This window comes from Rouxiella chamberiensis, assembly GCF_026967475.1.
Lineage (GTDB): Bacteria > Pseudomonadota > Gammaproteobacteria > Enterobacterales > Enterobacteriaceae > Rouxiella > Rouxiella chamberiensis.
In genome coordinates this window covers 689,676-805,018 of sequence record NZ_CP114058.1, presented here as the reverse complement: position 1 = coordinate 805,018, position 115,343 = coordinate 689,676, and the positions used below count along the sequence as shown (strand labels likewise).

Genomic DNA, 115,343 nt, shown 5'->3' with positions numbered 1-115,343 from the left:
GCCGACCCAGATCACAAACTGGTAACAATTAACAATCAAGACATTGCCCTTCCCTGATTTTCTACCCTATACCTCTCATAGACATAGCGTCCAGCCAACAAAAATTTCAATTTCACCTCCCGCTGTTTATCCCTTTGTTCGCTGCACCTGTGGCGGTCGGGCCGGGCACGCCCAGACGGATAGCGGCGACGGGAGGAAGCAAAGGGAGCATTCAGTGGACAACATCACTTCGCAACGCGCCGATAAAATCAGGCGCATGGAATCACTGACCGAAACGCCGGTGCTGATTGTCGGCGGCGGTATCAACGGCATCAGCACCTTTCGCGAGCTGGCATTGCAGGGTATTCCGGTGATTATGGTGGAACAGGGTGACTGGTGTCAGGCCGCGAGCGGTGCGTTGTCGCGGATGATCCACGGCGGTCTGCGCTACCTTGAAACCGGCGAATTTTCGCTGGTCAAAGAGTCGGTGCAGGAGCGCGACAGGCTGCTGAAAAATGCCCCGCATTATGTTGCCCCGCTGCGCACCACTGTGCCCATCGATAGCTGGAGCGGTGGGCTGGTCAACGCCGGTAAACGCTTTCTACGCCTCAGCGAACGCCCGTCACGCCGTGGCGCATTGATCATTAAAACCGGGCTGTCGATGTATGACCTCTACACGCGGCAATATGGCTCGATGCCACGCCACCAGCTGAACGGCGACACGGCAACCCGCCAGCGCTGGCCCGATTTTGCCGACTGGGTAAAGTGCAGCGCGACCTATTATGATGGCTGGATAAGCGCGCCCGAGCGATTGGGCGTCGAGTTGGTCAATGATGCCGAACAGGCCAACCCGCAGGCACTGGCCCTCAATTATGTCCAACTGGTCGCAAGCGACGGGGAAACCCTTACCCTCAGGGACAAGCTCGGCGGACACACCTTTACCCTGCGTCCTCATGTCGTGGTCAATGCGACGGGCGCGTGGATAGACCGCCTCAATTCCACACTCAGACAACCCGCAAAAAGTAAAAATCTGATTGGCGGCACCAAGGGATCGCATCTGATTATCCGCCATCCGCTTCTGCTGGCGGCGCTCAACGGCGAGATGGTCTATTACGAGAACAAGGAAGGCCGCGTGTGCATCATGTTCCCGTGGTACGGCAATGTGCTGGTCGGCTCGACGGATATTCGCATCGATAATCCCGACGACGTGGCCTGCAGCGCCGACGAACAACGCTATATCTTGCAGTCGCTGAAGTTCGTCTTCCCACATATTGCGGTGAAAGACGAAGACGTGCTTTATACGTTCAGCGGCGTGCGCCCGCTTCCGGCGAGCGATACGGAAGTCAACGGGCGCATTTCCCGCAATCATACGCTGGTATTGTTGCCGCCCGATGCCACTCGCTACTATTCCACCCTCTGTCTGGTGGGCGGCAAGTGGACGACGTTTCGCAAATTTGGCGAACAGGCGGCCGACAAGGTCCTGAAGCTGCTGGGCAGAACGCGCAACGTCTCTACCGGCGATCTAGCCATCGGCGGCGGCAGGGATTACCCGCTTCCCGAACGCAAAACCGCGTGGATCCAGCTTGTGAGTAGACAGAGCGGCCTGACTGCCGAGCGCGTCGGCCAACTTCTGACCCGTTACGGCACGGCGGCTGCGCCCATCGCCGCCTTTATGGTCAGTGAGCCGGACAGTCCCCTGATGCATTTCGCCGACTACAGCCGCAACGAGCTGCGCTATCTGATTCATCATGAGCAGGTGCAGACGCTGGAGGATCTGCTGGTCCGCCGCACCCCCATGGCAATTGGCGGCATGCTTACCGCCGAACGCGTGCAGGAGCTGGCTGACCTTGTCGCAAGCGAGCTAGGCTGGGACGCCACCCAGCGTGCGCAACAGCTTGATACCACCCTTTCCCGCCTCGCCAGCCTGCACGGGCTGACCGGGCTTTATCCATTGCATGTCCAAGAGGGATCCCGTCATGCCAGTCAGTCATAAAGTCAGACTTAACCGCCTGTTCAACAACGGAAAATGCCTCGATGTGGCTATCGATCACGGCATAGCCAATGAACCCGACTTCCTGATAGGACTGGAGGATATCGCCGGTGTCATGAATAGCCTGATTGCCGCTCGGCCCGACGCCATTCAGGTCAACTATGGTCAGGCCGATCTATTGCAGGAACAGACGCAGAACAAACCGGCGCTGGTGCTGCGTACCGATGTGGGGAATGCCTATAACGCCGCGCGGCACCGCGAAATGTGGGCGGTGCTGCACAACCCCGATGAACCGCTGCTTGCCGCCCTGCAAATGGACGCCGCCGCCGTTGTCGTCAATCTGTATATGATCCCCGATGAACCGGGAATTTTCCGCCAGTGCGTCGAGAATATCGGTCGCCTGCGCCATGCCTGCGAAAAATACGCCATGCCGCTGATGATTGAACCGCTGGTGATGGCTCCTGCCGGACAGGGAGCCGCTTACGGGTCGCTTGGCGATGTCGGCAAGATAGTTCCGCTGGTGCGACTGGCGCGTGAGCTGGGTGCCGACATCATCAAGGCGGACCCTACCGACCATGTCGAAGATTTTCACCGCGTTGTCGAGGCGGCACGCTGCCCGACGCTGGTGCGCGGCGGCGGCAAGGGCGAGCTGTCTGCGGTACTCGACAAAACGGCGGCACTGATGGCGCAAGGCGCTTCCGGCATGGTGTATGGCCGCAACGTGTACCAGCACAGCAATCCGTCGCAGGTCGTCAGAGCGCTGATGGCGATTATCCATCAAGGCGTCAGCGGGCGCGACGCACTGGAAATTTATCAGCAATATCAACGGCATTGATAAAGACGTTCATGCCTCTACAATCGCCACACCTCGCTTTCTTCACGAAGGCCACAGGGGGTTTAGATGAGCCGATGCTTGCTGGGCATTGATGCGGGCAACACGATGATTAAAGCGGTGCTGTTTGATTTGGCAGGCACCGTGCTTGCCGTGGCCGAATGCGCCGGAGAGACGCATCAGCCGCAGCCGGGCTATGCCGAGCGACCCATTGAAGACATTTATCAGGGGGTTACCCAGGCGGTTCGCGCCTGTCTGGCACAGGTTTCTCAGAGGAATGTGCAGGTGCTCGCGGTAGGCGCGGCGGGTCATGGCAACGGCGTGTATGCGCTCGATAAACAGGGACGACCGCTGCTGGGCATTCAGTCTATCGACAATCGTGCGCACGAACGAGTACAGCAGCTTGAACTTGAAGGACGCGACCTTGTTATCTACCAGCGCTCGCTGCAAAAACCGTGGCCGGCCGCCACGCCGGTTCTTGTTAGCTGGCTCAAGCGCCATCAGCCGGAGGTTTATGCCCATATCGGCCATTTTCTGCTGGCGAAAGACGTTATCGCCTATTTCCTCTCCGGTGTGATTTCATCCGACTACTCGGACGCCGCCGGTGCAGGCCTGCTGTATTACGCCTCGCGCGACTATGACCGCGAACTGATGGCGCTCTACGACATTGAAGATGCCCTGCCGCTGCTTGCTCCGCTTAACGAATCCTGTGACGTCGTGGGCCACATTACCGCGCAGGCTGCCGCGCTTACGGGACTGCCTGTCGGCATTCCGGTGGTTGCAGGCATCTTCGACGTGGTGGCAAGCGCAGTCGGATCCGGCGTCGTCAATACCGGCGAAGCTTCGATTGTGGCAGGCACCTGGAGCATCAATCAGGTGGTCGTCGATAAACCTGACTATTTGCGCCCGGTATTCATGAATTCGATTATCGAACGCGACCGCTATATGGCAATAGAAGCCAGCGCGACCTCGGCGGCCAACCTCGACTGGTTCCTGCGCGAGTTCGACGATGGCCGCGCCGGTCAGGGTGCGGCGCGCAGCAGCGATATCGTCGCGCACGTCACCGCCAACAAAGCCCTGCCTCTCTATCATCCCTATCTCTATTCCGGTCGCAAGGAGGGACTTTCGAAGGCCGGTTTCTATGGACTTGGCGGCTGGCACACGCGAGCCGACATGCTTTACGCGCTGTTTGAAGGCGTGACCTTCGCCCATCGCGCGCACATCGACAGACTGCGTGCGGCCGGGATCCCCTTCGAGAAGGCTACGCTTTCGGGCGGCGCGGCGCGCAGCTGTATCTGGCCGCAGATGTTTGCCGACGTGCTCGGCATCCCGATTAACGTGACCGAATGCAAAGAGACCGGTGCGCTGGGCGCGGCTATCTGCGCGGGGGTCGGCGTCGGAATCTGGCAAGACTTGTCGGCAGGGGTGGCGCAGGCGGTAAAGGTGACCGCCCGGCCTCTGTTGCCGAATCCTGAGCAATTTGCCTTCCACGAGCCGCGCTATCGGCTGTTTAAAAAGCTGGAAACCGTCATGGCCGGGGTCTGGCAGGAAGACGAAGAAATTCTCTGATTCTCAATCGTGCTCGGCTACGTTGTGCGGAATATAGGGCGCTTCCAGCCGGGCTATCTCCTCGGCGCTCAGCACCAGTTCGCTGGCGGCGACGGCATCATCGAGATGCGCGAATCGGGTTGCGCCAACCACGGGGGCAACCACCGATTTATGTCGATAAACCCAGGCCAGTGCTATCTGCGCCTGACTCACCCCGCGCTCGGCAGCTACCTCTGTGACCGCGTCAATCACACGACGATCGGCGTCTTCGGTGGCGGCATAGAGTTGTCTGGCAAAACGGTCATGCCCGTGGCGCAGTGAATCGGTCGGTTGCTGCCAAGGACGCGCCAGCAAGCCGCGCGCCAGAGGACTCCACGGCGTAACACCCACCCCCTCGCTTTCACACAGGCCCAGCATTTCGCGCTCTTCCTCGCGATACAGCAGATTCAAGTGGTTCTGCATGCAGATAAACCGCGTCCAGCCATTGTATTTCGCCACCTGCAAAGCCTTGGAAAATTGCCAGGCAAACATCGACGAGGCACCCAGATAGCGAACCTTGCCCGCTTTGACCAGGTCGTGCAACGCTTCCAGTGTCTCCTCGAGGGGCGTTTCATAATCCCAGCGATGAATCTGGTAGAGGTCGATATAATCCGTGCCGAGACGGCGCAGGCTGGCATCGCATTCGGTCATGATAGCCTTGCGGGACAACCCTTTGCTGTTCGGGCCGCTACGCAGGGGATTATACAGTTTGGTGGCGACCACCACGTTGTCGCGATGGGCATAGTCCTTGAGCGCGCGGCCCAGAATCTCTTCGCTGACGCCGTTGGAGTAGGAGTTGGCGGTATCAAAAAAGTTGATGCCAAGTTCCAGCGCCCGACGAATAAAGGGGCGGCTTTCGGCCTCATCCAGCGACCAGGTATATCCGCTCGCCTCTTTCGGCGCATAGGTGAGACAGCCCAGACACACCGCAGAGACTTCAAGGCCCGAATGGCCAAGCTTCAACGTTCTCATTCCTTATCCCTTTCATTCATCAATGATTACTGCGCGAAATCCCCTCTTGTTTTTAATCTATACAACCCCCTGCCTTTTCACAAGTTGCGCTGCCCCGGTGCAGGCTGGCGAAGTCCCTGATCAATTTGGGGCATTGACACAGCCGAACCTTCTCTGATTGATTCATGAATTTACAAAAATTATCTAACTGAAAAATATACTAATTAAAATAATTACCCTGATATTTTTCTGAACCAAACCAATATTGGTTCGATTTGTGCAATGCCGTGTTTATCTCTTTTCGACACAAAGCGTAACGAACCATGCCAGAGACGCCACACACGCAGACATCGTCCCTTCAACCCGTTGGCCCGCAGGCGACGGGAAACTCGCATTCGGCGCTGGAACAGCTGCGCCTGCTTATCGAGCAGCATCCGCATGAAGGCCAGCCCCTGCCGCCGGAGCGGGATCTGGCTCAGCGTTTTGGCGCGGGTCGTCGCGAGATCCGCCGCGCGCTTGACGTGTTGGTTGAAGAAGGCCGTATCTGGCGCAAACAGGGCAAGGGGACGTTTATCGGCCCGAAAGCTCCGGCCCAGCCGCTCAGCCTGCAGGCACTGCCGAAACAATCGAACCTGCTGGAAGTCATGGAAGCGCGGCTGCAAATCGAGCCGGGTCTGGCGAAATACGCCGCCTTGCGCGCCACGCCTGAACAGATACAGCTGATGTGGCGACTGCTCGACAGAATGACGCAGCTTGCAGCCGACGATGCCGACCAGATTGAACTGTGGGACAGCGCCTTTCACCGCGCCATCGCCGATGCCGCAGGCAATCGTCTGCTGCTCGGGCTGTTCGACGCGGTCGACGCCATCCGCCGCGACCCGAGCTGGCAGGCGGTGCGCGACCGTGCGCGCAATCAGGAACGTCTCGACATCTACGACCATCACCATCGCCGCCTCATCGAACATATCGCCGCGCGTGAACCGCTCGAGGCGGCCCGGGTAATGCGCGAACACCTGCTGTTTTTGCAAAACGCATTGATCGCCACGCTACATCATGACGATGAGGAGTCCCTCTGATGACGACCCCAGAACATGCGGCACCGTCCGTACTGGAAATTAACAACCTCAAGGTGCAGTTTCGCGGCAGTCCGGCCAGCGTGCTGGATGGCATCTCCCTGCGCATCGAGGCCGGTAAAACGCTGGCGCTGGTCGGTGAGTCGGGCTGCGGAAAAAGTGTAACCTCGCTGGCATTGATGGGCCTGCTGCCGCAGAGCGCACAGGTGTTGGAGGGCCACGTCAATTTCAGCGGTCAATCCCTGCTTGCACTGTCGGAGCGCCAGTATGCCGACCTGCGCGGACGGGATATCGCGATGATTTTTCAGGAGCCGATGACCTCGCTCAATCCTGCCTTGACGCTGGGTGAGCAGATAGCCGAAGCGGTGATGCGCCATCAGGGCGTCGATAAACAGCAGGCGCAGGATCAGGCATTGTCGATTCTGCAACAGGTGCAGATACCCGCCCCGGAACTTCGCATGAAAGCCTATCCGCATCAGCTTTCCGGCGGCATGCGCCAGCGAATCATGATTGCGATGGCGCTGGTCAACCTCCCGAAACTGCTGATTGCCGACGAGCCGACGACCGCGCTCGACGTGACGATTCAGGCGCAGATTCTGGCGCTGCTCAACCGCCTGCAAGAGCAGAGCGATACTGCCATGCTGCTTATCACGCACGACCTCGGCGTGGTGGCCGAAGTCGCCGACAGCGTGGCCGTGATGTATGCCGGGCAGATCGTCGAACAGGGCGAGGTAGCCGATCTGTTCAACGATCCGCAGCATCCCTACACCATCGGACTGATGGGATCGATGCCGTCACTGGCTTCGCGTCAGGGCGCACTCTCGACTATTCCCGGTGCCGTGCCGCTGCCTGCCGACATGCCCGCAGGCTGCCGTTTCGCCACGCGCTGCCCGTTCGCCGACCTGAAATGTCATCAGCAGCGCCCGGCGCTTGCCACACTCGGCCGCAGTGGTCATCAGGTTGCCTGCTTCAAGGCACCGCTCGAGCAACACTTTTCCCTGCAATCCTCACTGGAGGCGATGCCGTGAATACTCCCCCGCGCCCTATTCTCGAGGCCGTCGGCCTCAGCAAAGTGTTCAAGGGTCCCCCCTCGCTATTTCGTAAAACGCCGGGCGTGCAGGCCGTCGACCGCGTGTCGCTGCGCGTCTATCAGGGGGAAACACTGGCGATTGTCGGCGAATCCGGTTCCGGTAAATCGACTCTGGGCCGTTTGCTGCTGCAACTGCTGCGCGCCTCCGAAGGAGACGTCTTTTATCAGGGGCAGAATATCAGCCGCCTGACCCCGGCCGAGATGAAACCGCTGCGCCGCGAGCTGCAAATCATCTTTCAGGATCCGTTCGCCTCGCTGAACCCGCGCATGACCGTCGAGCAGATCGTCGGTGAACCGCTGTGGCTGCACAATATCGTGCCCGATGCCGCCGCACGGCGCGATCGGGTCAGGGAACTCCTGACCACCGTCGGCCTGCCCGCCGCCTTCAGCCAGCGCTATCCGCACGAGTTTTCCGGCGGTCAGCGCCAGCGTATCGGCATCGCCCGCGCGCTGGCCTCGGAGCCGAAACTGCTGCTGGGCGACGAACCCGTCTCGGCGCTGGACGTCTCCGTGCAGGCGCAGGTGGTCAATCTGCTGGAAAGCCTCAAGCAGCAATTCGGGCTGACGATGATTGTCGTGGCGCATGGGCTGGCGGTTATTCGCCATATGAGCGACCGCGTGGCCGTCATGTATCTCGGGCAAATCGTCGAGCTGGCAAAAGTCGATGATATTTTCGACGCGCCGCTGCACCCCTACACGCAGGCGCTGATTGCCTCGGCTCCGCTGCTGACGCCCGGCGTAAAACGTCCGGTGGATATGCTGCAGGGCGACATGCCCAATCCGGCCAACATGCCGAGCGGCTGTCGTTTCCACACGCGCTGCGCCTACGCCAACGACCATTGCCGCCAAGTGGAACCGCGCCTCGAAAATGTTGACGATTCGCGTCAGGTGGCCTGCCATCGCTGGTCCGAGCTGCTGCGTTCGCGCACTGCCGTGCTTATCCCGCCGCCGTCTGCCGCCTTTACCCTGCGCCGCGCCCTATTCGAACAGGCCAGCACTCAGCTGGCGACTTCACACAACGCCAATACCACTGAAGGAACCACACCATGAAATTTCGCCCTCGGCTCTCCGCCTCGCTAAGTGCCCTGCTGCTGCTGGGCAGCGCCGGTCTTGCCCATGCCGAAAGCACCCTGCGCATCGGATTGGGTGCCGATCCGGATCAGCTGGATCCGGCAACGGCCCGCACCTATTACGGCCGTTTCGTGTTCAGCGCAATGTGCGATCGTCTGGTGGATGTCGATCAGCATCTGTCGATAGTCCCCGGCCTTGCAACCGACTGGTCCTACAGCGACGACGGTAAAACGCTGACCCTGAATCTGCGTCAGGGCGTGGTGTTCCACGACGGTGAAAAGTTTGACGCCGAGGCGGTCAAATACAATCTTGACCGCTATCTCACCTTGCCCGCCTCGCTGCGCAAGAGTGAAATTTCTTCCATCGAATCGGTCGAAGTCGCCGGTCCCTACAGCGTCAAGCTGCACCTGAAAAATCCCGACGCCGCGCTGCTGATGCAGTTGACCGACCGCGCGGGGGCGATGATGGCTCCACAGGCGACTGCCAAAGGCAATGTCGCCGCGCACCCGGTCTGCTCGGGTCCCTATGAGTTCGTCAGCCGCGTGCAGCAGGACCGCATTGTGCTCAAGCGCTTCGAACAGTACTGGAACAAGTCGGCCTACCATTTCGACAAAGTGGTGTTCCTGCCTATTCCCGATGCGTCTGTGCGCCTTGCCAATCTTCAGGCGGGCGACCTTGATCTGACCGAAGGGATTGCCCCGACCGATGTCAACACGGTGAAAAACAATGCCAAACTCGCGCTCGCCAAGGTGACGGGGCTGGGATATATGGGGCTGACGGTCAATACCGGCAACGGCAGCGCCAACACCGGTACGTTGCTTGCCAAAGAGGCCAAGGTCCGGCAGGCGCTGTCGCTGGCGATTGACCGCGAAGCGCTGAATCAGGTGGTGTTCGAAGGCCAGTTTACGCCCGCCAACCAGCCGTTCTCGCCGGTCAGCCCTTATCACGTCAATCTGCCCATCGCCGCGCGAAACGTCGACAAGGCAAAAGCCCTGCTGGCCGAAGCCGGAGTGAAAACGCCGCTGAATATCTCCCTGCTGGTCGCCAACAATCCGACCTCGCAGCAGGTGGCGCAGGTGTTGCAGGCGATGGTGAGCGAAGCAGGCATCAACCTGAATCTGCAAATGACCGAGTTTGCCACCCTGCTCGACAAACAGCAGCGCGGCGATTTCCAGCTGAGTATGTCAGGCTGGTCCGGTCGTCCGGATCCCGATGGCAGCATCTACTCTTTCCTCGCCAGCAAAGGCGCGCTCAACGATGGCAAATACAGTAATCCACAGGTCGACGCGTGGCTGCTGAGCGCGCGTCAGACCAGCGACGTCGAGCAACGCAAGGCGCTGTACAAGAAAATCGTCGATCAGGAGAACATCGATCAACCGCTGGTGTATCTCTATTTTGAACCGCGCATCTTTGGCATGAGCAAGAAAGTCACGGGCTTTACGCCGTATCCGGACGGGCTTATCCGCTTGCAGGGCGTGCAGTTGACGCAGTGATCCGCCAGCCGGAACGAGAGGGACTTATATGCTTGAGTTGATAGTAAAACGTCTGGTTTCCGCCGTGCCCACCCTGTTTCTGGTCACGCTGATGGTGTTCTCGCTGCAAAAACTGCTGCCGGGGGATCCGGTTACCGCGATGGCCGGTGAAGAGCGGGATCCGGCGGTGATCGCGCAATTACGCGCGCAATACCATCTCGACGATCCGATCCCGAGCCAGTATTTCCACTGGGTCGGCAATGCGCTGCACGGCGATTTCGGCATTTCGCTGCGCACGCAGGAACCGGTATTGCAGCTTATCGCCAGCAAGCTGCCGGTCACGCTGGAGTTGTCGCTGTGGGCCATGCTGATTGCGCTACTTATCGGGATTGGCATGGGCATTACGGCGGCGGTAAACAAAGGCACCTGGATAGACAACGGGGCCAATTTTATCGCGCTCTCGGGCATTTCGGTCCCGCATTTCTGGCTGGGTGTGCTGCTTATCATGTTCTTTTCCGTGAAGTTGCAGTGGCTTCCCGCCTCGGGTTACGTGCCCTTTTCGGAAGATCCCCTGCAAAATCTGCGGACCATGATCCTGCCTGCGGCGGTGCTCGGCACCGGCCTGTCGGCCACGCTGATGCGCCACACACGGGCAGCGATGATAGCCGTGCTCAAGGCGGACTATATCCGCACCGCGCGCGCCAAGGGATTATTGCCGAAGAAAGTTATTTTCAAGCATGCCCTGCGCAATGCGCTGGTACCCATCATCACCCTGACCACGCTGCTGTTCGGCGAATTGCTGGGTGGTGCGGTGCTCTGCGAGCAGGTGTTTACGGTGCCCGGTTTCGGCAAGATGATTGTCGACTCCGTCTTCAACCGCGATTACGCCGTAGTTCAGGGCGTAGTGATGGTGGTCGCGGTCGGCTTCCTTATCATGAATCTGGTGGCCGACGTGCTGTATGTCATGGTCAACCCACGTATGCGGAGGGGATAACATGAGCCAGGCCGTTTTACCCACAGTAAAACCCGTTGCCGTTAGACAATCCCGTCGCGTGCTTAGCAAATTTTTGCGTAACAAAAGCGCGGTGATTGGCGCCGCGATTGTGATAGTTTTTGCCATGCTCGCGCTGCTTGCGCCGTGGATTTCACCGTTTGATCCCGTCAAGGCTGACTTCATGGCGGTGCGCAAGGCCCCGTCGGCCCTGCACTGGCTCGGCACCGACGAGTTGGGCCGCGATATTCTCTCGCGCCTGTTCTGGGGCGCTCGCACTTCGCTGATGGCGGGCTGCGTGTCGGTGATTATCGCGATTGTCATCGGTGTGCCGCTGGGTCTGCTCGCCGGTTACTGGCAGGGATGGATAGACAGCATGATTTCGCGGGTGATTGAAGCCATGCTCTCCTGCCCGTTTCTGGTGCTGGCGATAGCGCTTGGCGCTTTCCTCGGCCCCAGCCTCGGCAATGCGATGATAGCCATCGGCCTGTCGGCGATGCCGATTTTTGCCCGCCTCACGCGGGCGCAGGTGATGAACATTCGCAACGAAGAGTATATCGAAGGCGCGCGGGCCATTGGCTTGCCCGACCGCTGGATTATCATCAAATACGTGTTACCGAACGTGATGTCGCCCATCGTGGTTCAGGCCACGCTGGCTATTGCTTCGGCGATTATTACCGAGGCCAGCCTGTCGTTTCTCGGGCTGGGTCAGCAGCCGCCCTTTGCCTCTTGGGGCGCGATGCTCAACACGGCGCGCAGCTTCCTCGAGCAATCGCCGTGGATGTCACTGTTTCCCGGTCTGGCCATTTTTCTGGCCGTACAGGGCTTTAATTTATTGGGTGATGGCCTGCGCGATGCGCTGGACCCTCGTGCCGACTAAGGCTGCGCCACTCTTCACTCTGCCTTGCAATGAACTACCCGGTTTCTATTACAGGAGTCAATATGTCCGAGTCTTACGATTTTAACGTCGGTTATCCGACCTTGCGCCCGAGCATGATGGGCGCGAATGCGGTTTGCGCCTCACAGCCACTGGCGGCCCAGGCTGGCATGAAGATGCTGATGCTGGGCGGCAACGCCGTGGATGCCGCAGTCGCGGCCGCGATGGCGCTGACCGTGGTCGAGCCGAGCGGCAATGGCGTCGGCAGTGACGCCTTTGCGATTCTGTGGGACGGCAAGAAGATGCACGCCCTCAATGCCTCGGGCCGTTCTCCCGCCGCGTGGACCGCGGACTATTTTGCCGGAAAAGACGCCGTGCCGACCTACGGCTGGGACTCCGTCAGCGTACCGGGCGCGGTGTCGGCGTGGGTCGAACTCGCGAAGAAATTCGGTAGCCTGCCGCTGACGACGCTGGCTCAACCCGCTATCGACTATGCGCGCCACGGTTTTCCCGTCTCGCCGTTGATTGGCCGACTGTGGAAGATTGCCGCCGCCAAACTCAAGGATCAACCCGGTTTCAGCGAGTGTTTTACGCCGGGCGGCGTTGCCCCTGAAATCGGCGAAATCTTCCGTAATCCGGCGCTGGCCGATACGCTGGAACTTATCGCCAAAACCGAAGGCGAAGCTTTTTATCGCGGCGAACTGGCCGAGAAAATCATTGCCCACTGTCAGGAGCACGGCGGTGCCATGACGCTGGATGACCTCGCCAATCATAAAGTGGACTGGATAGACACCATGACCCAGTCCTTTGCCGGCGGCACCGTCCATGAACTGCCCCCGAACGGTCAGGGTATTGCCACGCTTATCGCGCTCGGCATTCTCGAAAAACTCGATATTGGCTCGCAGCCGGTGGATTCGGTGCACACCCTGCACCTGTCTATCGAAGCCATGAAGCTGGCGCTGGCCGACCTTGACCAGCATATCGCCGACGTCGACCACATGCATTTCAGCCCTGAACTGCTGCTTAGCGACGAATATCTGCAACAGCGTGCGGACCTGATTGACCCGAAACGCGCCAGCGATGTCACTTACGGCTCGCCCAAACCGGGCGGCACGGTCTATCTGACCACTGCCGATGCCAACGGTATGATGGTGTCGTTTATCCAGTCCAACTACATGGGCTTCGGGTCGGGCGTTGTCGTGCCGGGAACGGGCATCAGCATGCAGAACCGGGGTTGTGGATTTGTGCTTGACCCTGCGCACGCCAACTGTGTTGCGCCGAACAAACGCCCGCTGCACACCATTATTCCGGCCTTTGCGACCGATGCGGACGGCAAGCCGCTGATGTCATTCGGCCTGATGGGCGGCCCGATGCAGGCACAGGGACACCTGCAGCTGGCCCTTCGTGTCATGCTCTATGGTCAGAATCCGCAGGCGGCCATTGATGCGCCACGCTGGCGAGTAATTGCCGGACGTCAGGTGGCGATTGAATCGACGCTGGACACCAATACGCTTGCCGCGCTGCGCGCGATGGGCCATGAACTGCTGGTGGAAGACCCGTTACAGGGTCACAACTTCGGCGGCGCGCAGGTCATTGTGCGTCATCCGGACGGTCATTACCTGGCAGGGACCGAATCCCGCAAAGACGGTCAGGCGCTGGTCATGTAAGCGCGGGATGTGACAGGGCTTCAACTTCTACAGTTAATGTCCTGTAATTCCTCTACGGCTATTTATAAAAATGAAACGTCGTTCTATAAATGAACGACGTTCTTTTTATCATCGTGCCAAACGGCATGTCTGCCAAATACGGAGAACACCCATGACCGCTCCCCTGTTTCACGGCATCATTCCGCCGGTCCCCACGCTTTTCACTGCCGACGAACAACTCGACAAGGAAGGCATGAAAAGGCTTATCGATTTCACGATTGAGGGCGGCGTCAACGGCCTGTTCTTTCTCGGCAGCGCAGGCGAGTTTGCCCATATGTCTGAGGCACTGCGCCACGAGGTCGCGAGTTTCTGCACCGCCTATGTCGACAAACGGGTTCCGGTACTGATTGGCGCGGCACATTCCGGTACCGAAGCCACCTTGAGTTTTGCCAGACATGCCAAAAGCGTGGGTGCCGACGGCGTGGTCATCGTCAATCCGTTCTACAATCCGCTCTCGGAAGAAAATATTTATCTGCACTACAGCTATCTGGCCGAAAATCTCGCCCTGCCGATTGTTATCTATAATTTTCCGGCCCTGACCGGTCAGTCAATTCCGGTAGAGGTCATCAAACGGCTGGCTGAGAATTACACCAACATCGTCGGCCTCAAAGATACCGTCGACAGTCTGAATCACATTCGCGAGACGATTCAGGCGGTCAAACCCGTGCGCCCCGACTTTGCGGTATTCGCAGGGTATGACGAATATCTGTTTGGTACGCTTATCCTCGGCGGTGCCGGGTCGATTCCCGCCAGCGCCAACTTTGCTCCTTCGCTGACCTGCGGTATCTATCAGGCGTGGCAGGAAGGCCGTCTCGACAGGGCGGTGGCCTTGCAGCAGCGACTGTCGTGGTTGCCGCCGCTGTATGCGCTGGATACGCCTTTCTATAACGTCATCAAATATGCGATTCAGCAGGTCGGCGTCGAGGTGTCCGTGCATTCGCTGCGCCCTGCCCAAACCTTGTCCGAAGCCCGACAAGCCAAAGTCAGAGAGATTCTGCATCAGGCCAATCTGCTTTAAGCTGGTTCCTGCCGGTGCGGGCCGAACATGGCGCGCACCGCCTGCCCGTCTCTCGCCTATCTTCGCCGAACGTTTAACAATCCATGCCAATACAAATAGAAATCATTATTATTTCCCTGCGAATTTGCTACCCTATTCGTCCTCCAAATCGGGCCGAATGACGTTATTCAATGATGCAAAGACAACAGAAATGATGCAGACACTCTTCGACAGTTTCCGCGATGGTCCCATTCCCTGGGTTGCCGACCAGTTTCGCCCGATGACTTCCGAAGTCAAAGACGCTCTGCCGTTGAGCATGCTGGCGACAGAAGACGGCTGCGCAAGCCTGCTTTCGCATTATTTGCGCGTTCATGCCGATGACGCGAGCCACCCCGACAAGCGCCGTGCGCGCATTTCGATGTGGTCACAGTGGTATTTCGCCAACCTGCTGCCAAGCTGGGTAATTATCTCTCTTCGGCACAACTGGCAACTGCCCATTAATCCGCAGCAGCTTTTCCTGACGCTACAGGAAGAGGGATTGCCGTGTCAGATTTATCTGCAGGGCGAAGGCGAGGCCTACGTGCCGCAGCCGCAAGTGCCTTTTTATCGTTTTGAGGAGATGATAGAGCAGCATCTGCGCCCGGTCTGTCAGGCGATGGCGGCGGTATCTCACCTCAAGCCCGGCATTTACTGGGGGAATGCGGCGGTGCGGGTGAACTGGGGCATTCAGCAGGCCGAACTGGTCAACGCCGATATTCGCGAAGGCACTGCACTCATCGAAGCCCGGGAGTTGTCTGCCGGTCGCAAGAATCCGCTGTTCCAGCCGCTGCGTCCCGAAAATCCGCGAGACCCCGAAAGCCCGCTGTTTCGCCGCCAATGCTGTCTGCGCTATGAGCTACCCGACATCGCGATGTGTCCATCCTGCCCTCTTTTACTCGCCGAGAAACGCCGCCGTATTCCGACGCAATCACAGTGAGCCTGCTAATCATCGGCCGTTTGATGCGGTTTGGCTTAACTTAGTCGAAAAAAGATTGGACCTCGCCAACAGAAAAATATAGTTATAAAGGGGAGAGACCAACGAGACTGCCATGAGGTACAAACATGACAACACGTAAAACTGACGATCGCACTGCCTGGTATTCAACCGCCGCGTTGAAGACCCAGCTTGGCGATTTGAACTCGCTGGCCGCAGGCGTGCTGAACACCCTGTCGCAACCCGTCAATCTGGTATGGAACCACATTACCGGCAAACAGCAGCCACTCAGAGCCAAAATTGTCCATCGCTATGCCCTGCCTTCTTCGCGCACCATTTGCGTCGCCGAGGGTTTCTTCGGTTTTATTCCGATTGAATCCTATGAGAATGAAAAATACATTCTCGAAGTGGCCTACGGAGACCAGCAGTATCAGGTTGAAGTGCCTCGCGCCTATTATCAGACAAGTCATATCGGTGACGGCATCGATATCCATACCCTTTAATCTGATGGTTATTGGCTGCCAGGGAATGGCAGTAATAATATGCCGACACTTCATTGTTATTACGCAGATTTCATACAACCACGGCGCGTTATCCCCTTCGCAGATGCTCGATTTCTTTTAACTGATCGCTGACTTTTCTAAACGCCTGAATATCGATTTTTGCGCGGTTAAGCGTGCGGGTATTATTCGGGTCATTGGCTATCTTTCTTCCTACCAGATGATAGGCCGACTTTTTCATTGAAAAACCGCGCCGAAAACCGAAATCCACGCGCCCCTGACGCGAGGCAAAATAGTGGCTGCGGCCTGATTTGGGTAAGGTTTTCACGGGCGGTGCAGCGGATGTCGCCTTCAAAGGCTGCGAACCCGACGGGGAAAAAGTGCGGGTTGATGGGCCAGTGAGGTGCTCGTCGCCGGTGACGACAATGACCATGTCGCCGCGCAGCCTCCGAGCGCGAACATGCCCAACCCCGCCATCATGCCGATTTTTTGCCATGACATGCCGGAAGCGGGCAGGACGGAAGGCGTAACCTGCGACTCGGGATTAACCGCTATATATACGGCGTCCTGCATCCAGCGTTTATTATTATTTTTAATGTCTTTCATGGCAGATGAAATATCGTCTGCAGGTTTCAGCGGCATTAATTCCTTGCTGCTGTTATTTATCTCATTCATTGAATTAACGACTGTCGCGCGCTCCGCCTTTTGACTTTCACCGCTGTACATCCAGCCGCATAATACGGTACTGACCCCTGCAATTATTGGCATGCCACTACTCCCTTAATAGATGGCAGCAGGGTAACATCGCGCCTCACGGCTTTTCTTGACTTAAATCATTTATCATTATCAAGAAACGATCATTACTGTCAGCAATATAAGCGCCCTATTTTATATTTTTATTGCGCTTAATTTTTCGATTCGATTCAGGGCATCGCGCAATTGGCTTTCGGTCACTTCGACAGGCATATTGGCGATATCCGCCGTTTTCAGACTTTGCCGAATAATCAAATTCACATCGTCTTCACTTAACGAAGCCGCAAGCTGGCTGAGTTGCACGGGAATGCCGCAGGATTTCGCCAGCGCCTGCGCGGCCAGCAACTCCTCGTCGGAACGCTGTTCCAGCGCCAGCAGGCAAAGATTGCCATAACCCACCAGCAGACCATGTGCGACGTGACGGGTCTTTTCACAGGCGGTGAAGCCGCCATATAGGGCATGCGCCGCGGCGGTATGCGCGCCACTGCTCATGATGGAGGTCAGGCCCGCATAGAGAAATATCGCGTCCAGCACTTGTTCCAGCGCCATGTTGGCCTGACCCTGGCGCACCGCTTCGCAGGCCTCGTCGGCATAATGATTAATCAGCGTATAACACAGCTCACTGTTGGTGCGCGCAACGCCGGACAGCCCCGAAAGCTGGGTTAAATCGCTGATGGCGCGATACTCATACCATTTGGCAAGCGTATCGCCAAGACCGGCCGCAAGCCCGTCGAGCGGGGCCGTGACCAGCAGATCTGCATCGATAACCGCGGCGGCGGGTCCATAGGCCAGCGGAAACATATCGCGAAACTGGCCGTTTTGATGATAGCGAAAGGTCAGCGGAGTAACCGCCGAACAGGTGCTGGCGATGCTGGGCAATGTCACGACAGGAATATTGCACAGCACACCGGCGGCTTTGGCGGTGTCGATAGCCTTGCCGCCGCCCGTGGCAATCAATACTTCGACGCCGTGGCGCTTCAACCGGTCGGCCAGCTTTTTAATGGCCTCTTCGCAGCAGGGCCCCGTAAGCCGCTCGTGGCCGAGAAAGCTGACCATCTGGCTATCAAGCTGTTCGGCGACCTTCTCCTTCACGGCGTCAATACCCCGGTTCGCCTCCCACAAGCAACGCGCGCTGTCCGAGACGGCCACACATCGCTCCCAGATGATTGATGGCACCCCGCCCCCGCAGCACGCTCGCGGGAAAGACCAGTCGATGAGTGAACATAGCGCTCCAACCCGTAAATAACCCCTGATTCAGTATGGTTGATGGCCGGTTTTATGCCAAATGCGCGCAAGAAGATCATGGCCTGCGAGGTCTGTTTTTTTACTACGCCTTTCGGGGTATAGGGATCTGCCGACAGATGCGAAAGAATGCGTTCACCTTAATGACGCGAAAAAACAATGATTAACACGGCACGGATACGAATTTCACTGGTTAGACAAATTACGCTGCTGATGCTGCTGGCAGGATTGGTCGGCATTGGCGGCATGAGCATTGCCTTGTGGATGGCAGAAAGCATACAGGGCAATGCCCATGCGATTAACAAGGCTGGCTCGTTGCGCATGCAGAGTTACCGGCTTTTGCTGGAAGTGCCGATTACGCCTGCCAATGCCCGCTTGCTTCGGCAGATCGATGCGGATCAAGGCAGTCAGGATCTTCTGAACGCCGTGAAGCGCGAAGGGCTGCAATCCCAGTATCGCGCCCTGCATGAAGACTGGCAGCACACCCTGAAACCGCAGTTGCTACTGGCCTCTAACCCGCAGCAGGCCAAGGCCGAGGTGGCAGAATTTGTCCGCTGCATCGACCGGCTGGTGGCCGCCCTGGATCAAAAAACCGAGCGCTATCTGTCCCTGATAAGCGCCATTCAGACCACCGGCGTGATGCTCACGATAATCATGCTGCTGCTGACGGTGTATTTCCTCTGGCTGAGGCTGCATAAACCCTGGCGGCTGCTGCTTTCACAGGCCAATGCGATTACGCAGGGCGATTTCAGCCAGCGTTATCATCCGCCCGCAAAAGGCTGCAACGAGATGGACAGGCTCGGCGACTCGCTGGATAGCCTCTCTCTCGCCCTGTCGAAGCGAGTAGAAGACCTTGCACGCAGTGTGGAAGAGAAAACCGCGCGTCTTACCGACAAGCATCAGACACTGGATTTTCTCTATCGCGCCAGTCAGCAATTGCATACGCAGGAACCCCTGGGCCAGAAACTGCCGCCGGTCTTGCAGGAGTTACAGCGCCTGACGCCGCTGCGAGACGTGCAGCTTCGCCTGTACGAGCCGCAATGCGACGCGGTATTCGATGAGATTGTGAGCCTGCCGATGACGGGCACGAAAGAGGACAACACCGGAGAAACGCAGTCGGTCAGCTGGCGACTGCGCGACGGCGATGAGCATTATGGCTTGCTGCTGGCCCAGTGCCCTGTGGATGAACCGCTGTCGCCGGACCACCGGCAGCTGGTGGGCATGCTGCTCGAACAACTTGCCAGCGCCTTGACACAGGAGCGGCAAACGGACAATCAGCAGCAATTGATGCTCATGGAAGAACGTTCAACCATCGCCCGTGAGTTACATGACTCGCTGGCACAGTCGCTCTCCTGCCTCAAGATTCAGGTGGCCTGTCTGCAAATGCAGAACCCGCCGCTTGGTGAAGAAAATATGCTGCTCATCAAACAGATGCGCGAAGAACTTAACACGGCGTATCGCCAGTTGCGTGAGCTTTTGACCACCTTTCGCCTCAAACTCGACGCGCCGGGGCTGCATGCGGCGCTTCAAAATACCGTCGACGAGTTTTCGCGGCGTATCGGCGTGTGTATTCAGTTCGAGTATCTGTTGCCCCCGCGCTGGGTCGCGGCCGATCAGGGCGTGCATCTCCTGCAGATTGCCCGCGAAGCACTGAACAACATCTATAAACATGCGCAGGCCACCAAAATCGGCTTCAGCCTGTTTTGCGTAGAGGGCGAGGTGCGGATGGAAATTACCGATAACGGCTGCGGATTGCCGGACAAGGCGCTGCGCCACAACCATTATGGCCTGATGATCATGCAGGATCGCGCGCAGAGTCTGCACGGCGAGTGCCAGATAACCGCAGGCGACAAGGGCGGCACGCGTGTCAGCGTGCGCTTCGATCCTCTGAAAACATCAGAAAAAAATCAGCAATTACTCAGGTCCGTTATCAGACCCGTCGGGAGAACTGAAGCTGAGTGAAACCTGCCGAGGCTCGGCATCAAGCGGCGCGGCGACCGTCAGCGTTATCCAGTTGGAGGTGACGCGCTGCTGTTTGCTGTCTACGGCGGTCACCGACAGACGATAACTGTTGGTGGCGCCCGGACTGTCGTCCCATTTAGGTACAATCACCGTCCAGCCATCAGGATCGCTGTTGGTTTTGGCGGACGTCAGGCTGAGTGCCTGTGTGTCGCCCTGCCAGCTGAGCGCCTGAAGCTTGTTGACCGCCCGCACATCAAGTTTTAAAGGAAGACTCTCGCCGGGTTGCAGCGTCCACGGCGGCGTGGCGAGGAAAACGGACAGCGTTTTGCGCTGACGGAATTCCAGCACCGGAATATTGTTGCGGTCAACGGCATCCATTCGGCTGCCGCGCAGCGAGTGGCTGTCGGCCACATAGTCGGGGGAAAGCTGCTGACTGAGCGGCACACCCAGCTTGTAGGTCAAGGAGAGTTGTACCACGTCCTGATTATCCCCGCTCTGCCCCTGCTGGCGCTCGGCGCTGACGGTAAAAAGCGGCACGGGCGTATAGTTCACCCCCAATGACAGCGCAGATGGATTACTCTGGTAGTTGCCGTCGCCAAACAGGTCTACGCGATCGCCGCGATACTGCTCATAGCTCAGGGTTGCGCCAATCTGGCGATAGAACGGCAGATAGGCGCGGGTGCGAATATCGTAGCCTGCCGCCATACGATGCAGGGTTGCGGAGCCTTCCGACTGCGGATGGAAACCGGAGATAGGCTGATAATAGTTGGCCGAAAAGTGCATATAATCGGTCCATGCTTCCGCCCCTACGCTGCCGCGTTTCAATTCGCTGACAAAATCGTCATCAAGAAAGGCGTTATAGCCGAGCATCCAGGCACCGCGTGACCAGCGCTGGCCAAGCCCGAAATTCCCTACATCCGCGTTACTGAGGTGCTGAATACCAATCTGGGTATACGTCAGCCAGGAGGGCGTGGTGTAGAGCGGGCTCAACAATGCCGCCGAACTGCCGTCGAGATTACGGCCCGTGACATCGAAATTCATGGTTGTGGTGCCGAGCGGCGACAGCAAGGTCGAGGTTTTCTGTTTGACCAGCCCGGCCGCCTGTTTGAGCGCCAACTCCTCCGCCTGTTCACGCAGAGGATCGTCGCTGCCGCTGGCGATGCTGCTCTCGCCAAACTGCTTGAGCGTCGTCGCCACTTTGGTTTCCAGAGCCTGCGCCTGGGCATTTTGCCCACTGGCGAGCGAACTGCCAAGATCGGGAAGCGCATTGGGATTTGCAGTGGCCGGTGGCGTGTTGAAAAGCGAAGTACTGGCCGAGGCGCGCGTGGCGTAATCGGGATTCAGGAGCAGCGCCGAATCGGTTACCATAGCACTAACCAGCGGGGAATAACTGACACAGCCAAGCGCGACGCTCAGGGCCAAAGCCGAAAAGCGAAGAGTTTGCTTGCTTAAAATGGAAAATTTTTCTGTGACGTTCGTCATAATCCACACATTTTGCCATTGAAATGTGATCTTACCGAACGAGATCAGAATTTCAAGTTTTGAAGCACTCCGGGCCACCCCGCGCGCCAATTAATGCCGTTTATTGCCCTTTCCAGAACGGTGGGCGCTTTTCCTGCAGGGCGCGATCGGCTTCCTGATAATCGTCACTTTGCTGCAACTGGGCGAGTTCCTTTTCAACCTCGGCGGGCAATAACGCCGCTGGACCATGAACGGCCAGGTCGATAAGCGCATTGGCGGCCTGTACCGCAAGAGGCGCATTGCGGTTGAGGCGAGCCGCCAGATCCTGCGCGGCGGGCAGCAATACCGCACCTTCGACCACCTGATTAATCAGCCCCAGACGCTCGGCACGGCTTGCCTCGAGCGGCATTCCGGCAAGCACCATCTCTCTGACAATCGGCGCAGGAAGCAGGCGGGAAAGCTGACTTATTCCTCCCCCGACGGGCAACAGACTGTGGCGCGTTTCGGGCAGTGAAAGCTGAACGTGACTGGCGGCAATAATCAGGTCGCAGTGGAGAGCCAGTTCCAGCCCGCCGCCGTAGGCATGACCATTCAACGCGGCAATCCAGACTTTGCGGCGCGGCATACGGTGCAGCGGATTAAAACCCTCCTGCGCGTTCAGCAGCCCTTTGCCGCCGTCGATAAAGGCCTCGCGCAAGTCTGCGCCTGCACAAAAGGTTTTTTCGCCTGCGCCCGTCAGAATCACGACGCGCAGGTCAGCACGCTGCTCTACCTGCTCCAGCACCTGCCCCAACTCGGCAACCATCTGCGCGTTGTAGGCATTGTGCGCCTGCGGTCGGTTCAGGGTTACCTGAACCACGCCGTCCTCGCATTCCTTGAGCAGTAGCGTATGAAAGGCGTGACTAAAGAGATTTTGGGGAGAATTCATGGTTTATCCTGAACATCGACCTGACGGCCCTGTGGCGATTCGACAAAGACGCCCGCAAGCCAGGCGCAGAGTGAAAATACCGTCAGCAGCCCGAATGCGCAAGTGATGCCCGCCGCCTGCGGATAAAGGCGTTGAACCACAGGGACGAGAGCCAAAGACAGCGCCACGCCTGTAAACAGCATCACGAAACACAGGTGAATCGCCTGCTGCCGCGTGTGACGACGGCTGACAAGGGGCAGGATTCGCCCGCCCATGCAAGGCAGCAAGCCATAGCCGAGGCCCAATAATCCTGTCGCGACAAGAGAGGTCGCCGCCCCGTCAAGATACAGCCAGCCCATACCGATGACGCCGCACAACGACCCCGCGTTCATCAATCGATGCGAGTGTTGTGCGCCTGTGCGCCTACCTACCCAGAAACCTGTCGCGGTGGCGAATAGCATGACCAGTAAAGCGAGCCACTGCCGCTGCAAAATCAGAAGCAGGAATCCGCCGCCTGCGCCTGCGCCATAAAAGGTCGCCACCCAACCCAACGCCAGCACCGGCGATTGAGCGCGCAAGACGCGTGGCAGCCACGGCCTCGGGCTTATCTTTTCGTTAATTAAAAACACAACCAGCAGGATGGCGGCGACGCCGTTACTGCCGTGGGTAAGCGGGGTATTCAAGCCATATTTCGCGAAGCTTGTTAAAGCCAATAATAAACTCGCCAGCGCCAGACTGCCGAGAACCCAAGAAAGCCGGTGCAGCCGCGTTAAATAGGCAGGCGGGATAGCAGGTGAAGCAGCGTTGGCATCAGAGAAAAAGGTCATTATCGACTCCCAATAGTGACAGGTGCCGAACTCGGACAAGTTATATTCATCTTATCGGCGTGATAAAGTGAGCTTAACCCCACTTATCAGCGGCTGACAAAGTCATAGATTTCAGCCAGGGATGAAAATATCTCATCATGCGCAATAAACGTCTGCCCCCTCTCGGCTCGCTGAAAGCCTTTGACGCCGTCGCCCGGCTCGGCAGTTTTAAACGCGCCGCCGAAGAGATTGGCGTCACGCCGACGGCCATCAGTCATCAAATCCGCGTGCTGGAAGACTCGCTGCAAACGCCGATGTTTGTGCGCAGCGCGCGCGAAGTTACGCTGACTCAGGCGGGGTTGCGGCTTCAACAGTCAACGCGGCGGGCCTTTGACGATTTACAGGAAGCCGTCAACGACATCCATCACGCCCAGTTGCCGTCGGCGCTCACGCTGACCACCACCTCGAACTTTCTTACGCACTGGCTGGTTCCACGTCTTGCCGCGCTGAAAGCCGCAATTCCGACCCTGGATTTACGGCTGCATACCAGTGTCGATCGGGTTGATCTGACCCGCAGTTCGGTCGATGTTGCCCTGCGTTACAGCATGCAGGCAGATAAAGATCTGGATTCGACGCTGCTGTATGAAGACAGTTTCGTGCTGGTCGCAAGCCCGTCTCTCAACCTCGTGACATGGCAAGACCTGACACGCGCCACGCTGTTTCACGTCGAGAACCGCCACGTGCCGGAGCCCTCTCCCGACTGGGAATATTGGCGAGCCTGCCACGGCCCCGCGACGCTGGCTATCGAGGCCGGACTGCGTTTTACCGATGAAACACATGCCATTCAGGCGGCGATTGCGGGGCAAGGCGTGGCGATCGTCAGCCGCCTGCTGGCGCAGGACTTTATCGACAAGGGCATTTTGGTTGTGCCCTTCGAGCAGACCTTGCCGGGCGGCAACTACTATTTCGTGACCCGACACGATAAAGCAGGCCGCGACGATGTGCAGGCGTTGAAAAGCTGGTTGCAGCAGGCAATAACGCCCGCTTAAAAAGGCCGGGCCTTGTGTCGCAACGTGAAAAGCAACCACAGTCCCGTCAGGATTTGCCAGAAGGTGATGGGGTAAACAGAGGCGCGTTCGATAAGACCGACAGGGAAGTACCCGGACGTAATGAGCGCCATGCACACCAGGCCAAAAACGCCCGCCAGCATACTGCCCAATCCGTAAAATCGTCTGCGACGCAAGAGCCAGCCGGCGCAGACAAGACACAGATTTCCGCCTGCAATCGCCATGACCGCGCCTATCTGATGCGCCGTGACGCCCGAGACGGCGGTGCCGCTGTGATAAACGGCGATCAGCACGCCGCCTGCGGCATGAACAAGGCCTGTGGCGAGGAAGAAACCCCGCAGACGCCCGCAGAACACCGATCGCAGCAGCCAGCAGGCGATAAAAAACAGCACGCCCTCCACCGCAAATCCAACGTTCATGACGTCATGCAGCGGCGAACAAATATCGCGTCCGTCGGCGGTCGGCCCGCATAGCGGGATGCCGAGATCACTGATGTAATTTTGACGGTAACGATAGGCCGGGGCATGCCAGCCGGTCGAGGCAATTTTTTCGGCCAGCAGATATTGCAGGCCGCCGAGGCTGAAACACGCGGCCCCCACTCTTTGCAAGCCCGCAGGCCTCGGCGTCGTCATCAATCAGGCCGCCTTTTCGGCGACAGGCGGATCGTTTTCCAGCCTCTGACGACGGCGCAGCCCAGGGAACATCTTCATCCACAGCGCCACCACCACCAAGGTGCCGACGCCGCCGAGTGCCGCAGCCGGAACGGCACCGAGCCACGCGGCCAGCATGCCGGATTCAAATTCGCCAAGCTGATTGGAGGTGTTGATAAAGATGGAGTTCACCGCGCTGACTCGCCCGCGCATGTCGTCAGGGGTGTCGAGCTGCACCAGCGAGCCGCGAATCACCATACTGACCATATCAAAACCGCCGAGCGCGAACAGCGCCAGAATCGACAGCCATAGCGTGCTGGAGAAGGCAAACACCAGTGTCGCCACGCCAAAACCGGCCACCGAAGCAAACATGATTTTCCCGACATTGCGGGTCAAGGCGCGGCGGCTCAGCCAGAAACCGACCAGCAGCGCCCCCACGGCAGGCGCACCGCGCAAAATGCCCAATCCCCAGGGACCGGTGTGCAGAATATCATGGGCAAAGATTGGCAGCAGTGCCGTCGCGCCGCCGAGCAGCACGGCAAACAGGTCGAGCGAGATAACGCCGAGCACATCGGGGCGATGGCGGATAAAACTGATTCCGGCAAACAAGGCTTTAAACGTGGCAGGCACACGGCGTGGCGGCGCCTGTTCATAGCGCAGACGACTGACCATCAGCAGGGAAATGACATAAAGCGCCGCGCAGACGGCATACACCACCTCGGCACCGGCGATATACAGCACGCCGCCGAGTGCCGGGCCGACCATGCCCGCCGCCTGTCCGGCGACGCTGTTTGCCGCCATCGCGCGCGGTAGCACCTTTGGCGGCACCAGCGCGGGTAACATGGAAAGCAGCGACGGACCTTCCATCGCCTTGGCGACAGAAGTTATAAACACCAGCCCCAGCACGACCACTTCATCGACGTGATGCGTCAAGGTCAATACCGCCAGCGCGGCGATGGCCAGCGCCTCGACAATCTGCGCCAGCACCACGATACGGCGGCGATCGAACTGGTCGGCGACGTGTCCGGCGACTAACGCGAGAGTAACGGAGGGAAGAAACTGCACCAGCCCTATCAGGCCGAGGTCGAAGGCACGGCCGGTGAGCGAGTAAATCTGCCAGCTCACCGCGATGGTTATCATCTGAAAACCAAAACTTGATGCGGCGCGGGCAATCCAGAAGGCGACAAATGAGCGATGCTGCAGCAGCGAATCCGTGCTGCTAGCGGAAGAAGACGGCATAAAAATCCCTGAAGATCGTTCTATGTATTAATTGTTACTTAACTATACAAAACGGCATGGGCGCAATAAAGCGATACCCCCGCCATTAACATACGGTAAACATTTAACCTCAACAAGCAGCGACGAGCGGCTTGCGAGGCTCAAAAAGCGGACTGCACGGCGCTATCCCACGGCGTCGAGCTGCGCCGCTGCTTTGCCTCGCCCCGGAATATGACTGAGCAGTTGACGGGTATATTCCGTTTGCGGCGCATCAAACAGGACATTGACGGCGGCCTGCTCGACCACTTTCCCCTGCTGCATTACGACTACGTAATCCGAAATCTGCCTGACCACGGCCAAATCGTGGGAGATAAACAGGTAGCTTAATCCCAGCTCGCGTTGCAGGCGGTCAAGCAGAGTCAAAATCTGCGACTGCACTGCGGCATCGAGGGCTGACACCGGCTCGTCCAGCACCACCAGCTCGGGAGCAATCGCCAACGCCCGCGCAATGGCGACCCGCTGCCGCTGCCCGCCCGAGAGCGCGCCGGGACGCACCGCCAGTAAACGGCGCGGCAGCTCGACGCTGTCCATCAGCCATTCCGCCCGCTCGCGCCGACTCTGGCGATTGCCGATAGCAAATGCCACCAGCGGTTCGGTAATGATGGCCTCAAGCGTCATTTTCGGATTCAGCGAGGCATAGGGGTTTTGATACACCACCTGCACCCGACGGCGAAATGCCTGCCGCTCGGCACGGTCCGGCGCGGTAAAGTCGCGCCCGTCGAAGGTTATCTCGCCGCCATCCGGCGACTCCAGCCCCAGCAGCATTCGCACCGTCGTGGATTTACCGGAACCGGATTCCCCGACCAGACTGGTCGTGGCACCGCGAATCACCGGAAATGACACGCGGTCAACGGCAAGAAAAGAGTCGCCACGGCTCGAGGTAAACTGTTTGCTGAGCTGTCGGGCCTCGAGCAGCACCTCGGGCGCGACGATTTCCGCACGGCGCGGCACGTCGAAAAAGGCCGGAGAGGCGTGCAGCAACTGGCGGGTATACGGATGACGCGGTTGGCTAAACAGCGCGGCGGCCGGCCCTGTCTCGACCCCTTTGCCGTGCTGCATGACCAGCACGCGATCGGCGCGTTCCAGCGCGACCTGCAAGTCATGCGTGATGAGGATAAGCGCAATGCCCTTGCTGCGCACAATGCCGTCGAGGGCATCGAGCACCTGCTTTTGAACCGTCACATCGAGCGCGCTGGTCGGCTCGTCGGCGATGATAAGTCTGGGATGATGGCTCATCGCCATCGCCAGCAACACCCGTTGGCGCATACCACCGGAAAGCTGATGCGGATAACTGTTCAGCACCCGCTGCGCGTCATTCAGGCCTACCTCGGCGAGCAGCGTTTCTACCCGCAGCGCGGCCTGTTTCCTGTTTACGCCGTGCAGCGTGAGCGCTTCGAGCATCTGTTTGCCGATACTCTGAATCGGATTCAGCGCCTGCCCCGGATCCTGCGGCACGAAGCCGATATCCAGCCCGCGTAACTGCTGCCAGCGGCGCTGACCGGCGTTTTCCAGTGCTTCACCCGCGAGATGAATCGTCCCCGACACCCGCCGCGCCTGCTTGCCGAGCATGCCGACCAGCGCCGATGCCGTCGTGGATTTCCCCGAACCGGAGCCGCCCACAATCGCGAGCACCTCACCTGCGGCAATGTGCAGGTCAAGATTATCGACGGCGCGCAGCGGTTGCCCGTCTTTTTGCCCATACTCGATGCTGAGCTGTTCGACCGACAGCAACCGGTTTGTAGATATCTGGCTCATGCTTCCTCCGCTCGGTCTTGAATGAATCCGGCTACGCGATTGGTTGCCAGCACTGCCAGCACAATCATCAGCCCCGGCAATGTGGTGTACCACCAGGCTGCGGCGATATAGTTGCGCCCTTCCGACACCAGCAGCCCCCATTCCGGCTGCGGCGGCGGTGCGCCGAATCCGAGAAAGCTCAGCGCAGACACGGAAAGCAGCGCAAAGCCGAGTTCCAGCGCCGCCAGCGACAGCACCGGTGCCAGGGCATGCGGAATAATATGACGGCGGATGATGCTCAAATGACTGACGCCACTCGCCCGCGCGGCCTCGACAAACAGATTGACCTTGCTGCGCAGCACCTCGCCTCGCGACAGCCGTGCGAACGTGGCAATCGACGACAGCCCGACGGCAATCGCAATATGCAGTGTGCCAAAGCCCAGCACGGTGACAATCGCCATTGCCAGCAGCAGGTTCGGTATTGCCATCAACACGTCAATCACGCGCATAAAGCCGTGATCGGTCCGACCGCCGACATAACCCGCGACAACGCCGATAGACGCGCCAGTCACCAGCGCAATGGCGACCGAAAACAGCGTTGCCTTCAGCGTCAGGGCGGTGCCGAATACCGTGCGCGAGTAGATATCACGCCCCAGGTGATCCGTGCCGAACCAGTGTGCGGTCGACGGCGGCTGAAGCGCCAGCAGCGGATTGCCGACCAGCGGATCCTGATGGGCAAACCATTGAGGAACGATGGCCCAGAGCGCAACAATCAGCAGAATAGCCACGCTAAGCCAGAAGGTGAAAGCCACACGCGGCCGAACGGCGGCATGCCTTTCAACGGGCAGGATCAGGCTCATTGTTTGCCTCCGAAGACTGCGCCAAGACGCGGGTCGAGCAGCGGATACAACAGGTCGACTACAAAGTTAACCAGCACAAACACCGCCGCCGCCGTCAGCACGACGCCTTGCACCACCGGAATATCCTGCGTCGAGACCGCGCCCTGCGCCAGTCGACCCAGTCCTTCGCGCGAGAATATGGTTTCCGTTACCACCGCACCGGCCAGCAGATGTCCAAATATCATGCCGGTCAGCGTCAGCAGCGGAATGGCGGCGTTGGGCAGCACATGACGCCACAGCAGGTGCGCCGTGCCGGCCCCCTTTAACCGCAGCGCATCGATAAACGGCCGCCGCCAGACTTCGGCAAGCGAACGGCTCATGACCTGTGCCAGCGTAGCCGCCGTCGGCACCGCCAGCGTCAGCGTCGGCAGCACCAGTGACTGCCAGCCCTGATTGCCCATCGCCGGAAACCATGCGTGGCTGAACGAAAAGGCCTGCAACAGCAGCAGACCCAGCCAGAACGTCGGCAATGCCGCGCCGAGAGAAGGCAACGCGAGGAATGCCGATTTCACACGGCCCGCAGGCAGCACGCTCACCCCTGCAGCCAGACCCGCGCCCACCACAATGGCGACCAGCAAGGCGCAAACCGCCAGCAGCAGCGTGGGCGGCAGCGCCTGCAACACCAGCCGGGTGACCGGGTCGCCGCTGACAATGGATTTCCCGAGCGAGCCGTTCAGCAGATCCCAAAGCGACCAGGCGTACTGTATATAAAACGGTTGATCAAGATGGTACAGCGCCTTCAGGGCGTTGACCTGCGCGATGTCGACGGTACTCTGCTCGCCCTGATTCAGCATGATGGTGACCGGATCCGACGGCAGGATATAGAGGATGACAAAGGTCAGCGTATAGGCCGCCCACAGCACAGCCACACTCATCAGTATCCGCTTCGCAAGCCAGTGCAGACGTGGCGTGGAGGGAGTTATCTTGTCGATCGGATTATCGGAAATCCAGGCCTTGTCGCTCATCGCGCCCTTCTCTTGTGTTATGACTTGGGAGCAAGCCAGGTGTCGTAAAGCTGGAACCGCGACGAGGCGTCGTAACGGAAACCGTGCACGTTGTTGCCTGTGGCTATCACCGTCGCCAGTTCCACCAGCGGAATAGCGTCGCCGTCGGCAATCAGCCCTTTCGCGGCTTCGGTTACCAGTTGCTGACGTTTTGCGTTGTCCAGCGTCTGGCTCGACTGTTGCAGCGCCGTATCTACCTGATTGGCCGCGCGCTTGTTGACGTTGCGTCCGCCCGGACCTGCATCGAACACAGTGCGCAGCACGTCGGGATCGGAACGGGTCAGGTTATAGAACTCCGCCTCCTGCGTGCCGCTCGACTGACGGGCAATCACCTGCCCTATCGGCGCTTTCTCGAGCTGCATATCGACACCCACCTTTTTGAACTGCTGCTGCACCAGCTCGATAAACGGCGCGGACTGCCAGTAGGTCAGCGTAAAGCTCAGGCGCTTGCCGTTCTTGACGCGCACGCCATCCGGCCCCGCTATCCAGCCATCTTGCTGCAGCAGATTTTCTGCCGCCTGCGGGTCATATTTCAGCGCGCTGCCGAGGTCCTGATACAGCGGCGTGGTTTTCGCCAGCACCGAACTGGCCGGAGACTGATAACGCGACAAGATGGGCTGCAACGCGGCGCGATCCACCGCCAGATTGAGCGCCTGCCGCACAGACGGGTCGGCCATCAGCGCCATCGACTGATTCGGATACAGGCTGTACACCAGACCGGGATTGCTGCGGGCGATAATCGGCAGCTTTTTGGCCAGGATCAGCGGCTCGTCCTGCGGCGTGACGCCTGCATTGAGATCCAGTTGTCCCGATACCAGACTGCCAAAGCGCACGCCGGATTCGGGAATAACGCGATACTCGATGCCGTCGAGATAACTGTCGCCCTGATGTTTCGCCAGAGAAGAAGGCCATTGGTAGCCCGTTCGCCGCGAGAGAACGACTTTCTGATTGTGTACGAAGCTCGAGAGCACAAACGGGCCGGTGCCCACCAACGCGCCCTGACAACGCGCATCGGCGCTGGTCTTCACCGTCTTGTCGGCAAAAAAGCCCAGACTCATGGTCGACGTGGCCTGTAGAAACTGGGCGTTGGGCTGTGCAAAGACAATCGTTACGTGCTGCGCGTCCGGCGTGTCTATTTCGGTCAACCCTTTCAGATAGGTCGAAGCCAGCGACGCGCGTGCGCCCATCGCCACAATGGCCTGCAAGTTGTCCTTGACCGACTGCGCGTTGAACGCGGTGCCGTCGCTGAACGTCACGCCCTCGCGCAGCGTAAAGGTAAAGCGGCGATTGTCGTCGCTGATTTGCCAGTCCGTGGCCAGCCACGGCACGATTTTACCGGTGGCCGGGTCCTGATCGGTAAGGGAATCGGTCATCTGCCGACCGATGTTCAGCGAGTTATTGTTGCCGACCTGCTGCGGATCGAGGCAGTTGGGATCGGTATCGATAGCTACCACCAGCTTGCCGCCAGAATGCGGCGCATCGGAGGCGGGCTGACTGGCGCTCGCCGTCGCTTCGGGTTTGTCGCAGGCCGTCAACGCCGACGCCATCAGCAACGGCAAAACCAGCCGACGCAGTGGCGCGCCGGTTATCACTTTGCGGGTATATCCTTGCACGTGCCTTTCCTTATTATTGTTCTGATTATTTGGCCGCGACGCCTGCCAACACGTCTTTTGCCTTCTGCCTGTCGGCATACCGGTTGCTTTTGAAAGGAATATCCAGACGTTCGCGCAGGGTTCGGGCCTGCGTGTTCGGCTGCCAGTAACCGCGCTCGGCCAGAATCGGCAGAACCAGCCGGGTGATATCGTCGAGCGCTTCGGTGAGCACCGGGCCGCTGATGATAAAGCCGCTGGCGCCGCCCTCTTCAACCCAGCGAATAAAGGTGTCGGCCACCTGCTCCGGCGTGCCGAAAAATTCGCCTTTCGGCAAGGTGGTCTGGAAGGCGATATCACGCAGCGTCAGGTTTTCTTCTCTGGCGCGGCGCTTGATTTGATCGGTGGTGGAACGGAAGGTGTTCTGGCCCAAATCGCCCACGTCGGGGAAAGGCCCGTCCAGCGGATACTGCGAGAAGTCGTGGTGGTCGAAGAAACGTCCCAGATAGGCCAGCGCATCTTCAACCGACAGCAGAGACAGCAGATACTGGTATTTGGCTTCGGCTTCTTCCTGGGTGCGGCCAACAATCGGGCTGATACCCGGGAAAATACCGACCGGATGACGATGATTTTTCGCCACCTCGCGTTGCAGCTTGGCTGAGTATTCCTGCGCCTCTTCCAGCGTGCGGGCATTGGTAAACACCGCATCGGCGGATTTTCCGGCCAGACCGATGCCCGTATCCGACGCGCCTGCCTGGAAGATAACCGGTTGGCCCTGCGGCGAACGTTGAATGTTCAGCGGGCCCGCGACGGAGAAGAACTCGCCCTCGTGATTGAGTTTATGCAGCTTGGCGGCATCGAAAAATACACCGCTTTCGCGATCGCGAATAAAAGCGTCGTCTTCCCATGAGTCCCACAGCCCCTGCACCACGTTGATGTACTCCTCGGCAATCTGGTAGCGCAGTGAATGCTCGGGATGCTGCTTGCCGAAATTCTTCGCCGAACCGGCCAGCGGCGAGGTCACGACGTTCCAGCCTGCGCGACCGCCGCTGATGTTATCGACCGAGGCCAACTGGCGCGCGACGGTAAAGGGATCGCTGTAGGAGGTGGAAATGGTGCCTGCCAGACCGATGTGCTGCGTCGCCGACGCCAGCGCAGAAAGCAGCGCGATAGGCTCGAAACGATTCAGAAAGTGCGGCAGTGATTTTTCGTTGATATGCAAACCGTCGGCGACAAACAGAAAGTCGAAGTGGGCCGCTTCCGCGCGCAGGGCCAAATCGCGGAAATACGGGAAATTGACGCTGGCATCGGCCGGTGCCTTTTCATGACGCCATGCGTTCATGTGTCCGCCTGCGCCGTGCAGCATCAGGCCCAACTTAATACTTTTCTTTGACTGGCTCATGGTAAGCATCCTTATACAGAGAGGTTTTATCTGATATTTCCATAAAACCGGATGCACGCTAAATACAAAAACGTCCTTTCTTATCCCTCTAATTAGCTTAAGCACAATGCCGCGCCCGTCGGGCTATTCCCGCCATTTTCAATTAATCAATTTAGATAGTTAATTTTGTTGTTTTACTTCGAGTTAGGGCTCGGGAATAGTGCCATTCATAGCCCAATAAGCCATTCACAGGATAAATAATAACAATGAAGCATCGCGCAAAATTAACCGCCGTCGCCGCGCTCTTGAGTCTTTCATCACACGCCTTTGCCGCGAATACAGGCATTGACCTGGTTGCCAACGAAACGCCGATCGACACGCCGAAAAGCGCCGAAGCCGCGGCGAAAATACCGGCCAATTTTAAATTCGTTAATCCGGGCTACCTCACCGTTGCGGTTGCCGTGCTGGGCAGTTCGCCGCCGTTTGGCCTGTTCGCTCGCGATAATAAAACCGTGATCGGCAGTGAAGCCGACATCGCCCGCCTGGTCGCCGACGGGCTGGGCCTGAAAGTCAAACTGGTTCCCGCCTCGTGGGAAGACTGGCCGCTTGGGGTTTCTTCCGGTAAATACGATGCCGCCGCCTACAACATCACCGTCACCAAGGAACGTAAAACCAAATTCGATTTCGCGACCTATCGTCAAGACACGCTGGGCTTTTATGTGAAATCCACCAGCAATATTACCGCCATCAAGGCCGCGCCGGATATCGCCGGCAAACGCATTATCGTGACGTCGGGCACCAATCAGGAATCCGTATTGCTGGCCTGGGACAAAGAGAATCAGGCCAAGGGGCTGAAGCCGTTTACGCCGGTCTATGTCACCGATGATGCCGCCGCGACGCTGGCGCTGCAATCGGGTCGCGCCGATGCCACCTTTGGCCCGAACGTCGCTGCCGCCTATAAATCCAAACTTACCGGCACGACCAAGCTGGTGGGGATAGTTCCGGGCGGCTGGCCGAAAACTGCCAACATCGCCTTTACCCTGAAAAAAGGCAATGGACTGGTCGACGCGGTGCAGACGTCAATCGACAGCGCCATCGCCAACGGCAGCTACCTGAAAGTGCTCGATCGCTGGGGTGAAAGCGTGGAAAAAATCGATCATTCAGAAATAAATCCGCCGGGCCTCGGCGACTGATTGTAGGAAACTCCCTATGAGCCAGGATAAATTTATTCACACGCAACCTGATGATCCTCTTGTCGTGCCGATTATCGAAGGCCTGTTTGGCGAATACCGCGCCCGTTACGGCGACTATTTTGGCAAACAGAAAGAAGAGGATCCTTTAAGCGCGTATGCCCCGCCGGACGGCGATTTTATCGTGCTCCTGCGAGACGGTCGTCCCATCGCGATGGGTGCTTACAAGCGGTATGACGAAAGCACCGCCGAACTGAAACGTATCTGGACCGATACCTCGCTGCGCAGGCAGGGACTGGCACAAAAAGTGGTGAAAGAGCTGGAAGCGCTGGCGCTGAAAAGCGGGTATTCCCGTGTCTTTCTGACCACGGGGTTTCGTCAGCCGGAGGCAGTCAATCTGTATCTGTCCCAGGGCTATGAACCTCAGTTCGATATCCATGCCGATCGCGAGACGCTGGCCCTGCCACCGCATGACGGCCGTCTGCCGTTTATCAAGCACCTCTCGCCCGTCGCTGCGGCGGTCGAGTCGGCGGTGAATGAAACCGCCGAAGATGACAATATATCACTGGCGGAGAAAGCCTATGACTGACGTTAGCGCCCGCTCGAATCCGGCATCGCCGTTGAAGGTAGTGCCCGCCCGTTACCCGCTGCGCCTGCTCGGCGCGGTGTTTGCCCTGTTTATCCTGCTGGCGATTGTACAGTCCATCGCCACGAATCCGCGCTGGGAATGGAGCGTATTCCGCCAATACTTCTTCGAGCCGGTGATCCTTTCCGGACTGGGCAGAACCCTGCTGCTTACTCTGCTTGGTACGGTATTCGGCGTGATTTTCGGCACGCTGCTGGCGCTGGCGCGGCTGTCGAAATCCTATCTGCTGAACTCGCTGGCATGGGGTTATATCTGGCTGTTCCGTTCGTTGCCTTTGCTGCTGGTTCTCATCGTGCTGTATAACTTTTCCTATCTCTACGACAGCCTGTCGCTCGGCATTCCGTTTACCCAGCTGGAGTTTTTCAAGCATCCCACAGTGGATCTGCTGGATCAATTCACCGTAGCGGTGCTCGGGCTTTCGCTGGTGCAGTCCGCCTATACCGCCGAAATTATTCGTGGCGGCATCAATGGCGTAGAACAGGGACAGCATGAAGCCGCCGCCGCGCTGGGATTACCGGCTTATCGTCGCACTTTCCGCATTATCTTGCCGCAGGCGCTGCGCGCGATTATTCCAACCGGTTTCAATGAAGTGATCGGTCTTGCGAAAGGTACCGCCATTGTCTATGTCATCTCGATGCCCGAGCTGTTTTATACCGTGCAGATCCTCTATAACCGCACCCAGCAGGTGATTCCGCTGCTGATGGTCGCCACTGTCTGGTATCTGGTCATCACCACCGTGCTGTCCGTGCTGCAATATTATGTCGAGCGCTATTTCGCGCGCGGTACGACACGTCAGGTTGCCCTGACTCCGCTGCAACGCCTGCTGCAATGGCGCGCGGCCCGACCTTAACTGGAGCATCGTATTATGTCAGAAGCCTTTGATCTCTTTGTCAATCGTCCGACGGACGCTGCTCAACCGGCTTATCATCGCCCCCAGCGGCTGCCCATTGGCGGACGCATTGAAATCAGCAATCTCAGCAAATCCTACGGCACCTTCAAGGCGCTGGACGATGTGAGTCTGACCATTGAATCCGGCACCGTCACGGTTATTCTCGGCCCTTCCGGCTCCGGGAAATCGACGCTTTTGCGTACCATCAATCATCTTGAAAGTGTCGATGAAGGTTTTATTCAGATAGATGGCGACTACATTGGTTATCGTCGTAAAGGCGACAAACTGTATGAGCTGAAAGAGAAAGCGATTCTGAAACAACGCATCCACTGCGGTTATGTGTTTCAGAATTTCAATCTGTTCCCGCATATGACGGTCCTCGACAACATCATCGAAGCGCCCATCGTGCATGGTCTGTATAACCGCAAGCAGGCCATCGAACGGGCCTATGAGTTGCTCGATACCGTTGGACTGCGCGACAAGGCCCACGCCTGGCCGCGCCATCTTTCGGGCGGGCAGCAGCAGCGGATTGCTATCGCGCGCGCGCTGGCGCTCAATCCAAAAGTGATGCTGTTTGACGAGCCCACGTCAGCGCTCGATCCGGAATTGGTTGGCGAAGTGCTGGACGTTATCAGGAAGTTGGCCGAATCAGGCGTTACGCTGGTCGTTGTCACTCATGAAATCGGCTTTGCACGACAGGTGGCTGACCGCGTGGTGTTTATGGTTGACGGCGCCATTGTTGAAACCGGCAAGGCTTCGCAGGTGCTGGATAATCCTCGTCATCAGCGCACACGCCGTTTTCTGGAAAAAGTGCTGTAAGTATTGGCGACCGGTCGGCGGTTTCCCCCTCCGACCGGTTTATACACGTTCTCCTGCCCCGCTTCCCCCGCATGTATTCTGCTCATTTATATATTTTCAACAAATAGAGAGGAAGGTGTATTTATATTATCGATGGTCTATAGTTTGAGCCTTCACGATCATGGATAGGGATGTGCAATGACCTCCTCATTTTTTAAAAATGAATCTATCAACGCCGTTATTAAAGATTTTTTAGATAAAAAACTGCGCGAATTCAGCGGCATTAATTATGCCTATGCCATTATCAATAAAAAAGACCCTTCGGAAACCACAATAATCACCAATAAAAGTGACTGGGCGGAAATTTATATAGAAAATAAATGTCAGCTTACGGACCCTGTGGTGATCACCGGTGCAAATAGAATTCTGCCTTTTACCTGGGATGAAAACATTGTGATCACCTCCGGATTAAAACTCCCTAAAGTCTTTAATATGGCCAGAGACTACAATATTGTCAGTGGCTATACGTTTGTGGTGCATGATGCCACCCACAACTTTGGCCTGCTCTCGATAATGACCCACGAATTTTGCGATTATGATCTTGAGGCCAGAATTGAACGTCAACAGGACAAACTGCAAATGTTATTATTGCTGGTGCATGACAAACTCCTGTCGCTATACAGTGAAATGCGCCGTATTGGCGAAAAACCCGAACTTCCCCCCGAATTTTCTCTAAAAGAGAAAGTGAGGTTTCTGTATTTCGCCAGTCTAGGCAAAACCTATAAAGAGATTGCTGTCTTGCTGGGCATCAAATTAACGACCGTAAAATTTCACTCGCGCAATGCCCTCACAAAACTCGGCGTCAGCAATATTCGCCAGGGGATAAAAATTGCCCATGAGCTACAGCTTATCAAGCCGGTCCCGCTGTGAGGCAAACGCCAGCGGCCATCCGATAAAATCGGGTGTGTCCATCTGGCTTTTGCCGTGTATGCCGTCAAAAAGCACATGCTGATTTTTACAGTCAACGGGCAGATGAACAAGATAGACCCGCTGGCGCTTTTCCGAAATTCCCTGTTCAATGATTGAAATCTCCCAGCCCGACCTTTTGATTATTGTGTACATTGCATGACTGACAATCGCATATATGCCCTTATAGCGCATTGACAGGCAATAATTGATAACGGCGAGATACAGCATGCTGGTGACAGGTTGCCGAATAAGCTCGAACGCTTTTATTTTGTTTTTATCCACAAAAAAGCGGCTTGCTTCGATGAAATTTCCTTCAGGTAAATCGATTTTTTCAAAAAAGGGAAGAAAAGTGCCAATAATCATGGTGGGATAACGCGTTTCAATGAGCCGAAGACTGCATACCACCTGTTCATTGCACACGCCCATAATATAGGTCGTATGTTCGTTGTCATAGGCATCGAACTCCATATTATTTTTGCAATTTACCTCCCAATTTAAACGGTCTTTAAATACTTTTTTCTTAATGAGTAAATCTCCGTCGATTTGTCTTCCGATAAATCGCGATAATTAATGGCAGTAAGCTCTAGCATAATGTCTTCCATTCCGTGGTGACGTCATAGTGTGCGAGAAGACAATATCCGAGTCTCTCTAAAACAGCCAGTAAAAATATTCTTTATAAATATTCGATATTTATTTAAGCTCATCTATTTAAGTGACGAATAGCTCAAATATAAATATTATTTAATTCATAGAGGCAATAAAAAAAATTAAATATAATCAATCATAAAAAAAGCCAGTTAATGAGTCATAATGCTCATTAACTGGCCTTTTCAAGACAGACATCTCTCTTTCGCGATTAACTGACTGCCAGCAGCGGACGCACCTCTTCGCGTTCACGGCTGTTGGCGACCAGCGCCAGCAAGATTTTCTGCACCGCCTGAGCAGGCTGCGAGAGCGGTAAATGATCCGACACACACAGCGAAAGCGGTGCCTGAATAGACGGACTGCCGATACAGGACATCCAGGCATTGGCTGGCCCGACGATGGCCCTTGCGGCAGACTCGGGCAAAATCGTGGCGCCCAGTCCGCTGGCAATGGCCGCCGTCAGCGTGGTGGCCGACTCAATCTCGCCGATAACTTTCGCCGAGAGTCTGCGCAACGCCATCGCATCATCCACCAGCTTGCGCAGCACATCGTTGGTGCGCGGCAGGAACAGATTGAGTTTGGCGACGTCGGTCAATTCAATATATTTGCCCGGATTGGGCACGGAATGGGTTGCGACGAGATAAAGATCCTCTTTCATCAATGGCACAAACGACAGGCCCGGAATCGCTTTATTTCCGTACAGCACGGCCATATCCATGCGGCCATTCACCGTTTGCTCGGTTAATTCACTGCCGAAGTTTTCATTGAGATACAGCAGAATACCCGGATGCTGTTCACGTACGGCCTGCAGCAACGGAAGTGCCAGCATGGAGGCGGCCGTGCCGGGCGCCATACCCACGGAGACCTGCCCGTTCAGCGCCAGACCCGCGCAGTTGACTGCGCTATGGGCCTGCTCGCATTGGCGGAGAATGGTCTGCGCATGGGCATAGAGAATATTGCCCGCTTCCGTTGGCGTAACGCCGCGTTTGGTGCGCACCAGAAGCTGTTGTTTCAGTTCCCCTTCAAGCGTAGCCAACTGCTGACTCAGGGCCGGCTGGGCGATATGCAGCACATCTGCGGCCTGCGTGAGACTGCCGATATCGACGATTTTCACGAAGTACTTCAAGCGTCTGAGATTCATCTCTGTCTCCATCGAACCTGGTAGCGATAAACTTGAAAAGGGTTGCCCCTAATTGAAGCGAACGTTCTTTATCATAATTTCCGCGAATACTTGATTCGTCGGACCCTGTCATTTTATGAAGCAAGATCAGGGCCAATTAAGGTCATGAGTCATTAATACTCATGAAAAAATCAGCTAATACTCTATTTTTTAAGCAAAAATCAGATTGAGCCAAGCGACATTAAAAAAGCGGGCCGAAAGTTGCAGAAAATTTCTGCAACGGCTATGCACCAACATAATGCAAACTTATGGATGAAGAAAAGAGAAAGGTGTCGAGAGAGGCTGTCGCAGGAAGCTATTCCTGCGACAGAGAAGGCGTTAAATCGAAGGGATCATGCCGCCATCGACGCGGATGACAGAACCGGTCATGTAAGACGCCTGACGGCTCGCGAGGAAGGCCGCGACAGCGCCATATTCTTCGGGTTCGCCATAGCGGCCAACCGGGATGGTCGCCGCACTCTTCTCGGCAACCTGTTCGACCGACAGCCCTTCGCGCCCTGCGCGGGCTTCATCCAACTGCCCCAGACGCTTGGTCGAAATACGGCCCGGCAGAATCACGTTTACCGTAATGCCGTCACCGGCGACTTCACCGGCCAGCGTTTTCGACCAGCCCACCAGCGCCATTCGCAGCGTGTTGGACATGCCCAGATTGGGAATCGGCGTCACGATACCTGACGACGTACTGGTGATGATGCGCCCCCACTTGAGGCTGCGCATGTCCGGCAGCACCTTGTCGGTCAGCAGAATCAGGGAACTCACCATCGTCGAGAATTGGGCCGCCCAGGTTTCCGGCGCAACGCCACTGGCTTTCGACGGCGGCGGCCCGCCGGAGTTGTTGACCAGAATGCCGACAGGACCCAGATATTGATGGATCCCGGCCAGTACGTCATCGAATGTTTCCGGCTGGGTCAAATCCATCACAAAAGCCTTGGCACGTCCGCCGTTGGCCTTGATAATCTCGGCCGTTTCAATCAGCGAAGACTCGGTGCGGCCACACACCGCCACCACTGCTCCTTCTGCGGCCAGCGAGAGCGCCATCGCCCGTCCCAGACCACTTCCCGCACCGCTTACCAGTGCCACACGTCCCGTAATACCAAAATCCATCACATACCTCTGTCGTTTGATTTACTGACCTTGTTCAAAACCATTTGATAAGCCGACTGGAGATGTTTGCGCATCATGTCGGCCGCATCGCTCATCCGTTCTTCCAGCACCGCGTCAATAATCGCCACGTGCTCCTGACACCACTCCCGCACGCGCTGCTTGTTGGTATAGGAACCAAACTCCAGCAGGCGGCGCAGGCGGTTTTGCTGCTGAATGGCTTGCAATACAAAAATGTTGCCGCTGAATTCGGCGAGCATTTCGTGAAACGTGGCGTCGGTTTCAAAAATCTGCCGACTGTCGACTGCCAGAATATCTGGATGATTTATCAGATAGATATGCTGAAGCCGCAGACGCTTGAGTGCGCTTTTGTCGGCGCGGAAACTGGGTGAAACCAGCCCGCCCGGCTCAATCATCAGGCGAAATCCATAACCGTTGCTCAACGCGACATCGCTGTTGAGCGTTGGCAAAAATGACCAGCCATGCCCTTTGTTGCGGGCGATCAGGCCGTCTTCCGCAAGGCGCAGCAAAGTGCGCGACATCACGCCGCGATCGGCATCGTAGCGTTGGGCTATTTCAATTTGCGTCAACGAATCCGGCAGCTTGCCTGCAATACGGTCTTTCACCAGCTGCTCGTAGAGTTCCTGATCGCTGCTGGTAGGCACATCAATGTTGATGCGCTGGAGTTGGTCATAGGCTTTCAGCAGGAAAAATCCCTGATTGCGCCGTGCTTCGATAATGCCCAATTCGCTCAAAAGCTTGAGCGCGGCGCGAACCGGTGTACGCGACACCCCTGCCATATCGGCAAGCTGCTGTTCGCGCAGATGGTGGCCTGGCTCAAATTTTGCTTCTCGAATCAGGTCGAGGATCTGGTTGGCCAAACGCCTTCCGCTGGCAGTCGCTGTTTGTGTCATAAAAGCAGGCACCTAAAGTATTTATTGCGATAAAAATACAATATCACAGTGCGACGAAATGGTGAAGCCTGTACGTAAAACCCCAAAATCGTGCATTAATGCACCATAAAAGAGCCTTGACTCACGAATTTAATTGTATTTAATGATACACAAAGAGCAATCCTGCTCGTGAGAAAATGGAGTCTGTCATGCTGAAAAAATCTTTTTTGCGTCGATATGCCACCGTGTCTCTGGCGACCCTCTGCCTGAGTGCTCCCCTGCTGGCCGAAGCGGCAACGCCGTCGCTGGTGACACCGGGTCAACTGACCTATGGCACCGCCGCGACGTTCATGCCGTTTGAATTTACCAAAAATGGCACCCTCACCGGGTTTGATATCGAGCTGATAACGGCACTCTCGAAAGCGCTTTCACTGGAACCTGCGCCGATGTCGATGGAGTTCAAAGGGCTTATCCCGGCCTTGCAGGGCAAACGTCTGGATATCATCAACTCGGCGATGTACATCAATCCGGCCCGTGCACAACAGGTCGATTTCGTGCCTTATCTGAAGATTGGCAGCCGCGTCATTGTCGCCAAGGGCAATCCGGAAAAAATCACCGGCCGTGACCTGTCGCTGTGCGGCAAAAATATCGCCGTCACGCTGGGCGGTATCGAAGAGAGCCAGGCACGCGTTGACAATCAAAAATGTCTCGAGGCCAAAAAACCGGCCCTCAATGTGCTGACCTTCCCTGCCGCCACCGACTCGGCAGTGGCGGTGGCGCAAAAACGCGCCGATGCCGAATTCCTGTCAACGCCGGGAGCTGTCGCGCTGTTGAGCGAGAAAGGCGACACCTTTGAAACCACAGGAGCGGAGTTTGAAGCCGACACTCACATCGGGTTTGCCGTGCGCAAGGGCGACACTGAAATGAAGACGCTGCTGGAAACCGGTCTGAAAGACATGGTAGCCGACGGCAGTTATCAGAAACTGATCAAGAAATGGCAGTTCCCGGATTCAGTTTCGATTTTCTGATGCCTGATTTTGTATTTGTTGTAGCACGGCAAACACCTGCTCACCGTTTAGCTTTCGGACATTGAGGAATATTCATGTCTTTTGAACTGGTCTGGCAATACCTCTTGTCACCGGCGTTTTTCCAGGGCGCAGTGATGACCCTATTGATTACCGTCTGTTCGCTGTTTTTCGGCATCGTAACGGGATTGATACTGGCTCTGCTGCAAGAGTCCCGCTTTCGGGCGGGCCCTCTTCTGGCCTTTTTCTATTTATGGTTGTTCCGCGGCACGCCCGTACTGTTCCAGATAATTTTTGTCTACAACGTGTTGCCGAGTTTTGGCCTGCGCTTTTCCGCATTCACCTGTGCCGTGCTCGCCCTGTCGCTCAATGAAGGGGCATATATGGCCGAGATCCTGCGTTCGGGTCTTCAGGCGGTCAGAAGCGGGCAGCGCACCGCCGGCATGGCGCTGGGCATGACCAAGGGACAGATTATGCGCAAGATTGTCTTGCCGCAGGCGGCGCGCATTGTCTTGCCACCGATGGGTAACCAGATGATCAGCATGCTGAAATCCAGCGCGCTGGTGTCGGTTATCGCGGTTCAGGAGCTGCTGCTGATTGCCAATCAGACCGCCAGCGCGAGTTTCCGCTACTTCGAAGCGCTGTGCGCGGCGGGCATGTACTACCTCGTTCTGACCACGATTTTCATGATTGGCCAAGCCTGGCTCGAACGTGCGCTTGATCCGAAAAAGCGCAAGAAGCCCGCCCTGTCCATGACCGAACGCCTGCTGCGCAGCAGTGCGCCCAACTGAGGAGAGCAGATGAAAAGCGAAAAACCGCTGCTGGAAATTATCGGCGTCGATAAACATTTCGGCACCCAGCACGTACTGAAAAACTGCACGCTCAGCGTTAACGAAGGGGAAACCGTGGTGCTGATTGGCCCGTCCGGTTCCGGCAAGTCGACCCTGCTGCGCTGCGTGAATCTGCTCGAAAGCATCGAAGGCGGCAGCATCTTTTTCCGCCAGTCCGACATTACCCGTCAGGACGTCGAGCCGCATCGCCTGCGTCAGGAAATCGGCATGGTCTTTCAGAACTATGAGCTGTTTTCCCACCTGACGGCGGCCGAAAACATCATGCTCGCGCCGATGACCGTGCTTGGCGTAAGCCGTGCCGAAGCCGAGGCACAGGCGCTGGCGTTACTCGGCAAGGTGCGTATTCCCGACAAGGCCGACAGTTTCCCGGACGAACTTTCCGGCGGCCAGCAACAGCGCGTGGCGATTGCCAGGGCGCTTGCCATGAAGCCGCGTCTGATGCTGTTTGACGAACCGACTTCCGCGCTGGACCCGGAGATGATCCGCGAGGTGGTGGACGTAATGGCAGATCTCAGCGCAGAGGGGATGACCAGCATTGTGGTGACCCATGAAATGGGCTTTGCCCGTCGCGCCGCGAACCACATCGTGTTTATGGAAAACGGCGAAATTATCGAGAACGCCCCAAGCGATAAATTTTTTGGGGGAGACGTGAGCCAAAGAGCCCAACGCTTCCTTGACCAGATCTTGCACTGATTTTTTAAAAACTTTATGACTACCCGGAGTTTGTGCCTCACCAGGGCCACCCAATCAAGAGGAAGACGCCGATGACACTCTCATCGCCAGATATCGACAGAATGAAACGCGACCTCGCCTCACTGGTCGCCATCAACACCGAAAACCCGCCGGGCCGTGAACGCGAAGCGGCCGAACTTATCAGCCTGTGGCTGAAAGAGGCCGGTTTCGACCTGACACTCAGCGAATATCAGCCGGGCCGCACCAACGTCATTGCCCGACTGGAAAATGGCGCAGGGCCGTGCTTCGCCTTCAATACCCATATCGACGTCGTACCGGCCGGCAGCGGCTGGAGTCAGGATCCTTTCACGCTGACCGAGCGCGACGGCAAGCTCTTTGGCCGCGGTTCCTGTGATGCCAAGGGGCCGCTGGTCGCGATGGTAGAAGCCATGCGTATGCTGGCAGACAATCCGCAGAGTTGGTCGGGCACGCTGATGGGCATTTTCGTGGCCGATGAAGAGGTCGCCAGCGAGGGCGCAAAATTCTATGTCCGCGAGGCGCCCGCCAAAATCGATTTCGCGGTTATCGGCGAACCTACCTCCAACACGACCTACTCGGCGCACAAGGGCAGTCTGCGCCCGCTGGTTCGCGTGCATGGCGTGACGGCGCATTCGGGGACGCCGGAGCTTGGCGAAAACGCCATCTTCCGCGCGGCTCAACTGCTGGGGCTGGTTGAACAGCAGCACGAACAGAGCGTGCGCTGCCGCTGTCATCCGCTGGTGGGCTCGGCGAGTCTGACGGTAACGCGTATTTCGGGCGGCCATGCCGACAACGTATTGCCCGACAGCTGCGAACTGCTGCTGGACCGCCGCATGGTGCCGGGCGAAGACGAAGAACAGGTCAAGCAGGAGCTTCGCGATTTGCTTGCTCTCGCCCACGACAAGTTTGGCGTTCGCAGCGAAATCATCACCTTTAAACCGACGACCGGTGGCGCAACGGAAACCGCCGTTGACGAAGCCATTGTGCAGGCCGGTCTTGAGGCCTGCCGTGCGCAAGGGCTGGAAGAACCCGGTCCGTTTGGTTTTCAGGGCGGATGTGATTTGGTGCACTTTCGCAGTCTTGGGACCAAAGGCATTGTCATCGGTCCCGGCTCGCTTTCCGTTGCCCACAAACCCGACGAATTTGTTCCCGTCGATGAATTCATTGCCGCAAGCGATATCTATCGCGACGTGGCATTAACCATGATGAAAAAAGGATAAGTCGGTGAAAGCCACGCTGTATCGCGCCGAGCTGCGCTACCCGCATTTGCAGTTGCATACCGCCTCCTCGGGCAGCATTCAGGCGCTCGACGAGCTGTATCTGCTGCTGGAAGACCGGCATTGGCAAGGTCTGGGCGAGGTACGGATCAATATCGACTATCTCAACGGTTACAGCGCCGAGCGGGTGCTGAACGATGTCATGCGCACCTTGCGCGCGCTGGATTTGCAGCAACCGCCGAGTGACCTTCTGCTTACGCTGGATACGCAGCTCGCCGACAGTCTCGCGCCTACCCGCATGCTGTTCGATATGGCGCTGCATGACCTGATTGCCCGCCAGAACGGCTGTAGCGTGGCGAAACTTGTCGGCTCCGATTTTCCGGACCCGGTGTGTTATGCCACCAACCAGACGCTGTTCTGGTCATCAATGGCGCAGATGCTGAGTCAGGCCACGGCCTACATGGATCGCGGCTTTACCCATCTCAAACTGCGGGTCGGCATTGGCTCGCTGGAAGAGGACTGCGACCGTCTGGCCGCCCTGCGCCGCCGCTTCGGCCATGAAGTGCATCTTTCCGCCGACGCCAACGGCCAGTGGCAGCCGGAAGCGGCCCGCAGTCACCTGCTGGCGCTGCAAAAATTCGACCTGAGCTATCTCGAACAGCCCATTGCCGACGAATATGCCCATTGCTATCCGTCGCTTGCCGCCTCAAGCCCTATCCCGCTGATGCTGGATGAGAGCATGAGTACGGCGGCCGACCTCGACCGCATCATTGCGATGCAAGGCAAGGTCTGGGCGCATATCAAACTGGTGAAAATGGGCGGCATTGCGCCTGCCGTGCGCGCCGCGCGCCGTCTCAATGCGGCGGGCATTCCCTTCATGATTGGCCAGATGAATGAAGGCGCTGCTGCCACCGCCGCTGCGCTGCACGTCGCCCACGCCTGCCAGCCCGCCCACGCCGAACTTTATGGCGCAGACGGCCTTGGCAACGATCCGGTTTCGGGCCTGACCTATCTTCAGGGCTTGGTCAGCAGCGACGCGCTAACGGGATTAGGTATCAGCTTTGATCCTGATTGCGCAGAGTTAATACAAACCTTTTCTTCTTAAAAACCTGATTTTTATCTGAGAATGAGAGTTGATAATGAATAAAATTGAATTGCCAGACCTTGGCCGCGTCGTGCCAGGGGCAGAATCGGCTTTCGCCGAGGCGGAATATGCAAGCCGCATCCAGCGTGCGCGTCAGTTACTGACCAACGCCGGGCTGGATCTGATGATAATCACCAGTCCCGAGAATATTTTCTACCTAACCGGTCAGCAGACGCCGGGTTACTACACCTTCCAGACTCTGGTGCTGCCGGTCGAGGGCGATCCGGTCTTTGTTATTCGCCAGCTCGAATACTTCAACTTTATATCCAATACCTTTATTCGCGATGCCGCGATTTATACCGACGGCGACAATCCGGTGAATTTCCTGCTCGACGTGCTGAAAGCCCGGGGCTGGAACCAGAAACGCATGGGTATCGATAAACGCGGCTGGTTCCTGCCTATCGCTGTGTATGAAGCCTTGCAGGCCGAACTGGGCGCGCTGCACGACGGCGCAGGCGTTATCGAACAGTTACGTGCCGTGAAGTCAGCCGCCGAACTGGAAAAAATGGCGCACGCCGCGCGTTATGTCGATGCGGGCATGTCGGCGGGCCGCAAGGCGATTGCTGCGGGTGCGACCGAAAATGACCTGGTTTCCGCAATGATGGGCGCTGCCATTGCCGCCGGTTCGGAATATATGGGCATGGAACCGCTGGTCTCTTCGGGTCCGCGCACCGGCGTGCCTCACGGCACCTGGCGTCGTCGTCGCATCAGTGACGGCGACCCGATTTTTCTCGAAATGGCCGCAACGCATGACCGCTATCACGCCGCATTGATGCGCTCCGCCTGGCTCGGCAAACCTCCGGCCGAAGCCATCGAGATGGAAAAGGTCTGTCAGGAAGCGCTTCAGGCCGCGCTCGATGCCATTCGTCCGGGGGCAACCTGCGAAACCCCGCACCTCGCCTGTCAGCGTGTAATCGACCGCGCAGGCTATACCGATAATTTCAGGAAACGCACCGGTTATTCCATCGGCGTCTCTTTTGCGCCCGACTGGGGCGAAGGCGCGATCCTCAGCCTTTACAGTGGCATCACCACTGAACTGCAACCGGGCATGACGTTTCACATTCCTCCGGCGCTGCGCATCTATGGTGAATTTACCGTGGGCGTCAGCGAAACCATTGTGGTCACCGAATCCGGTTATCGCGTGTTGGGCTCAATCGATCGCCCGCTGTTGTTACTTTAGTCAGAACCGAATAGGCAAGGAACAGAAGAATGAAAGACATTTATGAAAGCCAGGCGCGTCTGCGCGGTATTTTCAACATTACCGTGACTCCTTTCACCGCCGACGGCGAGTTTGATTTTGACGGGCTGGCACGCAATATCGAACGCGTGATTGCGCTGGGTTACGACGGTATTTTGATTGGCGGCACCTATGGCGAATTCCCGGCCATGACCACCGACGAACGCGCGATGATGTTTCGCAACGTGATGGCGGTGGTCGGCGATCGTGTGCCGGTGATGCTGTGCAGCGCCGGTTCGGACGCTCGCGCCGTCAGTGAACTGACCACGCTTGCAGGCGAACTGGGTGGATTGCCTATGGTAACGCCTCCGTTTGTTTCCGAAGTCACCGATGGGCAAATCGTCAGTTTCTTCAAGAAGATGGCTCCCCTTTCACGCACCGGTATTCTGGTCTACAACGCGCCGGGCATCGGCATTACCCTGCCGCCGGTAGTACTGGAACAGCTGGCGGATATCGAAGGTGTGGTCGGCATCAAGCAGGGCGACCTGAACCCGACGGCCATCGACCAGATTGCCAACCGCCTCGGCGGTCGTCTGCGTCTGTTCTGCGCGTCCGACCTCGCCTTCCTCGGCCCGATGATGTGCGGCTTTGACGGTATCAGCACCACCAACAGCGGCGCTTTGCCGGAACTCATTCTGGCAACCTACCGTGCGCTTGAAAAAGGCGATGCGGCGACGGCGCGTGAACTGCATCAGCTGTGGTATCCGTATCGTGCGCTGGCGCGTCGTCATGGACAGCCGCAACTGGTCAAGGCCGCCATGAACCTGCGCGGTTTTGACGGTCAGCACGTGCGTGCGCCGTTAATCGATCTCGAAGGGTCGGTTATCGAAGAAGTCAAAGCCGAATTGCTGCGCCTCGCGGCCGACCCGCGTAGCGGTGTGACGATGAAGTAATTTGTCTCGCCACGGCCGATAGACGGCCTTTTGAAAAGACGAGACGGGCCTCGCTATCGAACATAGCGGGGCCTTTTCCTTTAGACGTTACGCTTTACCCTTGGCCGCCAGCAGGAAAGCACCAATCAGGGGGCTGGGCCATTGAGGGGTCGACGTCAGTTCAGGATGCCCCTGTACGCCAAGAAAGAAAGGATGCGAAGTATGTTCAATGGCATCGGCTATCGTGCCGCTGTTGTCTGTGCCGGAAATAAGCAGCCCGTTTGCCGCCAACTCGTCCTTGAACAAGGGGTTGAGCTGAAAACGGTGATTGTAGCGCAGACGGGTTTTGTCTCCCATTACCGCAGCCATCTGCGTGCCGGACACAAGTTTCATGTCGTCATCACCCAGTCGATGTACAGGATGCTGCGGCGTATCGGTGAGGGGAATAAAGGTCTTGAGCTGGGCATGAGGGTCAACTTCGGCGAGATTGGCCTGCGCACTGCCGAGCATCTGCTGAATAGCCGCCGTCGCCATGGTCTGCATTCCGAGACATAGCCCCAGTGTAGGGATTTCGTGATTCAGACAGTGATGCGCCACACGAATCTGCCCAGCGACATTGCGCATGTCCGAGCCTCCAGGCAACAGCACGCCGTCGATATCCTTGAGCACGCCTGATAACTCCCGAGGCGAGATACAAGGCGGCAGGCAGATGATTTCGACTTCCAGTTCCAGCGCATCGATAGCGTCACCGAGCGCCGCGAGCGTGGCGGGATAACTGGCAATCTGGTCCTGATAAGTGCCTATCAGCGCGATACGCAGGTGACCCGAACCGGACTGTCCGCCAGAACCGGTGTTCGGAATGACTCGGCCAAAGCGGTCGCGAGTCCAGGCCACGGGGCGATTTTCCGTATTTTCCATGCGGGAGAACTGGAATCCGCGTGCCGTGTGTTCGATTTCAATCAGCTGATAATCGACAGAGTAATTTCTTGCCTCTCGCGCCAGCCGCGTAAAGGAGGCGAGCTGAACGGGGGCCAGCGGCACGATGTAGTCTTTGCCGCCGTGAAGACTGAGCAGGTCGTCCAGCTGCCAGACTTTACCCGCCGACATCGCCCCGAGACGTTCATGCCAGAGCAGTCCGCTGGTGACCAGATGCCCTTCCGGTGTGACATGCTGACAGGCATCGGCGTAGCTTTGCCTGTCCCATTCTACCGCGAGGTGCGCCAGTTCCGCGTCTCGCTGTTCGGCCAATACCGCAGCCATCGCGCCATACAGCGCAGGTTCCGGCGTGTTATGTGCAACGAATGTTAAAGTCATAATTTTCACCTAGTGGATTAAAATTTTATTAATAAATAAGGCATTACAGTGATTTTCTACGAAATCTCTGCCCGGTCTTTTCATGAGTCATGAACAAAACCTGATTAAAAACTGAGGAAAACCTCAGTGAAACCTGAAGAAAGCATGAGCAATCTTCAAGGAGCCATGATAATTTAAATTGGTTTATTTGATACAACAAATACAATTTTGCTTCAATCTTATAAAAGGGTAAAAAAGATGTCTGCTGAATTTACTGCGTCACGCCTGCGACGCGTACGCCCCTCTCCTACGGCGGTGATTTCCGATCGCGTCCGTGCGCTGTCTGACGCCGGAGTAGATGTTATCAACCTTGGCGAAGGAGAGCTCGATTTCGACACACCCGATCATATTAAGCAAGCGGGCATCGCGGCAATTGTACAAGGTGATACAAAATACACCGCCGTATCAGGTACCGCCCAGTTAAAAAAGGCTATCATCAACAAATTCCAGCGTGAGAACCAACTCACTTACCTTGCCAACGAAGTGATTGCCGGCAGTGGCGCAAAACAGCTGATCTTCAACGCGCTTCTGGCGACCGTCTCCACAGGCGACGAGGTCATTATTCCCGCGCCATACTGGGTCTCCTATCCCGACATGGTTGCGCTGGCCGATGGCGAGCCGGTTATCTTGCCTTGTCAGGAGGAGAATGGCTGGAAACTGCAACCTGCCGATCTCGCCGCCGCCATCAATGAAAAAACCCGCTGGTTGATTCTCAACTCGCCCAACAACCCGACCGGCGCCATATACAGCGCCCGGGAACTGGCGGCTCTGGCCGAGGTTCTGCTCAACGCTCCGCATGTATTGATTATGGCCGATGATATCTATGAACACATCAGTCATCCTCCTGCCCTTTTCGCAACCCTTGCACAGGTCGAACCGCGCCTCAAGGATAGAATACTGACCGTCAATGGCGTCTCGAAGGGCTATTCGATGACAGGCTGGCGCATCGGTTATGCAGGCGGTCCCGCCTGGCTCATCGCCGCCATGCAGATTTTGCAGTCGCAGAGCACCTCGAATCCAAGCTCGATTTCGCAGGCTGCCACCGTGGTGGCGCTCGAGCAGGACAGCGCTTTCCTTGATGAATGGCGCGCCGTACTCGCCACCCGCCGCCAGAAAATAATGGATTGTCTGGCAAATATAGAAGGACTGCATGCCGACCTGCCGCCCGGCGCTTTCTACGTCTTCGCCAACTGTTCGGGTATGATCGGTAAAACAACGCCGACGGGGCAGAAGATTGCAAGCGATGTCGATTTTGCCGAGTACCTGCTGGACGCCGCGCATGTCGCTACGCTGCAAGGCTCCGCCTTTGGTGCCTCACCGTATCTGCGTATCGCCTACGCCATAGACGATGCCCGTCTTGACGAAGCGTGCGAGAGAATAACCCGCGCCTGCAAGGCATTATCCTGATTGAAAGGGAATGGGTGCAACGACGTTTCGGGCATAGAGGAATAAAAGGGTGAAAGCTGCTCGGCAACCTGGCTTTAAGCGGGCGATTCGGCTCAAATCTCAACAACTTGAGCAAACTAGCAGCAGTCGAGCATATTTTTGCAGTTGTTCTTTGACATGCACCGCGGCAGTCGTTATTATTCGCCCCGTTCAAACGATTCCTCTGTAGTTCAGTCGGTAGAACGGCGGACTGTTAATCCGTATGTCACTGGTTCGAGTCCAGTCAGAGGAGCCAAATTTAGAAAAGCCCGCATCAGGCAACTGACGCGGGCTTTTTGCTTTTAGCGGGTTGCGCCTGCTACAGCTTTAAAAACGCTTCCCGATGCATTGTTAGTTATCATTTCGTATCGGGAAAGATGGGTGGTCAGATTTGGGGTCATTTCGGTTCGATTATGGAGTGACCTCCAAATGTCTCTGAACGATACTAAAATCCGTAGCCTCAAGCCTTCTGACAAACCTTTTAAAATCTCTGATTCCCACGGTCTTTACCTTTTAGTCAATACAGGCGGCTCGCTTCTTTGATATCTCAAATATCGCATCAAGATGTTGTAAAGTATCCATGCAATATCGGCGATGGCCGTCAAAATGATGCTTTCAACGCTCCCGCCAGAATACTCGCAAGGTTCCCTTACGACCGATGCCCGTTAATAAATGAAAAATAGAACTGCAAAACCAATCATACTGAGCACTATAAGAAAAAGAGTTCCGGCATGAAAAACACGTCTGCCTAAACCTCCTCAATTATCCCCCTGCACTTAAAACACCGCTAAATAAACCCCTTAAATTTCAGTGTCTTTGTGTAAGAAAACTCCTAATTGTAATCAATAATCATTCTCATTATAATTCTGCTTCTTATTTGCATTGTTTTTAACACAGGGTAGGTGTTGGCTATTATGAGGAAAGTTACCTTTAACTATTCGCTTTTGAGTTCGCTCATTGCGGGAATTCTGGTCGTACCTTTGGCGCAGGCAGACGATATTAGCGCCGGAACAACTCAGGTACAGCCGCAAACAAATGTGAACGATCAGCAGAAACAGGGAGATGTTTCCAGGACCAGTGAACAAAAGCAAAAACCCGTGGTTGCCGACGATAAGAGCAGTCATGAAGATACGATGGTAGTTACCGCCCGAGAGCAGACGCTGCAAGCGCCGGGCGTGTCAATCATCGACAGTGAAGCGATAAAAAAGCACCCTATCCAGCGCGACGTTTCAGAAATCATTCGTACCATGCCGGGAGTCAATCTCACGGGTAACTCCAGCAGCGGTCAGCGTGGTAACAATCGCCAGATAGATATTCGCGGCATGGGGCCGGAGAATACCCTGATTCTGGTGGACGGCATGCCGGTGAGCAGTAAAAACTCGGTGCGGTATGGCTGGCGAGGTGACCGTGACACCCGTGGTGACAGCAACTGGGTGCCGCCTGAAATGATCGACCGCATCGAGGTGATCCGCGGCCCGGCGGCAGCGCTGTACGGCAACGGCGCTATGGGTGGCGTGGTAAACATCATCACCAAACAGGCGGAACCTGCGTGGCACGGTAATTTCAATACCTACTACAACGTACCGGAACACAAAGAGGAAGGCGCGACTAAACGCTACAACGCCAGCCTGAGCGGTGCGCTGACCGACAATCTGACCATGCGCCTCTACGGCAACTGGAGCAAGACTCAGGCCGATGGTCAAAACATCAATGCCGGGCGCGCGGCGGAACGTACCGGTAAATATGCCGGCCAGATCCCGGCGGGTCGCGAAGGGGTTATCAACAAGAATATCAATGGGGTACTGCGTTGGGACTTCGCGCGCATGCAGGCGCTGGAGCTCTCTGCCGGATTTAGCCGTCAGGGGAATCTGTACGCCGGCGACACCCAGAATACCAACAGCAGCACGCTGGTGAAAGCCAACTACGGTAAAGAAACCAACATTATCTATCGTCAGTCGCTGTCGCTGAAATATACCGGCGCCTGGGACAACGGCATCACCACCAATAACTATATCCAGTTTGAAAAAACGCGTAATACCCGTCTGAATGAGGGCCTGTCAGGCGGACTGGAGGGACTGTTCAGCACCACTAATCCGGGTTTCTCGACCATCACGCTGAACGATACCAACTTGCATTCCGAAGTGAATATTCCGTTCGAACTGGGGGTTCCTCAGACGGTAACCTTCGGCGCGGAAATGAACCATCAAACGATGGCTGACCCGACCTCCAACACCGTGACGACGACCTCGACGGTAGAGGGTGTATCCAGCACGAATCGCAGCAACTACAGTTCGGCGGATATCTACGGTATTTACACCGAGGACAATATCGATCTCACCGACTCGACACGTCTGACTCCAGGAATTCGTTTTAACCACCAGACTTACACCGGCGGCAACGTGAGTCCTTCACTGAATCTGTCGCAGGATCTGGGTGATAATTTCACGCTGAAAATGGGCATCGCCCGAGCATGGAAAGCTCCAAATCTCTATCAAACCAACCCTAACTACCTGTTATACAGCAGCGGCAACGGCTGTTACGCCAGCTCTGTAAGCTGTTATTTGCAAGGCAACAAGGATTTAAAAGCAGAGACGAGCGTCAATAAAGAGATTGGCATCGAGTTCCATCATGACGGCGTTCAGGCGGGTCTGACATGGTATCGCAATGATTACCACAACAAGATTGAAGCAGGTTACTCCCCAGAATATGACAACGGCACTTCTGACGTCTACAAATGGGCAAACGTGCCAAAATCGATAGTGCAGGGGCTGGAAGGGACATTAAACTTCCCGATCAGCGAAACGGTCACGATGAACAACAACTTTACTTACATCATCGACAACAAGAACGATACCACCGGCGATTACCTGACCATTATTCCGAAATTTACCATCAACTCGACCCTCGACTGGCAGGCCACCAGCAATCTGGCGGTAGAGGGCACGATGACGTGGTATGGCAGGCAAAAACCACAGAAGTATAACTCTCAGGGCGGCGACACGTCTGACACGGAAACCTGGCAAGTCTCCCCTTACGCCCTATTTGGCATGAGCGCGGTTTACAGCGTAAACAAGGATATCGACGTCACGGCGGGTGTCGATAATATTCTGGATAAACGTCACTTCCGCGAGGGTAACGCTCTGACTTCAGGCACTTCGCCAACCTTTGCCTATGGCGCGGGCGCGCGAACCTACAATGAGTCGGGTCGCACGTTCTATATGGAGCTGGGCATGCACTTCTGATAGCGCATTCCGCCACCGAAAACCCGCCTTGTCGACAGCGAGGCGGGTTTGGTCAATAAACAGAAAGAACTCACCGTCACGCGTTATCGTTATTGAAGCCGCATAAAAATAGATTATTTATCCGATTGAATTAATTGAGAAATTTTATATGAGCCGTGTATTATCGCGCTGGAAAAACCGACATCTCGCAAGGCCTGTTGTTGCCCTCATTTTAACGCTCTGCTTTGCCGCAAACAGTTACGCCCGCCCTAACATGGCGCCTCTCGGTCCTAATATCGCCGACAAAGGGTCTGCTTATTATCATTTTTCAGTGAGCACGTTTGACTCAGTCGATGGCAGAAGGCATTACAAGGTGTGGACGGGCGTTCCCGATAAGCGCCCGCCGCCTGCGGGTTATCCCGTGCTTTATCTGCTCGACGGAAACGCTGCGATGGACAAACTTTCCGAACCCCTTCTCAAGCAGCTTTCAGCAGGCACGCCACCGGTAATCGTGGCCGTTGGCTATCAGACTGCCCTGCCTTTTGACGTCATCGCCCGAGCGTATGATTACACGCCGCCCGTGCCGAATTTGCCTTCTCCTGACTTACACGGCCGCGAGAATGGCGGCGCGCATCTTTTTCGTGATTTGCTGGAAGATAACATTGTGCCCAATGTCGAAAAAGGCCTGAAAATCGACCAATCTAAAAGAGGTATTTGGGGGCATTCCTACGGCGGGGTATTTGTACTGGATACTTATCTCTCTTCCTCATCGCTGTTTCACCTTTATTACTCCGCCAGCCCGTCGTTGAATCAAAATTACGCGGTTTTGGTCGATAGACTCGGGGAAAACGACAACGCGACACGCTGTAACAAGCAGCTGTCTCTTTATGAAGGGGACGACACGCCGGGGAAAAATATCAGATCTGAAACCGCGCCGGAGGTTCTGCACAAGCTTCGCAGCACGCTTGAAGCGCTGCATGGCGCAGGTCTGGCGGTCTCTTATTGGTCAGATCCCGCACTTAGTCATGGTCAAATGTTTACCGCTTCTCTCCCGCGTGCGCTGTTAAACATCGCCACGGAACAGCAGAGCACCAATGCAATGGCGCCCTGCCCGAACTAATCCTCAACCCGACATTGCCGGCCTGGCAATGTCGGGTATTACTATCTCGCCGTTACGCGATCACCTCTGCCTCATCATGCGGGACTTCTGAAGGCTTCATGTCGGAAGCCTGAGTTCCCGTGCTGTCACGCCACAGTCGGGCATACAATCCGCCCTTCGCCAGCAGCGCGTCGTGGGTGCCATATTCGGCGACACGCCCGGCTTCCATCACGGCTATTGCGTCACAGCGGCGGGCCGTAGTGAGTCGGTGCGCGACCACCAGCGCCGTTCGTCCATCGCGATGAGCCCCCTCTGCGAGTGAGGTCATGAGGGTCTCTTCCGAAGCGCGATCCAAACGCGCCGTCGCTTCGTCGAGCAGCAGAAACGTGGGCATTGGCAAGCTGCGCACGCGCCAGAGCAACGAGCTGACGCTGTCCTGAAGAGAGATCTGCCCCGCCGTTGTTTACAGGCGTGCGGAATCCTCGCGGCAAGTTCCTTACCGTGTCGAAAAGCCCTGCCTGCTTTGCCGCATGTTCAACTTCCGCGTCGCTACTTGCTGGGCGCGGATAGCGGATATTTCCGGCAATATCGCCGCTGAACAACGCCACATCCTGCTCGACCAACCCGACCTGAGCACGATAATCGGCGAGCAAATGCTCATCGATAGTCCGTGTCCCGATACGAATCTTGCCTTCCGTCGGCGTATAAAGCCCGGCTATCAGCTTCACCAGCGTAGATTTCCCTGCCCCACTGCGTCCGACAACGGCGACAACCGCGCCTTCCGGAATCGACAGGCTAAGCTGGTCCAGGGCAGGATCACTGCTGCCCGGATAACGGAACGTGACGTTTTCCAGCGTCAGTGCACCTTGTAAAGGCACGAGAGCCGACGAGTCCGACGGCCGCACATCTTCAGCGCCTTCGGTTGCCAGTAGATCATCGATATGTCTGGCACTGGCCGAGGCCTGCTGATAGGCGTCGACAATGCCCGACAGCTGCTGAATCGGCCCGTAGAACTGACCCAGTAACAGGAAGAAGGCCGCCATCACACCGGCGGTCATCTCACCTTCGGCAACGCGCGAGGCCCCCACCAACAGCACGGCCGCGTAGGCCGCTTCGGTACAAAACGTCAGGAACGGAAAATAGACGGCAAGATATTTTTGTGCCCGCACGCGGGTGGCCCGAAAACGGTCAGATAGCGAACGCAAACGTGCCGCTTCTGCACCCTGCTGCCCGTGAGACTGGACCACGCGCAGTCCCGTGACTTTCTCCTGCAGGCTGCTGTTTACTTTGCCAATCTCGATACGCGCCTTTGCATAGGCGGGCGAACTCAAACGGCGATAGACCAGCGTCGCCAGAATCACCACCGGAACGGCGCTCAGGGCCACACAGGCCAGAACCGGATCGAGCCAGAACATGGCAATCGCAATCGCCAGCATGGTGATCAGACTGGTTGCTGCACCGGCGAGACCGTTTTGCAGAAATCGCGCCAACGCGTCAACGTCAACGGTCATGCGAGTCAGGCGGGTATCGGCGTGCTGCTCGTGGTAAGGCATGCCCAGTCGCAACAAATGTCCGAAGCTGCGTAGGCGAACCGTATGCTGCACCGTCTCTGCCGCGCGCGACGACACTACGGTCTGCAACGCGTAACAGCACCAGCTGATGATAACCAGCACGAGAGCAAAGGCTGCACAGGTGCCGATAAGGGTCAGATTGCCCGCCGCGACGCCCATATCAATGCCCCGTTGCAGCAGCACCAGTACGCCTACGCTCGCCGCCGAATCCACGGCGATCAGCAAGGCGGCAACCAGGTACATCCAGGCGACGGGAGATAATAGCGAGGCGACGCGTCTTCCCTGACCCTCCCGGGCCATCTGCACCGCCCTTTCCGGCACGCGACTCATGCGTTCGCGGAACCCTTCGCTGCGTTTGGCTGGCTCGGCGTTGTTCTCTTCATCGCCCCGAGAAAGGGCAGGCTCCGGCCACAGCTGCGCGTGAGTAGAGAGTGGCTTCTCGAGCAAATCACCCGCGCCGGACATCAGGGCACGGAATGCCGGACAACGCGCCTCAAGCTCAGCCTGCGTGCCGACATCGGCAACGCGCCCTTCCTCCAGCACCACAATTTTGCTGGCTAACTGCAAGGTCGAACGTCGGCGCGCGATAACCAGCAGCATGTGGCTTTCATCGGCATAATGCCCGAGCGCGGCGTTTATCTCGGACTCGGTCCCGGCATCCACCGCCGACGTGGTGTCATCCAGAATCAGCAGGCTAGGTGCCGTCAGCAGCGCGCGAGCAAGCCCGATACGCTGACGTTGCCCACCGGAAAGATTGGAAGCACGTTCGGCGAGACGGGTTTTAAAACCGTTAGGCAGCGCGGAAATAAAGCCCGTAGCTCCGGCGGCATCGGCCGCACGACGAATGCTCTCCTCCGTTGCATCAGGGTGACCATAGGCAATATTTTCCGCTACCGTGCCCGCAAAGAGGAAAGTATCTTCAAACACAACCCCAACGGCGCGGCGCAGCGCCTCGAGTTGCAGGTCGGCAATGTTCTGCTTCCCCCGCGACGTGTCGAGCCACAGCGTTCCCTGAGTGGGATCGTAAAAGCGTGCGAGCAGCATCGACAACGTCGATTTCCCGGAACCCGACGCGCCAACGACGGCAACTGTCTCCCCTGTCTTGATAGAAAACGAGACGTTGCTCAGCACGTTAGCGCCTTTGCCGTAGCCAAATCCAACATCATCCAGCGTCAACCCGACGACGTTACCGTCTACACTCTGCGTCCCATCCTGCATCTGTGATTCGGTGTCAATCAGAGTGAAAACACGCTCGGCCGACGCCTGCGTGCGCTGCCCAATCACCAGAAACGAGGCCAGCACGCGGGTTGGGCCGGTGAGCATGGCGAGGAAGCTGGCAAAGGCGACGAAAGTGCCGAGGTCGATACGCCCCGCCATCACCGACCAGCCGCCAAATCCAAGCAGCACAATCTGCCCGAGCACCGGCAGCGCCAGCATGGTTGCGCCAGGCATCGCCTGTGCAATGGCCGCGCCAATTCTCACCCGCACCATGTGGCGCGACTGACTGTCCAGCCACCGCATCTCACGCAGTTCCGCGACGCAGGATTTAACAATGGAGATCTGCGCCAATACTTCGCGCATGTGTTCTGTCAGGTTGGCAAGCTTGTCGGACGCCATGCCCGTCTGGGCAAAAACACGGCGGCGGGCACGCAGTGCGGTGGTGGCCAAACCGGCCAGCACCAGCACGACGATAAGCGTCATCGACGGCGACATCCACAGCATGACGGCAAGTCCCGCGATATAATAGGTCAGCACGGCCAGTGGAACCGGACACATCTGGAGCAGCATATGCACCTGTTGCAGGTCGCTATTGGTTCGCGAAATCACCTGCCCGGTACGCAGCGCATCTTGCCCGGCGCCATCCAATTTCTGGATACTGTCAAAGACTCGGCCCCGCAACGTATGCTGGACCCAGAGCGAGAGTTCTCCCGCATAGCCACGGCGTATATAGTTGCCGACAAAATCAAAGAGTGCGATGAAAAGCAGTCCGCCCGCGAGCCACGGCAGCTGTGCCGAATTGCCCGCCAAAGCGTCGTTAACCGCCTGACGGGTCAGCAAAGGCGCCATTGCAGCCAGAAGAATGGTACTGACCGAGGCCAGCACGACAATAATACTGAGCTTCTTGCGTTCCCAGCACACGCCAGCAAGTCGGACTATCCATGAGCCCGCTGGCGTTGAAGAATGAGTAGTGGGCATCAACCCTCCTGTTAATGAGTAGTAAAATAATCAGTCGTACATAGTCAATAAAGAAAAACCCATGACTCGCGTCATGGGGTGGCTGCAATCAGCCTGTTTTCGCTTTTAGTGTTGCAATAGGGCAACAAGGCGTTCAGCCACTTCTGACGGCGTGGCCTGTGCCGCCATTTCTGCGGCGACCTGTACCGATGCCGCGCGAAGCCTGGTGTCACACAGGAAGGAATTAATGAGGTCGCTGCTTAAGCCATTCTCGCCGGGGATTATCCCGCAGCCTCGATCCACCACCGTTTTGGCATTGACAGGGCGATCTGCCCCTTCGCCAAATACAATTTGCGGGATCCCTGCGTGCAGGGCCGTCAGCGTATTTCCCGCACCGCCGTGATGGATAAAACCATCGGCGCCATTAAGGAATACCCCCATCGGGATCCAGTCAACGAGGCGCACGTTCGGTGGCAGCTCTCGCAAATCGGCGCGCGCATTGGCGGAGAGATGCAGGATGATTTCGGCATCCACCTCATGAGCCGAGTCCATGACCCACGAAATCAAGTCCAGCCCATCAACCATCGGTTTGACGGTGCCCAGACTCACCAACAGACGTTTGCGGCCCGGCGTTTCTGTCCCACCATGTTTCCCACACCGCGCCTCCGTTATAGGGCACATACTGCATGGAGATAACCGGCTCCCCGTCATTCTGAAGAATGCTCATACTCGGTGGTGTGACGTCTATCCATGCCAGATCGCGCGGCGGCACATCAACACCATGACGTGAGTAGGCATCTGAAAGAGAACGGGTTACGCCTTTGATATGCCAGGGAGTGTGAGCGAAGCCGACGCTTTGCATGACCACGGGAATGTTAAACTTTGCCCCAATTAACGGCCCGACCACGCCAAGGGGAGGATAGACGATCAAATCAGGTTTCCACTGGCCCGCAAATTCAATCAGCCGGTCAGCCATTTCTTCGCTGAAGAAAGAAAAATTCCCCATTTTGGTACCGGCGTTACTTTGCTTACGCAGATCTTCGCGACGCCGATAATCCGCCTCCGAATCGAATCCGGGAGCAGCATCGAATGCTACCAGTCCGGCCTCTGCCGCCTTTTGAGCAAATTTGCCTGAACTTGCGATCAGGACTTCATGTCCGTTAACGCGAAAACCCTGAGCCAGAGAAAGAACCGGGTATAACAAACCATATAAAGGTGGACCAACAAAAAGAATACGCATGAGAAAATCCCTCTCCTGCCTGACATACTTATTAGGCACTATTACACAACCCTACCCCTGCGGAGGTCGCAACATTTGCCGTCAGGCTATTATTCGAAAAATAGATATCCCGTCTCCGTCGAATTAAAGGAATTAATTCTTCGATGACTGTAAACCCTTAAACAATGTAAGTTATTTCTATTTAATCTGATAAAACCCCTTTCAGGAATAGGTTTAATTATTCCTGCCTACCTATAAAGAGTAATATAGTAACCCTAAGCTAGAGATCATCATTTCAACGTGCAGTACAGCAGACTCCAACAGGTGAAACCTTGTCAGAGCAAAGCCCAGAAGCATTATCTCGGCAATTATTAATGGGGCAATAATACTGAGACAAAGCGTGAGGGAAATATTTCCTTTGTGCCTTTAATTCTGGACTTCGCTTATTACGCTAGCACAGGACGAGACCGCGTGTAAAAGGCATATTGCTCTTTATTATTTAATTTTCAATATTAACCTTTTATTACCACAGGTTTTTTATTATTAATTACCCACCTCCTTATTACCCCTTTATTAACTCGGGGTAACAAATAAAACCAGCTCCTTAATTACAACTGGAAATAAAATGAAATAACCTTATTATTTATCTACCCATTAAATTATCTGCGTATCATGTCTACTAAGCGTAATGTTACTTTTTATCGTGACATCGACCTTCGAACGTTATTTAATAACGCAACGGACGGTTTCAAGGTGTGACCTATTTTTATGAATGGGGTTATGATGAACAGGCTAACTTCCAATATAATAATTGTTCACGCAATATCGTTCACACGATACTGTTTACAAGATACTGTTTACACAAATAATCACCTCAACGATTTCATGGATGATCAAAATGCGTCATATCCCGCTTTTTCCCCCTCATGATGCCGCTGCGGCCGCACGCTTTATCAAACAGCTGGCAACGCAGAAGTCACTGGATATTCCTCAATTTTGGCATGATATGGAGTCAATCGACGTCCCGCTGGTCACTGAAGTTCAGGGGAGTCAGGATGAACGCGACGTCACCTTTTTATGGCGCGCGTCAGATTCGTTGCAAGGCGTTTATGTTTTCCTGAATCGTGTGACCGACAAAATCAATGTGCCTATGGGGATGATGACACGCGTCCCTTCCAGTGATATCTGGACATTAACGCTGCGACTGCCCGCCACTTACCGAGGCACCTATACCTTTACGGAAATTCCATTGGGGACGTCGCCTGAAGTCGTCGCCATGCTGGGCGGGCGTTTTACGCCGTTTGTAGGCCAATCCGATCCGTTGAATAAAACCGGAAAAATCAACGTTCGCGGCATTGCAGAGGAGTCCATTCTTGCTCTCGATAAAGCGCCCGCGCAGCCCGAATGGGCAGGCGCCCCCCTCACTCCTCGCGGTGAGGGGTCACGTTCAACCCCGTGGTCGCCGGTCATCAGCGCCGCGGTTCGCCTCTATCTCCCGGACGTTGCAGACACCACGCCACTGGGGCTGCTGGTTTTGCTTGATGCAGAGAAGTGGTTTGATCACGTCGGTATACTCGGCGCCCTTGATGTTGCTTTGACTAACGGCCGCATTGGCCCAACCGCCGTGCTCGGCATCGATAATCTGGATGAAGTCGATCGCGCGGCAATCCTCGGCGGTCAGAGCGAATTGGTGCTCGATATTGCCGAGAAACTGGTGCCGCAGGTAATGGCCGATTACCCCGATAAAATCTGGGCTGGCCGTTCAAAAACCGTGCTTTGCGGCCAAAGTCTGGGCGGCGTCACCGCGCTGATGGCCGCGATGCACGCCCCCGACGTTTTCGGCACTGTGCTCAGTCACTCGCCTTCCATGTGGTGGATGCCACAAAAACGTAAGCGCGATCCCGGCTTTAGCGAAAACGATACCTCGTGGGTAAGTGAACATTTGCTGTCCACGCCGCCACAAGAGGTGCATGTCAGACTCTGCGTCGGTTCATTGGAAGGCTTCACCGTGACGCATCTCGAGCAGTTGCACCAACGCCTCCTTGCCGCTGGCGTTGACAGTCATCTTGCTGTCTACACTGGCGGCCATGATTTTGCCTGGTGGCGCGGCGCGATTATCGACGGGCTGGCTGCTTTATCGCACCATTAACTTCTCTTCGGAATTTCCGGCCTATTAAGCACCCAGTCCGTCACATAAAATTCACAGGTAAATCTTTCTGAAAACATGCTCGTCACAATTACTGTGATGAGCGAAAAACATCAACGATATTGCCCATTTAAGGCAAAAAATGAACGACACAGCTTCAATTCTGAATGTAGAATGTTCATCACGTGCTTTAGATCACACTTTTATCTGCTACGCTCTTTCTTTAACCCGCTTAACCTGAAACGGAAAAGCCTAATTTTCCAGCTGAATCATAGATTTCAGCCTGGTCTGGTTTTTCGGCAGTATCACAGTTTCTTGGCAGGATCCCTCGCTTTTTGCAGGATCATAGCAGAGCTTGGCCTTCGGGCCAGAGTTCAGGTTTTTTCATTCATAATTTTCCTGGTTTTTTATTTATGCAAAATACAATGTCTACTCGTTCAGAAGGCTGGTTCCGGGTACTCAGCCTGGCTCTGGCAGCATTTATCTTTAACACCACCGAATTTGCGCCTGTCGGGTTGCTGACGGATATCGCGCAAAGCTTCTCCATGACGGCGGCGCAGGTCGGCATCATGCTGACGGTATACGCGTGGGTAGTCGCCCTGCTGTCCCTGCCGCTTATGCTGTTGACCGGCAAGATGGAACGTCGCAAGCTGCTGATTGGTGTGTTCGTGGTGTTTATCTGTAGCCACATTCTTTCGGGCTTTGCCTGGAACTTCATGACCTTGATGGTCTCGCGAATCGGTATCGCCACTTCTCACGCCGTGTTCTGGTCGATAACCGCCTCTCTGGCGCTGCGCGTTGCGCCTCCGGGCAAAAAAGCGCAGGCGCTGGGTCTGCTGACGACGGGTACGGCTCTCGCGATGGTGCTGGGTCTGCCGCTGGGCAGGGTTATCGGGCAACTGCTCGGCTGGCGTGCGACCTTCCTTATCATTGCGGGCGGCGCCTTTATTACCATGATTCTTATCATCAAGCTGCTGCCGCCACTGCCAAGCAACAACTCCGGCTCTCTGAAAAGCGTACCCGAGCTGTTTAAACGCCCTGCGCTGGTGCTGATTTACGTGCTGACCATGATCGTTTTCGCGGCGCATTACACGGCGTACAGCTATATCGAGCCGTTCCTGCAACGCGTTGCGGGCTTTGGTGAAAACTTTACTACCCTGCTACTGCTGCTGTTCGGGTTGGCAGGTATCATCGGCAGTTACATCTTTACGCGCCTGAATCACAGCTTCCCGTCGGGCGTGCTGATTACTGCGGTCACCGTGCTGATGCTGAGTCTGATGCTGCTGCTTCCGCTGTCGGTTAACTCCACCAGCCTGATTATCATGTCGCTGTTCTGGGGCATGGCAATGACGATGATAGGCTTGAGCTTGCAGGTCAAAGTGTTGTCGATGGCGCCCGATGCCACCGATGTGGCGATGTCTCTGCTGTCTGGCATCATCAACATCGCCATCGGCGGCGGTGCGCTGATTGGCAGTCAGGTGAGTACGCAGCTCAACATGGAAGATATCGGCTTTGCCGGCGGCATCTTCGGGCTGATTGGGTTGGGTCTGGCCATCTATACGCTGCGCCGCTATGGCAAGAACTTTGCCGAATCGGCGATGACAGAAGGCAGCGTGCTTCACTAATAAGCCTGCCGTCTTACTCTCCTGTTCCTTTACTTGAAGAAGGAACAGGAGCTTTTTCCGCAATTCTCTGCATCAATTCAAAAACCTCTCCCTGCCCCCTCAACGGCGTGCCATTACGTTGTTCATGCAACTGGTATGCGCGTGAAAAGTGCAGCACCGCCGTTTGCAATCGCGTAGCCGTCAGCATCGTTCTCTGCGCGATATCCCGGATAACGAGCGGATGATAGACAGGAATACCCATAAGATAAGCCATGCCCGCCGCCCGCATTTCGAGAGAAACATTGGCCCCGGTATAGTCGATTGGCACGGTCAGTCTGATAGCCCGCGCCATCATGTTATTGTACAGCCGCTCTCTTTCGACTTCCGGGATCGCCATAAATTTGTCGGCATAGGGGGTTTGGATAGATTGAACCGTGGCGGATGTCGAGGCGACCGGTGAAGAAGGTTTCTGACTTTTAACCCTGAGATCAAGCGGCTGCGGCGACGGCTCTTTATGATATCGCGCTCGGGGAATGGAATAAGGCATGTAGCGCGACCGAGCGCGCGAACTGCACGGCTGGGCCGAGGTATTGTCCAGCCGGGCAATGGCGTGCGGGTTTTCGTCGCGTGAGGTGGTCAGCAATTGCCGAACCATCGAGCTTGCGGGAATGGAATTGAGGGCGCCGGACGGGGAATTTGGCATGCGTTGCTCCGTTCATTATTATGAAATATGTAGTTGGCCTAGCATAAATCTGCCCGTGATGGGCAAACTACAACATTTCACCCATTGCACTCGGCTGCGGCTATTTAAGGGAGTAAACCGTGAAGATTAATGTTATTGGCACCAGTGGCAGCGGGAAATCCACCTTTGCCAGGGCGCTGGCGCAAGAACTTTCCCTTCCCTATATCGAAATGGATGCCCTGTTCTGGAAAGCTCACTGGACGCAAAGCACCGACGCCGAGTTTCTGGAAAAACTCGAGCGGGCGCTGGTCGAGCCTTCGTGGGTACTGGACGGCAACTACAAGCGCTCGACCCCCGTCAAGTGGCGCAGCATCGATATGGTTATCTGGATTGACTACAGCTTCCCGCGTACGTTGTATCAGGCCGTCAAACGGGCGCTCGCACGAATCTGGACTAAAAAGGAACTGTGGGCAGGCACCGGAAATCGCGAGACTTTCAGGCAAAGTTTTTTCAGCCGCGAATCGATTATCCTCTGGACACTAAAGACCTATTATAAAAATCGTCAGAGCTATCAGGCAATGATGGCCTCGCCCCTGAAAAACCGTATACGCTTTGTAAGATTGCGTTCGCCTCGCGAGGCAGAGAAGTTTATTGCGACACTGAATCGGCAGCCTCTGGAAACAAAAAAGCCTGACATGACGTCAGGCCTTTTTTATTAATTGGAAAGCTGGACGGAATCCGATTAGTTGAAATCGACGCCCTGCTCGGCAATATCCATTGCAAAGTAAGACAGGATGATATCGGCACCGGCACGTTTGATTGCGCCCAGCGTTTCACGCACCACTTTGCGCTCGTCGATGGCACCGGCCTGTGCGGCAAACTTGATCATCGCGTATTCCCCGCTCACCTGATAGGCGGCCAATGGCAGACGGGACGCGGCGCGAATATCGCTGATGACGTCGAGGTAGGCGCCCGCAGGTTTCACCATCAATGCATCCGCCCCTTCGTGCTCGTCCATCAGGGATTCACGGATAGCTTCACGGCGGTTCATCGGATTCATTTGATAATTTTTACGATTGCCCTGCAACACGCTGCCGCCCGCTTCACGGAAAGGACCGTAGAGAGAGGATGCAAATTTGGTCGAATAAGCCATGATTGAGGTATCAATGAATCCGGCTTCGTCGAGGGCGCGGCGAATAGCCTGCACCTGACCGTCTGCGGCGGCGGAAGGCGCGATGAAATCTGCACCGGCGGCGGCCGCAACAACGGCCTGACGGCCCAGGTTCTTGAGCGTGGCGTCATTGTCTACGCCGTGGTCATGCAACACACCGCAATGGCCGTGCGAGGTATATTCGCAGAAACAGGTGTCCGACATGACAATCATTTCGGGCACGGTGTCTTTGCAGATTCGCGCCATGCGTGCGACCAGCCCGTTTTCGTTCCAGGTGTCGCTCCCGGTGGCATCCATGTGGTGCGAGATACCAAAGGTCATCACCGAACGAATGCCCGCCTTGGCGTAACGCTCGATTTCATACGCCAGTTTTGACTCAGGAATACGCAGTACACCGGGCATGGTCTCGATTACCGCGTATTCGGAAGTCTCTTCTTCAACGAAGATAGGCAATACGAGATCGTCAACGCTGAACTGGTTCTCCTGAAAGAGGGCGCGCATAGAATCAGACTGTCTTAGACGACGAGGGCGTAAACTTGGGAACTGATTTGACATGACTACTCCAGCAAAAAGCGATTTAAAACTCACTGCGGCTTGAACAGCACGCGACGGTATCAACGTAATTATCGCCGACCCTGATTAACTGGCGCATATTTTAGCGTAATTTTCACCGCCGTCTTTATCTTTACGTAGCAACTTTGGGCCAGAATACAGGGTTTGCCGATACGGGCACTGGCGACTCTCTCGGGCGCTATCGTCCTGTTTACCCTGTCTGTCCCTGCATCTCGACGCCATAACCTGACGCGCCGAGACCGGAATGCGATACAATGATGAGTGATGGTCGACGCTTTCTCGGCATCACTCATCATCTCTCGCTGCTCCCCGGTCTGGCAATCATGCTGACCACGCCTGGATTACACGTCCCGGGCGACGGGCTACACGACTTACGGGATACACGTTCATGATGGTTAATACGGGCACGGTAGTGTTTTGTGCCGATATCGGTGGTTCTTTTATTAAATTTGGCATCTCGCGTCAGCAGGGAGACGTGACGGTGTTGACCAAAGTCGCTACGCCGACCCAATCCTGGGACGAATTCGTGCTGGCCTTACAGGTTTTGCTGAGCGAACACGGCAGCGAGGTTCCCGAAGATACGCCCCTTGCGATTTCAACCGCCGGACTGGTTTCACCGCAAAGTGGTGAAGTGATGGCGAGCAACATTCCGGCCTTCGCAGGCCATAATCTGGCAGCGGAACTCACCCAGTTACTTAAACGAAAAGTCAGCGTGGCCAACGACGCCGACTGTTTCGCGCTGGCCGAAGCGCACGTGGGCGAAGCCATGGGAATGCCTGTCGTCATCGGCATTATTCTCGGGACCGGCGTGGGCGGTGGACTGGTGTTCAACGGCCAGCTGGTGCGCGGTCACGGCGGGGTTACAGGTGAATGGGGTCACGGCGCCATCACCCGTACCGAACTGGTCATCGACAACGAACTCGTCAAGGTGCCGCGGCTTCCTTGCGGCTGCGGTCAGACGGGGTGTCTCGATATGCTCGGCGGCGCGCGCGGAATTGAACGCCTGCATTTCGAACTCCACCAGCAAAAACTCGACAGCCATGACATCATCGCTGGATGGGAGGAAGGCAATCTGCAAGCCGCCCTCACCTTCAAGGCCTGGGTCCTGCTGGTGGGCGAACCGCTGGCACTGATGGTCAATATTCTTGGCCCGACCAAGATTGTGGTGGGCGGCGGACTGGCAACGGTCATCCCGCTTATCGCCGCACTCGACCAGCAAGTACGGGGTGCCACATTGCACCATTATCCCGCCCCGCTGGTCGTGCCCGGCAAATATGTCAATCAGGGCGGTCTTGTCGGCGCATCCGTGCTCGGCAGACAGCACTAGAGACGGGCAGAGGATTAGCCTAAATCATAAAAACAGTCGGCATCGAGCGTGATGTCGGCGATTTTCTGTACCGGACCGCGCATGTTGACCATGAAGTCTCCGGAGAAAGCGATAGCAAGCTGTCCACCGGGCATGGTGACGGTAACGTTATCGTCGACCAGCCCCAGTTTGCGCATGGCACTCGCCGCGGCACAACTGCTGCTGCCGGAAGCCAGCGTGTAACCGGCTCCGCGCTCCCAGATACCGATGCTGATGTTGGCGCGGTCAATCACTTCGACAAACTGCACATTGGTGCGTTTCGGGAAAATCGCCAGCGTTTCAATCAGCGGACCCAACTGATGCACCAGCGCTAAATCGAGCTTTTCGACGCGCACGACGCAGTGCGGATTGCCCATCGACACCAGCGTTGCATTGAGGTCATGTCCGCCTACCACCAGCGGCTGGTCGAGCATCGCCTCACCTTCGACATGCGCCGGTAACGCGGAAGGCGTGAATTTTGCCTGGCCCATATCGACGATAATCTGGTGTGCGCCCTCGGTCACTTCACAGCTCACCTGCCCGCCCAGCGTGTTCACCAGAAAGGGTTCGTGGCCGACTCGCTTGATATCAAAAAGGTAACGGGCATAGATTCGCAGGCCGTTTCCGCTTTTTTCGGCCTCGGAACCGTCTGGATTGATAATTCGGACGCGCGGCACCTCTTCGTCGTCGATATCGATAAGCAGCCCGTCGGAGCCGATACCGTAATTCCGGTCACAGATACGGCTAATCTGCTCAAGAGTGAATTTTGCCGCCACGCTTTGATGGCAGACCAGATAATCATTGCCCAAGCCATGATAACGGTGGAAAAGTGATGCGTTCATATGCAGCCCAGCTTGTGTGTGGAGTTATTCGAGATTTATCAAAGAATACACCATGCCTTCCGGCACCGGTAGCACCTGCCAACGGGCGGTGTGTTTATCCTCTGTCGCGACCTATTGAATTAAAAACAATTAAACTTTTGTCCGAGATCAATAATTCCCCGATTTTCATTAACAACGTTTGCACATCTTTTGTCATCGGCGTAAACCTGTCAGCAGCTCACGCAGGCCCGGAAAGCCAGAGGCTCTCCGCCTTGCGCGCAGCCACCTGAACACTCACAAGGTTTGCCAACGAGGATATGCTGTATGTCTAGTAATGGAAAAGTCGCTTTGGTAACAGGTGCCGGTCAGGGGATTGGCCGGGCAATCGCACTGCGTTTGGCGAAAGATGGATTCGCCGTGGCGGTCGTGGACTTCAATGCGGAAACGGCAAAACAGGTCGCCGAAGAGATTAATCAGGCCGGTGGCAAAGCCATCGCCCGGACTGCCGATGTGTCGGACCGCGATCAGGTCTTCTCTGCCGTCGAAACGGCGAAACAGCAGCTGGGCGGTTTTGACGTCATTATCAATAATGCCGGTATCGCGCCAACCACGCTCATTGAAGACATCACGCCGGAAATTGTGGATAAAGTCTATAATATCAACGTTAAAGGCGTTATCTGGGGCATTCAGGCTGCGGTCAAGGCCTTTAAATCGCTGGGTCACGGCGGCAAAATCATCAATGCCTGCTCGCAGGCCGGTCACGTCGGCAACCCCGAACTGGCCATTTACAGCTCCAGCAAGTTCGCCGTGCGCGGATTGACCCAGACGGCGGCCCGCGATTTGGCTTCGCTTGGCGTCACCGTCAATGCCTATTGTCCGGGCATTGTGAAAACGCCGATGTGGGAAGAGATCGATCGTCAGGTTTCGGCGGCGGCGGGTAAACCCGCAGGCTACGGCACGCAGGAGTTTGCCAAAAACATCACCCTGAAACGTCTTTCCGAACCCGAAGATGTGGCCTCCTGCGTCTCTTATCTTGCCGGTCCGGATTCTGATTATATGACCGGTCAATCACTCCTGATTGACGGCGGCATGGTCTTTAACTGATAGTTTCCGATTACCCCTGTAAGTCAAGCCCGCAGCCCTGACCGGTGAGCGGGCTTTTCAGGATCCCATGTCGAAAAAAGGGTTCTTAATGACAGCGAATTCACTTCCCCAACCGGAATACAGCCGCAATATGCGGTTAATCGGCCACAGCGATCAGGGCGGCAAGGCCGATGGCGTACAGGTCATGGTGCATCGCGGCTATGCCTATATCGGGCATATGGTGTCGCAGGGTTTTTCGATAGTCGACGTGCGGGATCCCAAAAACCCCCGCGCCGCCGGTTACGTACCTGCGCCGCCGGGTACCTGGAACGTGCATTTACAAACGCATGACGATCTGCTGCTGGTTATCAATGCCCGCGACCTGTTTGCCGACGTTCGTTTTGCCGATGAAAAGGTCTATTACACCCGGTCGGTTGCCGATACCGTTAAAGGCAGTACGCAACGCGGTTGGAGCGCCGGTGTGCGTATCTTCGATATTTCGGTGCCGGACGCGCCGCGCGAGATTGGCTTTCTCTCCCTCGACGGCATCGGCGTTCACCGCATCTGGTATGTCGGCGGCCGCTGGGCCTACGTCTCGGCGCTGCTTGAAGGCTACAGTGACTATATTTTCCTGACGCTGGACCTCGCCGACCCGACACGCCCGGAAGTGGCCGGACGCTGGTGGCTGCCCGGTATGCATACCGCCGGCGGCGAAATACCCGACTGGCCACAGGGCAAACGCCACGCGCTGCATCACGCCATCATCAGCGGCGATACGGCCTATGCCAGCTGGCGCGACGGCGGCTTGACCCTGCTCGACATCAAGGATCGCAGCGCGCCTACCCTGATTGCCCATCGCAACTGGAGTCCGCCTTTTGGCGGCGGCACGCACACCGCCCTGCCCTTGCCCGAACGTGACCTGCTGGTCGTGCTCGACGAAGCCGTGCTCGACAATCAGGAAGATGGCGAAAAGCTGATTTGGCTGTTTGACGTGCGGGAACCTGCCAATCCCGTGAGTATTGCCACTTTTCCGCAGCCGGATGAGCGCGATTATGTCAGCAAGGGCGCCCATTTCGGTCCGCATAACCTGCACGAGAACCGTCCGGGCAGTTTCGTCAGCTCATCCCTTATTTTTGCAACCTATCAGAACGCCGGTATCCGCGCCTATGACATCAGCAACCCGTATCAGCCCAAAGAGACCGGTGCGCTGGTGCCTGCGGCCCCGACCCGAATGATGGATAAACGCCCCGGCCGACCCCAGGTGATTCAGTCTTGTGACGTATTCGTCGATGCGGGCGGAATTATTTACAGCACCGACTACAATGCGGGTCTGTCCATTATCGAATATCTTGGTTAATTGTCTCGAAGATGAATGAATGTCTGCCCGCAAAGTGCGGCGGACATTTTTCTGAAGCTGTGTTCATTATCCCCAGAATGGGTTATTTAACTTAGGGGAAACAATAGGGTGAGCGATAGCTAGGTGTCTGATAAAAAAGTTGAACCTTGAAAAGAAATGCCTATTGAGGCTACACTGCGGGGATGAATTTTGTGACGAAGATCGTTAATTGAGCATGAAGAATGTAAGGAAATCATCAGGAATTCTTCAATCCCCTGTCTTTGGAAGATGCTATCAGCGAGTTCTGAATAATTTGGGTAATGTGGTTTTGATTGTGGATGAAAAACATCCTGTTCAGGACATGACGATACAATGACATTTTTATTGCTGGGAGTATCATTTTTGTGAACAAAAACATGGTCAAAAATATATTGTCGCTCTTTATGATTCAGGGAGCCGGATATATTTTACCCCTCGTTACGCTCCCCTATCTGGTCAGGGTACTTGGCCCGAGCCAATACGGCATACTTGGCTTCTCATTTGCGTTTGTTCAATACTTTACGCTCATTGTACAGTACGGCTTCGACCTCTCCGCCACCAACAAGATAGCCATCCACAAAGAGGATAAAACTCTGGTGAGTCAGGTTTTCTGGGGCGTTTCTGTTCTGCAAGACGGTGCTGGTCGTGGTGAGTGCAATAGCGATGTTTATCATCGTGCAATTTGTTCCGAGCGTTAAGGAATATGCCACTGTCATTGTGGTTTCCTATACCTCCGTAATAGGTGCGGCCTATTTGCCCGGCTGGTTATTTCAAGGCAAGGAAAAAATGGGCTGGATGGCCATTTCCAATATTGTCGCGAAAGTTGTGACCCTCCCCTTAATATTCATTTGCGTAAAATCCCCTGCCGATACATGGATTGTTGCACTTATTACCGGTATGGGCTTCATATTAGGTTCACTCTTCAGTTTTTATATGATCTACCGCGAAAAGTGGATTGAATGGAGCTTGCCGAGTTACGCGCAAATAAAAGAGCAGATTCAGGATGGCCGATATATATTCCTTTCAAATATTGCCGGCAGTGTTTACGTAAACAGCATTCCGGTATTCCTTGGATTTGCTGCCGGCCCTGTCACGGTAGGGATATACGTGGCGGCCGACAAGATTCGTATGGCCATTCAGGGATTGATGGGCCCCGTCACGCAGGTCTTTTATCCGCGTATCAGTTCGGTGATGGCCGCGAACCGTGAACAGGGATTCAAGATGATCCGCAAACTGTTGTACGGACAAAACGCCATCGTCCTGCTTATCTCTCTGTTGCTGATGGGCTTCGCTCATCAAATCATTACCGCGTTCTATGGCGAAACCTATTTGGCGTCTGTTCCCGTATTAATGATTTTGGCACCGATGGTGTTCTTCATCAGCGTCAGCACCGTATTGGGTGTTCAGGGGATGCTGATTATTGGCATGAAAAAGGAATTCAGTCAGATATTATGGTTTGGCGCCGTGCTCAATACCGTGGTGATATTTCCTTTGATCTGGCTCATGGGAGCCAATGGAGCGGCTATTTCCGTTCTTACCACTGAAGCCATTGTCGCACTTTTGATTATCTATAAAACCAAATCCATATGGAGACGTTCATAAATGTCTATTGAACAGATTAACGCCTTGCACACCTCTTTGGCGGGCGTTGTGGTTTGGTTCAACCCAACTGACAAAGAAGTTGAAAACATCAAGTCCTATCTGGGCGCATTGCAGACTCTGTATGTCGTGGATAATTCAGCCGGAGATAACGCCGCATTGCTGGCAGAGTTAAGCGGAGAGGCGACCTCAATTGAATATATTGCCAATCTCGACAACCTGGGCATTGCCAGAGCACTGAACATCGGTTGTCAGCGCGCGCTGGAAAAAGGCTATGACTGGATCCTGACCATGGATCAGGATTCGGGCTTCAGCACCGCCGAAATGGCGAAATATATCGAAGCCTTCGAACGCAGGAAAATCGACGATCCGTCCATTGCCGTTTTTACTCCCGTCACCGGTGAAGAGCAGCAGGAAGGCTATGCACAGCGCGTTATTACTTCGGGCAATATCCTGAGCCTTGCCGCCTACCAGGTCATTGGCGGCTTCGACGACGAATTGTTCATTGACGAAGTGGATCACGACCTGTGCTATAAAATGACCAAAAACGGGTACAAGATTTATACCTTCGGCAACGTACATATGGAGCACAAACTGGGGAATACCCAACTGCATCCATACTTCTTCAACCGCGCGATGTGGGTAATGCATCACAGCGCGATTCGTAAGTATTACATCACCCGTAATCGCCTGCTGATGCGCGATCGTTACCCCGAATTCACTGCCGATTACGATAAATTCAATCGACAGTTACTGGTGGGCGTGATCTTCTTCGAAGAGCAGAAACTGCTGAAACTGCGCTATATGCTCAAGGGCTATCGCGATTACAAAAACAACCGCCTGGGCAAGATGCGTTAATCTATTCGACTCCTGCCGCCGCCGTCAGATTGAGGAGATGCAGCGCCGCCTTTCCCAGGGCGGCTCTGCGCCATGCCAGCGCAATTTGCGTGGTGATCCGCTGGTTGGCGATAGGCAGGCAGCAGACGTTGGCGACATCGATTCTGCCTAGCGAAGCCGGAATCAGCGCATAGCCAAAGCCGGTTGCCACCATGCTGAGTGACGAGGCAATCTGCGGGCATTGCTGGCCCAGATTCGGCGAAAATCCGGCGGCCTCACACCCTGCAATAACCGTGTCATAGAGTCCGGGCGACAGGTCGCGCGGAAAAGTAATCAGCGTTTCGTTTTGCAGGTCGGCGAGCGACACGCTCTCTGTGCGACTCAGCGGATGCATCTTCGGCAGCGCAACCACCATCTCCTCGTCATCGATAACCCGCACATTGAAATCCTTGCTGCGCTCGCAGGGCAGACGCACGAACGCCAGATCAATCACCCCTTCACTCAGCGCCGTCATCAAGCCCGACATGTCCTTCTCCTGCGGCTCGAGCGTCACTCCCGGATACTTGTCACGATACCGGTGCAGCAGCGAGAAAACCTGCGGATTAAACGCCGAGGAGCTGGCAAAGCCGATGCGCAGAAATCCATTCATGCCGCGCGCGACACTGCGGGTTCTTTCCAGTGCCGCGTCAGACAATTTGAGAATGATTAACGCATCCTCGTACAGCACTTTTCCCGCGTCGGTCAGTTCCACGCCTCGCGTCAGTCGTTTAAGCAACGCCGTGCCAACTTCATGCTCAAGCCGCTGAATTTGCTGGCTTAATGGCGGTTGAGAAATACCCAACCGCTGTGCGGCGCGGGTGAAATTTGCCGTCTCGGCGACGGCGACGAAGTAGCGCAGGTGGCGAAGTTCCATATCAAAAACGTCTCAAAGTCATCATGCCTTAATATTGGAACTCGCAGGCAAACGGCGTCAACCTTTAGTTAATCTTATTAATGCGTTTTCCGGAGCACCCACATGAATGACCTTTCCGTTTCAGAGCCGAATGTGCTGTACCAGGCCTCGCTCATGAGCGCGTTGCTGAGCGGCGTCTATGAGGGGAAACCACCATGGCCCAGCTGCGAGAGCACGGAGACTTTGGCATTGGAACCTTCAATAAACTCGACGGCGAGCTGATTGCCTTTGACGGCAACATTTTTCAGCTTCGCGGCGATGGCACGGCACGACGCGCCAGTCCCGAACAGAAAACGCCGTTTGCCACCATGACATTCTTCAATCCGACCAATGAATACCGGATTGAACGCCCGCACAGCCGCGAAGAAATCCATCAGGTTATCGACCGGGTGGTCGCAAGCCAGAATGCCTTCTGCGCCATGCGCATCAATGGCACTTTCAGTCGCGTGGATACGCGTACCGTGCCGGAGCAGGAGCGCCCCTACAAGCCGATGCTGGAAGCCGTCAAACAGCAGCCGACCTTTCATATCGAAAATAGCCAGGGTGTGCTGATTGGCTTTTTGACCCCCGAATATATGCAGGGGATCAACGTCGCCGGCTATCACGAACATTTTATCAATGACGCGCGTTGCAGCGGCGGACACGTGCTGGATTATCAGGTTGAACACGGTACGCTGACCTTCGGCACCGTAGAAAAACTGATGATCGATTTCCCGCACGATAGCGACTTTTTGCACGCCAATCTGTCGCCCGAGAACTTGCAGGAAGCCATCCGCGCTGTAGAAAGCTAATCGCCGCCGTTAACGGAGTAACCTCATGAACAGTCAAGACAAGAGTGAAAACCAGAACAATCAGTGGAAATGCGGGGCCGATCTGGTGGTCGCGCAACTGGAAGCGCAAGGCGTGAAGCACGTGTTCGGCATTCCGGGTGCCAAAATCGACCGGGTGTTTGATTCGCTGGTGGATTCAAAAATCGAAACGGTTGTCGTGCGTCACGAAGCCAATGCCGCCTTCATGGCCGGTGCCGTCGGACGTTTAACGGGCAAGGCCGGTGTCGCGCTGGTTACATCAGGCCCCGGATGTTCAAACCTGATAACCGGTGTCGCGACAGCCAACTCCGAAGGTGACCCGATGGTTGCTCTGGGCGGCGCGGTGATTCGCGCCCATCACCTCAAACAGGTGCACCAGACAATGGACACGGTTTCAATGTTTCGCCCGGTGACCAAATATTCGGCGGAAGCGACCTCGTCGTCGGCGCTGGCGGAAGTGGTCGCCAACGGATTTCGCGCGGCGGAGTTCGGACGCCCGGGCGCATCCTTTATCAGCCTGCCGATGGATTTAATTAACGAACCCGCGCGTGGAAAGCTGCTGACCAGCTACTCGCCGACGCTGGGCAGTGCGCCGCACGGCGCAATCATGCAGGTTGCCCGCCTGTTGAAACAGGCCAAAAATCCGGTGCTGCTGCTGGGACTGATGGCGAGCCAGCCGCGCAACGCCGAGGCGATTCGCCGCCTGCTGAAGAAAAGCAATCTGCCGGTGACCAGCACGTATCAGGCGGCGGGTGTTATCGACCAGAGTGCGTTCCACCGTTTTGCGGGCCGTGTCGGCCTGTTCAACAATCAGGCCGGTGACCGTTTGCTGCGCAATGCCGATCTGGTCATTACCATCGGTTACAGCCCCGTCGAGTACGAGCCTGAAAAATGGAGCAACGGCAACAGCAAACTGGTTCACATCGACGTTACGCCTGCCGAGACGGACAGCGACTATCTGCCCGAAGTGGAACTGGTGGGCGATATCGCCGATACCCTCGACCTGCTGAACGAGCAGATTCAGGAGCAGATTGTCCTAAGCCCTGCCGCTATCGATATTCTCGAAGAGCGCCGTTTACAGCGCCAGTTGCTGGACCAGAAAGGCCGCAGTCTGAACCAGTTCGCCATTCACCCGCTGCGGCTGGTGCGGGCCATGCAGGACATCGTCAACAGCGACGTTACCCTTTGCGTGGATATGGGCAGTTTCCATATCTGGATTGCCCGTTATCTTTACAGCTTCCGCGCGCGTCAGGTGCTGATTTCCAACGGGCAGCAGACCATGGGTGTGGCATTGCCGTGGGCTATCGGCGCGGCGCTGGTCGAACCCGGCCGTAAAGTGGTCTCGGTTTCAGGCGATGGCGGCTTTATGCAGTCGAGCATGGAGCTGGAAACCGCGGTGCGTCTCGGCGTCAATCTGCTGCATATTATCTGGGTCGATGAAGCCTATAATATGGTCGCCATTCAGGAAGAGAAGAAATATCAGCGCACTTCCGGCATTCAATTCGGCCCGATTGATTTCAAGGCCTACGCCGATTCGTTTGGCGCCAAAGGCTTTGCCGTCACGTCTGCCGATTCGCTGGAAAGAACGCTGCATGCCGCGATGGACGTGCAGGGCGTTGCCGTCGTTGCCATTCCGGTGGATTACAGCGATAACGCGCTGCTGATGAGCCAGCTCAATATGAGCGAAATGTTCTAGTTTCTTCCGCTTTACGCGCGGGAAGCCGATATCCTGCTTCCCGCGCGTCAGGAAAAACGTCTTGTCGAATCCCGCCAACACCCTCGTTTTATGTGACCCGATGACACCTCACCGCCGCGCCCGACAGGTTAACCCGAAGTTCCTGCGGCATCTGGCAGCCATTTCCGGCATAGGGGCAACGCTCGCGAAAGTAACAGCCCTGCGGCAGATTGCGGTTACTGGGCAGTTCACCCTTGTTGTCTTCCTGCCCGTCTTCCAGCGAGCGCCCTGCCTGCGGCACGGAATCGAGCAGTAATCGCGTGTAGGGATGCTGCGGATGGCTCAGCACTTTTGCGGCCGGGCCCAGCTCGACGATTTGCCCGAGATACATCACCGCCACCCGATCGCTCATGTGCCGCACCACGGAGACATTGTGGGAGATAAGCACATAGGTCAGATTGCGTTCGCGCTGCAACCGCACCAGCAAATTCAGGATTTGCGCCTGAACAGAGATATCCAGCGCGGAAGTAGGTTCGTCGAGCACGATGATATCCGGTTCCGAAGACAGCGCCCGCGCAATGGAGATACGTTGCCGCTGGCCGCCGGAAAACTCGTGCGGCAGTCTGTCGAGAGACTCCTTGCGGATCCCGACCTGCTCTGCCAGCGTTTCGGCCAGCTGGCGTCGTTCGCTCGCCGGATTGTGCTTTTGTACATAGACCGGCTCTGTGATGATCCGCCAGATAGGCAAACGCGGATCCAGCGACGACTGCGGATCCTGAAAGACCATCTGCATGCCGGTTCCAAACCAGGAACCGTCGGAACGGGCGCGCAGCAACTGACCGCTGCTCGGTTTTTGCAGCCCCATCAACAGCTGCGCCAGCGTACTTTTACCGCAGCCGGATTCGCCGACAATGCCCAGCGTTTCACCGCGCATGATGTTTAAATCCAGCCCGTTGAGCGCGTGGACATAACCTTTGGCTTTACCCCGCCAGTTATAGCTGGCAGCAAAGCGCACGCGAATATCCTGCAATTCAATCAGTGCATCGAGATTCATGGTTGTGACTCCTGCAAGCCAGCCGTTTTACCCTGCTGCGGATGCCAGCACGCTACCTGCTGTAAAGTCTCCGTGGAGAGACGCGAGAGCGCCGGTGTGTGCTGACACTGGGCATCCCCGTGGGCGCAGCGGCCACGAAAGGCGCACCCCATAGGCAGTTCTGCCAGATTCGGCACTGTCCCTGGAATTGCCCTCAACAGGCTGCGCGGTTCCCCGTTTTCAGGCGCGGCCCGCATCAATCCAATCGAATAAGGGTGCGCCGGATGGGTTATGACGTCGTTTGTCTGCCCGCTTTCAATCACATTTCCGGCATACATGACGTAAACACGATCGCAGAGTTGCGAAACCACGGCCATATCATGCGTGATAAACAGTACCGCCGTGCCGCTGGCGCGGGCTTTGCGCCGCAGCAGCCTTAACACTTGCCGCTGCACGGTAACGTCGAGTGCCGTCGTGGGTTCGTCGGCGATGATAAGCTCGGGTTCGCAGGAGAACGCCATCGCAATCAGAACCCGCTGCCGCATACCGCCGGAAAGCTCGAACGGGTAACGTTTCATGACCTGCGCCGCATCGCCTATCTGCATCTCTTCCAGCAAAGTCAGGGCTTTTTTCTCTGCCTCGGCGCGGCTGATTTTCTGATGCAGGCAGATTATCTCGCTCATCTGACGCCCTATCTTGCGGGTCGGATTCAGCGCGTTCATCGGCTCCTGAAAGATCATCGCCACCCGTGCGCCGCGCAGTTGCCGCATCTGTTTATCAGTGGCCGTGACTACGTCGGTGCCGAGTAACCGCAGCGCGCCCGACTTGACCACAAAACTGTCCTGCGGCAACAGGCGCATCGACATCATCGCCGTTACCGACTTGCCCGACCCCGACTCGCCCACCACGCCGACAATCTCACCGGCGTTGACCTTGAGCGAAACATTGTTCAGGGCGCTGATTTCACCTCCATAAACCGGAAAAGTCAGCCGCAGGCCGTCGATTTCCAGAACAGGAGACAGAGTAGATTCAGTCATGGTCAGCGCCCTCTGCTTTTCGGATCGAGCAGGTCACGAAGCCCGTCGCCGAACAGGTTGAAACCGGTGGCGGTAATCAGGATAGCCATGCCCGGAAAGGCGCAATACCACCACTGATCGAGAATAAAGTTGCGGCCATTGGAGACCATCGCGCCCCATTCGGCGGTAGGCTGCTGCGCGCCAAGGCCGATAAAGCCCAGCGTGGCGGCCATCAGAATCGAGGTGCCGATGTCCAGCGAAGCCTGCACCACCAGCGGCGGCAGGACATTGCGCAGCACGTGCCAGGTGATAAGGTGCCAGCGCGAGGCACCAAAGGTTCGCGTGGCCTGCATATACGCCTGATGGCGCAGCATCAGCGTCTGACCGCGCGCCAGCCGCACATAAAACGGAATACGCACGATGGCAATGGCCAGCATGGCGTTGAACAGGCTCGGGCCGAGCGCGGCGGCCAGCGCCATCGTCAGGACCAGCGACGGCACCGACAACATGATGTCCATCCCGCGCATGACGAGCGCATCGACCATTCCGCCCAGCACACCCGAAAAACAGCCCAGCAGCGATCCGATGCTGCCCGCCAGAATCACTACCGCCAACCCCGCCGCCACCGATTGCTGACTGCCTATCAACACGCGGCTGAACAGGTCACGCCCGACTTCATCGGTGCCAAACCAGTGACTGGCCGACGGAGCTTGCAGACGCGCGGTCAGGTCGATGGCGTTCGGGTCATGCGGAACCAGCCACGGCGAAAACAGCATCAGAAATACCACAATCAGCATAATCGCAAGCCCCACGACCGTGAGCGGACTGCGACCCAGCTGGTGCGCCGTTTTCCGCCACGAGGCGAATCGCGGCCTGCGGGTCGGCGGTACAAGAGAGGCGCGATGATTGTCGACGCCGGGTTCAATCAAGGCCATGTCTCACCCCACTCTGCCAATACGCGGGTCAATCCACACGTAAAGTAAATCGAGGAGCAGGTTCACCAGCACATAGGCAAAGGACACCACCACGGCAAACCCCATGACCGCCGGAAAATCCAGCGCCTGAATCGAGCTGACGACGTAGGCTCCCATGCCCGGCCACGCAAACACCGTTTCGGTCAGCACCGCGCCATACAGCAAATCCCCCATCGCCAGCCCCAGCACGGTAATCGACGGAATAAGTGCGTTCGGCAAGGCGTGAGACAAAATGACCCGCCAATGCGACAGCCCGTTGGCCTTCGCCGTGCGAATATAATCCTCACCGAGCTGTTCCAGCATCGCCGAGCGAATCTGTCGCGCCACAATGCCCATATGCACGAAAGCCAGCGTCAGCGCGGGCAGCAGCAGGTGTTGCAGACTGTTCAACAGCACCTCGTGATTGCCGGTCAGCACGGCATCGAGCACATAGAAACCGGTGATATGCGTTGGAGGATCCAGCCAGTCGTCCAACCTTCCGCCGCCCGGCAGCAGATTCAACTGGCCGTAAAACAGAATGATGACTCCTAATCCCAGCCAGAATGCCGGTGTTGAAATGCCTATGACGGACATCATGCGCACCAGATGATCGGGAAACTTGTTGCGGTACACCGCAGACAGCACGCCCAGCGGCACACCCAGAATAATCGCCAGAAAAAGCGCGCTGAAGGCCAGTTCCAGCGTGGCCGGGAAAAAGGCCCGCAAATCTTCAAGGACAGGCCGCCCCGTGCGGATCGACGTGCCCAAATCGCCGTGCAGCAGATCCACCACGTAGCGATAAAACTGAATATAGAGCGGTTGATCCAGCCCCAGTTGCTGGCGCATGTTCTGCACCATCTCGTTACTGGCGCGATCGCCTGCCAACAGCCGTGCCGGATCGCCCGGGATCAGGTGCGAGATGACAAAGGTGATCACGCACACCCCCGCCATCACCAGCACCAGACCCCAGCAGCGCTGGCGAATAATGGTCCAGAAAGTCATAACCTTCTCCTGAACGAGGCATCAAAGCGGCGTTCGATGCCTCTCACCTTATTGATAATACTGGACTTACTGCTTGCTCATCTGCGCGACATTGAACACTTGTTCCAGCATCGGATTGAAGACAAAACCTTTGAGGTCTTTGTTCATCGCCACCTGATAGTTCTTCTGGAACAGATAGACATACGCCGCCTCATCGATAACTATCTTCTGCGCCTGCTGGTAGTATTCGGTGCGCTGCTTTTGATCCGAATGGGAGACGGCTTCTTTCAGCAACGTATCGACCTGCGGATTGGTATAAAACGATCGGTTGCCCGGCAGTCCCTTCTTGTCCGACTCGAACCAGTAGTTCATGAACATATACGGGTCGGCAAAGTCAGGGCTCCAGTTTCCTATCGAAATATCGTAATCGCCCTGCCCGATGCGGTCGCGCATGGTGGCGTTGGCCAGCTTCTCGAGCTTCACCTTGATGCCGGCCGAGGCAAGCGTCGCCTGAACGGAGAGCGCAATCGGCTCCCAGTTGGGATCACTGTCGGAGTAGAGCAGATCAAGAGTGCCCGGCGCGGTTTTCACCTTGGCAAGTTCGGCTTTGGCCTTGGCCGGAGAGTTGCTGTACTGCATGGCCTGCGGATCATAGCCCCACATCCCGTCAGGAATCGGTCCGCGCATCTGTTTGGCATTGCCGCCCAGAATGCCTTTCACCATGCCCTGATAATCCACCGCGTAAGACACCGCACGGCGTAAGTCCACCTGACTCAGCGGGCCTTTGGCATTATTGAGATAGAGATAAGTCACACGCAGGGAGGGATATTCATCCACCGCGACCTTGTTTTCCTGCTTCAGCGCCGCAAGCTGGTCGATAGGCAACGAGTCGGCGATATCCAGATCGCCGCGCGACAGCTGCAATCGACGGCTCGAACTTTCGCCGATAATCTTGACGGTTACCCGTTTAAAGGCCGGTTTGGCGCCGCTGTAATACGGGTTCGGCACCAGCACCAACTGCTGCCCTTTCTGCCAGCGATCCAGTTTATAAGGGCCGGAACCTGCGGTGTGGGCTGCGAGCCAGGCTTTGCCTTCGTCGGCGGGATTGGCTTTGGCGATGGCCGGATTCACGATACCTGCGCCGTCATTCGCCAGCGTATAAAGGAAAGGCGCGAACGGGGTCTTGAGGGTGAAACGCACGGTCATCGGGTCGACCACGGAAACCTGCATATCTTTCGGGAAGGCTTCCGACGGACCTTGACCGATTTTCATCAGGCGCTCGAAAGACCATTTCACGGCTTCGGCATTGACCTCCGACCCGTCGTCAAATCTGGCGCCCGGCTTGAGTTTAAAGGTCCAGACCCGCTCGTCGTCGGAGGCGGACCAGCTTGCCGCCAAATCGCCCTCGACCTGCGTTGATCCTTTGCCGCCTTCGGACTTGTAGCCTACCAGCCGCTGATAGGCCGGATAAGTGACCGTCCAGTCGTTGTTGTCGATGGTGACGGCGGGGTCCAGCGTTTGCGGGTCCGCGGCTTTGCCGATAACCAGCATATCCTTCGGAACCGCGGCCTGGGCGGGCAAAGAGACGCCCGAGAGCGCCATCATTACGGCGGCGGCAAGCGAGGTTTTCTGTATCAGTGCTCGAGTTTTAGCTGGGGTCATACGCATCTGCAAACTCCTGGTATCAAAAGAGAAAACGCCAAGGTCAAGGCAAGGGATAACGCTCAGTAACAGTCAAAGACATCGTTCAATAACGGATAGGCAATCGAATTCGGCAGTTCGAAATGCCACCATTCGGTCGGCATGCCGATAAATCCGCCAGCGGCCATGACGGCAATAAGCAGCAGCCGATTGCGCTGAATGTCGGCTGGCAAATGCGGATAAAAAGGGTGCGACCGTTCAGTCATTTCATCAAAGCCTGCGCCCATATCCAGCTCTACGCCCTGCTCGTCGAGCAGGGTGAGATCCACCGCGACCCCTCGGCTGTGGTGCGATCCGACCTTGATATCCGCCACATAATCGGGATTAGGCAGCACCGCCCAGAAGATGTGCTGCGCCTGTTGGGGTCGATAGGCGTCGAAAATCTTGAGGTTGAAACCGGCCAGCTGCGCAACCTCGAAACAGCGCGTCAACGCGCTGGCGGCATCGGGATGCAGCAGGCAGCGGTTTTCGCAGTACACTTTGCGGCCGGTGAGGTTGTCATCGGTGGCGTATTTCATGTCGATAACGACCTGTGGCAACAGCTTGGCGACATCAATCAGCGTAATATCCGGCGAGTCGGAGGCCTGCGTAAGTTCTGGCGAATCTTTTGTAACCTGTTCATTCATCTGATCTTGCTACCCTGTTAAATAAAAAATGATCTCTAGGATTCGAATTGTCCGAACTCTTTCTGTAACAGCCGGTTGGTGGCAAGGCGCTGCTCCACCTCGTCGCCACGCAGTTCGAGCACGGCCGAACACAACAGGTTGAACAGGCAACTCAACGGGGCCATCGAGTCCCAGAATTGCCCCGTATCGTTTTTCACCTGCAACAGGTCTACGGGATAATCGTGCGCCCACGGGCAGTAGATATCGGTAATCAGCGCCACTCGCAGGCCCCGGTCACAAGCGGCCTTGCAGTATTTCTGCGCGGTGACCGAGTAGGCACGCGTGTCCGTAACCACCAGATAAGGAGCGGTGAACTCGGAGTTGAGTGATTCGACATAAGTGCCCGATTGCCCGTCGGCGAAATAGACCTGCGGGCGCAAATATTCCAGATTGCTGGAGAATGCATTGGCAATGCCGCGTACCGATTGAATGCCGAGAATAAACACGGCATCGGCTTCGGCCAGACCCCGGCTGACACGGGCAAAGCTGTCACCCTGCGTCAACTGATAGACATGCCGGATAGCCTCTAGCTCCAGCGTCAATCCCTGCTCGAATTTCTGCTGCTGCGGTTGCTGACTGCGCTGGCGATATGCGCCAAGCCGGTCAGTCACCACCCAGGGTTGATGCAACGCTCCGCTGCCTTGCTGGCGTAGCGTTTGCTTGAAATCATCCAGATTGCGATAGCCCAGACTGCGCAGGTAGCGGCCAACCGAGATTCCGCTGGTCGCAGCGCTGCGGGCAATGCTGTCGGCCGTCTCGAAGGGGATCTGCGCCAGATTCGCCAGCAGAAAGCTCGCGATACGCTTACCCGTCGGCGTTTGGCCGGCAAAAGAGCCCTGAATTTGTGCGATCACATCTCGATTGTCTGTCATGTGCCCCTGTTGTTTTGTTATCAGCGAACCTCATCCTGTTAGTTGATTAACAAAGCAACCGGCATGCCAAAACAATAGCCGCACGAATAAAAGGGCTTAAATGAAAGAAATATCAGGAAAATATCAGGAATAATTCAGGGAAAAATTTTTGAGGAGGAGGAGTGCGCGTGAGGAAAACGTGGGCATTGTATTAAGGGATGCACATTAAACAAGCATCCCTTTCACGATGCCGGTGCAAGGCTCTCTGCCAGGTGAGCTACGGCAGAGAGCAACAAAGAAGCGTTACGCCGGGGTTTCTTCTCGTGTCTGCGAGTACAACTGCGTCAGCGCGCGTTCGGCAAGGCGAGAAAAATAGTGTGCAGCAGGGGCGATAAGCGCTTCGTCTGGGTTGAACCCTTCGTGATGCAACCCGAACTCGCTGGCACTGCCGATACTGACAAAGGCACCCGGAACCTGCTGTAAATAGATGGCAAAGTCTTCTCCGCCGAGGTGCAGGTCGGCAGTCTGCACCGTGTAGCCACTGTCGCGTGCCACCTCGGCGCTAAACTGTGCCCAGTTTTCATCATTAATCAGCACCGGCGGACCCGCTGTCCAGCTGACTTCAGCCGTGGCACCGCTGGCTTCGACCAGCGTTTTCACCAGATGATTCACCCGCGACTGAACCTGCTCGCGAACCTTGACATCATGGGTACGCAGCGTGCCACCAAACATCACCTCTTCCGGCAGGACATTCCACGTGGTTCCCGCATCGATGCGCGTAATGCTCAGTACCAGACTGTCCAGCGTGTTGAAGCTGCGGCTGGTAAGCGCCTGTAAAGCCTGTATGACCTGACTGGTCAGGACGATAGTGTCATTGCCCTGCTCAGGATGCGCGGCGTGCGCGCCCTTGCCATGAATGCGAACGATGAAACGATCGGCATTGGCATAGAACGCGCCGCCTCGGGTCGCAAAGGTGCCGGTCGGCAGGCCGGGTTCATTGTGCATGCCAAAAATCGCCTGCACGCCGTCCAACGCTCCGGCTTTTATCAACTGTCTGGCCCCGGTACAGTTCTCTTCACCCGGTTGAAACAACAGCCGCACCTTCCCCGCCAACGCGGTTTCGCGCGCCTTGAGTTGCAGCGCCGCGCCAAGGATAACCGACGTATGAATGTCGTGGCCACACGCATGCATGACCCCGGCATTTTGCGAGGCAAAAGGTAATCGAGTTGCTTCGGTGATGGGTAAGGCATCGATGTCCGCACGCAGTGCAATCAGGGTATCGCCCTCACCGATTTCAGCCACCACGCCCGTCGCGAGCGGATAATCCAGAATACGAATTTTCGCCTCTTCCAGCCACGCGCGAATGCGGGCGGTGGTCGCCTGCTCCTGATTGGAGAGTTCGGGCCAGGTGTGTAATGTTCTGCGCCACTCGATAAGCTGCGCGGCAAATGGGTCGCTCATGCGTTTCCTCCGAATCAGGGTGAACGAAGCAGGATCCTCCATTCCTTTATCAAGGATAGTGACGGGAGAATGACGACGAGTAAAACAACATTTCCGCGCAAGGGAATGATAAATATGGCAATAGGATTAGCTTAAATTCGGCAAAGCTTAGTGCAAATTGTTGGTTCACCTGCCGCTGCCAACTTCGGATGATATTGCTTTTCGCTGTCGCGGTGACGCTGCCTTTTCGGCACGCCGCCCAGCCCTGCGTCTGGCCGAAGACGGCCAAAAAATCCGAGGATGCGATGACGGACTCATTTATCGAACAGCTTGTTGACTGGCGACGCGAATTGCATCAACACCCCGAGCTTTCCAATCACGAATTCGCCACAACCGCGCGTATTACCGACTGGCTGACTCAGGCCAGCATCAAAATCTTGCCGCTGGCGCTGAAAACCGGCGTGGTGGTCGAAATAGGTGAAGGCGAGCCGCTCATTGCGCTGCGCGCCGATATCGATGCGCTGCCCATAACCGAGGCAACCCAACTCCCCTTCGCTTCGCAAAATACCGGTGTCATGCATGCCTGCGGGCATGACCTCCATACGTCGGTAATGCTGGGCGTGGCTTATCGGTTAAAGGCGCTGGAAAACACGTTGAAAGGCCGCGTGCGCATCCTGTTTCAGCCCGCAGAAGAGACATTTGATGGGGCGCAAGCCTTGATCGATGCCGGAGCACTCGAAGGAGTACAGGCGATTTTCGGTATGCACAATGCGCCGGACCTGCCTGTCGGCACCCTAAAAACGCGGGGCGGCGCACTGTATGCCAATGTTGACCGTTTCACTATTCATATCAACGGCAAAGGCGCACACGCGGCGCGGCCTCACGAAGGTATCGATTCGGTCGTGATAGGCAGTCAAATCGTGACTACGCTGCAAACGCTGGCCAGTCGTGTTTACAGTTCGCAGGAGTCCGTGGTTGTCAGCGTCACGCGCTTTACCGCCGGTAATACCTGGAACGTGCTGCCGCAGACCGTGGAGCTTGAAGGGACGGTTCGCACGCACAATGATGAAATACGCCGTACCATAGCGCCGCGAATCCAGGCACTTATCAACGGAGTTGCCACCGGTTTCGGGGCCACCGCCACACTTGACTGGCAGGCTGGTCCCCCTGCCTTGATCAATACCCCAAAATGGGCCGAATTTGCGCTCGAGATTGCGGCCGAACAGGGTTATCACACCGAAGTTGCGACACCGCAAATGGGGGCGAAGACTTCGCCTTTTATCTGCATCACGTGCCGGGTGCCTTTGTCAGTATCGGCAGCGCCAGCGAATTCGGGTTACATCACCCTTCGTTCCAACCTGACGAAGCGCTTATTGGAACCGCCGTGGATTATTTCACCGAACTCGCCCAACGTGCGCTCAAGGTCTTATAAACGTAACTTTTATTAACGTAAAACAGCGGGTCTAATGCCCGCTTTGACTGGTGCTGTCCTTCAGGATTTGCCAAGATGGTTGATATGATATTTTACTGATTTCCCCTTAAAATTGAGGATATAGAGATGTCTGAGAAACCATTGCAGGCCGACCCGCTGGTATGGGGCCGTGGAAAAGACGTATTTGAAGTTTTTCTTGAGCCGACCTGTCCGGTTCTCGGTACGCGCATTCAACAAGTTTGATGCGCTGCTGGAAGAAGTGGGCGAAGACAACATGACGCTGAAAATTCATCTGCAATCGCAGCCCTGGCACATGTTTTCGGGCGTCATTGTGCGCTATATTCTTGCGGCATCCACCCTGCCGGAAGGCAAGGACGCAGCCAAAGCCGTGCTGAAAGCGGTCGCCGACCATCGTGAAGAGTTCGAATTTACCGACCATAGCTCCGGCCCCAATATGGACGCAACGCCAAACGATATTCTCAATCGCCTTGAAAGCTACAGCGGTGTCAATGCACGCGAAGCTTTTGCCCGTGCGGAGTTGCAGAACGTCATCAAGTGGCACTGCAAATATTCCCGTCAAAACGGTATTCACGTGTCGCCTACCTTTATGATCAATGGGCTGGTGCAGCCAGATATCGGCAGCGGTGATGAAATTTCCTCGTGGGCCAAACGTATTCAGGGATAACGGCCACTGCGCCATTTTTCCTCGAATCGCGTCTTTTTTGGGTGATTACGCAGGGTATTGCCGGTTTCTTCATCACTCGAACGGATTTGTGAAGAAACCCCTTTGACAAGCTCGGCTCACCCCGTTAGTATTCGCCCCGTTCACACGATTCCTCTGTAGTTCAGTCGGTAGAACGGCGGACTGTTAATCCGTATGTCACTGGTTCGAGTCCAGTCAGAGGAGCCATATTAGAGAAGCCCGCTTAAGGAAATTTGAGCGGGCTTTTTGCTTTCTATCAATTGGTTGTTCCCTTCTTGATTCCCGTTGTCTTCGGTTTGATACGGCTCCAGGCCCCCTCTTTGGCAGGTTGAATTTTATCAAGCCAAGTGCACTTGCTTGTTTAACGGCAACCTGAGGGTTCAGGCATACTGCCTAGTGAGACTGAAATAAAATTTTGCCTTACCCTTCGCTCTCTCTTCAGGCCTGCCCGACTTTCATCATGATTTTTAAATAGCCACGCTGCGCGGCTACCGCCAATGCGGCCTTGTCGATAGCCAGTAACTTGCCGTCCTGTTTGATGATTTTACCGTTGGCAATCACGGTATGCACGTTGGCGGACGTCGTTGACTGCACTACCGACACAACAGGATCGATGATTGGCTGCATGCCAAGATATCGGGTGTCGACAAGAACCAGATCGGCGCGTTTGCCCGGTGTCAGCGAGCCTATCTCATCGCCAAGTCCCATCGTATTCGCCCCGCCCTGTGTAGACCAGAACAGCACGTCGCGCGCCGTCAACGCCAATTCGTCGCCGGTGACGCCTGTCGCCAGATTCAACGTTAGCTGCATTATCATATAGGGATTCGCATTGCCCGCGAGCACCAGCGTATCAATGCCTAACCCCAGCGGAATACCGGCCCGATGCATGGCGGATACCGGTGCCAATCCGTAGCCAACGCGCATTTCGCTGATTGGCGTAAAGCAGACAGACGCGCCGCTTTGCGCAATCGCGCGAACATCTTCCGCATTCGCATGGGTTGCATGAACCAGCTGCACAGAGGAATTCAGTAAATCGCGCTGTGCCAATTGCTGTATCGCCCTCTTCTGCTGCATCTCGGGCGTGACCGCAATGTGGGTCGAAATCGGAAGCCCCTGCTGTTTGGCAAAGGCAAATTCCGGCACCCAGATTTCCGCCCCGGTCCGTTCTGGCCCGCGAATTGCCATACCAAGACTCACCCGCGCCCCTTTATCGGTCGAAAGCCTGGACTGTATCCGTTGAATATCTTTGAAATCCATCGGCGCGGTCGCCGGCAAATCCTGAGCGTAGCCGTACCAGAGTCGGGTGCGCAGACCGCTGTCGAGCATCGCCTCCAACTCTGCATCGGCAAACGACGGCTGGCGAATATTATGCGCCCAGTTATTAACGGTGGTGATACCCGAGTTAGCCGCTTCGGCCAGCCCAATTTTAACCCCAAGCGCGGCCAGTTCAGGCGTAAATTGGAGGCTGCTTTTAAGTTGGGATTTAAAGAAGGTTTCGCCCTGCGGCGTCGGTGCGCTATTGCGCAGAAAACTGTTCCACAAATGCCAGTGAGAATCCACCAGCCCCGGAATCACAATCTTGCCACTGCCTTCGATAACGTACGCACCTTCCGCTGCCAGGTTTTTGCCCACCGCGACAATCATGCCGTCTTGCACTTCGATATCGGCGTCGGTCATGTCCCCCAGCTTGGGATCAAGGGTTATCAAGGTGGCATTTTTAATAAGCAGATGCGTTTGATTTTGAATTCGCTGCACTTGTGCCGTCTTGCGGTCGGCCTCGGCGCGTAACGTCATACCCAGCCCTAATGCCGCGCCAAGCTTGAACAATTTACGGCGATTGACGCCGGTATAAGCACTCATGCGAGGGTTTCCTTATCGGTTGAACTCGGTCTGAGTTTAACTAACTATGTTATAGTTTCTTTATTTTGGAGCGTAAAATAAATGGAGTATTACCTTTTAGTCCTCGCGAAATTCGTGATTGGATTTTTGATAGTCATTTCCCACCTGAACTTTTCAGGCAAGACACAGCTCTCGCAAATGACCCCTGTGGATTTTATCGGCAACTTTGTGCTTGGCGGCATCATTGGCGGCGTAATTTACAACGACGTCATTCCTCTTTATCAATACGTTATCGTGCTGGTAATTGGCGTATTACTCATTTCGCTGTTGAATTCCATCAGTAAGCGTTTCTTTATGTTCCGCAATTTTGCCATTGGAAACCCTATTCCCATCGTGAAAGACGGGAAATTCATCATGGAGAATATTCTCAAGCGTAGAAACAAGATTGATATTCTCAATGTGGCTTCGCAGTTGCACACACAGGGCATTCACTCCTTCCAGAATCTCAAATATGCCCAAATCGAACCGGGAGGCCAAATTACGGCCATCTGTGAAGGCGCTGAACTGCCGTCGGTGATTCTGATTAAAGATGGCAGAATTCGACTCTCTGAACTGGATGCCATCGGCAAGGATGAAAGCTGGCTCAAGGCCAAACTCGACGGATTGAAGGTGAATGATCTTGATCAGGTCTTTCTCGCCGAGTTCTGGCGTGGCGAAATTACACTGGTGATGGCCGATGGAAAGGTCTGCCGCTAGCGGCTTAAGGCAAAGAGATGATCGCGCGTATAATTTTGCCGCCAGCGATTAATTAGTGACCTCAACTGATTGAAAATTCAATGATTTGAGCAGTTATTCGGCAAATGGAATCGAATTGCAGATATCTCTTTGACAAGGGCACCGACTGACATTACTATTCGCCTCGTTCACACGATTCCTCTGTAGTTCAGTCGGTAGAACGGCGGACTGTTAATCCGTATGTCACTGGTTCGAGTCCAGTCAGAGGAGCCAAATTTAGAGAAGCCCGCTCAAGGAAACTTGAGCGGGCTTTTTGCTTTTACCTCCCCCTTTACGCTAATTTTTCTTGCCGGGAAAGCACAGATATTGGATAAAAAAAGTCAGTCAGGCTTAATTGACTGGCATTGTGCCTCGGCGTATTTTTTGTCAGGACGCCTATATCAGGAGACAACCGACCTAGTGATTAGCGTATATTTCTCCCAAAGTTTTTCTTTGCTTTCGGCAAGTTCGGGTAACAGCGGAATACATTCCACCGGACACACTTGCTGGCATTGTGGTTCATCATAATGACCCACACATTCCGTGCAAAGGTTCGGGTTAATCACATAAAATTCATCACCTGCAGAAATCGCGTTGTTAGGGCACGCCGGACGGCAAATATCACAGTAGATACACTCTTCAGTAATAGTCAGTGACATCGCGCAGCCTTATGATTTCCAGGGTGGGTTGAAAGGAAGCTGTACATTTTCCGGTGCTGCCGTGCGTGCAACGTTAGGTTCCTGGGCAAGCAGCCCGAAATAACTGTCCAGTGCGGTCAGCTCAACCACACCTGACTCTCCAAAACGCACTTTGAATGCGTCATAGGTGGCATCCTGCACCATATGTGTTTTATGAAGTTCGGTGACAAACTGATAGGTAATGGCTTCATCGTGGGTCATATGCGGAGGTCTGCGCTGTGCCGCCAGGGCATCGGCAGTTTCACGGGTCACCCCTGAGCGTAAGGCAATCGGCTCATGGATATACCACTCGTAGGGCGATTGCATTTCGCGTCCGGCAATCAGAATGGCGAACTCACGGATGCGTTTAGGCAATTCGGAAGTGAAACGCACGTGCTCACCCAGCATCTGAACACGCGTCAGTAATTCCGGGCTTCTCAGTAACACCGAAAACGGCCCGAAAATACAACCGCGCGGTCCAGCACTTATTTTTTAATCGCGGCAAGTTGCTCCGGGCTGGCCTTCTGCGGATCCATATCTGGCAATCTGTCCAAGCTCAGGTCGCTGTCAGAGAACTTGACGTCATCACACTGTGCGGGCCATTTCAGTGGGTCGCTGATTTTCTCTGCCTGTGCAGCATGCGCCGCACCGTTTGCCAGTAAGAATGCCATCGCCACTGCTGTTTTTTTAAACGTATTCATTTCTGACTTCTCTGTTTATTGTAGATATTGGCCTCAACTCTGAAGCCCATTTTTCTGAACCCGCCACCCGGCGGCGTCCAATGTTCTTTATGTAACCTCGTGGAAAGCATCAAGCTCATAACACAACGCATAAATGCCGAAGAGCAACTTGTAATGGCTCAGATCTATCCCCTGTTTACGCGCCGACTCACACTGAGCAAAAAGACATATATCCGCCATCACAGGAGAAGCACCACAGCAAAACGGGTGGTGTACGGCTCTCTGCGACAAGGTTTCTTCTGCCACCTGCAGGGATTCGTCCAGCCAATGCAACTTCCACTGACTGATACCGGTTTCGGTCATGCCAGACGCACGCAGCCTGTCTGCCACACGACGGGTGATCAGCGGGTGATAATCGGCCGCGAACAGAGAGGCAAAACTCCGGCAGGCGGCCCGCTCCAGCGGATCGCGAGGCAGGATGTCGTGCCCGGCATGGATATCGTTCAGGTATTCGATAATGGCCAGTGACTGTGTCAATATCTGACCGTTATGCATTAACAACGGCAGCTTTCTTTGTGCATTGAGTTCGCGGTAAGAGGAGGTAAGATGCTCCTCCTGTTGTAAATCGACCTCAACATATTGATAGCTAATATTTTTTAAACGCAATGCAATGCGTACCCTGTTCGTCGCAGACGACGTACGGCAACCATAGAGCCTGATCATAAGCTGTCATCCGCCGTCTTCAGTGAGCCACGCTTCATCACACCCACGAGCCATTTGAAGAAACCAGGTGCCTGCAGGAGGATCATAAAACCAAACGCGGCCTGATAGGCTATTTGCGGATAATGACCTGCGACATCCATTGGCCAGAATCCAATGATCACCCCGAACCAGCGTTTGCGTGAGAAAGGCACCGAACAAGATAAGCAGGTTGAGACAGGTTGCCGCGCGGCCGGTCATTGCCGGTGACACATTTTGCGCGACAATAGTGTATTCAAGGCCAGCGATGGTGCCGATGAGTGTGAAACCTATCGACAAGGCGGGAAGCAAAGGCACGATATTTAATGCACAAAGCACCTGCACGGCCAAAAACAGCGCAATACCGATCCCCCCACGTCGAGCGGTTTAATGTTAAATTTTCCGGCCCATTGCGTTACCGCTCCCACGGACAACGACCCCACCACGACCGCGCCCATGCCAATGAAAAGATAAACGGAGGTTTCCGCGTTGCTGTACTGCCCGACATCCTGCAACCATTTCCCCATCCACAGTCCCTGCAAACCAAAAGCGACAGTGTGCGGGAGCAGCAACAGGCTGATCACTTTGCGAAACGCCCGGTCTTTATATACCTCAAGCAATGAGGCGAGGCTCGGCCACTTCACCATTTTGTGTTCAACAGGATCTTTCGGTACCCACAAGGCGATGGCCAACATCACCATCAGCGTGATGCCTGCCATGACAAAAAACAGCGTCCGCCAGGAGATAAATCCTACCAGCCAGGCAACCGGCAAGGTTGACAACATCGCGCCCAGTCCGCCTGCCGCCAGGAGATACCCATGAATTGACGGTAATTTGCGTACCGGCACCCAAAATGACAGCACTTTAATTGAGCCCATAAAACATGCCGCCAGCCCCAGCCCGATGAGGATTCTCGCCAGCAATAAGGTGGTGAAGCTATGCCCGATACCAAACAGCACCGCCCCTGCCACCGCCACGCCAAGCAGAGTAAGCTGCACACGTTTCGGGCCATAACGATCAAGCGCCAGCCCGACCGGCAACTGCGCCAGAGAAAATGAGAAGAAATACGCACTGGATAAAATGCCAAGCTGCCCGGCCGACAGCGACATTGCCGAAATCAGAAAGGGTGCTAATACCGCATTAATATTCCTGAACAGAAATGACGTGCAATGCCCGAAAGCAAACGGCAAGAAGATGTGCGTCATTACTTTTGATGCGCTAAGCGACGGAGACGAAGATATTTCAGCCATGATGATACCTTTAATAATTAAATAATTTATTTCGAATGAGGTGAGTAGGTTTTATCTCCATCGTTTCGTAATAATGTTCCCTGCTTTGCCATACCCGGCAAATTCTGGATCACATACAAAACCAGATTTTCATCCTCCTGATTAATAAACTGATGCTCACTCCATGCCGGCACATATATAACGTCACCGCTGGCCAACGGCGTCGGGGATGTATTATCCAGCACCAGTTCCCCCTTTCCGGATATCACCACGTACAGATGCCAGAAAGAGTGAGAATGTGGCGTGGTGCGGTCGCCGGCAGGAATAACCTGAACGGTGACAGACAGATCATGCAAGGTTTCTCCCTGCTTCTCGCGATGGGGATTTTCAAGAAACAGTGCACCGCGGGCGGTGAATTCTTCGGTTTGCAGGGCCTGCAAAATAGATGACTGTTTCCAGATGACGCTCTCTTCGCGAGGCCGCTGGTTATCCACCAGATAGCGACTGAATGAACGCAAGTTTCCCGTCTGTAAGACGTTCTGTTCAGTCATGCTGATGCCTCCACCGGTGTCGTGAGCGGATATTCCTGACGGACGAGACGGCGCAGGCAACTCTTCACGCTGATATTCGCATCCTCAAACTGTCGCGAGGGCAAATGTGGGCGAGGCAAGGCGTGGGTATAGTAATGTGGACCTTCGACAGGGAAACCGATCGCCCAAAGATTTTCGTCGGCCACTCCGCTGGCATTAATCGGATGCAGCTCTCTGTCTACCGCCATACCGCCCGGATGATAATCACCATTCATATAAGGCGTAATGAGTCCGGTTCTTGAGCAGATTACAAGTAAGCTCGCTGCCATCCGTCAGAGGGGAATATGCGTCGAGTCTGGCGATAATAATGGCGTCTACCGGGCTCTGGTAATTTTGCCGGGTAAACTGGCCGCGCAGGACGAAGCGGGACTGGCTTTCATCGCAAACAATCCCGGTCGCCGGACCGCCACCCAGTGTGACGACACCGGCCGCAAACAAGGCGAGTAGCTCCTGGTTTCTGCGCAGCGGAGGGCCGAAAGAGATGCGATTAATAATCGGATTAAAGGATTCGATAAAGTAGCGGTGTGATTCTGGTGTCAGCCCGTTCCATTCAACCGCCCGGCGCAAGGCTTCCCGCACATCGCGCAATACATCGGTCGCCGCCTTTAACGGGCTGTTCATATTGCCTGATTTAGCCTGTTGCAGGTCATGATTAACCATCTCAAGGAAGAATGCACACCAGGACGGGTAGTCATCAAAGGTCCTGTTGCGCAGCGGCCAGAGCACCTGCTCAATCTGCGCAACAACATGTTCGTCGACGCTGAATGTGTCCGGATCCAGCCGTGTCTGCGTCAGCGCGCACTGCCAGGCATAAGCCATCTCTTTAATTAAGAGCGGCAATATCTGCGATTGGAAATCGATCTGTTTTGAATTCCGTTCGGCAATATTGCTGGCAGCGATCGCCTCTACCACCGCAGGCGTCAGAAATTGCCCGGTATGACGACCGGTTAGCCCCTTCTGATTAATACCCCTACCCGCAAACGGCAGACACTGGCGTGAGGACAACACTATTTCCGGCTCCCTTCCCGAGGCGATATATTCAAGCCCGTCACCGGATTTGATATAGCGTCCCCCGCGCCCGAGGGTCAGCGCCGAAATCGCGTCATGCGCCGTCAGGCCGAATCCCTGAATAAGCACCCGGCATTTTGCCGAAAGCGTATCAAGCCGCTTAACCGGATAGGGAGAAGCGCGATAAGCCAGCAGCGGATTGCGATCACGATGACGCTCGCAAAATGCTGAAAAATGGCTATCGCTGTGCGTGGGTTTACGGTATCCGTGCCCGGTGGTCAGAAAAACGAAATCACAGGCAATACTTTTTCCGTCTTGCAGAGTGACTGTAAAACGTTCGTCTTTGGTCAGGTTCACGGCAAACTGACGATATTCGGTAATCGTGATATTTTCCGGTAAAAGCTTAAGCAAACGCCGATAGTAATCCGCGAGGTATTCACCCAGCAGCGATCGGGGCAAATACTCCATATCCGTCAGCTCTGCCCCGACGCCATTTTGTGTAAAGGTATCGTTATCACGCCGGTAACCCGCCGTTTTTGCCCACTGAATAAACGATTCGCCTCCGGCTTTCAATGCTTGGCTGTTACCTGCAAACAAGGTGATTTGAGAGGAGACCGTATTCACCAATAAATGCTCAGGTTGTTCTGCCGGATGGCTCCCCTGCCCCGGATTTCCCGGATTAATAATATGCAGATGAATAGGATCCTGAATATCATCGTTAATGACATTTTCAATAATACGGTCAAGGACATTCAGGCCACGAGGACCAAAACCAATAATAGCGAGATGATTAACGCGCACGGATCTCTCCTTCTGGCGGAAGGTGGAGTTGTACAATATTTTCTTCGCCCTTAAAGCGCGGGAATAACGTTCGTACCTGCGGATCATGGCCGGGAATAATGCAGGTAAGGTCGGATACAAGCTGCTTCATGGTATTATGCGCTGCCAGCATGTCGGGAATATCCATCACGATTGGAAACGGCGTTGAGGCATCGACATGGTGCCAGTAATGCGCAGAATCGCTGGCCAGGACAATTTTGCCACGCGCTGTATTTACCGTGACAATTTGCAACCCTGCGGTGTGCCCCCCACAAGCTGCGTATTAATACCCGGTAAAATTTCCTCATGCCTGCCGACATAGCGCACTTTACCTTCATGCAGACGATAAACCGCATTGGCAATATTCTCGGGATCATAAGGCGCTCTTACATAGCGGTGCAGCATGTGTCTGCCGGTGCAGTAATGCATCTCTTTTTCCTGCATATACAGCGTGGCATTGGGAAAGGCCTTCAGATTGCCGATATGGTCATAATGCATATGCGTGACAATAATTTTTTCAATGCGGTTTGCGTCGACATCCAGCTTTTGCAACAGCGACTCTGGCGTACCGTAATAATGTCGATTACGTTTCACGGCCAGCTCGCGATTAAATCCGGTATCCACCATCAGTACGGTATTTTCATGGCGAATTAACCAGCAATAAAAATCCAGCGGCATATCACCGTTATCGTGTTCATCGTGCGAAATAAAGTTTTCATTACGCGACCGGTTTTTATGCTCTGCGTAGCGCAGCGCATAGACTTCATATTCAGGTATCATTTTTAATTCCGGGCAGTTTATACAGTGACGATTCTGGCCATTTCTTCGAAAGGCGTGGTTTTGTCTTTATTTTCGAAAAAGAAATGTGACTCACCAAAGGCAGGTCGCAGATGGTCCAGCCACGAGGCCTGCGGGTCATATTTGGCAAAGAAGGGCCGACGTACCCAGTCCGGGTTACGCGCCTGAAGAAATTGCAGCGCAAAGACTTTCTCGCCACGGATTTCTGTTATCCCATCAATCATGACTTTACCGGGGAAGGCACTCATTGAAGGGCCGCGCACCGTCCTCGCCAAACCGGATACCGACTGATAAGCTTGCTGGAATATTTCCCAGGCTTTAAAGAGAGGAAGCCCGAAATATTCATTGGGGCCGGTATCCCGCTCGACAAACATGTAATAAGGGATAGCGCCGAGACGTACACCGGTTGTCCACAGGGTCGCCCACCCTTTTGGATCTTCATTAATATGGCGGATAAGTGGAGATTGCATTCTCACCGTAGCACCGGTGGCAATAATACGCTTCAGCGCAGTCTGGGCTATTTCAGGCTGGATCTCCTGAGGGTGATTATAGTGCGCCATCAGGGCAAGATTTTTCCCCGCAGCCACAACCTCTTCGAACCAAGCGTAATACATCGTCAGCGTCTTTATCGGTAACATAGCGCTGCGGCCAGTAAGCCACCGACTTTGTACCGATACGTATATTCTTGATATGGCTAAGCTCAGGAATAAGCAGAGGACGAATATAATCACCCAGAGCGCGCGCATTCATAATCATCGGATCGCCGCCCGTGATCAATACATCGGAAACTTCAGGATGACGCTTGAGATATTCAACCAGCAGTGCGGAAGTCCGCGCCTCAAATTTAAGTTCATCCATGCCCACAAACTGCGGCCAGCGGAAACAAAAGGTGCAATAAGCATGGCACGTTTGACCCGCAGAAGGGAAAAATAGCACGGTCTCTTTGTATTTGTGCTGAAGCCCCTGCACTGCCTCACCGTTGAGCATAGGAACATTATGTGTAAGCTGGCCCGCCGGGTGCGGATTCATACGATGGCGGATCTTATTAATGATCATCTGCAAACTCGCTTCGTCTTTATTCTGACGAAGAGCATCACTGAGCTGAGAAAATTCATTTTCCCTCAGCATTTCACGATGCGGGAAGGTCAGACGAAAAATAGGGTCATCGGGAATATTATCCCAGTCGATAAGTTCATCGAGAATATATTGATTGACACGAAAAGGTAATACCTGACTCAGCACCTCAACGGTATGTTTCATTTCGGGAGTGAACTTTTCCCATTGGGGGCTTTACTGATAGTACGTTGGGTATAAGGGATAAACTTCGTTACGGCTGTCATTTTTATTACTCACCTTGCCTTCAATTTAAAAACATGACTAATGGCCCTCTAATGGGGCGCATTTTTAATACTGATATTTATTTTTTATATTCACCGGGTACAGACAACAACAGCGAATTCCTTAATTATCTAATTTTTCACCCACTGTGGCCGGCTTACTCCCCGTATAAGGCCATAAGCCCCATAACACAGCAGTTCAACCAGAATCAGAGAGGAAAAAATACTCACTGAAAGCATTAGGCCATAATCAGCGATGTGAAAGATGTAAAAGACCGCAACAGGCGTCACCAGCGCAGTGAAGATACTGAAATTAATCACACCAAGACGGTTATTCGTCATCAGGACAGAACGACAATATCCGCGGACAATCCACAGTGTCGAAATACCGATAATAGCGATAAAGAAGTACGCATTCATATATAATGCTTTACTGCCTGCCGGAAACAAATTAAAGCCACCCAGAATGACACACAGTAATATAAATAACACCGGCGCAACCAGACACTGAACGCTGAGAAATTTGAATAGTGATTTTCCCGGCGGCTGATGGCCCAGTATCTTGAGCAGAATACTTTCGATATCGAGCACCGAGCCTATCGAAATACATATCATCCCGAAGGTCAGCGGCCAGTATTTTAAAACAGTGTCTCCTTCGGCGACTTGCCCCAAACAGATCACAACGATGATATTACTCATCAGTGATGAAGCTGACATAAGGAAAGCCGAAGCGTTACGGCGCTAACAACGCAGCATAGTGATGACCTGTGCTGTCATATAAACGAATGCCCTGCCAGCGTACCATAATGAACAACAGGGCCGCCTCGGTGTATGCTCCGCAAACCAGCGCCACAATGGCCGCCATATCGACAGGCACCTGAAATCGGGTCAAGGTAAAACAACCGATGACCGAGACCAGCACCCGCACTAAAGAAGCCCGGCTCATTAGTGCAGTTTTTCCTTCCAAAATACAGCATCCCTGCAAATACCTCCTGACGGCTACGGCCAATAATGAGAGTGAAAAGAAATGCGTGATGAATACAATATGTGGCGTCATCTTCGAACTGAATATTGAGACGGCAATATTGAATATAACAAAGACACTGACAGCCAACAGCATGGCGAATATCAGCGTCACCCTGCTCTTCCTTATTTTGACAACCACTGCACACAAAGGAAAAACAAAGGCATTGGCAAACATAAAGGTACTTAAGGCTATGGCATAATCTCCGGACGCCTGCAGACTATAGGCAGACAGAATGACCGAAATAAGCGGTAACTCCAGATTAAGTAAGCTAATACTGATTGCACTTGGCCACCATAACCTCAACATCCCCCATGTATTCATTCCGTGACCTCATTACCGACCTGTTGCATACGCTGATAAGGAATATATTGTTCAACCAGCCATTGATAATCTTCTTTCAGAGACGAATAAGAGGATCCCCAAAGCAGGATACCGCCAATACGGTCGCGAACACTTTGCGGACGAACAAGCAACGAACCCTGTTTCACTTCCCACACCGTTTTATATTCATTTGCGATATTGATGTCTTTCGTCAGGTCGGCATATTCCCCTTCCCGATGGGGATACCACACCCAGGCGGCATAAGTTTCTGTCTGTGGCACCGGTTTCTGCCACTGCCCCATTAGTGAACGAAAATGCTGCTCTTCAATATTACTTCCGGAGCAGAGTGCATGCATTTGTGGGATCCAACCACCCGGCGCCCGCGCTGCAATCTCTAAAAATACGATACGGTTATCCTGAGTGAGGAAAGCTTCGAGGTGCGTGGCCCCGTCCGGCACATAGCCCAGAGCATCAAATACGCTTTGATTGTATTCATAAAACTGCTGATACAACGGGTCATTTTTTCCAGCGGCAGGCTACCAATAGGTTTGCCCTCAATGAATTCCGCATTCGGATAGCTGTATTGGCAGATATAAATCTCTTCGATTTTGCCGTTAAAAATCAGCGAGTCGATATGGTAAAGACGCCCTTCGATAAACTCATCGAGCTCATAGTTCGCGACGTCACGGTTATCACTGCACCAGCGGCGTAACGCGGCAGGATCCTCAATTTTAGCGATCAGCTCACTCCCCGCCGAGTCAATCTGCTTGGCAAAAACGGGATACCCCACGGCCTTCTCAATCTGCTGACAGTATTTTTCCGGCTCACGCTGATACTCTGCCGGCGAGAATGGCAGCACCCTGGGAATAGCTATGTTCCCGGCTTCCATTACCGCTTTCATGCGCAGCTTGTTGATGAATGGCTCTATTTGCGCAAATGTCGCGCCCTTAATACCCAATATTTCACGCAACCGGGCAGCATGGCCGAGGAAATACTCGTCATTAGTGATGATGCTGACTTCAGACATATCGCTGATATGTCGCTCAGCGAACAAATCGCGGCAAGCTTGCTCGAGATTGTCGACGGTAAAAGGGTCGCAAATTTTGATATCGTCAAAACAGACCTTTTGATCTTCAGGCAGATTTCCCCATCCCTGATGTCCGGTAAGCAAACAGACCGAAAACTGATCGCGGTCGATTAATTTATTCCAGTCAGCACGAAAGGTGACAATATTTTGAAGAATGATAAATGTTTTCATATTAACAATTCTCCGGTGAGTCCTGCTTAATAACCGTTGACCAGTCGTGAGTGTTTACTGTCTTGCCATAAAAATCAGTCACTGTTGCGGTGTCGGTATTCCAGTGTTCGCTGGGAACAACGACTTTTCCGGATGCACTGGGAATATCGATAACATGCTGCGGGAAGGCCAGACCGGAAAGTTCATTGCGTAATTGCGTCATGATCGCCATTTCATCTTCCAGGCTCATAACAAAGCGACGCGTTGAGGTCACTTCCTGACCATGATAAATATAATAAGGTCGCACACCCAGTTCGAATAAACGCAGGAACAGCGTTTTAAGTGTTTCTTTATTATCGTTGATGGTTTTTAAGAAAACGGTCTGTGTTAACATCACATAACCCATTTTTCTAAATGCATGAATCAGCTCGATGACTTCAGGCTGAAGCTCATCAGGATGATCAATATGCAGGCTTAAATAGACCGTTGGTTTTGCTTTTGCCAACTCTTCCATTAATTCCATACGTACTTTGCCAGGGTTTTGTAACGGATAACGCGTATGGATCCTCACCACCTTAACATGTTCGATTTCTTTCAACTTGTTAAACAGGTATTGCAATCCTTTCGGGTTGGTCAGAGGGTCACCCCCGCTGGCAATGACTTCATAAATGGTCGGATCATTGGCGATATACTCAACAATATCATCGATCTGAGACATTTTAAGTCTGCCTTCAACGTCCAGACCTACCCCGACACGATCCTGACGTTCGCAATAACGACAGTTGGCCGCACAGGTATAAGAGAGCAACACCAGCAACTGACCATCATATTTTCTTACCGTGCCGAATACCGGTGTCGAGGTCTTTTCATTTAATAAATCCACATCCAGATTAGCCGGCAAGTTTTCATATTCTGGGTTAAACTCATACATATCTCTGATTGCGACGCTTTTCTTAATCAGCTCTCTTAAATAAGGCGTGGTTTTTTCAGAGAATCGGGTTTCTTCTTCAAATTGTTTAATTTTAATCATATTATCTTTAGACATGCTCATAACCTTTGTATTTAGTAGGGTACAGAGTGCTCGCCGGCATTTTCATTAACGCAGTTTCTGACGGGTAGCCCGTTCATTTTTTGTCGAACCAGTTCAGCGGATTTGGTTCGCATTTCGAGAAAAGATTCTTCCGTATAAAAAGCGGAGTGTGCGGTCAGCAGCACGTTATCCAGCGTTCTAAAGCCGTCGGGAATGTCAGGTTCATTTTCCAGCACGTCCAGACCAGCAGCCGCCACTTTTCCTGATTTCATGGCTGAAAAAAGGGCGTCAGAATCAATAATTCCGCCACGCGCCGTGTTGACCAGCAAAACACCCTTTTTCATCATGGCGAATTCGGCGTGTGACAACATATGGTGAGAAGTGCGGTTTAAAGACGCATTTACGGAGATGATGTCTGAGCTAGTCAGAAGATTTTGCAGAGATTCGCAGCGAAAGACACCATGCGTTTTATCCAGCCCGCTGACCGCATATGGATCGTAGAACTGAACATCCAGACCAAACGCCGCCGCCCTTCTTGCAACCGCGCCACCGATGCGGCCAAAACCGATAATGCCTAATTTACGACCACGTAGGCGATAGAGCTTTTTGACACTTGCCCAATCCCAGCCGCCTTGTTTGACGTGGATATTGATCTCTTCAAGTTTTCTCGCAATGCCCAGCAGCAGTGCCAAAGCATGGTCGGCAACTTCCTCAGTGCCATAATCAGGAATATTAAGCACAGAAATACCCAACTCACGAGCAGCAGAGATATCAATATTGTCAAAACCCACTGCTGCTTTAACAATGGTCCGGCAATTTTTTAAACTAGATAAAAATGCTTTATCGAAATTAACGGCAGGGACACATGCCCATATAATAAGATAATTGACTTCCGTAAGCATATTTAAGGGGAGTTCACTCACATGACTAATATGAACTAATTGAACATCATTCTCGGCTAATATCTGCTGCTCGACAATGGCTGTTTTGAAATGCTTTTCAGTCGTTGAATCGATGATTAAAACCTTTTCTCTACTGGTGTTCAAATTGCCGTCCTTAATGAGGGAATAAACTGATACTTTTAAAGCACCATGACCAGGATATATCTGATAAAAAGCTCTTCGCCATCCCTGAAATTAGACATTGATGGCACTGACTCAGCCAGACGATGACTTACGCCGCCTGGAAGGTTAATCCTGGAAGGTTAATAATGAAAAAACATCTCACTTATAAATAATTATTTTATATGCTCAATGACTTTTTCGCTCGAAACGACCGGATGATGAAAGTTGATTTTTCAACAAATTTTCACGGGCAGACTTCTTTTCGTACGCATATTTCAGTCAGGGTTTTTTCGATAAGTAATATTTACCAAAATGAAAAACATGATACAATTTCATTAAATTGATTTCAGTAATGACGAAAGAGAATGGTGATGGGCTTATATCTTGATATGCATTCAGTTGAGGCTTTTCTTAAAGTTGCCGAGCTAAATAGCTTTACCCTGGCAGCAGAGTCACTTTGCATCACTCAGTCAGGAGTAACCGTTAAAATTCAAAAACTTGAAAATGTGCTTGGATTTCCGCTTTTTCACCGAACGCCGCGTCATATCTACCTTTCGCCGCAAGGCGAAGTGTTCCTTTCCCGGGCTCAAAGCCTGATGGCGGCACACGCCAGCGCGTTAACAACGCTCAACGTCTGTGAAAATATCCAATATATCAAAATTGGTATTAGCGACCATGTACTGGATATCCCGCTCATGCAGACGATTCAAAGTATCAGACAAACTTATTCCGATCTTATGATTGAAGTTAAAGTAGACAGTTCTTCAAAAGTTCTGTATGCACTAGAAAATAAAAAATTAGATATAGCAATTATCACTCAGGATGGCGATAAAAAAGGCGGAGAATATCTACGGATTGAAAACTATAGATGGTATTGCTCTCCAACTTTGGCTTTTAAACAGGATAAAATCCCGCTAATTACCTTAAGAGAATCTTGCCGTATGAGGAAGCTCATTCTGGACTTATTACTTGAAGCTCGAATCCCGTGGTTTGATAGTTTCCAAGGCGGCGGAATGGATACCATCATTGCGGCAGCAAAATCAGGGCTGGGGATTGTCCCCTTACCAGAAACCGCGCTCACAGTTTCGGATCTGAAAGAGCTAACGGACGCCAGTCACTTTGTTAGTCTTCCGAAAATACCATCGGCGCACATCGTTACCTATGACAACTGCCTGGATGTGCGCTCCAGAACGATGCTTAAGGATCTTTCTCAGGCAATAAAAAATCAGATGTTGAAGATGCATGATGCCGATGAGTTTGTTTCCCTGAGTAGACTGATGGCGGTTTAACGTCTCCGCCCTATTCTATTTTGTTAGAAAACCATACTTCGGCGTAATGCTTGTCTCTTGGGCTTTATATGTTCCTGTCTGTGTAGCTTTTTGTCGATAACAGTAGGATGCGCAATGAAAAGCATTAGCCTCGACGGAGTAAAGTACCATGGACGGCGGCCATTGTTACCCGCTCCCTAGCTACGCTTATTTTTGGGGGACGCCATAGTAATGTTCACCACATACAACAAAGGCTCCAAACTCCTTTTGCTCAACACAATCTTATCGGTGGTCATTCTGGTTATCTTGACAGAAAGGTAATTCAGGTTTAGCTTACTTATTAGCCACTTGCTGGCAAAGGCGATCCCAGTCAGAGGAGCCAAATTTAGAGAAGCCCGCTCAAGGAAACTTGAGCGGGCTTTTTGCTTTTCAACTGGTAGCAGGCGCAACCAATGGTGAGAACTCTTCCCAATGCATTTTCAGTTATCCCTCCGCATCGGGACAGATTGGTGGTCAGATTTGAGGGCATTTCGATACAATTCTGAAGTGGCCACCGTATGTCTCTTAACTACAGTTAAATCCGCAAGTTAAAGCCCTCTGAAAAACCCTTAAGAATCTCTGATTCCCACGGTCTGTACATTTTTGTAGATCCAGGCGGTTCAAGTCTTTGGTATCTCAAATATCTCATCAACAAAAATAATCTTGCCTTAGTTTAGGCGCTAACCCTCTCATCTTTGCCGCCAATACCCGGTAGCAGCGTGATGATGTTCGACGATTACTCGCGCAAAACATCAATCCCGCCCAGCAAAGACCCGCTAAAAAAATATCACTATCCTGAAAAAACGCTTAAATCCGTGGCCCTTGTGGAGCATTAGTCCATCGCCGATTTAACAGACTGCCCGGCAGATTTGAAGGCGAAGCCGTCATCGGCGCAATTGTTGAAAATGCCAAGTTTAAACTGGTTTATCGGGTAATGGATCCCGATACGGCAGATTGGGTGGCAAGAATGTCCGGCACCATCTTAGTGGACGATGAAGTCCGAAAGGCGAAAACCGATGCAGTGCTGACAGAAAGTATCGACAGTGAACGAACCATAAGACAGGCCGAAACGCTTCTTTATCGACAGCAACATGATCCTTAACCTGCCCGATTTTGTCAGGTTCATTTTTATGACAAAAGCACTCCCGTCTGCTTCTCTGATTTCGCCCATCAGGGTGAAAAAACGCGAACTGGAGATCTGTGCCGTGTCGCCCGCGATTGCCGCCTCAGTTACAACGGTGAAATCCGCATTGGATTTTAGCGAGGAGGAAACATCCCTCGAACCCGCATCAACACCAGATATCACCATAATGCGGCCCGGTCTTTTTCGATGAGGTGGAGGAAAAAGACACGAGAATATCGAACGCATATAAAGAGGTAAACCCGTCATTGCTGGATTTTTAAAGGGGGAATGATGCTGATCACCGCATACCGTGAACGCCAAGCGCGACACCGTGAAAAAAACAACGACTGCTGAATTTTCTGAAGGAAGAAACGTACAGTGACTTTAAAACACTGATGCTGCTGTTCGGCTTCAGGGATCATAAATCGCTATATTCCCTTCTTTCAAAAGTCGAGGGCATGAGCTTAATACAAAAGCACGTCTTGGTATCGCGCACCATGAAAATTTCATTGTGGGGCATAACCAGAGACGGACTGGCCGTTGTGTTAACCCCAAACGATGCGCTTTTCCCGGCGCGGTTTGAGCCGTCAAAAATCACCGGCTGGACACTCGAGCATCACCTTGATAATCAGGCAGCCCGTATCATCCTGGAGCAAAAAAGCGCATCCGCGTGGATAAACGGTGATCGCTCGACTTTCACTAAACGCTATTAAGTAAAGCACCGCCCGGATGGTTTCATAACCTTCGCCGACGGAAAAGTCATCGCTATTGAAACCGAGCGCCGCATGAAAACGAAAGTGCGCTACCAATCGATCATCGTTAGTCACTTGCTAGCGAGGACGAGTAAACATTGGATTTATGTGTTTTATGTCGTGCCGGATGTGCAGAAAAAACGTGCTCTACAACTGCTGTTTGATAGCGTTAAGCACGTCATAGTGAATAACCAGCATGTCCAGCTAGAAGAGCGGCATAGGGGGTGTTTAGGGTTTATACACTAACAGAAACTGCGAAACCTTGAGCTGGAAAATCATATCTGAAGTTGGTTAAATCACAGCTAATTTTGATAGTCGGCTAAAGGGATGATATTGATTCGACGATGCAATACTTCCCCTCAAAAAGGAGGGTGTAGCCATGAACAAGAGAAAATACATTTATTAGATTGGTGTTTTCGTGATTCTCCTCCCTTGAGAAGGCTTCACCATAACTTACTACTCCTACTAACGATCTAATACTTTGATTATTAATGGGAATTCTCTCTTTATTTTCCTAGGTTAGAGGATTTAACACTTCCTGAGGCAAGCCCTATTCAATCGAATCTCTAGGAAGATATATTACATAATCGGATAAAAGGCCATTTTGCAATACTTACTCACCTGAAATAGACGTAAAAATTTTGTGAAAAATGCTTTAAAAACAAAATTAAGAATAAATATTACATCTCTAATACTTCAAAAGTTATTTATTTCTTACGTTAAAAGCAATAATATAAGACTAATAAACGTTTTATTTTACGTAACCATTAGAATTTTAGGGATCCACAGCATGGCAGCCTTCGATACTGATTATTGCTACTCCTTTCCAGCGGTGAGAGGGATCCAGGCAGGTCGCCCCTTCTACATCGCCACTTGCCCGATGCGAATCATTCCCAAAATCTTCAGTTTCGATGAGAATGAAGTACCGCCTGAATTGCGCGCGCAAAGAACGCTTAATAAGGCTCGCATTCCAGAGATGGTTCGCTACTTACTTGAAAATCCAAGTGATTATGTTTTCTCAGCTCTAACTGCCTCAATTGCAGTTGATGTGCAATTTGATGAGTATTCTGGGTCCAATAACCTAGGGACTTTACGAGTGCCAATGGAAGCTCAAATTTTGATCAATGATGGTCAACATCGTAGGAAAGCGATAGAGGACGCTTTAGAAGAACGGCCCGAACTGGGACAAGATAACATCCCCGTTTTATTTTTTGTAGATGAAGGACTTAAACGCAGTCAGCAAATGTTTGCTGATTTAAACAAATACGCAATTAGGCCAAGTCCATCTCTTGCGACTCTCTATGATCATAGAGATATTAGTTCGAATTTATCACGATACCTGGCAATGAACATTGAGCCTTTTATCGGGTTGACTGAAATGGAAAAATCCAGCATCAGTAAGTTTTCCAATAAGCTATTCACTCTCAGTAGCATCAAGCAAGCTACGCGTTCCCTATTAGGGAAAGATCCCAAGGCCAACGATGTAGAGCAGTGTTCTGACCTTGCAGCCCAATATTGGCAAGCGATATTTTACGTCATGCCAGATTGGCAACTAGCTGCAAAAAAAGAGGTATCTCCTGCACAGCTTCGCCAAGAGTATGTCCATGCGCACGGTATAGGGCTACAGGCTCTAGGGTTGCTAGGAAATTGCTTGCTTTCTGAACACCCTGATTTATGGCAAAAAAAATAGCAACACTAAAAGAATTTGACTGGCGAAAAAGTAGCCCAGACCTAACCAAACGCGCCATGCAACATGGTAAACTTAGTAAAACTACAGCTTCTATTCAGCTTACCTGTAATGCTTTAAAAATCGCATTATCGCTCCCCCTTTCAAACGAAGAACAAGAGCTTGAAGCTCAAATGGCTATCTCATGAGTAAACTAATTCAGGCCCACGATCTGGCCGATTATGAAGACTTCATCAATCAAGAAAACTTTGCTGGGAGGCCCCTGGCAGAATATGTATCTGAAGTACAACGTATCTATTGTGCTGATAAGCGCCCGTGGGTAATTGGATATAGTGGGGGTAAAGATTCCAGTGCTGTCATTACGTTGGTATACCTCGCATTGTTAGGATTACCGCCTGCCATGCGGCAGAAAGACGTTTTTCTTGTTTCATCGGACACTCTGGTAGAAACCCCTGTCGTCGTCGATTTGATTAAGAAAACTATGTTGCGAATTGAAGCTGGTGCAAAACGCGCTGGGCTACCGATAACGCAGCATTCAGTCATGCCGAAAACTCATGAAACCTTCTGGGTTAATTTACTGGGTAAAGGTTATCCGGCCCCAACTCGTAGTTTCCGCTGGTGTACTGAGCGAATGAAAATCAACCCGGTCAGTGATTTTATCAAAGATAAAGTCAGCCAGTTTGATGAAGTCATCGTGGTACTCGGATCACGCAGTAGCGAAAGCGCATCCCGTGCGCAGGTCATAGCCAAACATAAAATTGATGGCACACGTTTGGCGAGGCACACCACGCTCGCAAATGCCTTTATATATACCCCTATTGATACTTGGGACACTGAAGACGTCTGGAAATTACTTCGAGGTGCATTCCGTTATTCCCCAGATGATATCGATGAGTGGGAAAATCCATGGGGAGGTAACAACCGCCCGTTGTGGACGCTGTATATGGACTCTTCCGCGCAAGGGGAATGCCCGCTCGTTATCGATGACAGTACGCCATCTTGCGGAAGTTCTCGCTTTGGTTGCTGGACCTGTACCGTTGTTACTAAAGATAAGGCTATGGAAAGTCTGATCCAGAATGGTGAAGTCTGGATGTCGCCGTTGCTGAAATACCGGGATCTCCTGGCATTCACCACCGATCCTGTAAATAAGGACACTTACCGAAACTATAAGCGTCGTAGCGGCAAGGTGAGCTATCAATACGCTAAAGACGGTGAGGAAATAAGCGCTGAACGCAAGCACGTTCCTGGTCCTTACTGGATGAAATACCGCCAACAATGGTTGAGAGATCTACTTGAAATTGAACGAGATATGAACGCTCAAGGCCACACCATCACCCTTATCACTCAACCTGAACTACACGCTATACGCCAGGAATGGTTAAAAGATCCAAATGAGCCTGACTGGTATGACGCCATGCCAGGTATCTATCGTGAGGTCTACCAAAAAGATTTGGATTGGGTTGTTGATGACCAGTCGCGATTTGATGCAAGTGATGCTGACTTACTTATGCAAATAGGCCAAGGGTTTGATGTAGTACCTGAGATGGTTATGAAACTAATCGAGCTTGAAGTATCGATGGAAGGTCTTAGTCGCCGTCAAGGTATCTTTGACAAACTCGGTACAATCCTCAAACAAGATTGGGGGAGCCTGGAAGAGATTAAACAGCAGCAGGTAGCGTTGCAAACTCGCAATGATCGTGATGTTCATCAGGAAGAAGTTATGAAACTGGAGAAGGAACTTCAGGAACTACAACGCCGAATTGTTGATGCTGGTGAATTCCCTGTTCTTGCTGGTGAGGAAAAAGAAAGTGTTAATTAAGCAACTCGTGCTGAATAATTTCCGGGTATTTAGCGGTTCCCATACCATCGACCTAGCGCCAAGAACTCGTTCCCATGAGGCACATTCTCGCCCAATTATTTTATTTGGTGGTTTGAACGGTGCGGGGAAGACCTCGATTTTATCTGCCATCAGATTGGCTCTTTATGGTCGATTAGCTTTTGGTTCTTCCACACAGCAACAAGACTACATTGAGCAACTGAGCGAGTTGATTCATAACGGTGCTGAAACTACTCAGCGCCCAGAAGACGCGATGATCGAACTGACATTTACCTATAACAAAGGCGGTCAGGAGTCAGAATTCACTGTTACCCGCAGTTGGAAAAAAGGCAAAAAAGACAAGCTTTCACTGCAAGAAGACGGCCAACCTCGTAGTGAACTGGACTATGACCAATGCCAGGGATTTCTAAACGAGTTAATTCCTCATGGTATTGCTGATCTCTTCTTTTTTGATGGTGAGAAAATTGCAGAGTTGGCGGAAGATGAATCCGGAAATATTCTGAGAACTGCTGTACGTCGTCTGCTGGGATTAGATCTAATCGATAAACTGCGCAATGACTTAGTGATATTCGTCAAGCGTCAGCAATCGAGCCAGTTAGAAGGCTCTCAACAACAGAAACTGGCTGAGCTTGAGGATCAAAGCAAAATGTTGTCTCATCAGACAGAAGCATTGCTAGAAAAAGCAGATTTCGCGAAAATACGAACTGATTTTCTTTCCAAAGATATTAGTCGATATGAAGGCATGTTAAATGCACAAGGCGGCGCATTTGCGCGGACGAAGACACAAGAAAAACAGAAAGTTGAGACGCTGTTAAAAGATAAAGAACGTTTGGAGAAGGAATTACGACATGAATGTGATGGTTCTTTACCCTATGCTCTCGCCCCAAACATTTTATCACGCCTATTAAACCAACTTGCTGAAGAAACAGAGATTAAGCAGGCAAAAAATTTCGAGAAAGAGCTTAGTCTTTTTTTATCTAAGCTTAAAAATGATATTTCCTTACGTTCCAGCAGCGAGAGCAGCACAAAAATAATTGCCACTGAAGCGATTGAAGACAATCTGAAAGAGTATATGTCTGCTAAACCTACAGGGGATTTACTATATGATATCTCTGAGCGTGAAGTAGGTGTATTACAGCAATCTATCAAACAAGACAGTAAGAAAGCCTGGAAACGGTTTGAGCTTAATCGCAACCAACTAGCAGAAATAGAACAGCAGCTGGAGCAGGCAGCTGCAAATATTGCACGAGCACCGGAAGATGATCAGTTGATCGATATTTTCGAGAAGCTGCGGGAACTTGATCGCCAACGGGAAGCTGAGCGACAAAAATATCGCGCCCTTCTCGAAGAGGCAAAACTGACTAAACAACAACAACTGGATTGTGTCCGTCAGATACAAAAAGCACATGACTCAACCAGAAATCAACATAGCCTTAGCAGCGCATTTAAGAATGCTCAAGAGACGATCAATTTACTGGACCGCTATAGTGAAGTATTGACGCAGGCCAGAGTCAGAAACGCTGTCAACGAACTTTGAATTGGCCTACCGTAAACTGGCCCGTAAAGAAGACCTGCAACTTTATTCACATATCAATCCTGAGACATTTGATGTCGAACTTGTTGACGAAAATGGTACTGTTATTAACCGTAAGCTCCTTTCAGCTGGTGAGAAACAGATATATGCGATCGCTATTCTCGAAGCGCTTGCAAAAACTTCTGGTCGGGATTTACCAGTGATTATAGATACGCCGCTAGGTCGCCTGGACTCTCAGCATAGGGATAAATTAATTAACCATTACTTCCCTTATGCCAGTCATCAGGTTGTTCTTCTTTCTACCGATACTGAAGTGGATGAACGTTATTTTGTCGATCAGCTGCGTGATGATATTTCTCACGCATATGAAATCGTGTTTAACACTCGTACAAAATCATCCTCTCTTAGACCCGGCTATTTCTGGGAACTAACCAAGGAGGCTATCTGATGCTCCCAAATCGAATGGCACTTAACCGTCAGACTGAAGAACCAGCTTAGGAAGTTAAAAGGATATACGGGGATTACGCCCAATGTTGCCGCCCGGCTAGCGTTTTTCCGCTCGGTGGAGAGCGAGTTCCGTTATTCACCAGAGAATGATAATAGGAAACTGGATGGTGCGATGACGCTGGATAAAATTACGTGGCTGGGTGATACACTACAAGCTACAGAATTAGTTTTGAGGATGCTTTATCCTAAGCTAGACCAAAAACTTATAATTAAAGCATGGGCAGCACATGTTGAGGATGGAATCGCTTCAGTAAGAAACCATCGAAATTTAAGAGACCTTTTGATTTCATTGTAATATTAACCATTATGCTAGTACATAATGTACTGGCATATAAGGACATAAAATGGAAATTACTTTCGAGCAGATTAAAGAACTAACAGAAATAGTTACCAGCAAAGATTGGGTGGATTATGTATCCTCAATCGGGAGTTTAATTAGCTCTGTGGCAATAATACTTTTAACCTGTTATATTTTCTTTAAAACACCTAATCAAACTGCTCGTAGCAAAGTTTATGAAAAAGAAGTAGATTTATTATATAAAGCCTTCGATTGCTTTTGCTTATTTTCTGATGCTGTAGGATTATATGTCTCGAACAAAAACAGAAAGTATAAAACATTGAGCAATCCTGAAAATAAACCCTTAGAGGAAGGCTTTATCATCAAAGAAAAACAGTCCTCAGAGGATGTCTACCCTGCGTTTAAATAACAAAATACGGCTTCCAGCCTCTTACATTCAATAGGTGCTTTAGAGCCTAAAAAATGTGTAGATAGCTATAAGGGAAAAACCGTAGAACTAAGAGAACTTATAATCGACTTTGAAACAAGCCATGAAAATCCCGATACTGGGAAATGCAAGGAGATTTCAGATAAAATTGAAATAATAAGAGCCGAATTAGATACGATAAAAAACTGTTTTTTCAATAAAATAAGAGAGTTTAAGGACGAGATAAAAAAACAAATTTAATAAAATGGGGGCACCCCATTTTATATTAATATTATAAATCAAAGAAATTTTTATCTATTTCATAAATTTCATATGTACTTACCTTCGCAACCCCCATGCCATTTTGGACTAAAAGTTCACATAACTGCCCACCATCAATAAGAGTAATATTCATACCTTGTGCTTTTTCCGCACTATTAACTGCCTGTTTCGGTAAAGCATGACGATGAGAAAAATACCCCTTTGTGTGCTCCTTTTTGGTTCATCGAGCCAATAAATTCTCTAATTTCACTAGGTGGTACTTTTTTACTATTATATCTTTTAGCTTGGATATATATTTTTTCTAAACCTAATTTATCTTCATTAATAATGCCATCAATGCCCTCATCCCCGGCGCCACCAACAACCTTGCCTGCCTCAGACTCGTGCCACCCATATCCCATCTTTAATAACAGTGTTACTACAAGTCTCTCAAAGAAAGCTGGGTCCGAAGAATTAATAGCATCAAGCAATTGCTCTTTTATGGTTTTAATATGTTCAATATATTTCCCATGAATTATCTCTTCTGGTAGTTGATCTTTTGTTACTTTTTCAATTTTTAGAGGGCTAGCATTTGATACTTGCCCCTGCCATAGATCGTATAGTGGCTTTGATTGCCCTACAGATTTAACCTCAACAAATATTTTCCGTGGTGATGCACTCGGGAAATCAATGCCAAAACAATGTTTTCTAATTTCCCCCTAACTATTGCCACAGGATCTTTTGCACCAAATGAATAATATTCTTTATTTATGATGCAATCATATATATCCTTGTGTGACAAAGGCTTTCCATATTCTTTTAATACATTTACAATAGCTTCAATAATCGTCATTTAACTAACTCCCAAAATGCACGATCCCGCATTTTTTAACCTGTTTATCTCCATCCACATACAAACTAAAATGCTTCTCAAGCTGTCGAATCTGCCCCATCAAAGATTCCTGCTCGCCTTTATCGTCAACGTTAAACACAGCCTTGATATCTGCATTCTTAATTTCCGACACGCGATGAATAACCCATGTCAGAATATAAGAGGCATAATTATTCTCCCCGGTCTTAAAGTGAGTAATCTCCTGCGTTGACAGGATCGCACCAACACCATACTCACGACCTTCTTTTAAGATCTTACGCAAGCTGGAAAAATCCTGACGCATAAAGTTATCGGCTTCATCCACCAGAATCATTTTGGTGAGCTGACGATAATCCCCTCGTACCACTGGTTTACCGCGCTTTTGCATCTGCGCGTAAAAAAGATCCAGCGTGAGTGCGACCACCAAGTTTTGCACTTCTGGCGGATAGCCTGCCAGTTCAATCACGGTGACGCCGTCAATCAATTCGTACAAGCTGGTCATCTTCTCCGGGATTGTCTCGAATATCTTGTAACGTGCCAGTTTAGAGAGTGCTGCGTAAAGTGAGTCCTCTTCGACCTTCTCCTGATCGAGGAAGCGCTGCCATACATCTTCAATCGTCGGCGCAGTCCGTGACCATGTTGTCGGATCTTCCGGCGAAATACCTGCCGCTTCGTAGCATTCTAAAATCAGGTTTTCTAATTTAAGCTGCTGCTTATGGCCCAGGCCATAAGCTTTCGCCATCGTTTCCGATAGTCCACCAGCGGTATGGATAGGTAGCATTGGCGTATCGCCAAACAGAGATAATGGATTATAGGGCAGCTTAAATAACTTGTACTTTTTAGCACCCGTTGCATCCAGGAAAGCATCATCTACATAGTCCGACTTATAGTCGAAGATCAGCAGGCCGATCGGCTTACCATCAACATTACAGGACTGATTGCGCATCAACTGTGCGACTAGTGATTTAGTAAACTGAGTTTTCCCGGTGCCCATCGTTCCAATAATGCCGGTGTTGGTATTCATGAACTTGGCGGTGTTGGTTGGCTCCCAATGTAATGGGCTCTGACGCGCAGCATCATGACCAAACAGGATTTGTAATGGAGTATCGCTAATGTCAGGAGTCATTATCGGTACAGCAGGCTGTAACGGCTCCGGTTCTAAAACGGATTGCGAAGCAGTTGTCGTTGTGACGTGTACCACGACCTCTGATCGTGACGAACTGGCATCACACTCCGGCTTAAGTCGGTATTTTTCCGGCACCCGGTAACGTTCAGCAAGCGGTAGTTCATCCCCCTGTGAGGCAATCAACGAGGGCAACAGTGAATAAGGAATTTCAATCTGTAAGATATTCTCCGCCGTCTCTTTATAAGAGAGATCGAAGCAAGTTGCGCTGTCCACATGCGCCACGACAAAGCCGTCCGCATAGTCGGCCAACTTACCTAACTGATAGTCGCCCGTTAACCACCATTCGCGTCGTTTCAGCAAGGGAGCCAGTTTGTCGCTGTCCAGCACGCCATACAGACGCAGTTTCTCTACCTGCATCAGCACCTGACGAATGAAGAGCGCCCGGTACAGTTGTGATGCCAGCGTTTGTGGTTCCAGAATATCCAGCTGCAAGTAGCGTTTTAGTTCGCGAGCCTGCTGGCCTGCATAGTTGTAGTCAGGCCGCGCACCGGTTTTAACTTCAAGCGGTAACATATAGAGGCGGTTTTCTTTGAATCCGACAAAAAGTACGTCATCAGAAATTGCACCTTTACGATACCCCTGTAAATTCCTCGATAAATCGCTCTCTTTCATTTTCAGCCCGACATTGCCGGACACGCGGATCATTTCAGCTACCGATAGCGGAATCCAGCAAATATCGGATTGGTGCAACATGGATTGCACAAAT

The 115,343-nt window shown here is 53.9% G+C and carries 96 protein-coding genes, 3 tRNA genes and 15 pseudogenes (1 of these 114 only partly in view); 59 read left to right on the top strand and 55 right to left on the bottom strand.

Annotation, left to right across the window (positions count from 1 at the left end; translation table 11 throughout):
* The first annotated feature begins 214 nt into the window (after positions 1 to 214).
* The 3 genes from O1V66_RS03850 to O1V66_RS03840 all read left to right on the top strand — a co-directional run bounded on the left by O1V66_RS03850 (position 215) and on the right by O1V66_RS03840 (position 4,370).
* Complete coding sequence (locus O1V66_RS03850) at positions 215 to 1,972, top strand: glycerol-3-phosphate dehydrogenase/oxidase (RefSeq protein ID WP_241481375.1); 1,758 nt, start codon at positions 215 to 217, stop codon at positions 1,970 to 1,972.
* Positions 1,956 to 2,804: a class I fructose-bisphosphate aldolase gene (locus tag O1V66_RS03845; protein WP_045047102.1), complete on the top strand. Its 849-nt coding sequence runs from the start codon at positions 1,956 to 1,958 to the stop codon at positions 2,802 to 2,804. Before O1V66_RS03850 ends, O1V66_RS03845 begins: the two co-directional genes overlap by 17 nt.
* Before the next feature lie 66 nt (positions 2,805 to 2,870).
* Positions 2,871 to 4,370 (top strand): FGGY-family carbohydrate kinase, encoded by a 1,500-nt coding sequence (locus O1V66_RS03840; RefSeq protein WP_045047103.1) that lies wholly within the window; start codon positions 2,871 to 2,873, stop codon positions 4,368 to 4,370.
* Positions 4,371 to 4,373: 3 nt separating this feature from the next.
* On the opposite strand, the gene O1V66_RS03835 is transcribed toward O1V66_RS03840, so the two are convergent.
* The gene (locus tag O1V66_RS03835; protein WP_045047104.1) at positions 4,374 to 5,360 is read right to left on the bottom strand and encodes an aldo/keto reductase; all 987 of its coding nucleotides are present in this window, start codon (positions 5,358 to 5,360) and stop codon (positions 4,374 to 4,376) included.
* Between the two features lie 302 nt (positions 5,361 to 5,662).
* On the opposite strand from O1V66_RS03835, the gene O1V66_RS03830 reads away from it, so the two are divergent.
* The 10 genes from O1V66_RS03830 to O1V66_RS03785 all read left to right on the top strand — a co-directional run bounded on the left by O1V66_RS03830 (position 5,663) and on the right by O1V66_RS03785 (position 16,092).
* On the top strand, positions 5,663 to 6,415 hold the full coding sequence (locus tag O1V66_RS03830; RefSeq protein ID WP_045047105.1) for a FadR/GntR family transcriptional regulator: 753 nt from the start codon (positions 5,663 to 5,665) through the stop codon (positions 6,413 to 6,415).
* On the top strand, positions 6,412 to 7,440 hold the full coding sequence (locus O1V66_RS03825; RefSeq protein WP_414058468.1) for an ABC transporter ATP-binding protein: 1,029 nt from the start codon (positions 6,412 to 6,414) through the stop codon (positions 7,438 to 7,440). Before O1V66_RS03830 ends, O1V66_RS03825 begins: the two co-directional genes overlap by 4 nt.
* The gene (locus O1V66_RS03820; protein WP_045047107.1) at positions 7,437 to 8,552 is read left to right on the top strand and encodes an ABC transporter ATP-binding protein; all 1,116 of its coding nucleotides are present in this window, start codon (positions 7,437 to 7,439) and stop codon (positions 8,550 to 8,552) included. The genes O1V66_RS03825 and O1V66_RS03820 overlap by 4 nt, the downstream gene beginning before the upstream one ends.
* Positions 8,549 to 10,066 (top strand): ABC transporter substrate-binding protein, encoded by a 1,518-nt coding sequence (locus O1V66_RS03815; protein ID WP_045047108.1) that lies wholly within the window; start codon positions 8,549 to 8,551, stop codon positions 10,064 to 10,066. Before O1V66_RS03820 ends, O1V66_RS03815 begins: the two co-directional genes overlap by 4 nt.
* A gap of 28 nt (positions 10,067 to 10,094) precedes the next feature.
* The gene (locus O1V66_RS03810; protein ID WP_045047109.1) at positions 10,095 to 11,039 is read left to right on the top strand and encodes an ABC transporter permease; all 945 of its coding nucleotides are present in this window, start codon (positions 10,095 to 10,097) and stop codon (positions 11,037 to 11,039) included.
* Between the two features lies 1 nt (position 11,040).
* Positions 11,041 to 11,916, top strand: coding sequence for an ABC transporter permease (locus O1V66_RS03805; RefSeq protein WP_045047110.1), 876 nt, complete (start codon positions 11,041 to 11,043; stop codon positions 11,914 to 11,916).
* 62 nt (positions 11,917 to 11,978) lie between these two features.
* On the top strand, positions 11,979 to 13,580 hold the full coding sequence (locus O1V66_RS03800; RefSeq protein WP_045047111.1) for a gamma-glutamyltransferase family protein: 1,602 nt from the start codon (positions 11,979 to 11,981) through the stop codon (positions 13,578 to 13,580).
* Between the two features lie 151 nt (positions 13,581 to 13,731).
* Positions 13,732 to 14,637 (top strand): dihydrodipicolinate synthase family protein, encoded by a 906-nt coding sequence (locus O1V66_RS03795; RefSeq protein WP_045047112.1) that lies wholly within the window; start codon positions 13,732 to 13,734, stop codon positions 14,635 to 14,637.
* 190 nt (positions 14,638 to 14,827) lie between these two features.
* Positions 14,828 to 15,592, top strand: coding sequence for a siderophore-iron reductase FhuF (gene fhuF / locus O1V66_RS03790; protein WP_045047113.1), 765 nt, complete (start codon positions 14,828 to 14,830; stop codon positions 15,590 to 15,592).
* A 125-nt stretch (positions 15,593 to 15,717) separates the two neighbouring features.
* Positions 15,718 to 16,092 (top strand): hypothetical protein, encoded by a 375-nt coding sequence (locus O1V66_RS03785; RefSeq protein ID WP_045047114.1) that lies wholly within the window; start codon positions 15,718 to 15,720, stop codon positions 16,090 to 16,092.
* A gap of 88 nt (positions 16,093 to 16,180) precedes the next feature.
* On the opposite strand, the gene O1V66_RS03780 is transcribed toward O1V66_RS03785, so the two are convergent.
* The 3 genes and pseudogenes from O1V66_RS03780 to O1V66_RS03770 all read right to left on the bottom strand — a co-directional run bounded on the left by O1V66_RS03780 (position 16,181) and on the right by O1V66_RS03770 (position 18,067).
* Positions 16,181 to 16,417 carry a hypothetical protein gene (locus tag O1V66_RS03780; protein WP_269128111.1) on the bottom strand — a complete coding sequence of 79 codons (237 nt, stop codon included), beginning with the start codon at positions 16,415 to 16,417 and terminating at the stop codon, positions 16,181 to 16,183.
* Between the two features lie 23 nt (positions 16,418 to 16,440).
* Positions 16,441 to 16,857 carry a hypothetical protein gene (locus O1V66_RS03775; RefSeq protein WP_269128110.1) on the bottom strand — a complete coding sequence of 139 codons (417 nt, stop codon included), beginning with the start codon at positions 16,855 to 16,857 and terminating at the stop codon, positions 16,441 to 16,443.
* A gap of 120 nt (positions 16,858 to 16,977) precedes the next feature.
* Positions 16,978 to 18,067 (bottom strand): annotated as a pseudogene (locus O1V66_RS03770) (iron-containing alcohol dehydrogenase family protein).
* Positions 18,068 to 18,243: 176 nt separating this feature from the next.
* Between O1V66_RS03770 and narX the strand changes: the two are divergent.
* Positions 18,244 to 20,046 (top strand): nitrate/nitrite two-component system sensor histidine kinase NarX, encoded by a 1,803-nt coding sequence (narX, locus tag O1V66_RS03765; protein WP_045047117.1) that lies wholly within the window; start codon positions 18,244 to 18,246, stop codon positions 20,044 to 20,046.
* On the opposite strand, the gene O1V66_RS03760 is transcribed toward narX, so the two are convergent.
* The 3 genes from O1V66_RS03760 to O1V66_RS03750 all read right to left on the bottom strand — a co-directional run bounded on the left by O1V66_RS03760 (position 19,999) and on the right by O1V66_RS03750 (position 23,241).
* Positions 19,999 to 21,414 carry a YchO/YchP family invasin gene (locus tag O1V66_RS03760; RefSeq protein ID WP_241481376.1) on the bottom strand — a complete coding sequence of 472 codons (1,416 nt, stop codon included), beginning with the start codon at positions 21,412 to 21,414 and terminating at the stop codon, positions 19,999 to 20,001. The genes narX and O1V66_RS03760 overlap by 48 nt on opposite strands.
* A gap of 214 nt (positions 21,415 to 21,628) precedes the next feature.
* Entirely contained in the window at positions 21,629 to 22,435 is an 807-nt protein-coding gene (locus tag O1V66_RS03755; RefSeq protein ID WP_082050968.1) for an enoyl-CoA hydratase/isomerase family protein, read from the bottom strand.
* Positions 22,432 to 23,241 (bottom strand): hypothetical protein, encoded by an 810-nt coding sequence (locus O1V66_RS03750; RefSeq protein ID WP_045047118.1) that lies wholly within the window; start codon positions 23,239 to 23,241, stop codon positions 22,432 to 22,434. Before O1V66_RS03750 ends, O1V66_RS03755 begins: the two co-directional genes overlap by 4 nt.
* 137 nt (positions 23,242 to 23,378) lie before the next feature.
* On the opposite strand from O1V66_RS03750, the gene O1V66_RS03745 reads away from it, so the two are divergent.
* Positions 23,379 to 24,269 (top strand): LysR substrate-binding domain-containing protein, encoded by an 891-nt coding sequence (locus tag O1V66_RS03745; RefSeq protein ID WP_045047119.1) that lies wholly within the window; start codon positions 23,379 to 23,381, stop codon positions 24,267 to 24,269.
* Here the strand turns inward: O1V66_RS03745 and O1V66_RS03740 are convergent.
* The 7 genes from O1V66_RS03740 to O1V66_RS03710 all read right to left on the bottom strand — a co-directional run bounded on the left by O1V66_RS03740 (position 24,266) and on the right by O1V66_RS03710 (position 32,843).
* Positions 24,266 to 24,919, bottom strand: coding sequence for a DUF998 domain-containing protein (locus tag O1V66_RS03740; RefSeq protein WP_045047120.1), 654 nt, complete (start codon positions 24,917 to 24,919; stop codon positions 24,266 to 24,268). The two genes, O1V66_RS03745 and O1V66_RS03740, sit on opposite strands and share 4 nt — an antisense overlap.
* Before the next feature lie 3 nt (positions 24,920 to 24,922).
* Positions 24,923 to 26,176 carry an MFS transporter gene (locus O1V66_RS03735; RefSeq protein ID WP_045047121.1) on the bottom strand — a complete coding sequence of 418 codons (1,254 nt, stop codon included), beginning with the start codon at positions 26,174 to 26,176 and terminating at the stop codon, positions 24,923 to 24,925.
* 162 nt (positions 26,177 to 26,338) lie between these two features.
* Positions 26,339 to 27,970: a dipeptide ABC transporter ATP-binding protein gene (locus O1V66_RS03730; protein ID WP_045047122.1), complete on the bottom strand. Its 1,632-nt coding sequence runs from the start codon at positions 27,968 to 27,970 to the stop codon at positions 26,339 to 26,341.
* Entirely contained in the window at positions 27,967 to 28,809 is an 843-nt protein-coding gene (locus tag O1V66_RS03725) for an ABC transporter permease (protein WP_045047123.1), read from the bottom strand. The genes O1V66_RS03730 and O1V66_RS03725 overlap by 4 nt, the downstream gene beginning before the upstream one ends.
* On the bottom strand, positions 28,806 to 29,813 hold the full coding sequence (locus O1V66_RS03720) for an ABC transporter permease (RefSeq protein ID WP_045047124.1): 1,008 nt from the start codon (positions 29,811 to 29,813) through the stop codon (positions 28,806 to 28,808). The genes O1V66_RS03725 and O1V66_RS03720 overlap by 4 nt, the downstream gene beginning before the upstream one ends.
* Before the next feature lie 17 nt (positions 29,814 to 29,830).
* Complete coding sequence (locus O1V66_RS03715) at positions 29,831 to 31,465, bottom strand: ABC transporter substrate-binding protein (RefSeq protein ID WP_045047125.1); 1,635 nt, start codon at positions 31,463 to 31,465, stop codon at positions 29,831 to 29,833.
* A gap of 25 nt (positions 31,466 to 31,490) precedes the next feature.
* Positions 31,491 to 32,843: an LLM class flavin-dependent oxidoreductase gene (locus O1V66_RS03710; RefSeq protein ID WP_045047126.1), complete on the bottom strand. Its 1,353-nt coding sequence runs from the start codon at positions 32,841 to 32,843 to the stop codon at positions 31,491 to 31,493.
* 245 nt (positions 32,844 to 33,088) lie between these two features.
* Here O1V66_RS03710 and O1V66_RS03705 point away from each other — a divergent pair, with 245 nt between their 5' ends.
* The 5 genes from O1V66_RS03705 (at position 33,089) to O1V66_RS03685 (ending at position 37,275) form a co-directional block, all read left to right on the top strand.
* Entirely contained in the window at positions 33,089 to 34,015 is a 927-nt protein-coding gene (locus tag O1V66_RS03705) for an ABC transporter substrate-binding protein (RefSeq protein WP_045047127.1), read from the top strand.
* Between the two features lie 16 nt (positions 34,016 to 34,031).
* The gene (locus tag O1V66_RS03700; RefSeq protein ID WP_045047128.1) at positions 34,032 to 34,601 is read left to right on the top strand and encodes a GNAT family N-acetyltransferase; all 570 of its coding nucleotides are present in this window, start codon (positions 34,032 to 34,034) and stop codon (positions 34,599 to 34,601) included.
* Positions 34,594 to 35,508 carry an amino acid ABC transporter permease gene (locus O1V66_RS03695; RefSeq protein ID WP_045047129.1) on the top strand — a complete coding sequence of 305 codons (915 nt, stop codon included), beginning with the start codon at positions 34,594 to 34,596 and terminating at the stop codon, positions 35,506 to 35,508. Before O1V66_RS03700 ends, O1V66_RS03695 begins: the two co-directional genes overlap by 8 nt.
* Positions 35,509 to 35,523: 15 nt before the next feature.
* A complete protein-coding gene (locus O1V66_RS03690) occupies positions 35,524 to 36,366 on the top strand; it encodes an amino acid ABC transporter ATP-binding protein (RefSeq protein WP_045047130.1) in 843 nt (280 codons plus the stop codon).
* Between the two features lie 177 nt (positions 36,367 to 36,543).
* Positions 36,544 to 37,275: a helix-turn-helix transcriptional regulator gene (locus tag O1V66_RS03685; protein WP_269128107.1), complete on the top strand. Its 732-nt coding sequence runs from the start codon at positions 36,544 to 36,546 to the stop codon at positions 37,273 to 37,275.
* Here the strand turns inward: O1V66_RS03685 and O1V66_RS03680 are convergent.
* The 4 genes from O1V66_RS03680 to O1V66_RS03665 form a co-directional block, all read right to left on the bottom strand.
* Positions 37,246 to 37,782, bottom strand: coding sequence for an acyl-homoserine-lactone synthase (locus O1V66_RS03680; protein WP_269128105.1), 537 nt, complete (start codon positions 37,780 to 37,782; stop codon positions 37,246 to 37,248). The two genes, O1V66_RS03685 and O1V66_RS03680, sit on opposite strands and share 30 nt — an antisense overlap.
* Before the next feature lie 388 nt (positions 37,783 to 38,170).
* The gene (nac, locus tag O1V66_RS03675) at positions 38,171 to 39,100 is read right to left on the bottom strand and encodes a nitrogen assimilation transcriptional regulator NAC (protein ID WP_045047133.1); all 930 of its coding nucleotides are present in this window, start codon (positions 39,098 to 39,100) and stop codon (positions 38,171 to 38,173) included.
* 357 nt (positions 39,101 to 39,457) lie between these two features.
* Positions 39,458 to 40,243: an SDR family oxidoreductase gene (locus O1V66_RS03670; RefSeq protein WP_045047134.1), complete on the bottom strand. Its 786-nt coding sequence runs from the start codon at positions 40,241 to 40,243 to the stop codon at positions 39,458 to 39,460.
* The gene (locus O1V66_RS03665) at positions 40,243 to 41,154 is read right to left on the bottom strand and encodes a GntR family transcriptional regulator (protein WP_045047135.1); all 912 of its coding nucleotides are present in this window, start codon (positions 41,152 to 41,154) and stop codon (positions 40,243 to 40,245) included. The genes O1V66_RS03670 and O1V66_RS03665 overlap by 1 nt, the downstream gene beginning before the upstream one ends.
* Positions 41,155 to 41,342: 188 nt before the next feature.
* On the opposite strand from O1V66_RS03665, the gene O1V66_RS03660 reads away from it, so the two are divergent.
* The 7 genes from O1V66_RS03660 to O1V66_RS03630 all read left to right on the top strand — a co-directional run bounded on the left by O1V66_RS03660 (position 41,343) and on the right by O1V66_RS03630 (position 48,211).
* Entirely contained in the window at positions 41,343 to 42,161 is an 819-nt protein-coding gene (locus O1V66_RS03660) for an ABC transporter substrate-binding protein (RefSeq protein ID WP_045047136.1), read from the top strand.
* A 74-nt stretch (positions 42,162 to 42,235) separates the two neighbouring features.
* Positions 42,236 to 42,949, top strand: coding sequence for an amino acid ABC transporter permease (locus O1V66_RS03655; RefSeq protein WP_045047137.1), 714 nt, complete (start codon positions 42,236 to 42,238; stop codon positions 42,947 to 42,949).
* A gap of 9 nt (positions 42,950 to 42,958) precedes the next feature.
* A complete protein-coding gene (locus O1V66_RS03650; RefSeq protein WP_045047138.1) occupies positions 42,959 to 43,702 on the top strand; it encodes an amino acid ABC transporter ATP-binding protein in 744 nt (247 codons plus the stop codon).
* Positions 43,703 to 43,773: 71 nt separating this feature from the next.
* Positions 43,774 to 44,940: a M20 family metallopeptidase gene (locus O1V66_RS03645; RefSeq protein WP_082050970.1), complete on the top strand. Its 1,167-nt coding sequence runs from the start codon at positions 43,774 to 43,776 to the stop codon at positions 44,938 to 44,940.
* 4 nt (positions 44,941 to 44,944) lie between these two features.
* Positions 44,945 to 46,042 (top strand): mandelate racemase/muconate lactonizing enzyme family protein, encoded by a 1,098-nt coding sequence (locus tag O1V66_RS03640; protein ID WP_045047139.1) that lies wholly within the window; start codon positions 44,945 to 44,947, stop codon positions 46,040 to 46,042.
* Positions 46,043 to 46,076: 34 nt separating this feature from the next.
* Complete coding sequence (locus O1V66_RS03635; RefSeq protein ID WP_045047140.1) at positions 46,077 to 47,261, top strand: M24 family metallopeptidase; 1,185 nt, start codon at positions 46,077 to 46,079, stop codon at positions 47,259 to 47,261.
* Positions 47,262 to 47,290: 29 nt separating this feature from the next.
* Positions 47,291 to 48,211, top strand: a complete 921-nt coding sequence (locus tag O1V66_RS03630) for a dihydrodipicolinate synthase family protein (RefSeq protein ID WP_045047141.1) — start codon at positions 47,291 to 47,293, stop codon at positions 48,209 to 48,211.
* 87 nt (positions 48,212 to 48,298) lie between these two features.
* Here the strand turns inward: O1V66_RS03630 and O1V66_RS03625 are convergent, their stop codons facing one another.
* A complete protein-coding gene (locus O1V66_RS03625; RefSeq protein ID WP_045047142.1) occupies positions 48,299 to 49,504 on the bottom strand; it encodes a glutamine amidotransferase-related protein in 1,206 nt (401 codons plus the stop codon).
* Positions 49,505 to 49,741: 237 nt separating this feature from the next.
* On the opposite strand from O1V66_RS03625, the gene O1V66_RS03620 reads away from it, so the two are divergent.
* The 5 genes and pseudogenes from O1V66_RS03620 to O1V66_RS03600 all read left to right on the top strand — a co-directional run bounded on the left by O1V66_RS03620 (position 49,742) and on the right by O1V66_RS03600 (position 55,309).
* Positions 49,742 to 50,950, top strand: a complete 1,209-nt coding sequence (locus O1V66_RS03620; RefSeq protein WP_045047143.1) for an aminotransferase class I/II-fold pyridoxal phosphate-dependent enzyme — start codon at positions 49,742 to 49,744, stop codon at positions 50,948 to 50,950.
* A 198-nt stretch (positions 50,951 to 51,148) separates the two neighbouring features.
* Positions 51,149 to 51,224: transfer RNA gene (locus tag O1V66_RS03615), tRNA-Asn, on the top strand.
* 173 nt (positions 51,225 to 51,397) lie between these two features.
* Positions 51,398 to 51,508, top strand: a pseudogene (locus O1V66_RS03610) (Arm DNA-binding domain-containing protein); the annotation flags it as partial.
* Positions 51,509 to 51,882: 374 nt separating this feature from the next.
* Positions 51,883 to 54,210, top strand: a complete 2,328-nt coding sequence (locus O1V66_RS03605) for a TonB-dependent siderophore receptor (protein WP_045047144.1) — start codon at positions 51,883 to 51,885, stop codon at positions 54,208 to 54,210.
* 352 nt (positions 54,211 to 54,562) lie between these two features.
* Positions 54,563 to 55,309 carry an alpha/beta hydrolase gene (locus tag O1V66_RS03600; protein ID WP_241481377.1) on the top strand — a complete coding sequence of 249 codons (747 nt, stop codon included), beginning with the start codon at positions 54,563 to 54,565 and terminating at the stop codon, positions 55,307 to 55,309.
* Between the two features lie 52 nt (positions 55,310 to 55,361).
* On the opposite strand, the pseudogene iroC reads toward O1V66_RS03600, so the two are convergent.
* Both iroC and O1V66_RS03590 read right to left on the bottom strand, forming a co-directional pair.
* A pseudogene (gene iroC, locus O1V66_RS03595) lies at positions 55,362 to 59,055 on the bottom strand (salmochelin/enterobactin export ABC transporter IroC).
* A gap of 105 nt (positions 59,056 to 59,160) precedes the next feature.
* Positions 59,161 to 60,274 (bottom strand): annotated as a pseudogene (locus O1V66_RS03590) (glycosyltransferase).
* Positions 60,275 to 61,151: 877 nt separating this feature from the next.
* Between O1V66_RS03590 and O1V66_RS03585 the strand changes: the two are divergent.
* Together O1V66_RS03585 and O1V66_RS03580 are read left to right on the top strand one after the other, a co-directional pair.
* Positions 61,152 to 62,402 (top strand): alpha/beta hydrolase-fold protein, encoded by a 1,251-nt coding sequence (locus O1V66_RS03585; RefSeq protein WP_330873458.1) that lies wholly within the window; start codon positions 61,152 to 61,154, stop codon positions 62,400 to 62,402.
* A 410-nt stretch (positions 62,403 to 62,812) separates the two neighbouring features.
* The gene (locus O1V66_RS03580) at positions 62,813 to 64,024 is read left to right on the top strand and encodes a sugar transporter (RefSeq protein ID WP_187329791.1); all 1,212 of its coding nucleotides are present in this window, start codon (positions 62,813 to 62,815) and stop codon (positions 64,022 to 64,024) included.
* A gap of 13 nt (positions 64,025 to 64,037) precedes the next feature.
* On the opposite strand, the gene O1V66_RS03575 is transcribed toward O1V66_RS03580, so the two are convergent.
* A complete protein-coding gene (locus O1V66_RS03575; protein WP_045047147.1) occupies positions 64,038 to 64,706 on the bottom strand; it encodes a hypothetical protein in 669 nt (222 codons plus the stop codon).
* Between the two features lie 119 nt (positions 64,707 to 64,825).
* Here O1V66_RS03575 and O1V66_RS03570 point away from each other — a divergent pair, with 119 nt between their 5' ends.
* Positions 64,826 to 65,404 carry a shikimate kinase gene (locus O1V66_RS03570; protein WP_269128101.1) on the top strand — a complete coding sequence of 193 codons (579 nt, stop codon included), beginning with the start codon at positions 64,826 to 64,828 and terminating at the stop codon, positions 65,402 to 65,404.
* A gap of 23 nt (positions 65,405 to 65,427) precedes the next feature.
* Here O1V66_RS03570 and hemB read toward each other — a convergent pair whose 3' ends face one another.
* Entirely contained in the window at positions 65,428 to 66,411 is a 984-nt protein-coding gene (gene hemB, locus O1V66_RS03565; protein WP_045047149.1) for a porphobilinogen synthase, read from the bottom strand.
* Positions 66,412 to 66,683: 272 nt separating this feature from the next.
* Between hemB and O1V66_RS03560 the strand changes: the two genes are divergently transcribed.
* Positions 66,684 to 66,821, top strand: coding sequence for a hypothetical protein (locus O1V66_RS03560; RefSeq protein ID WP_241481378.1), 138 nt, complete (start codon positions 66,684 to 66,686; stop codon positions 66,819 to 66,821).
* Complete coding sequence (locus O1V66_RS03555; protein WP_045047150.1) at positions 66,818 to 67,756, top strand: ROK family protein; 939 nt, start codon at positions 66,818 to 66,820, stop codon at positions 67,754 to 67,756. Before O1V66_RS03560 ends, O1V66_RS03555 begins: the two co-directional genes overlap by 4 nt.
* A gap of 14 nt (positions 67,757 to 67,770) precedes the next feature.
* Here O1V66_RS03555 and dapF read toward each other — a convergent pair whose 3' ends face one another.
* Positions 67,771 to 68,616 (bottom strand): diaminopimelate epimerase, encoded by an 846-nt coding sequence (gene dapF / locus O1V66_RS03550; protein WP_045047151.1) that lies wholly within the window; start codon positions 68,614 to 68,616, stop codon positions 67,771 to 67,773.
* Between the two features lie 303 nt (positions 68,617 to 68,919).
* Between dapF and O1V66_RS03545 the strand changes: the two genes are divergently transcribed.
* The 5 genes from O1V66_RS03545 (at position 68,920) to O1V66_RS03525 (ending at position 73,510) form a co-directional block, all read left to right on the top strand.
* On the top strand, positions 68,920 to 69,699 hold the full coding sequence (locus tag O1V66_RS03545; RefSeq protein ID WP_045047152.1) for a (S)-acetoin forming diacetyl reductase: 780 nt from the start codon (positions 68,920 to 68,922) through the stop codon (positions 69,697 to 69,699).
* Between the two features lie 88 nt (positions 69,700 to 69,787).
* On the top strand, positions 69,788 to 71,035 hold the full coding sequence (locus O1V66_RS03540; protein WP_045047574.1) for an LVIVD repeat-containing protein: 1,248 nt from the start codon (positions 69,788 to 69,790) through the stop codon (positions 71,033 to 71,035).
* A gap of 383 nt (positions 71,036 to 71,418) precedes the next feature.
* Entirely contained in the window at positions 71,419 to 71,751 is a 333-nt protein-coding gene (locus tag O1V66_RS03535; RefSeq protein WP_269128100.1) for an oligosaccharide flippase family protein, read from the top strand.
* Complete coding sequence (locus O1V66_RS03530; RefSeq protein WP_269128099.1) at positions 71,717 to 72,655, top strand: oligosaccharide flippase family protein; 939 nt, start codon at positions 71,717 to 71,719, stop codon at positions 72,653 to 72,655. The genes O1V66_RS03535 and O1V66_RS03530 overlap by 35 nt, the downstream gene beginning before the upstream one ends.
* Positions 72,656 to 73,510 (top strand): glycosyltransferase, encoded by an 855-nt coding sequence (locus tag O1V66_RS03525; protein ID WP_045047153.1) that lies wholly within the window; start codon positions 72,656 to 72,658, stop codon positions 73,508 to 73,510. It abuts the gene before it with no gap.
* 1 nt (position 73,511) lies between these two features.
* Here O1V66_RS03525 and O1V66_RS03520 read toward each other — a convergent pair whose 3' ends face one another.
* Positions 73,512 to 74,402 carry a LysR family transcriptional regulator gene (locus tag O1V66_RS03520; protein WP_045047154.1) on the bottom strand — a complete coding sequence of 297 codons (891 nt, stop codon included), beginning with the start codon at positions 74,400 to 74,402 and terminating at the stop codon, positions 73,512 to 73,514.
* Positions 74,403 to 74,504: 102 nt separating this feature from the next.
* Between O1V66_RS03520 and budA the strand changes: the two are divergent.
* A pseudogene (budA, locus tag O1V66_RS03515) lies at positions 74,505 to 75,232 on the top strand (acetolactate decarboxylase).
* A 25-nt stretch (positions 75,233 to 75,257) separates the two neighbouring features.
* Positions 75,258 to 76,946: an acetolactate synthase AlsS gene (gene alsS, locus O1V66_RS03510; protein WP_045047156.1), complete on the top strand. Its 1,689-nt coding sequence runs from the start codon at positions 75,258 to 75,260 to the stop codon at positions 76,944 to 76,946.
* A gap of 88 nt (positions 76,947 to 77,034) precedes the next feature.
* Here the strand turns inward: alsS and O1V66_RS03505 are convergent, their stop codons facing one another.
* The 8 genes from O1V66_RS03505 to O1V66_RS03470 all read right to left on the bottom strand — a co-directional run bounded on the left by O1V66_RS03505 (position 77,035) and on the right by O1V66_RS03470 (position 85,586).
* Positions 77,035 to 77,979 (bottom strand): oligopeptide/dipeptide ABC transporter ATP-binding protein, encoded by a 945-nt coding sequence (locus O1V66_RS03505; protein ID WP_045047157.1) that lies wholly within the window; start codon positions 77,977 to 77,979, stop codon positions 77,035 to 77,037.
* Positions 77,976 to 78,995 carry an ABC transporter ATP-binding protein gene (locus O1V66_RS03500; protein ID WP_045047158.1) on the bottom strand — a complete coding sequence of 340 codons (1,020 nt, stop codon included), beginning with the start codon at positions 78,993 to 78,995 and terminating at the stop codon, positions 77,976 to 77,978. The genes O1V66_RS03505 and O1V66_RS03500 overlap by 4 nt, the downstream gene beginning before the upstream one ends.
* A gap of 2 nt (positions 78,996 to 78,997) precedes the next feature.
* Positions 78,998 to 79,909, bottom strand: a complete 912-nt coding sequence (ddpC, locus tag O1V66_RS03495) for a D,D-dipeptide ABC transporter permease (protein ID WP_045047159.1) — start codon at positions 79,907 to 79,909, stop codon at positions 78,998 to 79,000.
* A 3-nt stretch (positions 79,910 to 79,912) separates the two neighbouring features.
* Complete coding sequence (locus O1V66_RS03490; protein ID WP_045047160.1) at positions 79,913 to 80,929, bottom strand: ABC transporter permease; 1,017 nt, start codon at positions 80,927 to 80,929, stop codon at positions 79,913 to 79,915.
* Positions 80,930 to 80,995: 66 nt separating this feature from the next.
* Positions 80,996 to 82,513, bottom strand: a complete 1,518-nt coding sequence (locus tag O1V66_RS03485; RefSeq protein ID WP_241481386.1) for an ABC transporter substrate-binding protein — start codon at positions 82,511 to 82,513, stop codon at positions 80,996 to 80,998.
* 119 nt (positions 82,514 to 82,632) lie between these two features.
* Positions 82,633 to 83,235 carry a D-alanyl-D-alanine dipeptidase gene (ddpX, locus tag O1V66_RS03480; RefSeq protein WP_045047162.1) on the bottom strand — a complete coding sequence of 201 codons (603 nt, stop codon included), beginning with the start codon at positions 83,233 to 83,235 and terminating at the stop codon, positions 82,633 to 82,635.
* A gap of 35 nt (positions 83,236 to 83,270) precedes the next feature.
* Entirely contained in the window at positions 83,271 to 84,146 is an 876-nt protein-coding gene (locus O1V66_RS03475) for a MurR/RpiR family transcriptional regulator (RefSeq protein WP_045047163.1), read from the bottom strand.
* Positions 84,147 to 84,428: 282 nt separating this feature from the next.
* Positions 84,429 to 85,586 carry an amidohydrolase gene (locus O1V66_RS03470; protein WP_045047164.1) on the bottom strand — a complete coding sequence of 386 codons (1,158 nt, stop codon included), beginning with the start codon at positions 85,584 to 85,586 and terminating at the stop codon, positions 84,429 to 84,431.
* Positions 85,587 to 85,870: 284 nt separating this feature from the next.
* Here O1V66_RS03470 and O1V66_RS03465 point away from each other — a divergent pair.
* The 3 genes and pseudogenes from O1V66_RS03465 (at position 85,871) to O1V66_RS03455 (ending at position 87,907) form a co-directional block, all read left to right on the top strand.
* A pseudogene (locus O1V66_RS03465) lies at positions 85,871 to 86,997 on the top strand (amidohydrolase).
* Positions 86,998 to 87,123: 126 nt separating this feature from the next.
* A pseudogene (locus O1V66_RS03460) lies at positions 87,124 to 87,682 on the top strand (DsbA family protein).
* A 149-nt stretch (positions 87,683 to 87,831) separates the two neighbouring features.
* A tRNA-Asn gene (locus tag O1V66_RS03455) sits at positions 87,832 to 87,907 on the top strand.
* A gap of 231 nt (positions 87,908 to 88,138) precedes the next feature.
* On the opposite strand, the gene O1V66_RS03450 is transcribed toward O1V66_RS03455, so the two are convergent.
* Positions 88,139 to 89,560: an amidohydrolase family protein gene (locus O1V66_RS03450; RefSeq protein ID WP_052673384.1), complete on the bottom strand. Its 1,422-nt coding sequence runs from the start codon at positions 89,558 to 89,560 to the stop codon at positions 88,139 to 88,141.
* Between the two features lie 81 nt (positions 89,561 to 89,641).
* Here O1V66_RS03450 and O1V66_RS03445 point away from each other — a divergent pair, with 81 nt between their 5' ends.
* Both O1V66_RS03445 and O1V66_RS03440 read left to right on the top strand, forming a co-directional pair.
* Complete coding sequence (locus tag O1V66_RS03445; protein ID WP_045047166.1) at positions 89,642 to 90,295, top strand: DUF421 domain-containing protein; 654 nt, start codon at positions 89,642 to 89,644, stop codon at positions 90,293 to 90,295.
* 176 nt (positions 90,296 to 90,471) lie between these two features.
* A tRNA-Asn gene (locus O1V66_RS03440) sits at positions 90,472 to 90,547 on the top strand.
* Positions 90,548 to 90,714: 167 nt separating this feature from the next.
* Here O1V66_RS03440 and O1V66_RS03435 read toward each other — a convergent pair.
* The 18 genes from O1V66_RS03435 to O1V66_RS03350 all read right to left on the bottom strand — a co-directional run bounded on the left by O1V66_RS03435 (position 90,715) and on the right by O1V66_RS03350 (position 102,850).
* Positions 90,715 to 90,972 (bottom strand): YfhL family 4Fe-4S dicluster ferredoxin, encoded by a 258-nt coding sequence (locus O1V66_RS03435; protein WP_072045059.1) that lies wholly within the window; start codon positions 90,970 to 90,972, stop codon positions 90,715 to 90,717.
* A gap of 9 nt (positions 90,973 to 90,981) precedes the next feature.
* Positions 90,982 to 91,437, bottom strand: a complete 456-nt coding sequence (locus O1V66_RS03430) for a carboxymuconolactone decarboxylase family protein (protein WP_269128098.1) — start codon at positions 91,435 to 91,437, stop codon at positions 90,982 to 90,984.
* Positions 91,438 to 91,475: 38 nt separating this feature from the next.
* Positions 91,476 to 91,691, bottom strand: a complete 216-nt coding sequence (locus O1V66_RS03425; protein WP_269128097.1) for a hypothetical protein — start codon at positions 91,689 to 91,691, stop codon at positions 91,476 to 91,478.
* 87 nt (positions 91,692 to 91,778) lie between these two features.
* Positions 91,779 to 92,393, bottom strand: a complete 615-nt coding sequence (gene maiA, locus O1V66_RS03420; RefSeq protein WP_045047167.1) for a maleylacetoacetate isomerase — start codon at positions 92,391 to 92,393, stop codon at positions 91,779 to 91,781.
* Positions 92,390 to 92,533 carry a hypothetical protein gene (locus O1V66_RS03415; RefSeq protein WP_269128096.1) on the bottom strand — a complete coding sequence of 48 codons (144 nt, stop codon included), beginning with the start codon at positions 92,531 to 92,533 and terminating at the stop codon, positions 92,390 to 92,392. Before O1V66_RS03415 ends, maiA begins: the two co-directional genes overlap by 4 nt.
* Positions 92,534 to 92,731: 198 nt before the next feature.
* Entirely contained in the window at positions 92,732 to 93,658 is a 927-nt protein-coding gene (locus O1V66_RS03410) for an MFS transporter (protein WP_269128094.1), read from the bottom strand.
* A gap of 26 nt (positions 93,659 to 93,684) precedes the next feature.
* Complete coding sequence (locus O1V66_RS03405; RefSeq protein ID WP_052673385.1) at positions 93,685 to 94,188, bottom strand: cupin domain-containing protein; 504 nt, start codon at positions 94,186 to 94,188, stop codon at positions 93,685 to 93,687.
* Positions 94,185 to 94,442, bottom strand: coding sequence for a hypothetical protein (locus O1V66_RS03400; RefSeq protein ID WP_269128093.1), 258 nt, complete (start codon positions 94,440 to 94,442; stop codon positions 94,185 to 94,187). Before O1V66_RS03400 ends, O1V66_RS03405 begins: the two co-directional genes overlap by 4 nt.
* A complete protein-coding gene (locus O1V66_RS03395) occupies positions 94,432 to 96,156 on the bottom strand; it encodes an FAD/NAD(P)-binding protein (protein ID WP_269128092.1) in 1,725 nt (574 codons plus the stop codon). The genes O1V66_RS03400 and O1V66_RS03395 overlap by 11 nt, the downstream gene beginning before the upstream one ends.
* A gap of 132 nt (positions 96,157 to 96,288) precedes the next feature.
* Positions 96,289 to 96,834, bottom strand: coding sequence for an MBL fold metallo-hydrolase (locus O1V66_RS03390; RefSeq protein ID WP_269128091.1), 546 nt, complete (start codon positions 96,832 to 96,834; stop codon positions 96,289 to 96,291).
* A 17-nt stretch (positions 96,835 to 96,851) separates the two neighbouring features.
* A complete protein-coding gene (locus tag O1V66_RS03385; RefSeq protein WP_269128090.1) occupies positions 96,852 to 97,412 on the bottom strand; it encodes a hypothetical protein in 561 nt (186 codons plus the stop codon).
* Positions 97,399 to 98,112 (bottom strand): hypothetical protein, encoded by a 714-nt coding sequence (locus O1V66_RS03380; RefSeq protein ID WP_269128089.1) that lies wholly within the window; start codon positions 98,110 to 98,112, stop codon positions 97,399 to 97,401. Before O1V66_RS03380 ends, O1V66_RS03385 begins: the two co-directional genes overlap by 14 nt.
* Positions 98,113 to 98,321: 209 nt before the next feature.
* Complete coding sequence (locus O1V66_RS03375; RefSeq protein WP_269128088.1) at positions 98,322 to 98,888, bottom strand: hypothetical protein; 567 nt, start codon at positions 98,886 to 98,888, stop codon at positions 98,322 to 98,324.
* Positions 98,889 to 98,922: 34 nt separating this feature from the next.
* Positions 98,923 to 99,537, bottom strand: coding sequence for a hypothetical protein (locus O1V66_RS03370; protein ID WP_269128087.1), 615 nt, complete (start codon positions 99,535 to 99,537; stop codon positions 98,923 to 98,925).
* Positions 99,534 to 99,893, bottom strand: coding sequence for a hypothetical protein (locus O1V66_RS03365; RefSeq protein ID WP_269128086.1), 360 nt, complete (start codon positions 99,891 to 99,893; stop codon positions 99,534 to 99,536). Before O1V66_RS03365 ends, O1V66_RS03370 begins: the two co-directional genes overlap by 4 nt.
* Before the next feature lie 38 nt (positions 99,894 to 99,931).
* Positions 99,932 to 100,795 carry an ATP-grasp domain-containing protein gene (locus O1V66_RS03360; RefSeq protein WP_269128085.1) on the bottom strand — a complete coding sequence of 288 codons (864 nt, stop codon included), beginning with the start codon at positions 100,793 to 100,795 and terminating at the stop codon, positions 99,932 to 99,934.
* A gap of 1 nt (position 100,796) precedes the next feature.
* Positions 100,797 to 101,819 (bottom strand): KamA family radical SAM protein, encoded by a 1,023-nt coding sequence (locus O1V66_RS03355; protein WP_045047174.1) that lies wholly within the window; start codon positions 101,817 to 101,819, stop codon positions 100,797 to 100,799.
* A 17-nt stretch (positions 101,820 to 101,836) separates the two neighbouring features.
* A complete protein-coding gene (locus O1V66_RS03350; protein WP_045047175.1) occupies positions 101,837 to 102,850 on the bottom strand; it encodes a C-terminal binding protein in 1,014 nt (337 codons plus the stop codon).
* Between the two features lie 383 nt (positions 102,851 to 103,233).
* Here O1V66_RS03350 and O1V66_RS03345 point away from each other — a divergent pair, with 383 nt between their 5' ends.
* The 10 genes and pseudogenes from O1V66_RS03345 (at position 103,234) to O1V66_RS03300 (ending at position 112,322) form a co-directional block, all read left to right on the top strand.
* Complete coding sequence (locus O1V66_RS03345) at positions 103,234 to 104,157, top strand: LysR family transcriptional regulator (protein WP_082050973.1); 924 nt, start codon at positions 103,234 to 103,236, stop codon at positions 104,155 to 104,157.
* A 210-nt stretch (positions 104,158 to 104,367) separates the two neighbouring features.
* Positions 104,368 to 104,595 (top strand): annotated as a pseudogene (locus tag O1V66_RS03340) (hypothetical protein).
* Between the two features lie 119 nt (positions 104,596 to 104,714).
* Positions 104,715 to 105,008 (top strand): annotated as a pseudogene (locus tag O1V66_RS03335) (Arm DNA-binding domain-containing protein); the annotation flags it as partial.
* A 3-nt stretch (positions 105,009 to 105,011) separates the two neighbouring features.
* A pseudogene (locus O1V66_RS03330) lies at positions 105,012 to 105,579 on the top strand (MFS transporter); the annotation flags it as partial.
* Between the two features lie 10 nt (positions 105,580 to 105,589).
* Positions 105,590 to 106,316 (top strand): annotated as a pseudogene (gene mobC / locus O1V66_RS03325) (MobC family replication-relaxation protein).
* Positions 106,317 to 106,840: 524 nt separating this feature from the next.
* Positions 106,841 to 107,925: pseudogene (dndB, locus tag O1V66_RS03320) on the top strand (DNA sulfur modification protein DndB).
* Positions 107,922 to 109,556 (top strand): DNA phosphorothioation system sulfurtransferase DndC, encoded by a 1,635-nt coding sequence (dndC, locus tag O1V66_RS03315; RefSeq protein ID WP_045047179.1) that lies wholly within the window; start codon positions 107,922 to 107,924, stop codon positions 109,554 to 109,556. Before dndB ends, dndC begins: the two are co-directional and overlap by 4 nt.
* A pseudogene (gene dndD, locus O1V66_RS03310) lies at positions 109,546 to 111,556 on the top strand (DNA sulfur modification protein DndD). Before dndC ends, dndD begins: the two are co-directional and overlap by 11 nt.
* A pseudogene (dndE, locus tag O1V66_RS03305) lies at positions 111,556 to 111,910 on the top strand (DNA sulfur modification protein DndE). Before dndD ends, dndE begins: the two co-directional pseudogenes overlap by 1 nt.
* A 49-nt stretch (positions 111,911 to 111,959) precedes the next feature.
* Positions 111,960 to 112,322 (top strand): hypothetical protein, encoded by a 363-nt coding sequence (locus tag O1V66_RS03300; protein ID WP_241481381.1) that lies wholly within the window; start codon positions 111,960 to 111,962, stop codon positions 112,320 to 112,322.
* Positions 112,323 to 112,756: 434 nt separating this feature from the next.
* Here the strand turns inward: O1V66_RS03300 and O1V66_RS03295 are convergent, their stop codons facing one another.
* The 3 genes and pseudogenes from O1V66_RS03295 to dptH all read right to left on the bottom strand — a co-directional run.
* Positions 112,757 to 113,071, bottom strand: coding sequence for a restriction endonuclease (locus O1V66_RS03295; RefSeq protein WP_269128084.1), 315 nt, complete (start codon positions 113,069 to 113,071; stop codon positions 112,757 to 112,759).
* Positions 113,072 to 113,217: 146 nt separating this feature from the next.
* Positions 113,218 to 113,433, bottom strand: coding sequence for an HTH domain-containing protein (locus O1V66_RS03290; protein WP_269128083.1), 216 nt, complete (start codon positions 113,431 to 113,433; stop codon positions 113,218 to 113,220).
* Positions 113,430 to 115,343: pseudogene (dptH, locus tag O1V66_RS03285) on the bottom strand (DNA phosphorothioation-dependent restriction protein DptH); it runs 3,167 nt beyond the window's last position. Before dptH ends, O1V66_RS03290 begins: the two are co-directional and overlap by 4 nt.

Coding starts and splice junctions, on each gene's coding strand:
- O1V66_RS03290 (WP_269128083.1), bottom strand. CDS start 113,433: ATGACGATTATTGAAGCTATTGTAAATGTATTAAAAGAATATGGAAAG.
- O1V66_RS03545 (WP_045047152.1), top strand. CDS start 68,920: ATGTCTAGTAATGGAAAAGTCGCTTTGGTAACAGGTGCCGGTCAGGGG.
- O1V66_RS03525 (WP_045047153.1), top strand. CDS start 72,656: ATGTCTATTGAACAGATTAACGCCTTGCACACCTCTTTGGCGGGCGTT.
- O1V66_RS03810 (WP_045047109.1), top strand. CDS start 10,095: ATGCTTGAGTTGATAGTAAAACGTCTGGTTTCCGCCGTGCCCACCCTG.
- O1V66_RS03730 (WP_045047122.1), bottom strand. CDS start 27,970: ATGAGCCAGATATCTACAAACCGGTTGCTGTCGGTCGAACAGCTCAGC.
- O1V66_RS03505 (WP_045047157.1), bottom strand. CDS start 77,979: ATGAATCTCGATGCACTGATTGAATTGCAGGATATTCGCGTGCGCTTT.
- O1V66_RS03360 (WP_269128085.1), bottom strand. CDS start 100,795: ATGAAAACATTTATCATTCTTCAAAATATTGTCACCTTTCGTGCTGAC.
- O1V66_RS03705 (WP_045047127.1), top strand. CDS start 33,089: ATGAAGCATCGCGCAAAATTAACCGCCGTCGCCGCGCTCTTGAGTCTT.
- O1V66_RS03580 (WP_187329791.1), top strand. CDS start 62,813: ATGCAAAATACAATGTCTACTCGTTCAGAAGGCTGGTTCCGGGTACTC.
- O1V66_RS03530 (WP_269128099.1), top strand. CDS start 71,717: ATGTTTATCATCGTGCAATTTGTTCCGAGCGTTAAGGAATATGCCACT.
- O1V66_RS03405 (WP_052673385.1), bottom strand. CDS start 94,188: ATGACTGAACAGAACGTCTTACAGACGGGAAACTTGCGTTCATTCAGT.
- narX (WP_045047117.1), top strand. CDS start 18,244: ATGATTAACACGGCACGGATACGAATTTCACTGGTTAGACAAATTACG.
- O1V66_RS03775 (WP_269128110.1), bottom strand. CDS start 16,857: ATGCCAATAATTGCAGGGGTCAGTACCGTATTATGCGGCTGGATGTAC.
- O1V66_RS03415 (WP_269128096.1), bottom strand. CDS start 92,533: ATGGATGTCGCAGGTCATTATCCGCAAATAGCCTATCAGGCCGCGTTT.
- O1V66_RS03475 (WP_045047163.1), bottom strand. CDS start 84,146: ATGACAGACAATCGAGATGTGATCGCACAAATTCAGGGCTCTTTTGCC.
- O1V66_RS03410 (WP_269128094.1), bottom strand. CDS start 93,658: ATGGCTGAAATATCTTCGTCTCCGTCGCTTAGCGCATCAAAAGTAATG.
- O1V66_RS03700 (WP_045047128.1), top strand. CDS start 34,032: ATGAGCCAGGATAAATTTATTCACACGCAACCTGATGATCCTCTTGTC.
- O1V66_RS03605 (WP_045047144.1), top strand. CDS start 51,883: ATGAGGAAAGTTACCTTTAACTATTCGCTTTTGAGTTCGCTCATTGCG.
- O1V66_RS03665 (WP_045047135.1), bottom strand. CDS start 41,154: ATGACACAAACAGCGACTGCCAGCGGAAGGCGTTTGGCCAACCAGATC.
- O1V66_RS03695 (WP_045047129.1), top strand. CDS start 34,594: ATGACTGACGTTAGCGCCCGCTCGAATCCGGCATCGCCGTTGAAGGTA.
- O1V66_RS03835 (WP_045047104.1), bottom strand. CDS start 5,360: ATGAGAACGTTGAAGCTTGGCCATTCGGGCCTTGAAGTCTCTGCGGTG.
- O1V66_RS03630 (WP_045047141.1), top strand. CDS start 47,291: ATGAAAGACATTTATGAAAGCCAGGCGCGTCTGCGCGGTATTTTCAAC.
- O1V66_RS03660 (WP_045047136.1), top strand. CDS start 41,343: ATGCTGAAAAAATCTTTTTTGCGTCGATATGCCACCGTGTCTCTGGCG.
- O1V66_RS03685 (WP_269128107.1), top strand. CDS start 36,544: ATGACCTCCTCATTTTTTAAAAATGAATCTATCAACGCCGTTATTAAA.
- O1V66_RS03735 (WP_045047121.1), bottom strand. CDS start 26,176: ATGCCGTCTTCTTCCGCTAGCAGCACGGATTCGCTGCTGCAGCATCGC.
- O1V66_RS03540 (WP_045047574.1), top strand. CDS start 69,788: ATGACAGCGAATTCACTTCCCCAACCGGAATACAGCCGCAATATGCGG.
- O1V66_RS03655 (WP_045047137.1), top strand. CDS start 42,236: ATGTCTTTTGAACTGGTCTGGCAATACCTCTTGTCACCGGCGTTTTTC.
- O1V66_RS03370 (WP_269128087.1), bottom strand. CDS start 99,537: ATGAATACATGGGGGATGTTGAGGTTATGGTGGCCAAGTGCAATCAGT.
- O1V66_RS03840 (WP_045047103.1), top strand. CDS start 2,871: ATGAGCCGATGCTTGCTGGGCATTGATGCGGGCAACACGATGATTAAA.
- O1V66_RS03645 (WP_082050970.1), top strand. CDS start 43,774: ATGACACTCTCATCGCCAGATATCGACAGAATGAAACGCGACCTCGCC.
- O1V66_RS03575 (WP_045047147.1), bottom strand. CDS start 64,706: ATGCCAAATTCCCCGTCCGGCGCCCTCAATTCCATTCCCGCAAGCTCG.
- O1V66_RS03690 (WP_045047130.1), top strand. CDS start 35,524: ATGTCAGAAGCCTTTGATCTCTTTGTCAATCGTCCGACGGACGCTGCT.
- O1V66_RS03760 (WP_241481376.1), bottom strand. CDS start 21,414: ATGGTAACCGATTCGGCGCTGCTCCTGAATCCCGATTACGCCACGCGC.
- O1V66_RS03490 (WP_045047160.1), bottom strand. CDS start 80,929: ATGACTTTCTGGACCATTATTCGCCAGCGCTGCTGGGGTCTGGTGCTG.
- alsS (WP_045047156.1), top strand. CDS start 75,258: ATGAACAGTCAAGACAAGAGTGAAAACCAGAACAATCAGTGGAAATGC.
- O1V66_RS03740 (WP_045047120.1), bottom strand. CDS start 24,919: ATGACGACGCCGAGGCCTGCGGGCTTGCAAAGAGTGGGGGCCGCGTGT.
- O1V66_RS03710 (WP_045047126.1), bottom strand. CDS start 32,843: ATGAGCCAGTCAAAGAAAAGTATTAAGTTGGGCCTGATGCTGCACGGC.
- O1V66_RS03805 (WP_045047110.1), top strand. CDS start 11,041: ATGAGCCAGGCCGTTTTACCCACAGTAAAACCCGTTGCCGTTAGACAA.
- O1V66_RS03375 (WP_269128088.1), bottom strand. CDS start 98,888: ATGAGTAATATCATCGTTGTGATCTGTTTGGGGCAAGTCGCCGAAGGA.
- O1V66_RS03560 (WP_241481378.1), top strand. CDS start 66,684: ATGATGAGTGATGGTCGACGCTTTCTCGGCATCACTCATCATCTCTCG.
- O1V66_RS03635 (WP_045047140.1), top strand. CDS start 46,077: ATGAATAAAATTGAATTGCCAGACCTTGGCCGCGTCGTGCCAGGGGCA.
- dapF (WP_045047151.1), bottom strand. CDS start 68,616: ATGAACGCATCACTTTTCCACCGTTATCATGGCTTGGGCAATGATTAT.
- ddpX (WP_045047162.1), bottom strand. CDS start 83,235: ATGAATGAACAGGTTACAAAAGATTCGCCAGAACTTACGCAGGCCTCC.
- O1V66_RS03380 (WP_269128089.1), bottom strand. CDS start 98,112: ATGAAACATACCGTTGAGGTGCTGAGTCAGGTATTACCTTTTCGTGTC.
- O1V66_RS03800 (WP_045047111.1), top strand. CDS start 11,979: ATGTCCGAGTCTTACGATTTTAACGTCGGTTATCCGACCTTGCGCCCG.
- O1V66_RS03445 (WP_045047166.1), top strand. CDS start 89,642: ATGGAGTATTACCTTTTAGTCCTCGCGAAATTCGTGATTGGATTTTTG.
- O1V66_RS03845 (WP_045047102.1), top strand. CDS start 1,956: ATGCCAGTCAGTCATAAAGTCAGACTTAACCGCCTGTTCAACAACGGA.
- O1V66_RS03755 (WP_082050968.1), bottom strand. CDS start 22,435: ATGAATTCTCCCCAAAATCTCTTTAGTCACGCCTTTCATACGCTACTG.
- O1V66_RS03300 (WP_241481381.1), top strand. CDS start 111,960: ATGGAAATTACTTTCGAGCAGATTAAAGAACTAACAGAAATAGTTACC.
- O1V66_RS03830 (WP_045047105.1), top strand. CDS start 5,663: ATGCCAGAGACGCCACACACGCAGACATCGTCCCTTCAACCCGTTGGC.
- O1V66_RS03470 (WP_045047164.1), bottom strand. CDS start 85,586: ATGAGCGACCCATTTGCCGCGCAGCTTATCGAGTGGCGCAGAACATTA.
- O1V66_RS03795 (WP_045047112.1), top strand. CDS start 13,732: ATGACCGCTCCCCTGTTTCACGGCATCATTCCGCCGGTCCCCACGCTT.
- O1V66_RS03400 (WP_269128093.1), bottom strand. CDS start 94,442: ATGAATGGTGATTATCATCCGGGCGGTATGGCGGTAGACAGAGAGCTG.
- O1V66_RS03650 (WP_045047138.1), top strand. CDS start 42,959: ATGAAAAGCGAAAAACCGCTGCTGGAAATTATCGGCGTCGATAAACAT.
- O1V66_RS03785 (WP_045047114.1), top strand. CDS start 15,718: ATGACAACACGTAAAACTGACGATCGCACTGCCTGGTATTCAACCGCC.
- nac (WP_045047133.1), bottom strand. CDS start 39,100: ATGAATCTCAGACGCTTGAAGTACTTCGTGAAAATCGTCGATATCGGC.
- O1V66_RS03620 (WP_045047143.1), top strand. CDS start 49,742: ATGTCTGCTGAATTTACTGCGTCACGCCTGCGACGCGTACGCCCCTCT.
- O1V66_RS03585 (WP_330873458.1), top strand. CDS start 61,152: ATGCGTCATATCCCGCTTTTTCCCCCTCATGATGCCGCTGCGGCCGCA.
- O1V66_RS03355 (WP_045047174.1), bottom strand. CDS start 101,819: ATGTCTAAAGATAATATGATTAAAATTAAACAATTTGAAGAAGAAACC.
- ddpC (WP_045047159.1), bottom strand. CDS start 79,909: ATGGCCTTGATTGAACCCGGCGTCGACAATCATCGCGCCTCTCTTGTA.
- O1V66_RS03815 (WP_045047108.1), top strand. CDS start 8,549: ATGAAATTTCGCCCTCGGCTCTCCGCCTCGCTAAGTGCCCTGCTGCTG.
- O1V66_RS03625 (WP_045047142.1), bottom strand. CDS start 49,504: ATGACTTTAACATTCGTTGCACATAACACGCCGGAACCTGCGCTGTAT.
- O1V66_RS03670 (WP_045047134.1), bottom strand. CDS start 40,243: ATGGATTTTGGTATTACGGGACGTGTGGCACTGGTAAGCGGTGCGGGA.
- O1V66_RS03450 (WP_052673384.1), bottom strand. CDS start 89,560: ATGAGTGCTTATACCGGCGTCAATCGCCGTAAATTGTTCAAGCTTGGC.
- O1V66_RS03385 (WP_269128090.1), bottom strand. CDS start 97,412: ATGGCGCACTATAATCACCCTCAGGAGATCCAGCCTGAAATAGCCCAG.
- maiA (WP_045047167.1), bottom strand. CDS start 92,393: ATGATCAGGCTCTATGGTTGCCGTACGTCGTCTGCGACGAACAGGGTA.
- O1V66_RS03745 (WP_045047119.1), top strand. CDS start 23,379: ATGCGCAATAAACGTCTGCCCCCTCTCGGCTCGCTGAAAGCCTTTGAC.
- O1V66_RS03750 (WP_045047118.1), bottom strand. CDS start 23,241: ATGACCTTTTTCTCTGATGCCAACGCTGCTTCACCTGCTATCCCGCCT.
- O1V66_RS03680 (WP_269128105.1), bottom strand. CDS start 37,782: ATGGAGTTCGATGCCTATGACAACGAACATACGACCTATATTATGGGC.
- fhuF (WP_045047113.1), top strand. CDS start 14,828: ATGATGCAGACACTCTTCGACAGTTTCCGCGATGGTCCCATTCCCTGG.
- O1V66_RS03485 (WP_241481386.1), bottom strand. CDS start 82,513: ATGATGGCGCTCTCGGGCGTCTCTTTGCCCGCCCAGGCCGCGGTTCCG.
- O1V66_RS03725 (WP_045047123.1), bottom strand. CDS start 28,809: ATGAGCCTGATCCTGCCCGTTGAAAGGCATGCCGCCGTTCGGCCGCGT.
- dndC (WP_045047179.1), top strand. CDS start 107,922: ATGAGTAAACTAATTCAGGCCCACGATCTGGCCGATTATGAAGACTTC.
- O1V66_RS03435 (WP_072045059.1), bottom strand. CDS start 90,972: ATGTCACTGACTATTACTGAAGAGTGTATCTACTGTGATATTTGCCGT.
- O1V66_RS03520 (WP_045047154.1), bottom strand. CDS start 74,402: ATGGAACTTCGCCACCTGCGCTACTTCGTCGCCGTCGCCGAGACGGCA.
- O1V66_RS03555 (WP_045047150.1), top strand. CDS start 66,818: ATGATGGTTAATACGGGCACGGTAGTGTTTTGTGCCGATATCGGTGGT.
- O1V66_RS03500 (WP_045047158.1), bottom strand. CDS start 78,995: ATGACTGAATCTACTCTGTCTCCTGTTCTGGAAATCGACGGCCTGCGG.
- O1V66_RS03425 (WP_269128097.1), bottom strand. CDS start 91,691: ATGAATACGTTTAAAAAAACAGCAGTGGCGATGGCATTCTTACTGGCA.
- hemB (WP_045047149.1), bottom strand. CDS start 66,411: ATGTCAAATCAGTTCCCAAGTTTACGCCCTCGTCGTCTAAGACAGTCT.
- O1V66_RS03345 (WP_082050973.1), top strand. CDS start 103,234: ATGGTGATGGGCTTATATCTTGATATGCATTCAGTTGAGGCTTTTCTT.
- O1V66_RS03390 (WP_269128091.1), bottom strand. CDS start 96,834: ATGATACCTGAATATGAAGTCTATGCGCTGCGCTACGCAGAGCATAAA.
- O1V66_RS03365 (WP_269128086.1), bottom strand. CDS start 99,893: ATGCATGCACTCTGCTCCGGAAGTAATATTGAAGAGCAGCATTTTCGT.
- O1V66_RS03720 (WP_045047124.1), bottom strand. CDS start 29,813: ATGAGCGACAAGGCCTGGATTTCCGATAATCCGATCGACAAGATAACT.